A 115,343-nucleotide genomic window follows, 5' to 3' on the forward strand; every position below is an offset into this window, starting at 1 on the left:
GAAACAAATAAAATGATTGTTCAATTAAAAAGAGACTTAAATGAATCTAGAAAGAATTATGTCGATTTAATGAACAAAGTACAACGAGTAAACGTACAACAAGAACAAGAATTAAAAAGACGTAACAAAAGTGTAAAACAAGCCGAAGCTGAACGTGAAGCTGAATTAGAACAAATAAGAAAGATACAAGAATTACACGCAAATAGTGATAAAACAAATGAATCTCTTTTCTTTAAAATGGAAAGATTAGAAAAAGAAAAAGAATATGAGATCACAAAACGTATAGAAAAAGCAACATTTTACAGTGCTTCAGCTAGAGAATACGATGATAGACTTGCACTTCAAAAATTGATACGTTATCAAAATAAAATAAGACAAGATAAAAAAATAATAGAAGTAGTTGAAGAACCAATGTTACTGGAAGATATTAGAATGGAAATTAAGAAGAGTAATTTTAATAAAGACAGAGTTCCAGCTATGGAAACCATTACAAATTTAAAAGATGAAGAAAATGGGTTTTATTTAGTATTGAAGATTACACAAGATACGGAGGAAAGAGATCGTTTTACAAGAGCATTGTCAGACGAAGGTGACCTAAAAACAAGCTTTTTCTATGACATCAATACTTTTTCATATTACATATATTCTCAAAAATTTAAAACATTTGAAGAAACTTTATACACAATAAAAAAGAAAGAAAGTTTACCTTTGTACGCCCAAACTACAATTGTCGAATTAAAATTGGAATAGATTTTGACAATTAAAATATAATAAAAAGTAAATAGACAAGTTATTTAATAAGATTAATAATTAAAATTATGAGAATTTTCAAGCTTTTATTTGTTTTGTTCATTTTTTCTTCATGTGTTGCAAAAACAAAACAAGACTCATTTTTAAAGCACAATGTTGAAAAAGGAGAAACAATTTTTAGTATTGCAAAAAAATACCAAATAACACCATTTGATATTTATAGACTAAATCCAGATGCTAAAAACGGTATTCAAGAAAACACGGTATTATTAATCCCGAAAAGAACAGTTAAAGAAACAAAAGCAGAAGCAGAAACAAAAAATATTGTTCATGAAGTAAAATCAAAAGAAACACTATATAGTATTGCAAAAGAATATGAAGTTACTGTAGCTCAAATTCAAGAATGGAATTCAGAACTTTTAAAGGATGGATTAAAAAAAGGACAAGAAATAATTGTTGGAAAAGAAAAGTCAGCCGTAAGTGAGAATTATGTAGAAGTGCAAAACACGAAAAATACAGTAGAAACTTTTTCTCATAAAGTACTGCCAAAAGAAACATTATACGGAATTGCAACAAAATATAATATTTCAATTGATGAAATTATAGCACAAAATCCAGATAGTAAAGATGGATTAAAAGAAGGAACAATTTTAACACTTAAAAAAGCTTCTTCAAAAACAATAACACAGGTTAACGACGCAAAATTATATACTGTAAAACCAAAGCAAACTTTATATAGTTTATCAAAAGAACTAAAACTATCACAAAAAGAACTTATAAAGCTTAATCCAGAACTCGAAGAAGGATTAAAAGAAGGCATGGTTTTAAAATTACCAAATGATTCAAAACAAGACTCTCTTTTTATAGAAAAACCATTAGTTAACTTATTAAGTACAATTAAGAAAGATAAAAAAAGAAATTTAGTACTATTATTACCATTCAATTTAAGTAAAATAGATGAAAATACAGCGTCTATTCGTCAACAAATTAAAGATACACCTCTTCTAAATTTAACTTTAGATTTTTATGCAGGAGCAATGATGGCGATAGATTCTGCAAAAGTATTAGGATTGCCAGTAAATGTGAAAATTCTAAATGTTGAAAGTACTAGAACATCATCTAATATTGCACAATTAATAAAAGATAATGATTTTTCAAATGTAGATGCAGTAATTGGACCTTTCCAAAATTCTCATGCAGAGACAACAGCAGAACTTTTATTAAAATATAATACACCAGTAATTTCTCCTCTATCTAAAGAAGTTGGTATGAAATTACCAAACCTTTATAATGCAGTTCCATCAGAAGAATATATGATAAGTAAGCTTTTTGCATACTTTAAAGAAAAGGAAGGAAATGTAGTTTCAGTAATAAGTGCTAAGAAAAAATCTACAAAAGATTTTCTAATCAAAAACTATCCTGAAGTTAAACATACTGCTTTTAATGAAAGTGGAGCAGTTGATTTAAATAACTTAAAAGCATTACTTGTAAAAGGGAAAAAGAATTTTGTAATTATAGAATCACAAACTACAAATCAAATATTGAATACAACTAATTTTTTAATGAAAATTAAAGGAGATTATGATGTTCAACTAGTTGTTTTTAAACTGAATGATTCTTTTGAATATATAGATATTCCAATTGCAAACTTAACAGAATTAAATATGTTATTCCCTTCAACTAAAAATGAAGAAGAGTTAGAAGCAGATAAAATATTTGATAAAAAATATAGAAACGAAAATGGTATTTCACCAAGCGTTCCAGCTTCAAAAGGATTTGATATTACATTTGATACAATATTGCGAATTTGCCAAGAAGAAGGATTTGCAAAATCTGTAGAGAATTATAAAACCGAATATTTTGAAAATTCATTTGATTATATAAATGACAATGGAAATATAATAAACAATGGAGTCTATTTAATGTATTATGATACTGATTTAACAATTAAACAAGTAAAATAGATGGCAACCTCAAAAATAACATATCTAGGAGAATTAAGAACTTCGTCTATACATGTAAGTTCTAATTCAGAAATTATTTCAGATGCTCCATTAGATAATAATGGTAAAGGAGAAGCCTTTTCACCAACTGATACCGTTGCAAACGCATTAGGAAGTTGTATGTTTACCGTAATGGGAATAAAAGCTCGCGATTTGAATGTTGATTTATCAGGTTCAACTGCTGAAGTAACAAAAATAATGGGAACAGAACCTAGAAGAATTACAGAAATTCATATAACTTTTAATATGAATATCAACCCAGAAGATAAAACAAAGACTATTTTAGAACGTACAGCAAATACTTGTCCTGTTCATTATAGCTTACATCCAGACATTAAAAAAGAAATTATTTTCAACTGGAAATAATGAGTCATAAATAAGGAATATTTAAAAGAGATTAGAATTATTTTTTAATCTCTTTTCTTTATATAAAATTTTAAATTGAAATGACTAACCAAGAACAACTCGTAAAATTAGCACATGCTAAAATGCCTTTTGGAAAATATAAAGATTACTATCTTATTGATTTACCAGAATATTATATTGTTTGGTATAGTAACAAAGGATTTCCAAAAGGTCAACTAGGCGAACAATTAAAACTAATTCATGAACTAAAATTAAACGGATTAGAAGAATTAATTAGAAATATTCGAAGAAATTTCTCCAAAAAATAAAGAGTTATTAATCCTAAGTGTTAATAAGTTTGTTGTTATAAATAAAAATCAAATTATTGTTTTTTTATTTTTGGATAAAATAAAATTTTAACAAACTAAAATTATGGAAAAAACAGAGCACAATTACAATGCGTTTGATTGGTTCAAAAAAGTTGTTTTAAAAAATTATTCAAACTTTGAAGGTAGAGCAAGGAGAAAGGAATATTGGTATTTTGTACTAATAAATTTTATTATAAGTTTTGTCTTAGGCTTCATTAGTGGTTTAGCGGGACTAACTTTTAATAATGGAAATTCAGGAATATTAGATTTAATATATTCTCTATTATTAATAGTACCTTCTATAGCAGTTGGAGTAAGAAGAATGCATGATGTTGGTAAAAGTGGTTGGTATTTATTAATTCCAATTTATAATATTATATTAGCTGCTACTGAGGGTGAACAAAAAAGAAATGAATATGGAGAGAATCCAAAAAGTTCAAATCATGAAATCAATGAAATAGGAACCTCACAAGAATAAAAAAAAATAAGCTCCATTAAGGAGCTTTATTTTTATATATAGATGGTTTTGAAAACTATACGTTAACAACTTTTGTTTTTGCAATATTATCACCTAATCTTGGTTTGTCTATTAAAACTAAGATAGCATCAACTAAAGGTATGAATAAAGTAACATTTCTCATAATACTAGCCATGTAATCACCGTCTAAAGATGAACCGTCTTCTTTTACAGCTTTGTATTTCATTACTTTTTTACCAATACTTTGCCCACCAAATAGTGCATCTCTTAGAAGAAGGTAAGCGATTAAAAAGATATAGCTTAAAGAAACAAGCCAATACATCTCTGTTGCCCCAGCTATAAATGCTAAAATTGCTGGAATAATATATGATACTATACCATCAATAAAATAACCCAAAAATCTGTTTAACTTTGATACTTCCATTTTTTTATAGTTTTAATTGTTAGTTCGCCAAATATAGAAAAAAAAGTTAATTTTTAATACTTTAATTTTAGAAATAAAGCCCAATTTTCATATTTATAAATTATCAAAATCCCAAATTAAGTTGTACTTTTGCCACGTTTTTTAATAAAGAAGATAGTAACTATCATATCATCTAAATGATTTACAATTATATTAGATGAGCAGAACACAACTACAAACCACAACACAATGAATCAAACAAAGTATATTTTTGTTACAGGAGGTGTAACTTCTTCCCTAGGAAAAGGAATTATAGCAGCTTCTTTAGCTAAATTGCTACAAGCAAGAGGATATAGGGCAACAATTCAAAAATTTGATCCCTATATAAATGTAGATCCAGGGACATTGAACCCTTATGAACATGGGGAATGTTATGTAACAGATGATGGAGCAGAAACAGATTTAGATTTAGGGCATTATGAGCGTTTTCTAAATGTACCAACTTCTCAAGCTAATAATGTAACTACTGGAAGAGTATATTTATCGGTCATTGAAAAAGAAAGAAGGGGAGAGTTTTTAGGAAAAACAGTTCAAGTTGTACCTCATATTACAAATGAGATTAAGCAACGTATGCAACTATTAGGACAAAGTGGCGATTATGATATTGTAATTACTGAAATTGGAGGAACAGTAGGAGATATAGAATCTCTACCTTATATAGAATCTGTACGTCAATTATTATGGGAATTAGGAGAAGAAAATGGAATTGTAATTCATTTAACATTAGTTCCTTTTTTAGCAGCAGCAGGAGAATTAAAAACAAAACCAACACAACATTCTGTTAAAACATTAATGGAAAGTGGTATAAAAGCGGATATTCTTGTATGTAGAACAGAACACGAACTGTCTGATGATTTACGTCAAAAATTAGCATTATTTTGTAATGTTAAAAAAGAAGCAGTTATTCAATCTATAGATGCATCAACAATTTATGATGTTCCAAATTTAATGCTTGAAGAAGGATTAGATAAAGTTACCCTTAAAAAATTAGGATTGCCTGAAAAGAATACTCCGGATTTAAAAAATTGGAATGAATTTTTACAAAAACATAAAAACCCTAAACATGTAGTAAATATTGGTTTAGTAGGGAAATATGTAGAATTACAAGATTCTTATAAATCAATACTAGAAGCATTTATACATGCAGGTGCTGCCAATGAAACAAAAGTTAATGTCATTTCAATACATTCAGAGTATTTAGATGTCAAAACGGCAGAAAAACAATTAAAAGGATTAGATGGCATATTAGTTGCTCCTGGATTTGGAAATAGAGGGATTGAAGGAAAAATAGAAACAGTTAAATATGCACGTGAAAATAATATTCCATTTTTAGGAATTTGTTTAGGAATGCAAATGGCAGTTATAGAGTTTGCCAGAAATGTATTAGGATATGCAGATGCAAACTCAATTGAAATGAATGATAGTACAACTCATCCAGTTATTAATTTAATGGAAGAGCAAAAAAATATTGAAAATAAAGGAGGAACCATGCGATTAGGAGCATGGAAATGTAATTTGAAAGAAAATACGTTGGCACATACTATTTATGGAAAAACAGAAATATTAGAACGTCATCGTCATCGTTACGAATATAACGGAAAGTATTTAAACGAATTAGAAAATGCTGGTTTAAAAGCTTCAGGATTAAATCCAGACACGGGCTTAGTTGAAGTAGTAGAAATACAAAATCACCCATTTTTTATAGGAGTTCAATACCATCCAGAATATAAAAGTACTGTTGCAAACCCACACCCACTTTTTGTGAGTTTAGTTGCTGCTGCGGTTCAACATAAAAATAAAAAATAACTGTTTACTATTACTGTAAACTGAATACTATTTTAAATGGAAGAAAAAAAGTTTGATTTTAAATCAATTATCGGATTTGTATTAATCTCTGGAGTTTTAATGTGGATGATGTATTCAAATACACCAACTGCTGAAGAATTAAAGGAAAAAGAAAAATTAGAACAAGCAAAGAAAGAGCAAAAACAAGAAGTTGAAACAATTGCAGACAAAGCCATTGAAACAATTTCTTCTGGAACGGATTCATTATCGCAAGCAAAAGCAAAAGAAACACTAGGATCATTTGCTTATTCAGCTACTTTGCCTTCAGCAAAAAACGATTTTACAGAAATTAAAAACGATGTTCTTTCCTTAAAAATAGCAAATAAAGGTGGATATATTGTAGAAGCTACAGTACTAGGATTTGATCAATTTGAACAAGATTCAAAAAAACCAATTAAACTTATACAAGAAAATAATGCTAATTTTGACTTAGCAATTAGCACAGCAGATAATCGTGTGTTACATACAAAAGATTTATTCTTTGAGCCTAAACTCTCAAAAGAAGGAGAAAATCAAGTAGTAACAATGCGTTTAAAAGCAGGTCCAAATCAATTTTTAGAATATAGATATGTTTTAAAACCAGGAGAATACATGTTAGATTTTGCAATTCGCTCGCAAGGTTTAGAAAATGTAATCAATCCATCAAAAGCTATTGATTTAGAATGGCAATTAAAATCATATCGTAATGAAAAAAGTATTTCTTACGAAAACAGATATACAGAATTAGTTTTTGAATATGAAAACGGAAAAGATGATTATTTAAATGCAGCAAAAGATTCAGAAGATGAAGCAATTGACGTTTCTTATATAGCTTTTAAACAACATTTATTCACGTCAATTCTTTTAACAGATACGCCTTTCAAAACAGCAAAATTCAAATCAGATAATTTAGTAGAAGACACAGAAAAAGATACTATTTTTACAAAGAATTTTGTAGCTCAATTACCATTAGAAGTTAAAAATGGAGCTGTAAACTATAATATGAATTGGTATTATGGACCATCTAAATACGATATTTTAAATAAATATGATAAAAATTTAGATGAAATAATGCCATTAGGTTGGGGAATTTTCGGATGGATAAACCGTTATATTTTTATTCCAGTATTTGGATTTATTAGCGGATTTTTACCATTTGGTATTGCAATCATTGTTTTTACTATTTTAGTACGTATAGCAATGTCACCTGTTACATATAAATCTTATGTTTCTCAAGCTAAAATGAAGGTTTTACGACCAGAAATTGCAGAATTGAATGAAAAATTCAAAGACAATGCAATGAAGAAACAACAAGAAACAATGAAATTATATTCAAAAGCAGGAGTAAACCCTATGGCAGGATGTTTACCAGCATTAATGCAAATGCCTGTTTTCTATGCATTGTTTCAGTTCTTCCCATCTATGTTTGATTTAAGACAACAAGGATTCCTTTGGGCAGATGATTTATCTTCGTATGATGCTATTTTAACTTGGAAACAACATATTCCAGTTATTACATTCATTACAGGAAATCATATAAGTTTGTTTGCATTATTAGCAGCTATAGCAATTTTCTTTTATATGAAAATGACAACAGGAGATCAGCAAATGAGCGCACCTACACAAGAAGGAATGCCTGATATGGGGAAAATAATGAAAGTAATGCTCTATATTTCACCATTAATGATGTTGTTCTTCTTTAATAGCTACGCATCTGGTTTATCATTATATTATTTTGTGTCAAATTTAATTACTATTGGAATTATGTTAGTAATTAAAAATTACATTGTAAAAGAAGATAAAATTTTAGCTAAAATTCAAGAAAATAAATCAAAACCCAAAAAGGAAAGTAAGTTCCAAAGAAAAATGAGGGAAATGATGGAACAAGCTGAAGCGCAAAAAAACGCAAATAAAAAATAATTTTGAAAGCCCTGCATATTGCAGGGTTTTTTATTACAAACAAAACATGAAAACACTTATAATAGGTTATGGAAATATGGGACAAACTTACGCGAATAGTTTTGTAAGTTCAGGCTTTGTATCTTCAAAAGATATTTTTATTCTAAGCAGAAGCGAAGTTGATAAGAAACAACGACTTTCAATTGATAAAGCAAATTTTCATCTTATTCCTTCATTCATTACTTTTGATGTTGATATTATTATTTTAGCTGTTAAACCTCAAGATTTTAATGATTTAGTAATAAATATTAAACCTTTTATAAAAGAAGAACACGTTATTCTATCTGTTATGGCAGGAATTACAATAGAGACAATTCAAAATAAATTGAACTGTAAGAAAGTAGTGCGATCAATGCCTAATATTCCAACTCAAATTGGCTTAGGAATGACTGTTTTTTCAGCCTCATCAAACGTTGATAGAAAGGAACTTTTCATTATTCAAAATTTAATAAATACTACAGGTAAATCAATTTATATTGAAAAAGAAGAAATGTTAAATGCAGCTACAGCAGTTTCAGGAAGTGGACCAGCTTATGTTTTTTATTTTATGAATGCTATGATTCAAGCAGCAATTGAATTAGGTTTTACACAATCGGAAGCAGAGTTCTTAGTAAATCAAACATTTATAGGAGCTGTTCAATTGCAAAATCGAAGTAAAATTGAATTAAAAGAATGGATTGTTAAAGTTTCATCTAAAGGAGGAACTACCGAAGCGGCTTTAGAAATTTTTAATCAAAATAAAATTCAAAATAATATTCAAAAAGGAATTAAATCAGCAAATAAAAGAGCGGAAGAACTTGGGAAAAATCAAGCATAAAAAAATCTCGATTTAGATTCTAAATCGAGATTTTTTCATTTTTCATACATTATAAATTTGGCTGTAATACTTTGTCAATTGTATGAATAATTCCATTTGAGCATTGTATATTAACAGGAGCTATAATATTAGCTTGTGTTGTAGCCTGATCTGTTATTTTAGGAATAGAAGGCTCGCTTAAATCAATTGTAATATCTTGTGATGGATCAGTAATCATAGATATTACTTGTTCGTCAGTTAAAGATGTAGATAATATATTTCCAAGTGAAGTAACATGATATTGTAAAATTGTAGAAACTTGAGATGGAGTTGCTCCAACCGCAAAGCCACTTCCAGTTGTAGCAGTTGTAAAGGCATCATTTGTAGGAGCAAATATTGTTAAAGGTATTGTGTTTTCTGTTAAAGCATTTGAAACAGCACTTTGATCTCCAAATCCATTTCCATTGCTATCTGTGCTTGTTACAGCAGTTGCTAAAGTAGAAAATGTTGGATTTGCCTTTATATGATCAATTATAGTTGCTAAATTTATTATTTTATCAACTTCATGAATAACACCATTTGAAGCTAAAATATCAGTTCTTATAATCATTGAAATTCCATTTATCTTTGTGTTTTCTCCGTTCTCTCCAGTATCAAGATATAAACTTAAATTATTTGTAGAAGAAGCAAAACCTTTGGCTAATGAATTTATATAACCTGTTGTAAATGTTGTTGAAAGCATTTTTTCATTAGCAACATGATTTAATATTATTTCTTTTAATGTGTTAACAGGTATATCATTTATGGAAGAAAAACCGTTATCTAGTAAAAAAGTATCAAAAGCATCATTTGTAGGAGCAAAAAAAGTAAAAGGCCCATTTTGGTCTAATGTTTGTGTTAAACCAGTTTTGTCTAAAGCTTCAATTAACGTGCTGAATTGAGGGTTTTTAGATGTGATCGCTGAAATACTATTTCTAACAGGTGTAACAATGTCATCATCAGAGCAAGAAAACATCATTATAAATGTTATAGCGATTAAAGTTAATTTGATTAATTTTGCAAAGTTTTTCATAGTAATTCAATTGTTTAAGCAAATCTAAAAATATTAAATAAAAAAAAGCTATTTAATGTATAAAAGAGTGTGTCAAATATAGTTTATACTTTCACATTCTAAACCAATAAAAATATAGATAAATGTTAATAAAAAAAATAATTTCCAGTTTTATCCTTCTTATATGTTGTTTTACAACTTTTTCTCAAGAAGAAATAAACAAATTTGATGATAAAGGTAACCGCCATGGCTTGTGGAAAGGAAATCATGAAAAATCTAAAAGACCACGATATGAAGGTAGCTTTAATCATGGAAAAGAAATAGGAGTTTTTAATTATTTTGATGATACTAAAGAAGGAACAATCATTGCTACACGCGATTTCTCTAAAGGAGATGGTTCATGTTATGTTATTTTTTACAATCAGAAGAAAGATAAAGTTAGCGAAGGGAAATTAGTAAATAAAGTGCCAGAAGGAGAATGGAAATACTATCATTTTGAAAGTAAACAGTTGATGACAATTGAAAACTATAAATCAGGAAAATTAAACGGTAAAAAGAAAATTTTTTATAAAGATGGAAGTTTAGCAGAAGAATCAAATTATTTAGATGGAAAATTAGAAGGAATTTATAAAAAGTATGCAGAAAATGAGACCATTTTAGAAGAAACAAATTATAAAAAAGGACAATTGAATGGTGTTGCAATTTATTATGATGGAGAAGGGAAGATAAGTTTGAAAGGACAATACAAGAATGATAAAAAATGGGGATATTGGGAAACATATGAAAACGGAAAATTAAGCAAGAAAGAAAAAATATCAAAGGATACCAGAAAGACTTTTAAATTAAAAAGTGGCGATGATGGAAAATTATATCCTTCAGATTTGAAAGTGAAAAATGAAAGTGAAAAAAAATAATTTAAAAAGATGAAAAGAGTAGTAGTAGGACTTTCAGGAGGAGTAGATTCTAGTGTAGCAGCATATTTATTACAAGAACAAGGATATGAAGTAATAGGACTTTTTATGAAAAATTGGCACGATGATTCAGTGACCATTTCAAATGAATGTCCATGGTTAGAAGATAGTAATGATGCACTTTTAGTTGCTGAAAAGCTAGGAATACCTTTTCAAACAGTAGATTTATCAGAAGAATACAAAGAAAAAATTGTTGATTACATGTTCAAAGAGTATGAACAAGGAAGAACACCAAATCCAGATGTATTATGCAATAGAGAAATTAAATTTGATGTATTCATGAAAATTGCAATGTCATTAGGAGCTGATTATGTAGCAACAGGACATTACTGTAGAAAAGGAATTATAGAAAATAATGGAGAAGAAGTATATCAATTATTAGCAGGAAAAGACGACAATAAAGACCAATCTTATTTCTTATGTCAGTTGTCACAAGAACAACTATCAAAAGCATTATTTCCTATTGGTGAATTAACAAAACCTGAAGTAAGAGAAATTGCAGCTAAATTAGACTTGATTACAGCAGAAAAGAAAGATTCACAAGGACTTTGCTTTATTGGGAAAGTACGTTTACCAGAATTTTTACAGCAAAAATTACAACCAAAAGAAGGAATAATCATAGAAGTATCATCAGATGCCGATATTTTTAATGAAACGACTATGAAATTTTCAAATGAAGAAGAAGCATTTGCATTCGAATCGAGAAATAGAGATTACACGAATGAAAGAGGAAAAGTAGTAGGAAAACACCAAGGTGCTCACTATTTTACAAAAGGACAAAGAAAAGGATTAAATGTAGGAGGAACAAAAGAAGCACTATTTGTTATTGAAACAGATGTTGAAAAAAACATTATTTATACAGGTCAAGGAAGCAGTCATCCAGGATTATATAAAAAAGCATTATTCATCAAAAACGAAGAAGTACATTGGATACGAGAAGACCTTTCTTTACAACCTAATGAAACAATGGAAGTAATGGCTCGTATTCGTTATCGACAACCTTTACAAAAAGCGACATTACATCAATTTGAAAATGGAATGTATGTTGTGTTTAATGAACCTCAATCAGCAATTACTGAAGGACAATTTGTAGCTTGGCACAAAGATGACGAAGTTTTAGGTAGTGGTGTAATTTCTTAAATTTTTATATGAACGTATTATTTATTATTGTAGGACTAGTATTATTAGTCGTGGGAGGAAATTGGTTATTAAAATCATCAGTAGGACTTTCCTTACGACTTAATATATCTAAAATTATCGTTGGTTTAACCGTTGTTTCATTTGCAACTTCTGCACCAGAAATGATCGTGAGTGTTCAAGCAGCATTAGATGGTTTCCCAGATATTGCATTAGGAAATGTTATCGGATCAAACATTGGAAATATAGGTTTAGTATTAGGAGTTGTTTTATTGATTAATACCATTCAAGTTGATAATAGTTTTTATGTTACCGATTGGCCTACAAAAATGCTTGCTTCAACACTATTATTCATTTTTTTAATAATTGATGGAGGTTTAACACGTATTGATGGTTTAATATTTATTTTTGTTTTAGCTATATTTCTAATAATATTGATAAAGAAGAACAAAAGAGTACAGGTAGAGCTAGAAGTTTCAGAAGAAGAAAACATGCCATATCTGAAAATTATTGGATTTCTTGCTTTAGGAGGTGTAGCATTATGGGGTGGTTCTGAACTTTTAGTAAAAGGAGCTGTTAATTTGGCGGAAAATGTAGGAGTAAGTAAACGAGTAATTGCTGTAACAGTAGTTTCAATAGGAACAAGTATTCCAGAATTAGCATCATCAATAATTGCTGCAATTAAAAAAGAAAATGATATTTCAATTGGAAATATCATAGGATCAAATATTTTTAATATACTAAGCGTGTTAGGTGTTACGGCAATAATTAAACCTATTGAAAAAGTAGATGTAAGAATTGTTGAACAAGATATTTATTGGATGTTAGGTTTCGCATTTATTTTATTGCCACTAGTAATATTTCCTAAGCGTGGAAGTTTAAGCTTTAAAGAAGGTATTTTATTATTAATAGCTTATGGTACCTTTTTATATTTTACAGTTATTTAGCAATCTAATGCTCAGATTTTCATATATTTGATTGTGAATAATATATGTAAACATGAATATAAAATTACAATTACTATTTGTTTTTTTTACAGGAATAATAATAGCACAAGAAGATGCATGGGTTTATTTTACAGATAAGCCTGATGCATCTTATTATATGAATAATCCACTTGAAATGCTTTCTCAAAGAGCATTAGATAGAAGAACAAACCAAAATATTCAATTAGACGATTTAGATATCCCTATTTCAATAACATATATAAATGAAATTGAAAATACTTCAGGAATCTCGGTTTTAGCCAAGTCAAAATGGTTAAATGCATTACATATTAGAGGAATACAAACAGATATTCAAGCGCTAACAAATTATAACTTTGTAGATCATATTCAGTTTGCAAATCATACATTAAATCCATCAAATAGATCGTCAAATGCTCAAAGAGCGAATAATACTTATGATAAATTTGAAGTCTTAGCAGATTTTAATTACGGGAACTCAAATAATCAAATTCAAATGTTAAACGGACATTTACTACACGAACAAGATTATACAGGTCAAGGAAAAATAATTGCTATTCTTGATGCTGGATTTCCAGGAGTTAATACTGCACAACCATTTCAAAGACTTTTTGATAATAATTTAATTTTAGGAGGATACAATTTTCCTGATAGAGATACAAATATTTATACTAGACACTATCATGGGACAAATGTACTTTCTACAATGGGAGGATTTTCTGATGGAGAACTTGTAGGAACAGCTCCTGATGCTCAATATTATTTGTTTATTACAGAAGATTCAACATCAGAAAATCCTGTTGAAGAATCGTATTGGGTAGAAGCGCTAGAAATGGCTGATAGTTTAGGAGTTGACATAGTAAACTCATCATTAGGCTATACTAATTATGACAACATAAATTATAGTTATGATTACTCAAAACGCAATGGTGAAATAGGATTTGCATCTCGTGGTGCTTCTTTAGCTATGTCAAAAGGAATTGTTTGTGTAGTGAGCGCAGGTAATGACGGAAATAAACAAGAAAAGCATATTAGTATTCCTGCTGATGCAGAGAATATATTAGCAGTAGGAGCAGTGACTAATACAGAAAGTTACGCTTCCTTTAGTTCAATTGGAACTTCATTTGATGGAAGAGTAAAACCCGATGTATGTGCTAAAGGGCAAGGAGTAACAATAAGTAATCCGTCGGGAAATATACTTTCTAATGGAAATGGAACTTCTTTTGCTAGCCCTATTTTGGCAGGAATGATTGCTTCATTTTGGTCTGCTGTTCCAAATTTAACAGCATCTCAAGTTATAAAATATGTAAAAGAGTCAGCCGATCAATTCTCAACACCAGATCAATACAAAGGATACGGAGTTCCAGACTTTCAGTTAGCAATTACAAATGTACTATCATCTCAAAACGTAACTCTTTCTGTTATTTCAATTTATCCAAATCCATTTACTAATGTATTGAAGATTAAACAAAATAAAAATGTAATAGGAAAGTTTGTTTTGTATAATAATTTGGGAATGAAAGTTTTAGATGTTAATGTTATTAATGACGAACAAGATATTCAATTAGAAACATTATCATCAGGAATTTATCTCTATGATTTTTCTTCTAATAATATTAACTTGCAAGGAAAATTAATCAAACAATAATGAATAAAATCACACAACTTTTCAATATAAAATATCCAATAATACAAGGAGGAATGATATGGAACAGTGGCTATAAATTAGCAAGTGCTGTTAGTAATGCAGGAGGATTAGGGTTAATTGGAGCAGGATCAATGTATCCTGATGTTTTAAGAGAACATATTCAAAAATGTAAAAAAGCAACCAATAAACCTTTTGGCATAAATGTTCCAATGTTATATCCAAACATTGAAGAAATTATGCAAATTATAATAGAAGAAGGAGTTAAAATAGTATTTACTTCGGCTGGAAATCCTAAAACATGGACTTCATTTTTAAAAGAAAATAATATTACAGTTGTACATGTTGTAAGTAGCTCAAAGTTTGCACTAAAAGCGCAAGAAGCAGGAGTTGATGCAGTTGTTGCTGAAGGATTTGAAGCAGGAGGACACAATGGAAGAGAAGAAACGACTACATTAACATTAATTCCTATGGTGAGAGAAAAAATTTCTATACCATTAATTGCTGCGGGAGGAATAGCAACAGGAAGAGGAATGTTGGCCGCTATGACATTAGGAGCAGATGGAGTTCAAATGGGAAGTAGATTTGCAGCTTCAATAGAATCTAGTTCACATGACAATTTTAAAAATACAATCATAGAAACAAACGAAGGAGATACTGTATTAACATTGAAAGAATTAGCTCCAGTACGTTTAATAAAGAATAAATTTTTCAATGAAGTTCAAGAATTATATGCTAAATGTCCAACTCCAGAAGAATTGAAAACATTATTAGGAAGAGCAAGAGCAAAAAGAGGGATGTTTGAAGGGGATTTAGAAGATGGAGAATTAGAAATCGGACAAATAGCTGGATTAATTCATGATATTTTACCTGTTGAAACTATTGTTGATAATGTAATGAGTGAATTTCGTCTTGCAAAAAAAGAAATAAGTAATTTTGATTTTTAAATTATCCAGATGAAATTATTAAAATATATAGTCTTCGTAGTATTATTTTCTGTAAATTTTTTAAATGCACAGCAATTTAATTTTAAAACCACATCTTTATCTGTTCTTCAAAAAAATAGAAATGGTGATTGGGGAAAATGGACAACACCAAAACCAACAAATATTATCGTAAAGTTAGATTATGAAAAGAATAAAATTGTAATCTATTCAAGCGAAATCCAACACTATAGAATCGTAGAATATCTTCCAAAAGAAACTTCAAAAACAGATGAAATCAATTCTTATTTATGTAAAAATATAGAAAGTATTCCTGTGAAAATTTCATTTATTGTACGAAAAGATTTGAAAAATAAAACACAATTATACGTTTATAATGAAGACTTTATCTTTTGTTATGATATAGTTGAAATGATAGAGTAACGTTTACTTTATATAACTTTACACAAAATTTAATTCCCAAAATATTTATACTTTTTAATTATGAAAAAGTTTTTAGTATTTCTTGCATTCACTTATTTATCATGTATCAATGCACAAGAGAAACCCAAACTTGTTGTTGGTATTGTAGTTGACCAAATGAAAATGGAATATTTATATCGATTTTCAAATGATTTTTCAGAAAATGGATTCAAACGTTTAATGAACAAAGGATTTACTTTTCATAATATGCACTATAATTATATGCCTACATACACTGGTCCAGGTCATGCAGCTGTTTACACAGGAACAACACCAAGTGTAAATGGAATTGTAGGAAATACATGGTTTAATAAAGCCATTGGAAAAGATATGTATTGTACTGATGATGCAGATGTAATTACTATTGGAAATGGAACAGAAAGTGAAGGGAAAATGTCTCCAAAAAATTTATTAAGTACAACCATCACTGACGAGCTAAAATTGTCAACTAATTTCAAAGGAAAAGTAATTGGAATAAGTTTAAAAGATAGAGGAGCAATTCTTCCGGCCGGACATTTTGCAGATTGGGCATTTTGGTACAGTAAAACCGGTTCTTTTATTTCAAGTACTTTTTATGGTACTACTTTGCCAGATTGGGTTTCTAAATTTAATGAAGAGAAAAACTACGAAAAATATTTAAACACAAAATGGGAATTATTTAAACCTAAAGAAATCTATAATGAAAGTTTAAATGATAATAATCCTTACGAAGGGAAAATGTTTAAAAAAACACCATTTTTTCCATACAACATGAAGGAAATGTATGAAAATAATGATGCAGGTGTTTTACGATCAACACCTTTTGGAAATAATCTATTAGCTGATTTTGCAATGAAAGCTATTGAAAAAGAGAATTTAGGAAAAGATGAAATAACCGATTTTCTAACAGTTAGTTTTTCTTCAACAGATTATATCGGACATCTTTTAGGACCAAGATCTATTGAATTACAAGATGCTTATTTACGCTTAGATCAAACCATTGCTGATTTTTTAGCATATTTAGACAAAACAGTAGGAAAGAATAATTATTTAGTATTTTTAACAGCAGATCACGCAGGAGCAGAAAACGTAACGTATTTAAAAGACAATAAATACGATGTGTCTACTATTAATTCTAGAAAATTTAAAAATGATTTAGAAGCGTTTTCTAAAGAAAAATATGGAGAAAATATTGTTTTAGATTATTCAAATTCAAATATATTTTTCAATAAAGAACTTATAAAGATTAATGATCTTGATTTAGATGAAGTTAAAAAAACATTTAAAGAATTCATATACAAACAAAAATTCATTAGAAGAGTATACACAGACGATGAAATTCTAAATTCTTCAGGAAGTGATATGTATTTAAAGTTTATCGCAAATGGATATGATCCTATACAAAATGGAGAATTAGTAATCTTAGAAAAGCCAGCATTTTTAGAATATGGTGCAACAGGAACAACTCACGGTTCTCCTTATACTTATGACACACACGTACCACTGTTGTTTTATGGATGGAATATTACGCCAGGAAAATCGTATGATAAAAAAGAAATCACTCAAATTGCACCTACATTAGCTTTAAAATTAAAGATTACTCTTCCAAACGGAACAGAGGCTAAAGTTTTGGAAGAAATATTAGATTAAATGGAATTTGTAACCTATAGAAAATATCCAAATCAAGAATCAGCAATTTATGTAGTAAATCTTCTTAAAAAGAATGATATAGCTAATGAGTTTATTGAAAATAAATCCACATTAGACGCTAATTTTAGTAGTAGTTTATTAGATGAATTTGAAGTGAAAATTGCACAAGAAGATTTTGTTAAAGCAGATGAAATAATAGTAAAAGATTCTGAAGAATATTTAAAAACATTACCGCAAGATTATTATTTGTATTCATTCTCAAATGAAGAACTAAAAGAAATTATTGAAAAAAGAGATGAATGGAATGATTTAGATTATACATTAGCCATCAATCTTTTAAAATCTAGAGGAGTTGAAATAACAGAACAAGAAATATTAGAAGTAAAAAATAAAAGAATTGAGGAATTAAGAAAACCAGAAAAGCGTTCAACTATATGGATTAACGTAGGATATTGTTCTGCAATTCTTGGTGGGTTTTTAGGTTTTGTAATTGGATATTTACTTTTGACACAGAAAAAAACACTTCCTAATGGAGAGCGCATTTTTGCACACACATTAGAAGATAGAAAACACGGAAAAAAAATATTATATTTTGGTATGTTTTTTTTCATGTTTTATATTTTTTATTATTTTGTAGTGTAGATGAAGCTAAAAGTAATTAGAATTTTTGCAATTGGTTTTTTGGTGGTTACTTCTATTAGTATTTTAACAACTTTTATAATATGGATTGTTAGTTTTTCATACGCTTCAAAGTACAATTCTGTTGATTCTATAGAGAAGGATGAAAAATTTTTATATGAAGAAAAAGTTAAGATTTATTCTTTAAAATTGGATAGTTTATTAGAAGTGAATCCTTTACAGGCTGAATTATTTGCAGATAAACTTCATGGTAAATTTAAAAAAGAGTTTGCTTTTTTAAACTATAAAGCACTCTCTTTATATAAACAAAAGAAATATCAAGAAGCTTTAGTAGTTTTGAAAGAGAGTAGGGAAAGTTCTTATTTTAGGTACTTAGAAGATCAAGATTTAAATGCGAATAATATAGCTGCTTGTTTTGAAGTATTAAAAGAATATGATTCTGCGATTGTTTATTATAAAAAAGTGAAAAGAAATGACGTTTTATTTGAATTAGGGAGATGTTATAGTATAATAAAAGAAAAAGATAGCGCTTTATTTTATTATGGGAAGAAACTCGAACAAATTGAAAAGTTCGATAATAAAATCAACTACATTAATGAGATGGATTTTCTTAAATATAAAATAGATTCTATAAAAAAAGCTTCTCATTAAAGAAGCTTTTTTCATTTATACTAGAATGTTTTCATTGAAAACATCGATTTCAACTTGATTACGAAGAATATCTTCAAATGTTTCTCTTTGTCTTATTAGATGTCCTTTTCCGTTTAACCAAAGTACTTCTGCTGGTTTCACTCTAGAATTATAATTAGATGCCATAGAAAAACAATACGCACCTGCATTATGAAAAGATAAAATATCACCTTCATGAATTTCAGAAATTCTTCTATTATTTGCAAAAGTATCTGTTTCACAAATATAACCCACAACAGAGTAGTAACGCTCTTTTCCTTTTGGATTAGAAATATTTTCAATATGATGTTGAGAACCGTAAAGCATTGGTCTAATCAAATGATTAAAACCACTATCAATTCCTGCAAAAACAGTAGAAGTTGTTTGTTTTACTACATTTACTTTCGCTAAAAAATAACCAGCTTCACTGACTAAAAATTTTCCAGGTTCAAAAGCTAATGTTAATGGTCTTCCATATTCTTTTTCAAATGCTAAAAAGCGTTTTGTCAATTTTTTACCAAATTCCTCTACATTCGTTTCAATATCACCTTTTTTGTAAGGTACTTTAAAACCACTACCAAAGTCGATAAATTCTAATTCCTTGAAATTTTTTGCTGTTTCAAATAGAATTTCAGCAGCATATAAAAAGACATCAACATCAAGAATATCAGAACCAGTATGCATGTGAATTCCATTGATATTCATTTTTGTATTTTCAATTATCCTTAGAAGATGAGGCAATTGATGTATAGAAATACCAAATTTACTATCAATATGTCCTACAGATATGTTAGCGTTTCCACCAGCCATTACATGCGGATTTATTCTTACGCAAACAGGTGTTTTTGGGTGTTTTGTTCCAAATTGTTCTAATATAGATAAATTATCAATATTAATTTGAACACCTAGTTCAGCAACTCTTTCAATTTCTTCTAAAGAAACACCATTTGGAGTATACATAATTTCACTAGGATCAAAACCAGCATGTAAACCTAACATTACTTCTTCAAACGAAACGGTATCTAAACCTGAACCAAGGTTTTTTAATACCTTTAATACAGATAAATTTGATAATGCTTTTACAGCATAGTGTATTTTAAACTGCTCAACTTTTGAAAAAGCTTGCGTTAATCTGTTATATTGAGATTCTATTTTCTCAGCATTATAAACATATAATGGAGAGCTATGTTCTTCTACTAATTGTAATAAATCTTGATTTTTCATTCTAATATTTTTTGCAAATTAAAGGTATTTTTACTTTTTACTTCAAAAATAAAACATAATTAAACAAAAAATAACAAATTGTTTTAAATATAACATTTTATTAATGTGTTGTTCAACCAAAATTAGAATATTAGATTGTTATGCTTTTAAATAATACTTAAAAATGTTAGCCAATTAAAAATTAGTTTCCTATTTTTGTGGCACTTTTTAAAAAGAAAAAAACCTATTATATTATGAATTTACACGAATATCAAGGTAAAGAAATATTAGCAAGTTACGGTGTTAGAATACAACGTGGTCATGTTGCAAATAATGCAGAAGAAGCTGTAGCTGCTGCAAAACAATTAACTGCTGAAACAGGAACAGGTTGGCATGTAATTAAAGCACAAATTCACGCTGGTGGTCGTGGAAAAGGTGGTGGTGTTAAATTAGCAAAAAATTTAGATCAAGTTGCAGAAATTGCAGGTCAAATTATTGGTATGGATTTAATTACACCTCAAACTCCTCCTACAGGTAAAAGAGTTCATAAAGTTTTAGTAGCTGAAGATGTTTATTATCCAGGTGAAAGTGAAACGTCTGAATTTTATATGTCTGTTTTGTTAAATAGAGGTAAAGGTAGAAATATGATTATGTATTCTACTGAAGGAGGAATGGATATTGAAGAAGTTGCTGAACATACTCCACATTTAATCTTTACAGAAGAAATTGATCCAGCAGTAGGACTGCAAGGATTTCAAGCAAGAAGAATTGCATTTAACCTTGGTTTATCAGGGAATGCTTTTAAAGAAATGGTGAAATTTGTAGATTCATTATACAAAGCTTATATCGGTTCTGATGCTTCAATGTTTGAAATTAATCCAGTTTTAAAAACATCTGATGATAAAATTATTGCTGTTGATGCAAAAGTGGATTTAGATGACAATGCATTATTCCGTCATAAAGATTTAGCTGATTTACGTGATGTTCGTGAAGAAAATCCAATTGAAGTTGAAGCTAAAGAAGTAGGATTAAACTATGTTGATCTTGATGGAACAGTAGGATGTATGGTTAATGGTGCTGGATTAGCAATGGCAACTATGGATTTAATTAAATATGCAGGTTTTGAACCAGCTAACTTCCTAGATGTAGGAGGAACAGCCGATGCAAAACGTGTTGAAACAGCTTTCCGTATTATCTTAAAAGATCCTAACGTAAAAGCTATTTTAATTAACATCTTTGGTGGAATTGTTCGTTGCGATAGAGTTGCGCAAGGTGTAGTTGATGCATATAAAAACATGGGTGATGCAATTAAAGTGCCAATTATTGTAAGATTACAAGGTACTAATGCTGAAATTGCTAAAGAATTAATTGATAATTCTGGAATGCCAATTTTATCTGCTGTTCAATTTCAAGAAGCAGCTGATCAAGTAAAAGCAGCTTTGTCTTAATAATAAAAAAGAATACATATATAAAATCCCAAGTATAGTACATACTTGGGATTTTTGTATTTTAAATAAGAATGAGATAGTATAATTAATTGTTAATCTATGAACTTATAGAGTAATAAGTATTATTTGTTTGAGTCTGTAACGTAAATAATTTAGTGTCTATATTTTGATTGTATTTATTTAAGAACTCTTTAATTTTATCCTTGAAGTAAGAAGGTACTATATTATCAGCAATTTTATTGAATTCTTTAATACACATATTCTTCCCTATAATATATTGCACATGATTGTCATTATCTAATTTAAAATTTAGGATGATAACATTTTTCTTATTATACCCTTTGATTGCAATTTCATTTTGAACAGTACTATCATATTTAATATTAAAATTATTATAATTATCTGTTACTTTATCTAAATCGAAAGTAATATATAATCCTTCTATAATTTCTCTATCAATTTTAAACCCTATAGTTTTTCCATTATTTTTTATACTCATTTTTAAAGTTCTCATACTTTTCGTATTATATGTTTTATTTAATTTTATAGGTTTAGTTATAAAATTATTGTTTATGACTTAACCTGTACTTCCAAAGTTAAGTTATCATATAACACGAGTCAATACGTATAAATACGTATTTTTAGTGTTTTTTTATACGTATAAATACGTACTTTTTCAAAAACAGGGTCTTTTTTGTGTTTGTAGCGATGTGAAAATTAATAAATAATATGGTGAGAATTAAAAAGATTAACCGTATTATTTATAATTGAGTTAGCTAATAAAATAATATTTTAAAAGCTAAAATAATTGAAAGGACACTAAAAATAGATATAATAATTCCTATTACTGTAAATTTAGGTGAAATTTTTCCAAGGATGTCATTGTTATTTTTCATTATTCTCCTAGTTCTAATTGATTTTTAATTAAGCTATAATATTTCCCTCTTAATTGTATTAATTCATCATGCGTTCCTCGTTCAATTAAGTCTCCATTGTCCAATACAATTATTTGATCAGCATTTTTTACAGTTGATAATCTATGAGCAACAATTATCATGGTTTTATTTTGAAAATAAGAATCTATATTATTAACAATTATTTTTTCATTTTCAGCATCTAATGCATTAGTTGCTTCATCAAAGAATAAATAGTCCGGATTTTTATAGATAGCTCTAGCAATAAACATTCTCTGTTTTTGACCTTGACTTATTCCAACTCCTTCTGGACCAATTATTGTGTTCTCTTTTAATGGAAGTCCATCTACAAATGATTTTATATTTGCTAATTCTAATGCTTTATTGAATTTATTTAGATCGGGTTCTTCGTTTAAAGTAATATTATATTTTATTGTGTCTGAAAAAATAACACTATCTTGAAGAATTACACCGCATTTATTTCGCCATAATTGATTATTTATTTCGTTGATATCGTGTTCGCCAACTTTAATATTACCGTTTTTTTGTTTGTGAAATTTTAATAATAATTTTAGAAGAGATGTTTTTCCGCTTCCACTAACTCCTACAATGGCAGTAGTTTTGTTTTTTGGAATGGTTAAATTAATATTTTTTAAGATAAGTGTTTTGTTGTCATATGAGAAATCAACGTTTTCTAATTGTAAATCTAGAATATTGTTTAATTCATTTATTTCAGATAAATTTTCTTCATCCTTTTTATTGTGAATTTCGTTTAGCCTTTCAAAACTTACTTTTACAAGCTGAAACTGTAAAACAAAATTAATAAATTGACCTATTGGACCATTTAAGCCTCCTAGAATAAACATTATAGACAACATTGTTCCTATTGTTAAACTTCCGTTCATAACGGCTATTGAAGCAAAGAATACAACTAAAATTGTTTGAAAAAAGGTAATAAACCTATAACTCTCATATTTTTGTGTAATTTTTAATTTTTCAATATTGTTAAGATATAAATTCTTTTGAATTTTTTGCCACTGTTCTGTTTTTTGTTTTTCTAGATTATTTAATTTAATTTCCTGTATTGAGGAGATTAATTCATATATTTTATTTTGATCATTAGATTGAAGAGCAAAATTTTTATGATCATTAATTCTTATTTTTTCTAAAAAACTAAAAATCCATATTAACTCTATAATTGTACCGATAACAACGACTAAAAAGATGTTTAAATTAAAGTAAAATAATATTGATGAATATATTAGTATACTAAAGAAAGAGAATATGGTTTGAATTAAATCCTTTGATAAAAAACCTTCAATTCGTTTATGATCTTGTATTCTTTGTATTAAATCACCTATATTTTTTGAATTAAAGAATCGAATGGGTAATTTCATTAATTTAATAAGAAAATCAGAAATGATAGATAAACTAATTCTACTACTTATATGGATAAAGAGCCATGATCTATAAAATTCTAATGATATTTTGCTTATAAAAACAATTACTTGTGCTAATAGAACTAAATATATAAAGTTTAGGTCTTTAAATAACACACCTTTATCTATAATTTTTTGTGTAAAAAAAGGGAAAATAAGTTCTATACAAGAAGATAGTAATAGAGTTAATGAAATTAATACTAATTGTATCTTATGGTTTCTTAAATACTTAGTTACATAATTTAAATTTACTTTTTTCGAGTCTTTAGAATATGTTGTTTTATTGAAAAAAAAATCAGAAGGTTCTAGTAATAATACAATACCTTCTTCTTCATTTTGTGTCCAACCTTTTAAAAATTCTTCTTTTTTATATATTGTTTTCCCAAAAGCTGGGTCAGCAACATAGATTTTATTTTTTTCAATTTTATAAACAACTATAAAATGATTTTGATTCCAAAAAAAAATTGCAGGAAGAGGAATATTCTCTATCACTTTGTCTAAATCTAGTTTTACAATTAAAGTCTTAAAATCAAATTTATTCGCTGTTTTTTCTAAGTCAGCTAGTGATATACCTTGTTTTAAGAGATTTGAATTTATGATAGTTTCATTATCTATTTCAAATGTGTTATTGTAATATTTACCGATCATTTTTAGACAAGCAAAACCGCAGTCTTGACTATCTAATTGTTTAATAAATGGAAATTTTTCTGTCATTTTATTGTTAGGAAGGAAACTTTATAGAAAATCTGTTATATTACTATTTGTATTTTTTAATCAAATGCTTTTTTAATATGTTAAGACGTTTAGTAATATTAAAAATGTTTATGTATGTGATTTACTCATTATATTTTTTACGTAGTATAAAATTTTATTCTATATAAGAATTTTAAAATTATACTGCCTATCTATTTAATGCTGAAACTTTCTAAAATTTCAGTATACTTTGGTTTTTCTATTGTTGGTAGGGTCTCTTTAATGATTTCTAAAGCGTTTTCATAGGTTATTTTTTCTATTCCTGATTCTTTTCTAAGAGTATAAGGTATTTCATCAATAACAATATTTTGTATATGTGTAATTAATTTTAATAAATCATTGCAATATACCGAAGGATTGTTAAACCCATTTTTTGAGCTATATCTATGAGGAATGTAACCACCTCCACATGTCTCACTAATAGGACAAGCAATACATTTACTAGGTAAATTAAAATGACTAGAATAATATTCTTTGGCTAATTTTGTTTCCATAGCTTGAGAAACTGTATAATTAGATACATTTGCACTTGACTTAGTAAAATTATTTCCACAAATTTTAAGTGCATCAACAGCTTCATAATCTCCATTAGTTTCAATAACTAAGACTTCGTTATTTGAATTTCCCATATCATCTCCATTAATATCTGCTCCCATTATAGAGTATATATATTGTTGAAATCTTCTAATATATAATTTATCTTTATCATTAAACCAGATATTAAACAACTCTATAAGCCAGTCTCCATATGGTGTTTCTGAATTTAGGAAATCACCAGTATTTGGCATTATTGGTAAAGAATCATAGTTTGCTTCAGGGATTAAAAAATCTGTAGAAAAAACATTTAATGATTTAAATGATTTATAAATATTTGTAGGACTCGAATTTATATTTATCACAGATAAAAGTCCAGCATCTAATGTATGTTCTTCTTTTTGAGTAAGAGTAAGCGCTTTAATGACTTTGTCATAGGTACCATTTCCTTTGTGATCTTTTCTGTTTTTATCGTTGTCTTCTTTTAATCCATCTAAGCTAATCCCTAAGCTAATTTTAAGTCGTTTTAATAATTGACACCAATCATCGGTTAATAATAGTCCATTTGTTTGTAGTGTGAAGAAAACTTCAACTTGAGTTTCTTTAAAAATTGTATTTGCGGTATTCACAAAATTTTCAACAAATTTTTTCCCAGCTAATAGAGGCTCTCCTCCATGTAAAACAAAAGTAAATCGATTAAGGTTATTATCTAAACAATGTTCTTTTGCTCTTGTAATCATTTTTTCAAGTGTCTCAATGGACATTACCTTTGGTTGTCCTTTATAAGATTCATCTCCCATATTGTACATGTAGCAGTAACTACAATTAATATTACATCTACTAGCAATTTTTACAACAAATGTTTTACATATTGGATTTATATTTTTATTCATGATTTGATGCTTTTAAATGAAGTTAGGTATTTATCGTACTGTTTATTTGATAAGCTATTGATAATGAGATGTTCTTTTTCAAAGGAAGAAATTTCTATGTTATTTTCATCTAATAAATCTTTAGGTAAATTAGAATATGTTATATTTTGAATAAATAGAATTAGTTTTAAAAAATCGCTACATAGAAAAGAAGCGTTGTCAAAACCATTTGTTTTACTATATCTAGAAACTAAGTTACCTCCTCCGCAGATTTCTTTAACATTACATTGGTTACATTTTGAATTTAGTTTGTTATGGGAGTGATAATATAGGTTTATGAGTTCAGAATTAATAGAATCAGATATTTCATTTTTTAAAATATTTAAATCTGTTTTTGTGAAATTTTGACCACAAGCTTTTAAATAATCAACGGCTTCAATATCACCATTTGTCTCAATGACCAATAATCCATTTTTATAATTACCAAATAAATCATTAGGATATTCACCGCCAAAAAAGCATTCGATAAATCCATTAAACATTCTTATATTTGGTCTATCTATATTACTATCTAAATACCAGATGTTAAAAAGTTTTATTAGCCAATCTGCATATGGTGTGTGATTTATATCATTTACCTTATATGATTTGGGTAAATTATCATAACTATTGTATGGAAATAATAAATCAAAGTTTTTTATTTTAATTTCTTTTAAAAAATCATAAAATTCTAAAGGATTGTTTTCTAAATTTATTACAGAAAGAATTCCTAATGTATTTTTATGAAATTTAAAGTCAAATGCATTTTTTATTCCTAATAATACATCATCAAAGGAACTTTTATTATTTTTATATAAACGATTCTCATCATTTATTTCTCTTATGCCGTCAATACTTATTCCTATTTGAATTTCTAGATCATTAAATAATGAAGCAATTTCTTTTGTTATTAGGGTGCCATTTGTTTGAATTGTAAAAAAGATAGTTACTTTATTAGAAAAAATAGATTTGCATTTATTTACGAAGTATTTAAAAAAATCTGGTTTTTGTAATAATGGTTCCCCACCATGAAATGCAAATAAGAATTCTTTAACATTATTGCTAATACAGTGATTAAATGTTTTAATAATTATTGAATCGACAATTTCATTTGACATAAATCTTGGTTGTAACTCAAATGATTTATCTTCCATGTTATACATATAACAGTACTTACAGTTTAAATTACATCTACTTGCTATTTTTAATACTAAAGAGTTACATTTCATATATATTATATTAAAGGTAAAGGAAGAAAAATGAGGAGGAAAATACTTTCCTCCTCATTAGTTTTTAATTTGAAGGGTTAGGAGTTAATTCCGCTTTACCTTTTTCCCATGTAACATCACCATGAGCTTTTAACCAGTTAGTACCTCCAACGATGTTGTTTGTAATGTTTTGTGCAACATCTTTAATTGCTGGATTTTTAATCTCTAAGATCGATCCTTTTAAAACTTGCTCTGCTTGTTGCAAGTTTAGTCTGAAATTTTTTTTCATGTTTATTTAAATTAAATTTTTAGGTCATAAGTTTATAGTCATTAACCATTTGTGGACTTTTACTATATTATTAGTTTATTCTTCTTTTTTCTTCTTCATTGCTGCTTTTTCGTTTATCAATTTTTAAATTTTGACCAAAATTATAAGTTAATGCGAACCTTATTCTTCTGACATCTGAATAATCAAAGTTTATTTGTCTAATTCCATTTACATTTTGAGTAAAGGTTTGCTTATTAGTTTTTAAAATGTCGATTATATTTATAGCGAGCTGCATTTTTTTGTTTAAAAAAGTACTTTTAAAACCGATGTTTAGTTGGTAATAACTGGATAAGTTATAACTTCTCGCTAAAGAAGGAAATTGATACATAAAATCTATGGATGCTTTAATTTTTTTGTTTTTATCTAGAACAAATAAATTGTTAGAATTAAAGCTACTAGATAATTTATCTATAGAAGGGACTATGTTTGGTATTTTTGATTTTGTTTTTGAGTAAAAAATTGTAATATCTGAATTATTTTCCCAAAAATCTTTTATACTAAAAGAATATCCTTCAAAAAAACCATAATTAATTTGATTGTAAAAATTATTAGGAATAACTCTTTGTACGGATGAATTTTGGGAAACATAAGTTACTTGATCATAGCCGTTTTCAATATTTGTTGCATATAACATTGTGTATGAATTTTTATATGTATATGCAAGTTCAATGTTAGTAATGTAATAAGGTTGTAAATAGGGGTTTCCTTCTGAATAATTGAATGAAGTAGAATAGAATCTAAATGGATTTAAAAGATTGTATGACGGCCTGTTAATTCTCTTATTGTAGTTTAATGAAAGTGTTTTGTCTTCATTAACTATATAGTTAATAGATAATGTTGGAAATAATTTAAAATAATTATTATTATTTATTTGATTTAACGTTTTAGAAACTCCTTTTGTTTGAGCATTTTCACCTCTTAGACCAAATTGCATTTCTATATTTTTTGTTAAATTTTTTGTTCCAGAAAAATAGATTGCTTGTATATCCTCATTATATATAAACTCATTTGTTTGTAATGGATCTATAGACGGAGAGCCTGAAGTAGTATTATAGAAGTATACATTACTATTATTTTTTATAAGACTAAATTTTGTTCCAAAATTTAAATATATCCATTTTAAAGGTAAATCAAAATCAATTCTTGATGTTATAATGTCTATATTAAGGCTACTATAATTATTTGCTGAAAAATAACTATTAGGTTTATTTTCTCCATTTGAAAAAAACGAGTTGCTATAAAAAGAATTATCTGTATTAGAATTATAATTCAAATAGTCTAAATCAATGTTGATTTTGGTACCAATTGTATCAAGTTTTATTATGGAATATAGGTTAACAGAGTTATTCCGTCTTATCATTTCAATTCTAGAATTATTTTTTATTAATGAATCTAAAACATTGTAATTATTATATATATAAGAATTGTTTTCAGATTTCGTGAGTGGTAGATTATACGATGTATAATATATAGCTCCAATTTTTATTTTTGAATTTAATTTATAGTCAACTGCTATTCTTCCATTAAAATTGTTAAAATAATTTCTTTTTAAATTATTTTCAGACCATAAATAATTAGGGTATTGTAGAGTATATTCTTGATATGGTTGAATACTACCATTAGAATGCCCAATGTTAGAGCTAAATGTCAATTTATCTTTTTGATAGTTTAAATTTAAACTGCCGGACCCTATAGATTTTTTTGATTGTGAGAGTGAACTATTAATAGAACCATTATAACTATCAGTTTTGATACCTTTTGTTACTATATTTATTAAGCCACTATTACCTTGAGCATCATATTTTGCAGAAGGATTTGTTATTACTTCAATTTTTTTAAAATCATCGGATCTTAAATTTTTTAAAAAAACAGTTAAATCCTCTCCTGACAGGTTTACTAATTTATCATCAATCATAATATTCATATTACTTCTCCCAATCATTGATATTTGACCATTGTTTACTCTTAGACCAGGTGTTATCTTTAAAGCTTCTAAACCATCTCCTCCACTTGCAGAGACGCTGTTTTCTATGTTGAAGACAAGTCGATCCACTTTTCTTTCAATTAATTTTTTTTTAAAAGTGACTACAACTTCTTGTAAAGATTTTGTTGTATTAATTTTAATTATTCCTATATTACTATTACTGCTCATTTGAAACTCTTTGTTATATAAAATATCTCCTATTTGTCTTATTTGTAAAATGAAACTCTCTCTTTCACTTTCTATAGTAAACATTCCATTTTCATCGGATAATTCACTTTTTAAAGGAATGCTATCTTTTGAAACTAATATTATTTCTGCAAAAGGAACGGGAATATTTTCATTACTATGGATTTGTCCAGTAATTTTTATTTGTCCATTGATGTTGAAAGCAATTAATAAAAAGATTATTAAAGTTAAAGTTTTGATTTTCATGTTTTAACACTCTCTTGTTTAGGCTTAATATAAAATTTACGAGTTATATATAAAGTTTTTATTGTTTATTTGTTTAACCCAAATGTATTATATTAGAATGTTAAAAAGATACATATTTATTATATATTTTGTTAAAGTTTTGCATTTGTTACGAAAAAAACCCGTTATGGTATACCATAACGGGTTTTTTAAAAGTTTAATGTATTCTTTATATGTCTCTAAGCTTTCTTAGCTTTTCTTTCCATAATTTTAATTCATCTTTATGTCGTTCAATACTTTTTTGTACCTCTTTAATAAAAGGATTTTCTCCTTTTGAACTACTACTTATAAATTGAATATTATTTTCTAATTGGAAGATTTCATTTTGTACTTCGTCTATTTTCTTTCTAATAAAAAATTGTTCTTTTTCAATTGATCTATCATCTTCATTAGAAACCCACTGGTCTAACTTAGCGTTAAACTTCATCATTTCAGTATCTTTTTTAGAAAGACTAAGTTTTTCAAATAAGGCATCTAAAATTTTATTAAACTTTCCTTCAATATGTCTTCTATTAAATGGAACTTTTCCTATAGATTTCCATGTTTCAATATGACCTTTTATTGCATCTAAATCGATTTTATGATCACCAGTTAGTTCAAATGTTTTTAAGTTTTCTAAATATTCTTTTTTATTATCAAATGCAGTAACTTCTTCTTCATTTTCTGCATTTCTCATTTTGTGCATGCGATCAAAATAGTGATTACAAGCATCTTTAAAATCTTTCCAAATTTTATCTGAATATTTACGAGGCACATGTCCTATTTTTTTCCAGTCATCTTGGATTTTTTTCATCACAGGAGTTGTACCTCCAAAATCTTCACTATCTTTTAAAGATTGGGCTTTTTCAACAAGGGCTAGTTTTTTGTTTAGATTTTCTTGTTGTTCGTGTTTTATATCTTTATAAAATGCATTTTTATTTGCATTAAATGCTCTTACTTCGGTTTTGAATTCACTCCATGTTTGTTCGGTAACTTCAACAGGAATTTTCCCAGCCTTAAAAAAGTTTTCACGAAGTGCTTCCATTTTCTTTATTTGCGCTTGCCAACCACTATGTGAATGTATCTTTTCGTTTCCTAAAAGATTAATTTGTTTTATAATCTCTTTTTTTCGTGCTAAATTTTCAACTTCACGTTCTTTTGCTTGTCCAAAATAGATTTCACGTTTGTCATGAATTTGTTTTGTTATTTCACTAAATTCATTCCAAATAATTTCGCGATGTTCTCTATCTACAGGTCCAATTTCTTCTTTCCAAACACGATGTAATAATTGTAACTCACGAAACGCTTTCATTATATCGGTTTCACTCAATAATTCTTTTGCTCGCTCTATTATTCCTTGTTTTTGTTCTAAATTGTTTTTAAGGTCTTGATCTCGTGCTTCTTTATCTAAATGCATTAAATCATAAAAACGCTCAATGTGGAAATGGAAGTTGTTCCAAACAATGTTGTATTTATCTCTTGGAATTGCTCCTGCAGCTTTCCATTGTTCCCGAATTTCATTTAATTTTTTAAACATATCACTTATAGAAAGTGATTCGTCGTTACCATCAACAAGTAATTTTAAATCTTCAATTATCTCGTTTCGAATGGTTAAATTGTTTTTTAAGTTTTTTTGAAGCTGATTATAATGATTATTTCTATTTGTTTTATAATCATCATATACACTATCAAATTTATTTTTTAAAGGGAAATGATATTCAAAAGCTGAATTCTCATCAGTATTTGAACTATTAAATTCATCTCTTTTTTCATCAATAAGGTCGTGATATTGATTCATGAAAGATTTTCTAATTTCTTCTACATGATCTTTAATTGCCATTACCTTATGATTGTGAACTAACTTATCTAATTCAGCAGTAAGTTCTTCCATAGAAAGAGAATCATAGTCCAGCATGGGTATGATATGTTTATCCTGAATCGAGTCGTCTTCATTCTCTTCTGCATTGGAATTGTCAATCTCATCTAATGCTGATTGATTGATTTTAATTACATTTTCCTGTGACTCTTGTTTTTCTTGTCCGTCTGCTTGAGGCAGGTTATCATTCTTTTCTTCTAACATTTTTAAATGCTTAAGGTTACTAATTGTGTTCGAAGATAATAAAGGCTATGCAAAATTCAAAAGAAAAATCAATAAATATATAGGTTCTATCTTTTAAATAATAGACTTAATCCAATAAAACCAAAACTTGTAAAGTAAATTAACCAACTTAATTTTGCAATTATCGGGTTATATGGATAGTTATTGATTATGAATATAAAATTCACGATAGACTCTATTATTAAATAAAAGGTTATTATAATTAATCCTTTTTTAAACTTATATGATTTTGAAATTTTTTCAAAATCAAAACATAAAAAGAAAAGACCTAGAATACCTATTGGCAGTGTAAATAAGGATTGGAACATATTTAGATCATCCCATTCATTAGAAAAGTTTATTACACCTAAAGAAGAATAAAATATTCCGGAGATTAATAAACAAATTTTTCCAGTTATGTTTGTCTCGGAATTATCTGTGTTTTTAATTAATGAAATATTAAAAAATACAATTAATAAGCCAGTGAAAAAGTATGCAATATATTTTATAAAATCTTTCCCAGGTATATTTTCAATATTATACATGATAATGGGGGTTTCGTCTATTAAAAACGGAGGTATAAAAAAAATATATATAATACTGAAAGATAAAATAAAAGAGATGGAGATTATTATTCCAAAGAAACCAGTAATTCTTTCTTGCTTTTTATATTTTTTATAGTTAATTATGGTAGAATCATCCATTCCAAATTTCCCATGCTTTTTCGGCTTGAAAAATAAGCATTTCATAGCCATTTTTAATGATTGCTCCATTTTCTTTAGCTTTCTTTAAAAACATTGTTTCTTCAGGATTATAGACTAAATCGTATGCAATATGATTAGTAGTAAATAGAGAATAATCTAAATTTGGAGCTTCTTCAATATTTGGATGAGTTCCTAGAGGAGTAGTGTTGATGATGATTTGATAGTCATCAAATATTTCTTTATTTATTTCTTCATAGGATAATTCAAACTCAGAAGGATTTCTAGAAACAAAATCAAATTCAATTTTTAATTTTCTAAGAGCAAAAGCAATTGCTTTACTTACTCCTCCAGTCCCTAGAATTAATGCTTTTTTATGTTGTTCTGTTAATAATGGTTTTAATGTTTTTTTAAATCCATAATAATCCGTGTTGTAGCCTTTTAGTTTTTTCTTTTTTGAAATAATAATAGTGTTTACGGCACCTATTTTTTTAGCGTTTTTAGATAGCTTATCTAAATATGGAATTATTTCTTCTTTGTATGGAATGGTTACATTTAATCCTTTTAACCCCTTTGTTTCTAGATAAACTTCAGGAAATTCTTTAATAGATTTAATATCAAAATTTAAATATTCACAATTATCATAATGAAGGAGTTTAAATTTATCGTTGAAATATTTTTTAGAAAAAGAATAGCTAATGTTTTTACCAATTAGTCCAAATTTTACTTGTTTTTTATTTTTCTTCTTCTTTGACATAATGTTTTAATTTTTGCCTAAGCGATTTGCAATTTTTTCTAATCCGAAAATTAAAACAAATCCAAAAACTGACATAATTATAGCCGTTAAAATTTGTGGATTTCCTTCAAAATGTTGCGGTAAAATACTTTTCTCTAAAAACGGAACAATTTCCCCATGACTATTTACTCGAGTTTCCAGTACTTTTTTCCATGGCCAAATTTTATTTAAAGAACCAATCATAAATCCTATTAGAACGGTAAGTGTTGTGTTTTTATGATGATTAAACATCCAAGTAAGTATCTTAGAAAATAGTTTTAATCCTAAAATTGCTCCTAATCCGAAAGTCATTAATTTTATCATTGCCTGACCAATAATATCAAAATTCATAGTTGCTAGTCCTTCTCTAAATTGATTTATGGTTCCAATTACAACTTCATATGAGCCCATTAAAAGTAAAATAAAAGCACCTGAAACACCTGGTAAAATCATAGCAATTATAGCTAGAAATCCAGATAAAAATAAGTAAGGAAAACTATCAGGTGATTCTACTGGTTTTGCAATTGTTATATAATATGAAATAAGAATACCAATGATAAGAGCTATATATGTTTTTAAACTCCATTTTGTTATTTCTTTCCATATAAATGCAATACTAGCTATTACAAGACCAAAAAAGAAAGACCAAACTAATATAGGTTGAGTATCTAAAAGATGTGTAATTACTTTAGAAAAGGTTAAAATACTAATTCCTATTCCAAGGATTAAAGCAAATAAGAAATTACCATTTATTGAAGCCCAAGTAGCTTTTAAACCATTTTTTTTGACATTTTTTAGTACAGAAAAATTAATTTTATTAATACTATCAATTAGTTCTTGGTAAATTCCAGATATAAAAGCAATTGTGCCTCCAGAAACTCCTGGAACTACATCAGCAGCTCCCATTGCAATTCCTTTTAATGTTATAAGTAGATAATCGGGGAAAAATTTTCTCATGCTTGTAAAATAAATGTCATTCAGAAAATAATTATTTTATTAGATTCTGAATGACAAATTTATATAAACTATTTGTTTAATTTCTATATTTTTCAATGATGTTTTGAACTGTCTTTTTTTTCCACATTAATGGGAAAATTTCTTGAATAATAGTGTGATTTTTAAAGTTTAATCGTAAACCATTATTTAGATGAAAATTTCCTTTTTTGGGATTTGCTGTAAGATGATATAATCCGGCTAAACGATATTCTATTTCATATTCTTCTGGAAAAACTTCAGTTGCTTGTAATAAAATTTCAATTGCAGTTTCATATTCACCTAATTCTTGTAACATATTGGTCCATAGAACAAAAGTGTCAAGATGAATGTCTCCAGCTTCAAATGCTTTTCTATAGCCTAATTCTGCTTCTTCGTAAAATTGCATTCCTTGATAAATAGCGGCATATCTCTTCCAATACAAACTATTGTCACCATCAATTCCTATAGCTTTGTTTACATAATAAATAGCTTTTTGGAAGTTTTTTTGACGGATATAAAAATCGGTTATTGCAATCCAAGCTTTATCTAATAATGGATCTTCATGTACCGTTCTTAGGTAAAACTTAAGAGCTAAATCTTTATTTCCTAATTTTTCATGACATTTTCCAATTCTTAATAAAGCAAATGATGTTGGATCATCTAATTCCATTGTAATGTTATAACATTCAATAGCTTCTTTGTATTGTTTTAATTTTTCTAATCCTTTTGCTTTTTCTAAATAAGCACCTAAAAAGTTTTCATCAATTAAAGTAGCGTAATCAAAAGCCCAAACTGATTTTTCATAATTTTTAAGGGAATAGAATTGTCTTCCTAATTGATGCCAAGCAACTTCACTATATGGTTTTTTATTAATAAATTGTTCTAAATATTGAATAGCTTCTTCGTTTTGATCTAAGAAATCGAAACAATATACAATATTATATAGCGCAGAATAATCTTCATTGTCTTCTTCTAAACATTTAATGAAATATTGTTTTGCTTCCTCTAAATTATCCATGAATAGATATTCCATGCCTATCATTGAATATACATCTGCTAAATCATCAGTAAAATCTAATGCAATTTTTAATGAATCTATAGCTTTTTCATGTTGATCTCGTTTGGAATAAATATTAGCTTGTTGAATGTATATTTCTTCATTGTTTGGTTCAATGGCATATAATTCTGTAAGTAATTTTTGTGCGATGTCTAATCTATCTTCATAGACTAACATTTCAACTTGAACGAGCCTTAATCCTGTTGATTTAGGATGTTGTTCTAGACCAAGTTTTAGCGCTTTTTTAGCTAAATTCATTCGACCTGTATCCATATAATGAAGTATAATGTCTTCAAATTCTTCTGAATCAAAGAAAAAAACTTTATTTGTTTTTAACATAGATTCAAATTTTGATAAGGATAAGTTGTTTTCTTCTTCATCGTGACTCAATCTCATAGCAATAATTTTATGGGTTTTGTCCTTTATTAAAATTAAGAATTTTAAAGGGACAATTTTTTTTGTGCTTGAATTGTTTTAAACAATTTAATTAACACTTTTATATAATAGCTTTATGATTATAAACATCACTTAATTTAAGATGATTTAGATTATAAAGTTATAGTATTTAGAACTTCAAGAATGATGCCACATCCTTTTTTTATTTCTTCTTTTGATATTGTTAGAGGAGGAGTTATGCGTATTGCTTTACCTTCAAACAGTAGCCAGAAAAGGATGACGCCCTTTTTATGACATTCTAGGATAACTTGATTTGTTATTTCAGGACTTTCTGTCATGACTGCTAACATTAATCCTTTTCCTCTTATTTCTTTTATTAATGGGTGGATTAATAATTCTCTAAAAAGTTGTTCTTTTTCTAGAGTTTCTTGCATTAAATTCGTTTCTGTTATTTCTTGAAGTGTCGCTAATGCTGCTGCTGCTATAACTGGATGACCTCCAAAAGTGGTAATGTGTCCTAATTTTGGATCGTGACTTAATAAATCCATCATTTCAGAAGAAGCAGTAAATGCACCAACTGGCATTCCGCTAGCCATTCCTTTTCCCATTACAACAACATCAGGAATCATATTATAATTTTGAAAACCAAATAGTTTACCTGTTCGACCAAATCCTGGTTGGATTTCGTCTAAAATCATAATTGCACCAACTTCATTACATTTTTGACGTACTTTAAGTAAGAAGTCATTTTCAGGTTGTATAAAACCAGCTCCGCCTTGAATGGTTTCTAAAATGATACCAGCAGTTTTAGTGGTTATTTTATCTAAATCGGATTCGTTATTAAAGGTAATAAAATCTACATCAGGTATTAATGGACGAAAAATTTGTTTGCGTTCTTCAAAACCCATTACACTCATACTTCCCATTGTATTCCCATGATATGCATGATGACAAGAAATAAGTTGACTTCGACCTGTAACTCTTCGTGCTAATTTTAAAGCGCCTTCAATAGCTTCTGTTCCTGAATTTACTAAATAAGTTTTATTTAATGGTTCAGGTAGGAGAGAGGCTAATAATTTACAAAACTGAGTTGCTGGTTGTTGAGCATATTCACCATAGACCATTACGTGTGAATATAGGTCTAATTGAGTTTTTATTGCATCATTTACACGTTTTGGTTGATGACCTAAAGTGTTTGCAGAAACGCCTGCTACAAAATCTAAATATTCATTTCCTTCAGTATCATATATATAGCTTCCTTTTGCATGAGATATTTCCATAGCTAATGGATGTGGGGAAGTTTGAGCTTGGTATTTGAAAAAATCTTCAATCATTTTTAATTGTTGAATTTTTAGTATTTTTAAATTATAAAATAAAACTATGTTGAATAATGAAATTACTCTTTTTTCTTAGGCTTAGGATTCTTTTTATCATATTCTAAGGTTTCTTTTAAGACTTCCATTGGAATGTCTTCTTCAAGCGCTTTCTTTTTACTTTCAATAAGTATTTTTTCATGTAGAATATTTTCATCTTCAGGGAAAATATCTTCTTTTGAGTGTATTCTTTCATCTCCTCTCCAAACAAATCCTCTTAATTTCCTAGCATTTTCAGGGAATTCGGATTCGGGATAAGTATTAGCTTCGACTTGATTAAAAGCTGTTTGAGAGATTATTTGATCATCTTCAAATTCAAAATTCAATTTACTACATACTTTTTTATCGATACCTACTAATTCGTTATTATCATTGTACATATAATAAATAACTTCAGCATTTTTGATAACATCTACTTGGCTTAGTTTATTATCTTTAAATTTTCCGTATAAATTTTGTCCTTTAATTTGGTTGTATCCATTTTCACTTAATGTGTCTTTTTGAACTATAAAGGCGTTGTTTAATACCTTTAAAGAATCTAATTTTTCTGTTTTATTGTTTCCTATTAGGTGCATTACATCACCAGTCATTTGATTGTCATTATTCCATAGAACAGGTTTGCCTATTAATTGTGTAATCCCTGTTTTGTTGTTAGAATGTATAGAGTCACATTTTCCGCTCATGTCTGTTTTATAAAAACGTACATTATTAAAAGCTCTTATTACTCTATCTTCTGGTGGACCGGTTACTAATATCTTTTTTCCATGCATGTATAGAGAATCGTTTTCTACTTTCGTAATAACAACTGCTCTTTTGGTTAAAATAATGGAATCTTTTCTGGTTTGAGTATTACGATACATTTCAGCATAATGACCTTTTGCAACCATATTGTTTATAGTATCTGTAATCTTTACATTGTTTATGCCTTTTGAAAAGTTCCTTTTTTGATCATAATATAAATCGTCTCCTTCTATAATTTTATTATTATAAGTTATTTTACTATTTTTTTGAAGTTTTCCAACATCATTTTTAGTGTCATAAAATCCATTTTCTGTATAAATAACATTGTCATTACTGGTTATGGTTGATGGTCCGAAAACGTATGCATGACCAGAGTTTTCATAATAGTCTAAATGATTTGTTTTAATTGTGCTTTTAGGGTTTGTAACTGTAACAGCAGATGTAAATTGATACTTTTTTGAGTTTAAGAAATATCTTCCAGATTTGCTTTTTAAGGTGTTTTCTTTATTAACAATGGTTCCATAGCTATTGTAATAAGCTATTTGTTTTTTCTTGTCAAAGAAAATAGTGTCAGTTGTTAAAGTTGATTCAGGAGAATGAAGGTTTACATCTCCAGTTGCAAAAGCAAATTCATCTTTTCCGTCATATTCTGCATATCGACTGTTCATTGTTATGGTATCACCTTGATTGATTTGTACATTTCCAAAGGCTTTTACGTAGTTTTCCTCTGTGAAGTAATAGGCTTTGTTACAGTTGATTTTTGTACCATTATGCAATACTCTTACATTTCCTGTGAAAACAGTTGCTCCAGGTATTTCATATTGGTTCATGTCAATAAAATCAGAATGTTCAATTATGATTTTTTTTGTTTGTTCCTTTTCTGTTAGATCTGTCTTTTTTCCTTTTTCTTGCGCGTTTGTAAGTGTTCCAAACAGTAAAAAGCAAATAATATAGTACGCTATTTTTTTCAACTGAATTTATTTTGTGTCAAAAATAAGTAAAAAGTAGAATAAGACTTCTCTATTAAGATTTTTTTATAATAAAAAACGCTTTCTCTTTTGAAAGCGTTTTAATTTAATTTATTTGGTAATCGTTTGTTTCCTGTCTGGGCCAACCGATATAACTTTAATTGGTACTTCAACTTCTTTTTCAATGAATTCTATATAATTTTTCAATTCTATTGGCAATTCATCATAGTTTGTCATTCCTGTTAAATCAGCTTTCCATCCTTTCATTTCTGTAAAAATAGGAGTGATGTTTTCTGGTTCAATGTTATATGGAAGATGATTTATTTCTTTTCCTTTATATTTATAAGCTGTACAAACTTTTAAGGTTTCAAATCCAGAAAGTACATCGCCTTTCATCATGTATAATTGAGTAACACCATTAACTTGAACAGCATATTTTAATGCTACTAAATCTAACCAACCACAACGACGGGCACGACCAGTAACAGAACCAAATTCGTTTCCTACTTTTGCCATTGTATCTCCATCATTGTCAAATAACTCTGTAGGGAATGGTCCGCTACCTACTCTTGTAGTGTAAGCTTTAAAAATTCCATAAACATCTTTTACTTTGTTTGGGGCAATTCCTAGCCCTGTACAAGCACCAGCAGCAGTTGTATTTGAAGATGTAACAAATGGATAAGTTCCAAAATCAACATCTAATAATGAGCCTTGAGCACCTTCTGCAAGAATTGATTTTCCGCTTTTTAATGCGTTATTTAGATATTCTTCGCTATCTATAAAAGTTAGTTTCTTTAAATCTTCAATAGACTTAAAGAATTCTTCTTCCATTTCTTTTAAATCATATTGTAAATCTACATTATAAAAAGAAATCATAGCTTCATGTTTGTCGGCTAGAGTTCTATATCTAAGTTTAAAATCTTCTAGTTCAATATCACCAACTCTTAATCCATTTCTACCAGTTTTGTCCATATAAGTTGGACCAATACCTTTTAGTGTAGAACCAATTTTAGCTTTTCCTTTTGAAGCTTCAGAAGCAGCATCAAGTAAACGGTGCGTTGGTAAAATTAAATGAGCTTTTCTAGAAATAAGCAATTTAGATGTAACATCCATTTTGAATTTTTCTAGTCCTTCTAACTCTTTTTGAAAAACAACTGGGTCAATTACGACTCCATTACCAATAATATTGATTGCATTTTTATGAAATATTCCTGAAGGAATTGTTCTAAGGACATGCTTAATTCCGTCAAATTCTAAAGTATGTCCAGCATTTGGACCTCCTTGAAAACGAGCAATAATATCATAATTTGAAGTTAATACATCGACGATTTTTCCTTTACCTTCGTCTCCCCATTGAAGCCCTAGTAGTAAATCTACAGTCATTTTTAGTAGTTAATTTATATTAATATTGTATGTGTGTTGTTATTTTTCTTTTTTGGTTCCATAAAAATACAATGAATGAGTATGTATTTCAATATCAAACATTTCTTCCATGGTTTTTTTGATTTGTTGAATTCGTGGATCACAAAATTCTATAACTTCCCCAGAATCTGTTAAAATAATGTGGTCGTGTTGTTTATCAAAATAGGATTTTTCGTAGTGTGCTTGGTTTTGTCCAAACTGATGACGACGAACTAATCCACATTCTAATAATAATTCTATTGTATTGTATAGAGTAGCTCTACTAACACGATAGTTTTTGTTTTTCATTTTAATATATAGCGATTCAATATCAAAATGTTCCTTAGAATTGTAAATTTCTTGTAGTATAGCATAGCGCTCTGGAGTTTTGCGATGTGCTTTTTCCTCAAGGTATTTAGTGAATACGTTTTTTACAATTTCTTGATTTTTATTGTCTTCCATTTGGATTAACTGAATAATTGCAAAGATAAGTAAACTTAGAACTTTGATGTTAGAAGTTTTGCTTTTTTTTCAACAATTAGTATTTATAATGTTTTATTTATGAGTAATTAGATTTTTTATTTCTTCAGAGTTTAGTTTTGATAAATACGTGACACTTTATCAATTCCATCAACTTTTTTAATATTATCAATAAGTCTTTTTAAAATAGTATTGTTAGGAACAATAACAGTTATTTTTCCATTAAAAATTCCAGCTTCTCCACTTAAAGTAATATTTTGGATGTTTACATGCATTTGATTTGAAATTACTTTGGTAAGTTCATTGGTTAAACCTAATGTATCCATTCCAGTTATGTTTAACATAGCTTTAAATTCTTCTTGGCTAGAATCTATCCATTTAGCAGGAATGATTCTATAGGCATAGTTAGATTGAAGGCTTATAGCATTTGGACAGTCTTTTCTATGTACTTTAATACCTTCATTAATTGTGATGAAACCAAAAACATCGTCACCTGGTATAGGATTACAGCAAGTAGATAGTTTATAGTCTAATTTATCTTGTTCAACTCCAAAAACCAGCATATCATATTTTTTACTGATTTCGTTTTTTTGTATTTGTTCAGGTTTTACAGATGGAGTTCTGTTAAAAGGCTTTTTAAGGAAATTAACTAAAGTATTACTTTTTTGGGCAGCAAAATCTTTTAATTGTTGATTTTCAATTGCTCCAATTCCTACGCGATAAAATAAATCTAGGCTAGTTTGTAATTTAAAATAATTGACTAGTTCATTTGTAGAAGCTTCATTTAATGTGATTTTTAAATGGCGTAGTTTACGATTTAAAATTTCTTTTCCGTCTTCTGCTATTTTTTTAGTGTTTTCGTTTAAAGAGTTCTTGATTTTATTTTTTGCTCTTGACGTTGTTACATAATCTAGCCATTGTACACTTGGTTTTTGATTTACAGAGGTAATAATTTCAACTTGATCTCCACTATTTAAAACATGATTTAAAGGGACTAATTTTCCATTAACTCTTGTCCCTCTTGTTTTTACTCCAATATCTGTATGAATACTAAATGCAAAATCAAGCGTTGTTGCTCCTTTTGGAAGAGATTTTATATCTCCTTTAGGAGTAAAAATATAGATTTCTTTAGAATACAAGTTTAGTTTAAAATCTTCAACAAAATCAACAGCATTTGCGGCTTGGCTTTCTAGTGCTTCTTTTAATTGATTTAACCAAACTTCCAATCCGTGTTCTTCAGAATTTCCGTTTTTATATTTATAATGTGCTGCATATCCTTTTTCAGCAATTTCATCCATACGCTCACTACGTACTTGTATTTCTACCCATCTTCCTTTTGGTCCCATAACAGTAATATGTAATGCTTCATAACCTGTAGATTTTGGAGATGATATCCAATCGCGAAGACGACTAGGACTAGGACGATAATGATCTGTAACTACAGAATATATTTTCCAAGCTAGAAATTTTTCATCATGTGGATTTGATTTGTAAATGATTCTTAAAGCAAATTTATCATAGACTTCATCAAAAGTAACGCCTTGATTTTTCATTTTCCTGCGAATAGAATAAATAGATTTTGGTCTACCTTTTATACTATATTCTATTCCTTCTTCATTTAATGATTCGGATAAAACACTAGAAATTGTTTTAATATATTCGTCTTGCTCTTGTTTAGTTTCTTTTATTTTGCTTATAATTTCTTTGAAAATTTCGGGTTCGGTATATTTCAGACCTAAATCCTCTAATTGCGTTTTAATATTATATAAACCTAAACGATGTGCTAAAGGTGCATAAATATATAATGTTTCTGAAGCAATTTTAGCTTGTTTATATTCTGCCATGCTGTCCATAGTTTGCATGTTGTGCAATCTATCGGCAATTTTTATAAGAATTACTCTTACATCATCATTTAATGTAAGTAGCATTTTACGAAAATTTTCAGCCTGAACAGATACATCTTGATCGGTTTTTACTTTTGCAATTTTGGTTAACCCTTCTACGATTTTTGCAATTTTAGGATTAAACATTTTTGCAATATCATCAACTGTAATGTCTGTGTCTTCAACAACATCATGCATTAAAGCAGCCGCAATAGAAGTTGCTCCAAGGCCTATTTCTGAGGCTACAATTTTTGCAACAGCAATAGGGTGGAAGATATAAGCTTCACCCGATTTCCTTCTTTGTTCTTTATGAGCGTCAACAGCTACATCAAAGGCTTTACGAATGAGTTTTTTGTCTTCATCTGTTAACGTTTGGTAACTAATGCGAAGGAGTTCTTTGTATTCTTGGGCAATGGCTTTGTTTTCGGCTTCTAAATCAATTTCTGTCATATGGCAACTTTAATATTCATAAAGTTATAACAAAGTTATGGATTGTGCAAGAGATAGGTTTAACTTCAATTATAATAATTAGATTAAGAGAAGAAAAGTAATATTTAAGAGTAGGTTTAAAAACCTCTTTGTCTCTTTGCTTCAAATAATAATATGGCTGCTGCAACGGAAACATTCATAGAATCAATTTCTCCTTGCATTGGAATTATAATATTTTGATTGCTGTTTTTTCTCCAAATTTCAGTTAATCCTGTAGCTTCTGTTCCTACAATCATTGCAGTAGGAGTTGTATAATTTTGAGAATGATATTGTGTTGAATCTTGTAATGTTGCACAATAAATAGCAATATTATTTTCTTTAAGGAAAACAATTGTTTCTTCAGAAGTTGCTGTTGCAATTTGTCTTGTAAATAAACATCCTACACTTGATCGTACTATATTTGGATTATACATATCACTTTTAGGGTTAGTAATAATTACAGCGTCAATATTTGCTGCATCTGCTGTACGAAGTAATGCTCCAATATTCCCGGGTTTTTCTGGTGCTTCAGCAACAAGAATTAAAGGGTTTTGTGATAATTTTAAATTAGATAATTGTAATGGTTTTGTTTTGGCTATAGCTAAGATTCCTTCGGTACTGTCTCTGTATGCTAACTTTTGATATACTTCTTTTGATATTTCAATTTTTTCGGTTTTGCTTGAAAAAATAAAGTTATGTAGTTCTTTTTCAGAGATTAATTCGGGATAGAATAGAACAGTCTCAATTTCATAATTTCCTTTTATAGCTAATTCAATTTCGCGTTTTCCTTCAATTAAAAATGTACCTGTTTGTTTTCTAACTTTTGCTTTTTCTTGAAGTTGAACAAGTGATTTTATGTAAGGATTTTGTATAGAAGTTATTTGTTTCATGAAATTGATTTATTTTGCAAATCTACAAAAGTTATTCATGAATCTATATTACAAGAAAAGGCTTTATAATTAAAAAATCTCATAAAACTAAATTATTTAGTTTTATGAGATTTTTGTTTTAAATAAATATAATTTTATTTTTCTGCGTTATATTTCTCTTTGTATCTATCGTATAATTCAGTTTGATGACTTTCTAAACTAATTTGTCTACCATCTATAAAAGCGTTTGTTACTTTATTTGTTCTCATGTCTAATGCATCTCCTTCTGATATAAATAGAGTAGCACTTTTACCTGTTTCAAGTGTGCCGTAATTAGCATCAATTCCTAAGATTTTAGCAGTATTTGATGTTATTAGCTTTAATGCATCTTCTTTATCTATTCCCCAAGCTGCACAAGTACCTGCATAAAAAGGTAGGTTTCGTATTTGCATACGTTCCATATCTCCAGCATTTTGTAATCCTACAATAATTCCAGCATCATAAAGGATTTTTGCATTTTTATAAGGTAAGTTTACATCTTCATCTTCTAATAATGGTAAATCGTGTATTCTTCTTAATAATACAGAAACATTGTTTTCTTTTAATAATGCTACATTTTTGTAAGCATAATAACCACCTACAAGTGTCATCTTTTTGATGTTGTTTTTCTTTTTAAAGAGTATAGCATCAATTATTTCTTTTTCGCCATCTACATGTACAAAAAGTTGTTTTTCACCAGTATCAAGTCCTTTCATTGCTTCATAAGGAATATCTCTAACATTAGGATTTGATGCAACATAAGCATTTGCATCATTTAAAAAATCTTGAATTTCTGTGATTTGTTGATCATATTTTTTATTGGGTTCAATTCCTCCTGGTTCTGCCCACCATCCTGATCTTGAGTAACTTCTTGGCCAGCTTAAATGTATGCCATCGTTTTCTTTTACAATTGCATCTTCCCAGTTCCATGCATCTAATTGAACAACAGAAGATGTACCTGATATTCTACCTCCTCTTGGCGCAATTTGTGCAACTAAAACACCATTAGGTCTTGCAGCTTCTACTAATCCAGATTCTGAGTTATATGCAATTATACTTCTAATGTGCGGATTCATTTGTCCCATTTCATTTTCATCATTAGAGGCTTTAACAGCGTCAATTTCTACTAATCCAAGTGTTGCATTTGCAGCAATAAATCCTGGATAAATGTGTTTCCCAGATGCATCAATATAGATGTCGTGCTTTTCAGGTCTAACATTTGTAGCGTCAGTTATTGTTGTAATTTTTCCGTTTGAGATAGAAATTAAACTATTTTCAATAACTTTTCCATTTCCAATGTGAGCTTTTCCACCAGTAATTAGAATACTTTTAGTTTGTTTGGGAGCTGGTGTTTGTTGGGCAAAGGCAACACAACTAATTAATAATGATAATATATATTTTTTCATTTTGTCTAAATTTAGAAGATTATTGATATTTAGAATGTGCTACTTTACAATTTTCGCCTACAGTATCACAATGATAATGACCAATTTCTTTTTTCTTTGGAGCTTGTGTTTTTAATCCTTTATTTTTAGCTTCGAGTAACTTATTTGTAAGTTCGCTACGTTGTTTTTGAATTGTAGCTAAAGTTTCTTTTTCTTTTTCTAAATCATAAAAAATAATTCCATCTACAATTGTTTTTTCTGCTTTAGCATAAATTGATAAAGGATTGTCTGTCCAAAGTACGATATCTGCATCTTTACCTACTTTTATACTTCCAATTTTATCATCAACTTGTAATAATTTAGCAGGATTTAGTGTTACAAAATTCCAAGCAACTTCTTCTGAAATATTTCCATATTTTACTGCTTTTGCAGCTTCTTGATTTAGTCTTCTTGACATTTCAGCATCATCAGAATTGATTGAAACAACAACTCCTTGTCCATTCATTAATGCTGCATTGTATGGAATTGCATCTTTTACTTCGTATTTATAACCCCACCAATCTGCAAATGTTGAGCCTCCTACACCGTGTTCAGCCATTTTATCAGCTAATTTGTATCCTTCTAAGATGTGCGTGAAAGTTTGAATTTTAAAATTAAAACGATCTGCTAGTTTCATTAGCATATTAATTTCTGATTGTACATAAGAATGACAAGTAATGAAGCGTTTTTTATTTAAGATTTCTCCTAAAACTTCCATTTCAATGTCAAATCGAGGCATTACCTTGTTTTTCGATTTATTTGATTTGTAATCACTCCATTCTTTTTGGTATTCTAATGCTCTTGTAAAATAGTCTTCATAAACTTGTTCAACACCCATTCTAGTTTGTGGAAAACGACCACTTCCCCAGTTTGATTGCTTTACGTTTTCTCCTAATGCAAATTTGATGTATTTAGGAGCGTCTTCTACAATCATTTCTTCTGGTGAATAACCCCATTTTAATTTAATTAGAGCTGCACGACCACCAATAGGATTAGCAGAACCATGAAGTAAATTTGAGGATGTAACTCCTCCAGATAAGTTTCTGTAAATATTAATATCATCAGAGTTTACTACATCTTCGATAGTTACTTCTGCTGAAGAATTTTGTCCTCCTTCATTAACTCCTCTTGATATTGCAATATGCGAATGTTCGTCGATGATTCCAGCGGTTAAATGTTTTCCTGTTGCATCTACAATTTTTGCATTTGATGCGGAAATGTTTTTTCCAATTTTGGAGATTTTCCCATTTTCTATTAAAACATCTGTTTCTGTTAGATTTCCTTCTTTTTCACCTGTCCAAACAGTTGCATTTTTGAATAAAATTTGTTCTTGTTTTGGTTTTTCAGTATTTCCATAAGCAATATTTGGGAATGTAACAGGAATCATTTCAGGTATTTTCTGTTCGTCTTTTTTGTTATCTTTTTTATCCTCTTTTGTTTCTGTTATTTCTTTTTTAACAGCTTTCCAAGTAGTTTCGTTCCCATTTTCTAAGACAGCTTTCCCTTCTAATGTTGTATTGTTTTTAGTCCCAGTTAATCTGAAATAGGCATTTTTAGTAGTATCTTTAGATTTAATAACTAAGTTTATCCATGGTTCTTTATAAGTTATTTTAGTTCCATAATCGATACTGTCTTTAGAAGTTTTAGCTTCTAATTTATCTAGTTCACCCGAAATTTTTAAATTAAAAGTATTGTTGTTAAATGTCACGTTATATTCTCCTCGAATATCTTGAACGTTCATTTTGTCAATAATATTTCTTGTTCCTTGAACCCAATTTTCATGAATGGTATTTTTCTCATCAAATAGATCACCTGAAACTATGATAAAATTAGCCCAAGAGCCTTTATTTAATGATCCAATTTGTGTAGATTGATTTAATAATTTTGCAGGAGTTTCAGTCAGTGCAGCTAATGCTTTTTCTTTTGGTAGACCATATTGTACTGCTTTTCTTAAATTGGTCAAAAAATCTTTTGCATTTTTATTATCATAAGATGTTAATACAAAATTAATGTTGTTTTCAGCCAAAATTTTTAAATTGAAAGGAGCTTGATTCCAAAATCTCATATCACTTAAACTAACTTGTTGTGCTAAATATGGATCAGATACATCGTAAGCATCAGGAAAATCTAAAGGAATAATGTATGTTGCTCCTGTATTTTTAATTTCGGTTATTTTTTCAAATTCATTTCCACTTCCTTTGATTAAATAATTTATTCCAAATTCTTTAGCTATTTTACTTGCTCGTAAGCTGTTTAATTTGTCTCCAGCATTGAAAATTTGGATTAAATTTTTATTTGCATTAAAGCTTTCTAATGATAAATCTTTTGTTTTTGAATTTCCTTGTCCATACCATTTTGCATCATGATATACTTGGCGTATTAATGCCATTCCACCCATTAATGACGATGGATAGCTTTGTTTAGTGAATTTACTTCTATTAAAAGTGAAATGTTGGGAAACTTTCGTGTTTAAAATTCTTTTCGCATTATTATCATCATCATTTAATGTCCAAAGTAAACCTGTTCCTGCAATGATTCCGTCATTGTGATGACTTACTATAGTTCCAAAACCAATTTCACGAAGTGATTCGGCAGATTTGGCATCATATTTTAAATTTTCGTAAGCATTATATTCTGGTTTTATATGATCATTCCAGTAATAACCTTCTCTTTCAGTATCATATTGAGGTGTGAAGTTTCCATTTGGTCTAGGTTGCGGTTTATCAATTCCAAATTCACTATAAATATCAATGAAAGAAGGATAAATTGTTTTTCCAGTAGCATCAATTATAGTTGCATTTTTTGGTAATGTGATGTTTGTTCCTATATCAGTAATTTTCCCATCCTTAAATACTAAAGTAGCATTTTCTAATTTTTGATTGGATGAAACGTATATGGTTGCATTCTTTATTGCAACGTAGTTTTTAAAAGATTGTTTTACACCATCATTTTTTGGGAAGTAATCTTGGGCATTACTCAATAATGATAAGCAAAAAACAACTAAAAGAGTATAAAATCTCATAGATATTATGGTTTAGGTTGTTAGAAGCTTTAAATATAATGAGAATTACTATTTCGGATTTAAAAACGATTTTAATTTTAGTTTTTTTTAACGTTTTGGTTTTTATTTAAGAAAAAACAAGGAATTTGTTAAATTTTATGAATAGATATAAATGAAAAGAAGTTGAGATTATTAATAATCTCAACTTCTTTCTTAAATTATGATCGTTTTATTTTTTCCAATTTTGTAATCGATCAAGGTATAAATAAGATTCAACAAATTTTCTATGCTCTTTATTTGTCATTTTTTCTAATAGTTCTAAAGATGAAATGTAACTGGCTAAATTTCCATTTGAAGAAAGAAATTTTCCATCTTCAATATAGCTTACTAATGAATCGTTCTGCACAATTAAATTAGGATAATTTTTTTGAAGTTCTTTTCCTCCTCCAATCCAAGTTACAATTTTTTTACCATTAGCAATTCCTGATTCTCCTATTAATTGAGCTCCTGCACAATTACTAACTGTGAAATTGGTGTTTTCATTTTGTGTTTTTATAAATGCTATTGTGTTTTTGTTTTTTACTTGACTGCTTACGTCATAGGCACTAGGAACGAATATAACATTTAGTTTTGGAGCATTTTCAAAAGTATAATCGGGTTGGATTTTTAATCCTTCTTCACTAATAATTATGTTTTTATTTTCTGCAATAGTAATTACATTAAAAAGTTTTTTTCCATCAATAGTTGGCTTTGTAAAAACATCTAATGGAGCTGTGACTTCTGTTGTAAGCACGCCATTATACATTAATAATCCTATTGTAGGTAAATTTTCATCGATAGTTTTTAATATTTCTATTTCAGTGTCTTGTTTTTTGATTTCAACAGTTGTGCTGTTTTCTTCTTTTTTTGTATTACAACTTAATAAGAGTGTTAATATTGTAAAAAGAACAATATTTTTAATTTTCATAATTGTTAGGTTTTAATTTTCAATTGGTTTATTTGTACTTATTGCAATTCTATTCCAAGTATTAATGGTAATAACTGCAATTATAATTTGAGATAAATAGTTTTCATCAAATATTTTTATTGCTTTTTTATATGTTTCATCAGATAGTCCTTGTTGATGAATTAATGTAATTTCTTCTGTAATTTGTAAGAGTGTTTTTTCTTCTTCTGTAAACAAATCTGTTTCTTTCCATGCGTTTAATAAAAAAAGTCTTTGTTGTGTTTCTCCATATTTTAAAGCATCTTTTGTATGCATATCTATGCAAAATGCACAACTGTTAATTTGGGAAGCTCTTATTTTAATAAGTTCTTTATGTGTGTTACTTAGATTACTTTTTTGGAGATAATTTTCTAATGCGAATATAGCTTTATATGCTTCCGGTTCTATAACATCAATTTGAATTCTTTTTTCCATTTTGTATTGTATTTTAAATTTGATGTAAAGATATTCGCTAATAATAAGAAAAAAGTTAAGCTAGTTTAAGAACGTTTTTTTCGTCTAATTTCGCTAACATATTCTGGTGTTAATCCTAGAAATGATGCTATTAAATATTGAGGTACTTGTTGTATAAATTCTGGAAACTCTTCACTAAATCGAAAAAATATTTCTTCTTTTGAATAATCGAAATGTTTTTTAACTCTCATAATTGAAGCACCATAAGCAATTTGATAAATATTTCTGAAGTAGCCTTCTAAACTAGGAAATTTTATTAATAGTTCATTTTGGTTTTCATAATCTATTGAAAGAATATGAGTGTTTTGAACTGCTTGGATGTAAAAATCGGTTTTTTGTCTATTATATAATGCTAAATAATCGGATAACCACCAATTTTTTATCGCAAATTGTACTGTTTTTTCAATTCCTTTATCATTAATATAATACATGTGTAAACATCCTTCAAGTACAAAATAATTATAATTGCATAGTTCTCCTGCTTTCATTATAATTTCTTTTTTGCTTAATTCTTTTTGATCAAAATAAGAAAGTACTTTTGAGAAATGTTCTTCTTCGAAAGCGATAAATTGGTTTATGTGTTTGTATAATTGTTTCGTCATTTTCAATATTTTATAAAATATTTAAATGGTTTATATTGTTTTATGTGTCAGTTTTAACAAAGATAAATTAAATTTTAAACCTTAGGTTAATATACTTTGCTAACCTAAGGTTTTAATGTTATTTTGAATTTATAATTTAATAATATCAGACCAAGTTGCACCACTAATATCTGTTAAGGTTAAGTGGTATTCTCCTTTTGGTAATGTTAATAATTTTTCTTCTTTTATAAATAATTTTGCTTTTGCTCCTAGTGGAATTATCATGCTGTGTTTTCCATTTTTAACTTTTGTAACATATTGATTGTGAATGTTCTCTTTTGGGAATTTAGAAAGTGCTTTTCCATCTAATTCTATAATGGAGTTTCCTTTAGAATCTGAAAGATTTATACCAATTAAAAACGAACCATAAACATCGGCACCTTCAACTCTAAATACTTGAAAAGAGAGTGTATTGTTTGTTATTTCAGTATGTTTTATTTCGATTTTTGGTTTAACAGATTTGTTATGCAATGTTCCCCAAACTCCTCCATGAAAATATTGATTGGTAAATAATGTGATGAATAAGATGGAAATTGAGCCTATAAGTACTATACGGTGTAATATGTTTAATTTTATTTTTAAGACACCTGAACCTAGCCAATTAAAGTATTTAAAGTTTGTTATTTTAAATTCTTTCTTAAGTAAAAGATAGTCTAAAGAATATTTCCCACTACCTGATAAGAATAATGTAAATCCTGATGCTATTCCTAAAACGCCTATTTGCCATTCATCTAAACAAGTTGTTCCCAACCATCCTGATCCTAATAATATACCCATGGCTAAGCTAAAAACACCTATACTCATTAATCGAGTAAAAAGGCCTAGCATTATGAATAAACCAACGATTGCTTCAATAATAGTAAAGGTTGCCATTGCCCACCATAAAGAATCGGGATTGCTTACAAGGTGTTCAATTATAGGTTTTATTAGTAGTGCATTAGGTAGAAAGTGATTAAATTTTTCGCCAATGTATCCTGAAGTTTCTGGATCTAACTTATTTTCTAATATTAATCTTCGCCAGAATGCAGAAAAATAAGTCCAGCCAATAACTAATCGTAATGATAATGTGAAAAGTCCAGCCATATTATATGACTGCAATAATTTTTGATTTTGCATTTTAATGTAATTTTATATAAAAAGATTTTTAAATTTTAAACGGTAATATTTGTTGTTAAAATCATGTATTTTAATCTTTTATATAAAATGTAAAATGGAATAGAAATTTTCGAATTTCTATTTGAGTTTAAGAAAAAAGTATTTGTAAGAAAGTTAAAAGAATAGGAGTGAAAATAATTATATGATTTTAATATAAAATCTTTTTTGATTTCTTTTTTACTTATTTCAATACCAGATTTTTGAACTGCATTTTCCCAAGATGTACAATTACTTGTTTGGGGAATTGTTGCTTTATTTTTGTTTAAAGGTTTAGTGTTTTCTACACCTAATGTTGTTTCTATATGATTTCGAACAGAACAAGGCGCTATTAACAATAAGATTGCCAATAAAGGAATCATTATAGATGTAATAGAATTTAGTTTCACCAATTTGTTCATGTATCTGAAATATGTTTTAACAGTCTAATACTGTTTTTTTTGGAGTTCAAACAAATATAAATCAAATTTTAAATATAGTTAGTTAATTTAAAAATTGTTTTTGGAGATTAAAAGTTAAACTTTTACTTTTTCTGATAAAAGGAATTTAATTAACAATATGATATAAAAAAATCCTCAACTATTTCAAATTGAGGATTTATTTAATTTTTATTTAAGGATTAACTTTTTTGTTCTTTGTTGAAGTAAACTAAGTAGTAATACATTTGTTTTTCTTCATCCCAACCTTTTTCTACAAATTTTTCTGCGCTTTCTGGATTTATAAAATCAAGTTTAATTTGTATGTTGGTATCAAGTTGAATAGTATTTTTCATTTTCTTTCTTGCATCTGTTACAGCAGCATTTGCAATTGGAAAACTTGAAACGTCTTCAATACTATATTTTGCTCCTTTGTCTACTTTATAATTTTTAAATTCAGGAATAAATTCAGGATTTTGCATTACTTCATTTAAAAAAGCTGTTTCTTCAAATTCATCATTTTTAGCGAAATGATTTACAGCTCTATTCATAAATAATACTTCTTGTTGTTTATCTTCAGCAGGTAAAACAACATCTTTAGCAAAATCTTGACAAAATTTTAAATATTTCTTTGTCATAAAATTTTCATCTTGAAATACATCTACTGATAAGAAATGTTCTAACCAATAACGAGCGTCATAACGGTTACTATCAACAGTTAAAATTTTGTAACCTTCTTCTTTTTTATGATTAAAGATGATACACCCTTTGTCTAACTTATTTAAATTAATTCCTTGTTGTAATATCATTTCAAGATTACTTCCTTTTTCTTCAAATTGAAGGAAATCACTTTTTATTTCACTTTTGAAAACACCTATTGCATCTACTACATTATTATCTATTGAAACATTTGTAAAATAAGTTACATATACTTCTCCATTTTTAATATGTGGATGATTTGATTGTTCAAAAAGGTGGTGCGTAATTTTTTTAGAAACAGCATGTATTTCACTAGGGTTCTCAAAAACGCTCGTAGCTAAATTATACATTTCGTTATATTCTAAATCTACTTCGTGTGCAAATTGATAGTAATTTTCTTCTTTTTCACGAAAAGGTTTAAAAAAGTATTCTTTCAATAATGGCATTATTTCATCATTTAAACCATATGGGTTTTCAGATAAAAAAATAGCTTCGTTTCTGCTTTTATTTCCAACTCTGTGAATAGAAAGGTTTTCTATATGTGTATTAAATAAGTTTATCATTATTTTAGAATATAGAACATAAAATAAGAGCATAAGTACGCTTATTTTGTTTCTAATTATTTTTTAAAAGTTATTATCTGTATTTTTAGAAATTAATTCCAGTTTTCTTCAAATCCGAAATCTTCAAAGCTATCATCTCCTTCAAACATATCTAAATCGTCTTCGTCATAATCATCATTAAAATCCGATCCAAAATCATCAGCTTCAAATGATTTGTCAGGAGCATTTGCAGGAATCTGTCCATGAGAAAATAATAATGCAGGATAGGTTTCTCCTTCTTGTTTTTCTTCGATAGCAGCTAATTCAACTAAGAATGTCCACATATTGAAGAAATCATATACATATATAATTTTAGTTTGATATTGATCTAAGTTATCTTCTAAGATAAAATCATTCATTATTCTCATTTCTCCAGGAACATCTCCAGTATCAAATAATGGAATTTCGTCTTCTTGTGTCCAGTTTTCATCACAAGTATAAAAAGCAGCCATTTCGGTGCCATCAAAACCAAAAGCATTTACAATAGCATTATGTAAATCTTCTAGTGTAGCTTCTTTTTCAATTGCAATATCTCTAAAAATATCTTCTTCTGCATCGAGAATAGCTCGGAACTTATAAATCATAATCTTGAAATTTTAGGAAATGCAAAAGTAAGGATTATTTGCGATATAACTTTTTTGAAATAGTTTTTATTCATTAGAATTTATTTAAAAGATTGAAGCTTCGGTAATTGTAGTCAATCGTTCTAATGTTTCTAATCCGTAATAAGAATTTCCTTTTTTGTTTAATTTTGGACTCCAAACTGCTACAGTATAATAGTTTGGAAAAATAGCAACAACGCCACCACCAACGCCACTTTTTCCAGGCAAACCTACTTTAAATGTAAATTCTCCTGCTTGATCGTAAAAACCGCACATTTGCATTAATGCATTTATTCGTTTGCATTGACTAGTGGTTAAAAATTGAAATTTACTTTTTGGAACTATTCCATTATTTGCAAATACTTGAAATAATTTAGCTAAATCTTCACAGCTCATTTCTATTGAACATTGATAAAAATAAAAATCCAAAACATCATCTGGGTGATTTTTTATGTTGTTGAATGATTTTATAAAGTTTACTAAAGCTGCATTTCTGTATCCATTTTCTCTTTCAGATTGGGCTACTTTTTCATTATAATTGATAGTATTGTTTTCCGCTAATTCTCTAATAAAAGTTAAAAAATATTCTTTCGGATTTTCGAAATGTTCCAGCATTAAATCGGCAATAACTAAAGCTCCAGCATTAATAAAAGGGTTTCTTGGAATTCCGTTTTCATATTCTAATTGGACTAAAGAATTAAAAGAATTTCCTGATGGTTCAAAACCAACTCTTTTCCATAGTTCGTTTCCTATTTTAGAAAAGATTAATGCTGTTGAAAGTACTTTTGATATACTTTGTATCGAAAAATGTTCGTTTGCATCTCCAGTTTTGTATATATTTTGTTCATTATCTATTAGAGCAATTCCAAATTTATTAGCGTTAACTTTTGCTAATTCAGGAATATAATCAGCAATATTTCCTTTATCTTTTAATTGCTTCACTTCATCAAAAATGGTGTTGATGATTTTTTGGTATTCCATTCTTCTATATTTTAAGTAAAAGTAATAAAATGTATTTTTCTATTTAATGGAGAAGTACTATTTCTTTTATGAATGTAAAATGCAAAAATGATTTTTACTTTTTTACAATTTTTAGTTTTTGATTATGACTCGTAATAATATAGTATATTCCCGTATTTAAGTTTGATATATTGATAGAATAATCCTTACTATTTGATGTATTTTCGTAAACAACTTGTTCTAAAGAATTAATTATTTTGAATGAAAAGTTTTCTCTGTCAGATATGTGTAATACATCAACAAAGGGATTTGGGTATAACTTTATTTTATTTGCATGGAAGATTTCATTAGAAAGCGTTCCTATCGTAATTTGTTTAGTAATTGTTTCTTCACATCCATTTTTTATAGCTTTTAACTGAATCGTTTTTATTCCATTTGATATAAATGTATGTGTTGGATTTTCTTCCGTTGAAGTAGTTCCGTCTCCAAAATCCCATTCTATACTGTCAAAATTTGTAGATTGATTTGTGAAATCTACCGTAAAATTGTTCGTTATTGCATTAAAATCAGCATAGAGATTATAAATGTTAATTACCCAATCTGTTTTGTTAGGTAAAACAACTTGGTCAGCAATATCTTGGAAATAAGTTGCATTGGTTTGGGTAATTCCTCCCAAATAATTTGACATACTTACTTCTTCTTGATATATAGTTGCAAACATAGAACAAGCTACTAAATATGAACCATTAAGATTTGGATGAATATCATTATAATTATTATGTAATAATAAATCTTGTTGATTGGTTAAATGCATTCTAGCAGATTCACCAGCAGGAACGAAAGGAATTTCAAGAGCATTAGCCATTTTTGTTATAGAATCCTTAATTTTAGTTTGTATGCTTTGATAATCATTATAATCAGGTATATTGTTTGTTGCTTTTATGCCATAAGGAATTTCATAAAGAAAAATTTTAGCACATGGGCTATATTTTTTTATAGAATCAATTAATTTTTCACCTCTTTCAATAGTTGTATTAACTGGCCAAGAAGCACCAGCAGATTCACCTGTTCCTGGTTGTAAGACTACAACATCCCAAATGTTGTTTTTAAATAAATTATACACATTATTATCTACATAATGATTCACAAATCCTGTCCCACCTGGAGCATAATATTGTGCTTCAACATTTTTCCCTTTATGGTTCGCAATTTCTTGAAAAAGATTTGGCATATTATTATAGTATGTCATACTGTTTCCTACAAAAAGTACTTTTTCTTGTGAAAAAGAAATTTGAAAAGAAAGAAGAATTATAAATATAGAGAAGTAGTTTTTTAATTTCATAATAGCTTGTTAATAAGTGTTTTGATTTTCAAATGTAATTTTTTTTAAAAGAATGGAAAACATTTCAGTTAAAGAATTCAACAATTGAGTAATTATAAATTTTATAACCTCTGTTTCTGCATCAATTTTGTCTAATCAAAAATGTAAGAAAATGAAAATATTGTTTAGTTTATTAGTATCAATTTTTAGCTTTATTTGTTTTTCACAAACCACTATTTCTGGAAAGATTATAGATGAGTTTGGTACCTCTTTTTCAGGAGCAAATGTCTATATTAAAGGATCTTATGATGGAGCGATTTCCGATGATAATGGGAATTTTAAATTTGTAACAAATGCATCTGGAGAACAAATATTACATATAAGTTTTGTGTCTTATGAAACATTAACTCAAGTAATTGTTATTGAAAATTATAAAGAAAAGACATTTACATTAAGAGAAAATATAAATACGCTCGATGCAGTAGTAGTTTCAGCAGGAACTTTTAAAGCAGGAGATAATAGTAAAGTAACCGCTTTAAAACCTCTTGATATTGTTACTACAGCAGGTTCTGTGGGTAATATAATTGGAGCTTTAGAAACTTTACCAGGAACGCAAACAGTAGGAGAGAGTGGTCGTTTATTTGTGCGTGGAGGAGAATCTGATGAAACGCAAACTTTTGTTGATGGAATTCGTGTGGCTCAACCCTATGGAGCAACAGCAAATAATTTACCAACAAGAAGTCGATTTTCTCCTTTTTTGTTTGAAGGAATGACTTTTTCAACAGGAGGTTATAGTGCAGAATTTGGAAATGCTTTATCTAGTGTTTTATTGTTAAATACTATTGATGAACCAAAACAAAATCAAACCGATATTTCGATTATGTCTTTAGGTGTTGGTTTAGGAAAAACACAAAAATGGAAGAAAAGCTCATTAACATTTAATACAAGTTATATTAATTTGGCTCCATATCAATTAATTGTTCCTCAAAAGATAGATTGGAATAAACCTGTGCAAGTACTTTCAGGTGAAAGTATCTATAGGCAAAAAATTAAAGATGGATTATTGAAAGTTTATGCCGCTTTTGATTATACAACATTCGATTTAAATCAAGATAACGTTGATTTTTTTACTAAAACCCGATTAGAATTGAAAAACAATAATTTTTATTTTAATACAAGTTATAAAGGATATTTGAATGATGATTTACAATTGCAAACAGGTTTAGGTTTAGGATATGGTCAAAATAAAATTACGATAGTGAATGATGATTTAGAAAATAATGAAAGAGCATTACATTATAAATTAAAACTTCGTCAAACCATTACAAGCAGGATAAAATTGAATGTAGGAAGTGAGTTTTTTTATACTGATTTTGATGAGAATTTTACAAGATTTCAATCAGATAGATTTGATTACGGTTTTAAAAACAACATACTTGCTATTTTTACTGAAGCAGAGGTTTTTTTCTCAAAAAAAATGGCGATGAATGTAGGAATTCGCACATCCAATGCATCAGTTGTACAGCAATATACATTTGAACCAAGACTTTCATTTGCATATAAAATAACAGATAATAGTCAGTTTTCACTTGCTTATGGGAACTTTAATCAAACTGCAAATCAAGATTATTTAAAGTTTAAATCTGATTTAGATTACGAAAAAACAGCTCATTACATATTTAATTATATGTACAACAAAGAAGGGAAAATGTTTAGAGCAGAAGCTTATTTTAAAGATTATAAAGATTTAGTAAAGTATGATGGAATGCAACCAAGCTATTTCAGCAACTATGACAATACAGGAAAAGGGTATGCTAAAGGTATAGACTTATTTTGGAGAGATAGTAAGACAATTAAAAATTTAGATTATTGGATTTCATATTCATTTATAGATTCAAAAAGAGATTATAAAAATTATTTACAAGAAGCTACTCCTAGTTTTATTGCAAATCACAATTTTTCTATTGTAACAAAATATTTTTCTCAAAAATTAAAGTCACAAATAAGTGCTACATATACTTTCAATTCGGGAAGACCTTATAATGATCCAAATAGGGTAGAATTTATGAGTGAGAAAACAAAATCATATAATAATTTAAGTTTAAGTTGGGCATATTTACTTTCACAACAAAAAATACTATTCTTCTCAATAGGTAATATTCTAAACGCTAATAATGTTTTTGGTTATCAATATGCAAATACTCCAGATTTGAATGGTCAATTTCAGAGACAAGCTATAACTCAACCTGCTAATCAATTCTTTTTTGTAGGATTGTTTTGGACAATTAGTGATAATAAGAAGACAAATAATTTGGATAATTTATAAAATAGTGATTAGTCCTTATCGATTAGTAAAAAGCTATTAAAAGGAAGCTTAAAGTAAACAATTTAGATGTTAAATGAATTTCTAAATTCGTTTATTACTAATCACTAAAAAAAGCAATTCATCATCAAAAAACAACAGTTCGGTAATAATCAATTTTAAAATTAGCAGTTCTAACCGAAATTTGTTTCATCAAAATATATAAAATAATATTAACAAATTCAAAATGAAAATCATGACAAAAATTATCACTTTTATTGCACTATTTATAGCTTCAATAGTTTTAGGACAAACAAATTATGAAAAAGGAATGCAAGATGCATTATCACTTTGGAAAAACAAAAAACCATCAGAAGCAACAGCTATATTAGAAAGAATAGCTTCAGTTGAAGAAGGAAATTGGTTACCAAACTATTATATTGCTTTAATTAATACCACACAATCATTTCGTTATATGGATGACAAATCAAAAGTTAAAATACTTTTAGAAACAGCTCAAAAAGCACAAGACAAGATTAATATAATAGCACCAGATAATCCAGAAGTTTTAGTAATGCAGGCTATGATTCATACAGCTTGGATTGTTTATGATCCAATGGCAAACGGACAAAAGTTATCAGGTGATATTATGTATATTTATAATAAAGCATATAAATTGGCACCAGAAAATCCTAGAGTAGTTTTTAGTAAAGCTGATTTTGAAATGGGAATGGCTTCTTATTTTGGTCAAGATACAAAACCGATGTGTGCTGAAATAGAGAAATCATTAGAACTTTTTGCTAACTTTATCCCTAAAACACCTTTTCATCCAACTTGGGGCTTAGACAGAGCAAATGAAACATCAGAAAAATGCAAAAAATAATTGAATGAATTATATAAAAGAAATAGCAAAATCAATAATACTAGGATTTTTAATATTTATCATATTACAAGGTGTTAATTTAATTGTTAATCAACAATTACCAAGTTTTGATACATTAAAATGGAATTTTATATATACAATTTTATATTCAGTTGTATTGTATATGTCAAATGCTCTTGTTTTTGTTCAACTAGATAAGCATTTTGAAAAAAACAGATTTCATTTAAAAAGATTAATCATTGGGTTTTTATCATCACTCTTTATTTCAGGATTTGTTATTTTTTTATTAAGAATCCTTGAAGATGTTGGATTCGAAAATAAAACGATTAATCAATTTTTAAAAACAGAGAAAGCTTCAAATTATTTAGTTGCAATGATTATTACAATAATAGTAACACTAGCAATTCATTTAATTTATTTTTATAAAGCCTATCAAGAAAGTAAACTTAAAGAGCAGAAAATAATAGCAGGGAATGCTTCTGCGAAGTTTGAAAGTTTAAAAAATCAGTTAGATCCTCATTTTTTATTTAATAGTTTAAATGTTTTAAGTTCATTAATAGAAGAAAATCCAGAAAACGCTCAAAAATTCACAACCTCATTATCTAAAATATATAGATACGTATTAGAACAAAGAGATAAAGAATTGGTTTCTGTTGATGAAGAATTAAAGTTTGCCAAAACTTATATGAATTTATTAAAAATGCGATTTGAAAATAGTATCACATTTGATTTACCAGAAGGCCTAGGTAATGAAGAAGCAAAAGTAGTACCATTATCACTTCAATTATTATTAGAAAATTGCATCAAACACAATGTAGTAAGTGAATCAAGACCACTACACATAAAAATTGCAATAGAAGAAAACCAATTAACAGTAAGTAATAATTTTCAAACGAAAGAAGTATTACAAAGCAGAAAAGGAGTTGGTTTACAAAATATAGTAAACCGTTATGCGATATTAACAAAAAGAAATGTATTAGTGGAAGAAAACGAAAATCATTTTAAAGTTTTCTTACCCATATTAACAAAACAAATTTCAATTATGGAATCAAAAAATATATATAATGAAAACATGGCTTATGTTAGAGCCAAAGAAAGAGTGGAAAAGTTAAAAGGATTTTATGGTAATTTAATTTCGTATTGCAGTGTTATTCCAATATTAATTATTATTAACCTAAATACATCAAAATTTCAATGGTTTTGGTTTCCAATGCTAGGTTGGGGAATGGGATTAATATTTCATGGAATTGAAACATTTGGATATGGTAAATCTTGGGAAGAAAGAAAAATTCAAGAAATATTAGAAAAAGAAAGTAAAGAACAATCAAAATGGAGGTAATAATGGAGCAGAATATTGAAAATCAGATTTTAGAACAAATAGCAAGAAAAAGAGTAAAAAAAATAAAGCAGTTTTATAGTCATTTGTTCATTTTTACAATAGGAGTAATAATTTACATTCTAAAAAAATATTTTGGATTATCAATTAATTTTTGGCCAATACGATTTATTAACGATTTTTTTATGTGGTGTTGGACTTTTGTAATAGTAGTACAAGGTGCTCAATTATTTCTTAGTGAAAGAATACTTGGAAAAAATTGGGAAGAACAAAAAATTAAAAGAATTCTTGAGGAAGAAAAGATAGAAAAACAAAATTGGAGATAGTTATGAAAACGAATGATGAATTTGAACGTTATCAAAAAGCTCAAAAGAAAGTAAAAGAACTAAAAGGTTTCTACAGACATTTATTAGTTTTTGTAATAGTAATGATCGGATTAATTTATATTAATCTAAAATACACACCTGAGGTTTTATGGTTTATTTGGCCTATGATTGGTTCAATAGTTCCGTTGGTTTTTCATGGAGCGAAAATTTCTAATTCTTTTCCTTTTTTTAATAAAGATTGGGAAGAGAAAAAAATTAAGCAATTTATGGAAGAAGAAAAAACGCATAACAATAAATTTGAATAACATGAGTATAGAAAACAGAATAAATAAAAGAACAGAAACAGAAGAAAGTAATAATTTTGTTTCTATAGATTCAGAAGAAATAAAATATCAAAATGCTTTGAAGAAAGTTAAAAGAATAAAAAGTTTTTATTCTCATGCTTTAGTCTATATAGTAATTAATATTATGATAATAATTATTAACATTCAAAGCTTAAATGAAGGAGAAAGTTATTTCCAATTTAAAAATTTTATGACTGCTATTTTTTGGGGAATTGGTTTATTAACACATGGCTTATCGGTTTTTTTACCTGAAATGATTTTAGGAAATAACTGGGAAGAACGTAAAATTAGAGAATTGATGGATAAAAATAATAAATGGGAATAAAAAGATTGAATGATTTAGTAATATTTAAAACAAATACAAGTTTATTTTTAATGTAAGAATAACACATTAATCATAAAATAAACAAAACGTATTTCGTTTATCTTTTGCATACTAAAGAAGAATTATATCAAAAGATTTATGTTTATAGAAGAACAAAACAAAGTATTAAGAAAGTGAAAACACTTTTAAAAATAGAATATTTGAATAGTCGATTTATACAAAAAATAGAATAATGAATATCATAATCATAGAAGACGAAAAACCAGCAGCAAGATTATTACAACGAAAAGTAGAAAAATTGGGATTGCAAATCAAGCAAATGTTACATTCTGTTGAAGAATCATTAAATTGGTTTCAAAATAATGAACATCCTGATTTAATTTTTCTCGATATTCAATTATCAGACGGATTGTCTTTTGAAATTTTTGAACAAATAGATATAAAAAGCGCTGTCATTTTCACTACAGCTTATGATGAATATGCATTAAGAGCCTTCAAACTTAATAGTATTGATTATTTATTAAAACCAATTGATGAAGATGATTTAGAAGTTGCAGTTGCTAAGTTTAAAACCAGAGCATCAATAAATACTTCAGTAAGTCTAGATTTTGAAGCCATAAAAAGAATGTTAGTAAACCCTGTTGAAAGACAATATAAAACTCGTTTCTCAGTTAAAATTGGTCACCAAATAAAAGTAATTTCCATTCAAGAAGTAGAATGTTTTTTTAGCGAAAACAAAGGTACATATATTCATACTTTTGATAATCGCGATTATTTGCTAGATATTACAATGGAACAACTAGAAAATGAGTTAAATCCAAAAGATTTTTTTAGAATAAATAGAAAATACATTCTACCATTAAAAGGAATTAAAGAAATCCAAATACATACAAATTCTCGTTTAAAAATACTTTTATCATCTTATAAAACAGATGAAGTAATAGTTGCAAGAGAAAAAGTAAACGATTTTAAAAATTGGATTGGGTAAAACTATTTACCCAATCCATAAAAAAATTATTTTTTGTCTTTAACAACAATTACAGTTCCTTTAATTCTCAAAGGCACAACACCATTAGGTTTATTAACAGCATTACTTTCAACAGTAATTGTTTTACTAATTGGCCCAGGGTTCATATTATATTTAACAGTAATTTTATCCGATTTTCCAGGTAAAATTGCTTCAGAAGGTTTCGTTGGTATTGTACAACCACAAGTAGAAGTAACATTTTTAATAACTAATGGAGCATTTCCTGTATTTGTGAATTCAAAAACACGTATACCATCATCAACACCTTTCACAACTTCACCATAATTTATTGTTTCTTCTTTAAACTCAATTTTAGGGCCATCTTGAGCAAAAGAATTAACGTTAAATAAAACTACAACTAGTAAGATAAGTAAATTTTTCATCATATTTTAGATTAAGTGTTTATGTAAAAATATATGTTTTAATAAGAAAGAACAAATAAATTAACTTTTTTTATTTTAGCATATATCGTTACTTTTGCAAAATAGTAAAATCAAAAATAGTACCAAACTTTTATGAAAGCGAAAAGATTGGTTATACTTGCTATCCATTTTCCTGCTGTTCGTTTTAGTTTCTGAAACAAGTTCAGAAAGCTACCACTTCCATCAGGGCTATATAGTAAACCATATGTGTTTTTGTAAATAAATAAGAACAAAATAATGGGTAAAATATATATATTTACCTATTAAAATATATAATAACTAAAATTAGATGATACCAGCACAGTTTAACCCAAAAGACGTAGAAAAAAAATGGTACGATTACTGGATGAAAAATAAATATTTTCATTCCACTCCAGACAACCGTACACCTTATACAATAGTAATTCCACCACCTAATGTAACAGGCGTCTTGCACATGGGACACATGCTGAATAATACTATTCAAGATGTTTTAATTCGTCGTGCTCGTTTAAAAGGATTCAATGCTTGTTGGGTACCTGGAACCGACCACGCTTCTATTGCTACAGAAGCCAAAGTAGTAGCAAAATTAAAATCGGAAGGAATTAATAAATCCGATTTAACACGTGAAGAGTTTTTAAAGCACGCTTACGACTGGACCGATAAATACGGTGGTACTATCTTGGAACAATTGAAACAATTAGGTTGTTCTTGCGATTGGGACAGAACCAAGTTTACGATGGATGAAGATATGTCGGCATCTGTTATTAAGTCGTTTGTTGATTTGTACAATAAAGGTATGATTTACCGCGGTTTCCGTATGGTTAACTGGGACCCAGAAGCAAAAACTACTTTGTCGGATGAAGAAGTAATTCACGAAGAACGTCAAGGTAAATTGTATTTTATCAATTATAAAATCGAAGGTAGTAACGATACCTTAACTATTGCAACAACACGTCCAGAAACTATTTTTGGAGATACTGCGGTTTGTATCAACCCAAATGATGAGCGTTTTACGCATTTGAAAGGCAAAAAAGCTATTGTACCTATCTGTAACCGCGTTATTCCAATTATTGAAGATGAGTATGTAGATGTTGAATTTGGAACAGGTTGTTTAAAAGTAACACCAGCACATGATGTTAATGATAAAGAATTAGGTGACAAGCACAATTTAGAGATTATCGATATCTTCAACGAAGATGCTACATTAAACACTTTCGGATTGCAATTTGCAGGAAAAGATCGTTTTGTTGCACGTGAGGAAGTTGCGAAAGAGTTAGAAGCTAATGGAGCTTTGGTGAAAACTGAAGTCCATATGAATAAAGTAGGAACTTCTGAACGCACAAAAGCAGTTATTGAGCCACGTTTGTCAGATCAATGGTTCCTTAAAATGGAAGAGTTAGTAAAACCAGCTATAAAAGCAGTTTTAGAGACAGAAGAAGTAAAATTATATCCAAGTAAATTCAACAATACGTACCGTCACTGGATGGAAAATATTCGCGATTGGAACATTTCGCGACAATTATGGTGGGGACAACAAATTCCTGCGTATTACTATGGTGAAGGTAAGGAAGATTTCGTAGTTGCAGAAAACCCAACAGCTGCTTTAGCTTTGGCACAAACTAAAACCGGAAATCATAACTTAACAGCTGCAGATTTAACACAAGATGCAGATGCATTGGATACTTGGTTCTCGTCATGGTTATGGCCTATGGCAGTTTTTGGAGGCGTTTTAGATCCAGAAAATGAAGATTTTAAATATTATTATCCAACAAACGATTTGGTAACAGGTCCGGATATTTTATTTTTCTGGGTTGCACGTATGATTATTGCAGGTTATGAGTATACGGGTAAAAAACCTTTTAATAATGTATATTTAACGGGATTGGTTCGTGATAAACAACGACGTAAGATGTCAAAATCGTTAGGAAATTCTCCAGATCCACTAGATTTAATTGAGAAGTTTGGTGCCGATGGTGTTCGTGTAGGTTTACTATTGAGTGCCTCTGCAGGAAATGATATCATGTTTGACGAAGAGTTGTGTAACAATGGTAAAGCTTTTGCCAATAAAATTTGGAATGCTTTCCGTTTGATTAAAGGATGGGAAGTAGTAGCAGATATAGCACAGCCAGAAGCTTCAAAAATAGCGATTGATTGGTATGAAGCGAAGTTGCAACAAACTTTAGCTGAAATTGAGGATAATTTTGAAAAATACCGTTTATCAGACGCTTTAATGGCAATTTACAAATTGGTATGGGACGATTTCTGTTCGTGGTTATTAGAGATTATTAAGCCAGGTTACCAACAGCCAATTGACCGTGCTACATTTGACAAAGCAATCGAATTGTTGGAAGCAAACTTGAAATTGTTACATCCGTTTATGCCATTCTTAACGGAAGAAATTTGGCAATATATTGCAGATAGAACTCCAGAGCAAGCTTTAATTGTTTCGGAATGGCCAACAATGAAGGATACTAATGCTGATTTAATTCCAGCGTTTGATTTTGCATCAGAAGTAATTTCAGGTATTCGTACCATTCGTAAAGAAAAGAACATTTCGTTTAAAGATACTATCGACTTGAAAGTAATCAACAATGAAAAAGTAGCTACTACTTTTGATGCGGTTATTTTGAAATTGGGTAATGTAGAAAGTTTAGAATATGTAACGGAAGCTGTTGACGGGTCGTTGACGTTCCGTGTGAAATCAAATGAGTATTTTATTCCAATTTCAGGTAATATTGATGTAGAAGCAGAAGTTGCGAAGCTTGAGGAAGAATTAAAATATATTCAAGGTTTCTTGCGTTCGGTACAAGGAAAGTTGAGCAATGAGAAATTTGTGAATGGTGCACCAGAACAAGTAATTGCTAACGAACGTAAAAAAGAGGCTGATGCTTTAGCAAAGATTGCTACTATTGAACAAAGTTTGTTGAGTTTAAAATAACATTTTTTATATAGTTAAATAAGCCAGATTTGTTAAATAACAAGTCTGGCTTGTTTTTTGTCTATGTTTTTAACCTTTCGTCGATATTTATTTGATAAAAACTATAAATAGTCTAAATTATATATATATTAGCATTTACTTAACAAATTCTTAATATATTATGAAAAAAATTACGCTATCGTTTTTTTTGTTCTTTATTTATTTGATTGGCTTTAGTCAGATATCAATTGGAAATGGAACAAATGAATCGCAATCTTTTCCTTTTGATCCTTTTTTTGGATATTCTTATACGCAAAGTATATATTTATCATCAGAAATTAATGCTTCAGGAGATATAACAGGATTGCAGTGGTACTATAGTGGTACTTCACTATTAACAAATAACCAAGAATTAACTATTTATTTAGGACATACAACAAAAACAGTATTTGATGGAACTCAATCTACTAGTTGGGAACCTGTGTCAAATTTAACAGCTGTTTATACAGGTGGTATTCCTGTAACTGGTCCAGGATGGGTAAGCATTACATTTGATACACCGTTTACATATAATGGAACAGATAATTTAATAATTGCTGTTGATGAAAATATGTCAGGTTATAATAGTTCTTCGGATGATTTTTATAATACTTCTGTAATTGGAAACAGAAGTATAAATTATAGAAGTGACTCTGTAAATCCAGATCCATCGACACCTCCTACAGCTTCATTAGTTGCTTCTTATGTGGCAAATGTAGTTTTAGAAGGAATTACAGAATCATGTCCACTTCCTACAGATGTTACAGTGATTAATATTACAGAATCAACTGCTGATTTAAGTTGGACAGAAAATGGAACATCATTTGATTGGGAATATGTTATACAGCCTGTTGGAACAGGTGCTCCAACAGGTTCAGGGTTAAGTGTAGATCTTAATCCTTGGCTTGTGGCTGATGGTAATGGAATAACTGGTTTAATGCCTTTTACAGAATATGAAATATATTTTAGATCTTTTTGTAGTTTTTCAGATCAAAGTGCTTGGGTTGGACCTGTAAATTTTAAAACTAAATGTGATGTGTTTGCAGTACCTAGTTTAGAAAACTTTTCAACTTATGTTCCTGATTGTTGGGAAGAAGCAGATAATGGTGATTTAACAGCAGGGCCTGATACTTATGGAACTAGTGGATGGGTTGCTGATGGTTTTGGTAATAATGGTTCAACAGGTTCTGCTAGATATGAAATTTGGCAAGCAACAGCAAATGATTGGTTAATTTCTCCAGCTTATTTAATTTCTGCTACAGGTTATGAGTTGAAATTTGATGCTGCGGTAACACAATGGAATACATCTAATGCGCCTACTGGTCCTTGGGAATCAGATGACTATGTTGAGGTTTTAATCTCTACTACAGGAACTAATAATTGGACAGTTTTATATACTTACAATGATACAAATGTACCTGCTCCTACAGGAACAACTAATATAATTGATTTGAGTGCTTATGTAGGTCAGAATGTTAAATTTGCGTTTAGAGTAGTTGAAGGGACTGCTAATGGATCAACGGATCTTAATTTTTACGTTGATAATTTTGAAATTCGTTTAACTCCTATAAACCCACCAGATTGTGTTACAAATTTAGTTGCTACTCCAGATGCTTCATGTGGTAATGAAGCAACAACAATTACTTGGGATGCTGTAAGTGGTGCTGATGGGTATAAAATTACAATAGGAACAACATCTGGAGGAAATGATGTTTTGGATAATGTAGATTTAGGTGTAAACGTTACTTATGATTATATAGGTTTGGTTAATACAAACTATTTTGTTACTGTTACTCCTTATAATCAGAACGGTGATGCTATTGCTTGTTCAGAGATTACTTTTGCTACTAATGTTAATGGTTGTTATTGTCCATCATTGCCAACAAGTAATGATGGTAATGGTATTTCAAATGTTCAATTGGGAGCAACAGATTTTCCAACAGGAGATGTTTTTTATTTTGATCATACAGGAACTACAGTAGATTTAGCAATAGGAATAAATTCAAACGTTCAAATTACTTTTGTTACAGGATATACTTATGATACAAATATTTGGATTGATTTTAACGATAATTATGTTTTTGAAGCATCGGAATTAGTTAAAACAGGAATTGCATCTACTAATGCTAATCCAACTACATTAGATGCTTCATTTATTATGCCAGCATCTGCTAATTTAGGATTACATAGAATGAGAATTGCGACTGCTGATTCTGGTCAATCTACTCCTAATCCTTGTTATTCGGGAACTTATGGTGTTACTTTAGATTTTAATGTAAATGTTGTTACACCACCGTGTTCTCCACTTACATTTGCATCTACAACTTTAGCAAATTGTTCAGGAACAGATTATTTTATAGCTATAGATGTTACAAATTTAGGAGATGGAACACCTTCTATATCAGACGGAACTACAAGTTGGCCTGTTACTGCAACTGGAGTAATTAATGTTGGTCCATTTGCTTTAGGAACTCCTATATCGTTAACAGCTTTACATGGTTCTAGTGCTATTTGTGATGTGCCAGTAGGAACATATAATTATGCGGTATGTCCTCCAGCAAATGATGATTGTGTAAATGCACAAGTATTAATTCCTGGTGGAGTATTTGCAGATAATGCTATTGTAGGAACAAATGTTGGCGCAAGTGATTCTAATGAAACAGCTCCTGGGTGTGCGCTTTATGATGGTGGTGATGTTTGGTATCAAGTAACTGTTCCTGCTTCTGGAAGTTTAACTTTTGAAAATAATACACAAGTAGGAGGAATTACTGATTCTGCTGGTGCAGTTTATAGTGGTTCATGTGGTTCTTTAGTTCTAATTGACTGCGATGATTCTGGAAGTGATGGAGCTAATGATCATCCATTAATTACTGTTTCAGGTAGAACTCCTGGAGAAGTACTTTACTATAGAGTTTGGGAATATAATAATGATTCATTTGGAGAATTTCAAGTTTCAGTTTATGATGCTAGTTTAAGTTCATCTGCTTTTGATTTAACAGGTTTTAGAGCATATCCAAATCCAGTGAAAAATATTCTTAATTTAGAATACAAATCGAATATAACTTCTATAAGTGTATATAATTTATTAGGACAAGAAGTTTTATCAAGAACTATTAATGCTACATCAACAAATGTTGATATGTCTCAATTAAATAGTGGGGCTTATATTGTGAATGTTTCTATAGATGGAGCATTACAAACAATAAAAGTTATAAAAGAATAATATTTGGAATTGATTTAATTTTATTTTAAGAGCTCCAATTTATTGGAGCTCTTTTTGTTTTGTTAAAATCACAATAAATTTTAGCATAATATTATTAAATCTTCATACAAGGAAAATTTTTAAATTTCTGTATCTTTGAAACCACAAATCAGTACTACTATGCTTACTACAGAAACAACAACAACATTAGAATTATATTTTAAGAAATTTAGAGATAATATAATTGGTATAAATCAAACTTTTGATTCTCCTTTTGGTGAAAAAAAAATTATTTATACAGACTGGACAGCTAGTGGCCGTTTATATCGTCCGATAGAAGAAAAGTTAATAAATAAATTTGGACCATTTGTAGCAAATACGCATACAGAAACTACTGTTTCAGGTACAGCTATGACAATGGCATATCATAAAGCAAGACATATCATTAAAAAACATGTAAATGCTAATGAAAATGATATTTTGATTACAGATGGAACTGGAATGACAGGTGTTGTAAATAAATTGCAAAGAATTTTAGGGCTTAGAGTCGCAGAAAATTTAAAGCAGTTTACTAATATTCCTAAAGAATTAAAACCAATTGTTTTTATATCTCATATGGAACATCATTCTAATCAAACATCATGGTTAGAAACAATTGCGGATGTGGTTGTGGTTCCAGCAAATGAAGAAGGGTTGTTTTGTTTGGAAAATTTTAAAGTTCTTCTTGAAGAATATAAAGATAGGAGTTTTAAAATAGCGTCAATAACATCTTGCTCTAATGTAACAGGAATAGAAACACCTTATTACGAAGTAGCAAAAATTATGCATCAAAATAATGGGGTTTGTTTTGTTGATTTTGCTTGTTCAGGCCCTTATGTCAATATTAATATGCATTCAGATGATGAAGAAGCATATTTAGATGCAATCTTTTTCTCACCACATAAATTTTTAGGTGGACCTGGAACATGTGGAGTACTTGTTTTTAATAAAAATTTATATAAAAATAATATCCCTGATTGTCCTGGTGGAGGAACTGTGAGATGGACAAATCCATGGGGAGAGCATCATTATATAGATAATATTGAAGATAGAGAAGACGGAGGTACTCCAGGTTTCTTGCAGGTTATAAGAACAGCTCTTTCAATTCAATTGAAAGAAGAAATGGGGATAAAAAATATCTTAGATAGAGAACATGAGATTACAGAGTATATTTTTGATTCATTAGGAGATATTGAGAATATTAATATTTTAGCCCCTCAACATCAAAATAGATTAGGTGTAATCTCCTTTTATATTAATGATTTGCATTATAATTTAGGAGTAAAAATATTAAACGATAAATTTGGAATTCAAACAAGAGGTGGATGTAGTTGTGCAGGAACTTACGGTCATTACTTATTACATGTAGATCAAGAAACATCAAATAATATTGTTTGTAAAATTTCAGCAGGAGATTTAGAAATGAAGCCAGGTTGGATAAGAATGTCTATTCATCCAACAACAACAAATGATGAAATAAAGTTTGTATGTGATGCTATTAAAGAATTAGCAAAAAATCATGTAGAATGGAAAAAAGATTATTTATATAATACTAAATCAAACGAATTTATACATAAAAATGCAACAAAATTTGAAGAAAAAATAGTTGAAAATTGGTTTAATTAATATTAAACCTTTTTTTATTTCTTTAAAGTAAAGTTTTGAAATAAATACACGAAAGTATATAAAAGTATAAAAGTCAGGGTGGAGCCCCTGACTTCTATGATGAATGTGTAACCACATTTCTGTGTCATTCGGGTACAAATGTAAGTCATTTTTTTTAAATGATATTCTATTTTTTTATTTTTTTGTAAAAAATGAAATTAATTTATAATAAACCTAATGTGTATTTTTTATAAAATGCTCTTTATTAGTTGTTTTCTTCTGTATTAAGAGAAAATCTTCATTATGAACTTCTAAAAATAAATTATGTTAGAAACTATTTAATTCTTATTTTTGCACGTTTTCAAAATGAAAAATATTATGGTAAAAGATTTATTTGAGAGAATACAAAATAATAAAGGTCCTTTAGGGAAGTGGGCATCACAAGCAGAAGGATATTATGTTTTTCCTAAATTAGAAGGAGAATTAGGTCCAAGAATGAAATTTCATGGAAAAGAAATTTTAAATTGGAGTCTTAATGATTATTTAGGTTTAGCTAATCATCCAGAAGTTAGAAAAGTTGATGCGGAAGCAGCTACTCAATATGGTGCAGCATATCCTATGGGAGCTCGTATGATGAGTGGTCACACAGATATACATGAGCAATTAGAACAAGAACTAGCTGCTTTTGTAAAAAAAGAGTCTGCATATTTATTGAATTTTGGTTATCAAGGAATAATGTCATGTATTGATGCTTTAGTAACTAAAAATGATATTATTGTTTATGATGTAGATGCTCATGCATGTATTATAGATGGTGTACGCTTACATATGGGAAAACGTTTTACATATAAGCATAATGATCTTGAAAGTATGGAGAAAAACCTTCAGAGGGCTACTAAAATGGCTGAAGAAACTGGAGGAGGAATTCTATTCATTACTGAAGGTGTTTTTGGTATGAGGGGACAACAAGGTAAATTAAAAGAAATCGTAGCATTAAAAGAAAAATATAATTTTAGATTATTAGTAGATGATGCTCATGGTTTTGGTACACTTGGAAAAACTGGAGCAGGAGCAGGAGAAGAGCAAGGATGTCAAGACGGTATTGATGTTTATTTTTCTACTTTCGCAAAATCAATGGCAAGTATTGGTGCTTTCTTAGCAGCAGATAAAGACATTATTGATTATTTAAAATATAATTTGCGTTCTCAAATGTTTGCTAAATCATTACCAATGATTCAAACAGTTGGTGCACTAAAACGTTTACAATTATTAAGAGATAATCCTAGTTTAAAAGATAAACTTTGGGAAAATGTAAACGCATTGCAAAATGGATTGAAAGAGAAAGGATTTAATATTGGAGACACAAATACTTGTGTAACGCCTGTATATCTTGAAGGGTCAATTCCAGAAGCTATGGTAATGGTAAATGATTTGAGAGAGAATTATGGTATTTTCTTATCAATTGTTGTTTATCCAGTAATACCTAAAGGAATAATCTTATTAAGAATGATTCCTACAGCATCTCACACTTTAAATGATGTAAATGAAACATTAACTGCTTTTGAAGCAATTAGAGAAAAACTAGTTAATGGAACATACAAGAAAATTGCTGAAGCGACAACAGTAGATGTATCTTAAGTAAGATTCTAATATATTAAAAAAATCCATTCAATTAATTGAATGGATTTTTTTATTGTAGTAAAGAAAAATAACTAACTTTTTAAAAGTTTGCTATAAGTTCTTCTACGTTTAGTAATTTTAGTATTGAAATGTTTCCAAAGGTTTTGAATGGCTGTGTTTTCCTCTAATTCAGGAGTTCTAACGCAAGTTTCTATACCTTTTGCTGAACAAACTTTGTAATATTCTTCAAAGATAATAGAAGTAACCCCTTTACTTTGATATTCAGGAGTAACACCAATTAAATAAAAAACAGCTTCTTTAGAATTTTTTCTAGCTTTTAGTAAATGATAAAATCCAAAAGGAAATAATTTCCCGTTTGCTTTTTTCAAAGCTTCACTAAATCCAGGCATAACAATAGCGAAAGCAACCATTTTATGATCTTTATCAACAATAAATTTTATAAATTCAGGATTAATAAAACTAATGTATTTTTTCTTAAAATATTCTTTTTGGACATCATTTATAGCTACAAAAGATTGAAGTTTTGAGTATGTTTCATTAAATAATTCGAACATTTCATCAACATAAGGCATTATGTCTTTCGTTTTAGTAAAATTTAATGATTTTAAGCCATAACGTTGTTGAATTAAAGTACTTATTTTATTAAAAGGAGTCGGATCGATATTACTAAATGAAAAACTACTTTCTATATACTCTTTCTCTTTTGTTAGACCTAATTTTTCAAAATGATCTTTATAATAAGGCATACTATACCATGTTACCATATTTCCCATTTCTTCAAAGCCTTCAATTAGAACTCCAACTTTATCAAGATTTGAGAAACCAATAGGTCCTTCAACCATCTCTAAGTTATGTTTGTTTCCTAATTCATAAACTTTATCTAGTAAAGCTTTTGTAACTTCTATATCGTCAATTACATCAAACCATCCAAAACGAACTTTACTTTTCTTTAGAATATTTACTTCGTCCCAATTAATAATCGCAGCAATTTTGCCAACTATTTTATTGTTCTTATAGGCTAAGTAAAAATATGCTTCAGCACTTTGAAATGCAGGATTTTTAGTCTTGTCAAACGTTTCTAATTCTTCAGAAATTATAGGAGGAATCCAATAAGGATTATTTTTATATAAATCAAAAGAGAATAAAATGTACTCTTTTAAATCTTTTTTCGTAACAGCTTCTTTTATTGTTATCATAGTTTATTTAACTTCAACTTCGTCTTTGCGTTTTCTTTTTTCTTTTTCAGCTTTTTTCTTCATTTTCTTATCCATTTTGCTGCCATTATCCTTTTCAATTTTTACTTCATTGTAATTTTTGTCAAAACGCCATGAAAAACCTACTCCTGCATTGAAAAGACTAGGAGTATTTTTAATATTTGTACCAATAGATGCATCTATTTGCATTGATTTATTGAATAAATACGCAGCTCCAACTCTAAAAATACCATCAGAATAATAATCACCATTGTAACCTTGATTTTCAACAAATCCAGACCATTTATCATTAAATCCTCTCGTTAGCGTTATTACATAATTTATGGAAGCTAAATCAGAACCTATTTTGTCATACATTATGTTTGTAACAAAAACCCATTGTCTTCCAAAATGATTTTGTGCAATAATCATTGCTTTCGGGCTTACAGTTGGTTCTTCAATGTAAGATGGCGCAAAATTAAATGGATTATCAGATAAGTTAAAGTTTACACCAGCATAAGCTGCAACAGCAGGAATAAATTGTCTCCATTTGAATTTATTATTTGCTTTCCAACTGTATAAGTTTACTTTTTCTTCATAATTTTTAAAAGGATCATAAATTAAATATTTAGCTCCTATAATTGTTTTTTTTAGTGCAGAACGATTTTTGTCTTCAAATGAAGAGGCATAACTATCGTTTTGATATTGTAATTCAGCTATAAATTCTAATTCTTCAAAGAATAATCCCCATCTAAGATCTAATTCTCCAATAAAACCATTTGCAGTATACTTTAATTTAGCATGATCTTCATTCTGAAAATTTAAACCAATCTCTGTTTGAATCACAGATTTACCAACAGAAAAAGCCATCATAGATTTCCCTGGACGATTTGAATTGATTTCGTCCGTATATTGTGCAAACAAAACTTGTGAGCCAAAGAGAAATAAAAAGAAGAATAGTTTAGTGTATTTCATTATGCAAAAAATTTATTTCCAAAAATAGTATTTTTATAATAATTTTAAGAAACAATAATAGGGTTTTATCTACTATTATGTATACTTTTGAACTATTAAATGAATTTAAAATGGAAATAGCATCATTTACAGGGTTTCTTAAGACCTTAGTTTATATTATTTTGTTTTGGTATTTATTCAAATTTCTGATTAAAATATTTGCACCAATATTAATGCAAAAAGCAGTAAATAAAGTGCAACAAAAAATGGAAGAACAAATGAATGGGCAATTTGGACAACAAAATGCGTATACAAATAGAAATACTCAACAAAATAATGAGAAAAAAATGCCTACAGAGAAAAAGAAAGTAGGAGAATATGTCGATTTTGAAGAAATTGACTAAAAATACTTTATCAAGTTGTTAAAAAGGATATTATTGCAATATCCTTTTTTTATTTACCTTAGCGTTTTATTTCAGATATATCTTACCAATGAAAAAAATTCAGTCTTTATTACCTCATTTTATTGCTATTGTTGGATTTGTACTTGTAGCTATTATTTATTTTTATCCAGTTCTTGAAGGAAAGAAAATCTATCAATCTGATATTGCGCAATATACAGGAATGGCAAAAGAGCAGAATGATTTTAGAAAAGAGAATAATGCTGAACCTTATTGGACAAATAGCGCTTTTGGAGGTATGCCAACCTATCAATTAGGGGCAAATTATCCGCATAATTATGTTAAAAAATTAGATACTGTTTTACGATTTTTACCTAGACCCGCAGATTATTTATTTTTATATTTTATAGGGTTTTATATTCTATTAATGGTATTAAAAATAGATCCATTAAAAGCTTTTTTTGGAGCATTAGCATTTGGTTTTTCAACTTATCTTATAATTATTTTAGGTGTTGGTCATAATGCAAAAGCACATGCAATTGCTTATATGCCAATGGTTTTAGCAGGTGTTTTATTGGTTTTTCAAAGAAAATATATCATTGGAGGAATTTTAACGATGATTGCTGCTGCATTGGAGATTCAGGCAAATCATTTTCAAATGACTTATTACTTGTTAATTTTATTATTGGTTGTAGCCGGATTTTATATCTACCAATTTATAAAAGAGAAAGCATTCACTGAATTAGGTAAAGTTATAGGCGTTTTTGCTGTAGCCGGACTTTTAGCAATAGGAGCAAATGCAACTAATTTATTGGCAACATCAGAATATGCCGATTATAGTATTAGAGGAAAGAGTGAATTAACTTTTAATCCTGATGGATCACAAAACACTACAAATTCTTCCATGAAATATGAATATATTACAGAATATAGTTATGGAATAGGAGAAAGTTTTAATTTAATTGCTCCAAAGCTTTTTGGAGGAGGAAATAATGAAACTCTTGATGAAAAATCTTCATTATATAATTTTTTAATTAATTACGGTGCTTCTCACAATGAAGCTCTTCAAACAGTGAGTTATTATGGGAAAACATATTGGGGAGATCAACCTATAGTTGCTGCTCCAGCATATATAGGAGCAATTGTTTTTTTCTTAGCTGTTTTAGGGTTATTTAATGATAAAAGAAAAATAAAATATGCCTTTCTAATAGGTGCAATCATTTCATTACTGCTATCATGGGGGAAAAATTTCGACTTTTTAACTCGCTTTTTTATAGATTATGTTCCTTTATACGATAAGTTTCGTGCTGTTTCTTCAATACAAGTCGTATTAGAATTGTGTATTCCTATTCTTGCTTTAATGGGACTACAATCGTTCTTTAATGAAGATAAAGAAAAACAATTAAAGAGTTTGATGAAAGCTTCAGCAGTGAGTTTAGGATTGATTCTCTTTTTACTACTTTTTAAAGGAATCTTCTTTAATTTTTCTGGTTCTGTTGATCAAAGATTAATTGAAATGTTTGCAGAAGCACAAGACAGATCATTTGCGATAGATTTTATTAAGGCATTAAAAGAGGATAGAAAAAGTATGTACGTGAACGATTTAATGCGTTCAGGAGGATTTATATTGATAGTAGGAGCTATTTTATGGCTGTTTATTAAAAATAAATTAGGAAAAACAACCGCAATAGTTATGGTTGGTGTTTTAATGGTTTCTGATTTATTCCTGATAGATAAAAACTATGTAAGTGCAAAAGATTTTATTAGCGCAAGACAGGTTGATACTCCTTTTGAAGCAAGCGAAGTAGACAATCAAATATTGAAAGATACTTCAGTTTATAGAGTATATGAAATACAAGGAAGATTACAAGCAAGAACGTCATACTTCCATAAATCTGTAGGAGGTTACAGCGCAGTAAGACCAAGACGATTTGATCAATTATTCGAATATAATATAGAAAACAACATTAATGAATTAGGAAGTTCCATTGATTTTGAAACATTGAGTTTTACCAAAAACAATGCTACTTTAGATGCATTAAATGTTAAATATGTAATTGTTCCAACTGGGAAAGGTGATATTGCAATAACTAATCCTTTTGCAAACGGAAATGCTTGGTTTGTAGAAAAGATTAAAATGGTTAATTCTGCTGACGAAGAAATGAAAGCCTTGGACAATTTAGACACAAAGAAAACAGCTATAATTAATACAAACGAATTAAAAGTAAAAGGTAATCTTCCAAATGAGTTTAGAAAAGATTCTTTAGCCTCTATAAAGTTGAATGTCTACAAACCTAATTATTTAAAATATACAGCTAATAATACAAATGATGGTTTTGCAGTATTTTCTGAAACTTATTACAAAAATGGATGGAAAGCTACTATTGATGGGAAAAATGCATCAATTTTTAAAGTAGACTATGTTTTAAGAGGATTACAGATACCAGCAGGAAAGCACACAATTGAATTTACATTTGACCCACAAGTAGTAAAAACAGGAAGTTCAATTGCTTTAATGAGTTCAATAGGTATGATTCTTTTAATTTTAGGAGGTGTTTATTTTGAAGTGAAAAGAAACAAGATAGAAGTAAAAAAATAGAGATATTTATAAACAAAATTGCTAAAATTGAATCCTAAAAAAGTACTCATTGTTTCCTATTATTGGCCACCAGCAGGAGGACCAGGAGTACAACGATGGCTGAAATTTGTGAAATATTTGCCTGAATTTGGAATCGAACCACATGTTTATATTCCAGAAAACCCAACATATCCATTATTAGATGAAAAATTATTGAATGAGGTTTCAAGTGATGCAATTATTGTAAAAAATAAAATTTTTGAACCTTACGGATTAGCTTCTATTTTCTCGAAAAAAAAAGCTAAAAAAATTAGTTCTGGTATAATTCCAAATCAGAAAAAACAATCATTTGTAGAAAAAGCAATGCTATGGATTAGGGGAAATCTTTTTATTCCTGATGCACGTGTTTTTTGGGTAAAACCATCTGTCAAATTTTTAAAAAAGTATCTTTTAGAGAATCAAATAGATATTGTTATAACAACTGGTCCACCACACAGTTTACATCTTATTGGATTACATCTTAAAAAAGAAATTGATATTAATTGGATTGCCGATTTTCGAGATCCTTGGACAACAATAGGATACCACAAACAATTAAAATTGAGTAATTGGGCAAAAGAAAAACATAAAACCTTAGAGAGGGAAGTTTTAAATACTTGTGATGGAATTATAGTTACATCTGAAAATACGAAAAAGGAATTTGAAAAAATTACAACTAAACCAATTGACGTTATTACAAATGGATATGATATTGAAAAAGTAGTAAAAAAACCATTAGATAAAAAATTTACTTTAGCACATATTGGTTCGTTTTTATCAGAAAGAAACCCTCAAATTCTTTGGCAAGTTTTATCAGAATTAATAAGTGAAAATATAGACTTTGCTAATGCATTTCAACTAAAATTGATAGGGGCGGTAAGCAATGAAGTCTTAGAAAGTATAGCTAATTATAATTTAAATTCATTTGTAAATTATTTAGGTTATGTTTCACATGAAATAGCACTACAAGAACAAAGATGTTCACAAATATTACTCTTAATCGAAATAAATTCTGAGGAAACCAAATGTATTATTCCAGGTAAATTATTTGAATATATGGTTTCAGAGCGTCCTATAATAGCTATTGGACCAAATGATACTGACTTTGAAAAAATTATAAAAGAAACAAATTCAGGATTGTTTTTTAATTATTCAGACAAAGATATTTTAAAGACAGAAATATTAAGATTGTTTAAATTATATTTAGAATGTAATTTAAAAACTTACCCTGTTGGTTTACAGAAGTATAGTAGACTAAAGTTGACAGAAACTTTAGCAAAAAAACTCAAGGTTTCTTCTCTAGATTTTTAAATAATTTTAATTTTGTTATAATTATATTATTAATTCGTTTTTTTGTGTTATTACCTGTTTTTTGACTAGTCTATTTGTGTTTTATTTGTTTTTTAACAACAAATATATTTTTTCAATAATCTAAGATTGTTTTTTTATTTTATGTTTGCTAATCAACAAATTAACAAATTAAAACATGAAAAACTTTATTAAATTTTGGATTACAGTCTTGTTTGTAGGCCAGTCTTATGGTCAGGAAATTGAAAAAAATGATGAATTTTTTGGAATAATAGAAAACACAAATTTATCTATTGAAGAAATTGAGAAAATTGGGAATGCTCGATTTAAAAAGGATGAAACAGGTAAAACAACTGTAGATACTGGTCGTGGAAGTGGGTATAAACAATTTCAACGATTTTTATATGAGCGTTATTTCCATTTAAATGAAGGTGGATATTTAGTTTCACCTGTTGTAGAACAAGAAAACTATTCAAGAGCAGTTACTGATCCAGAAAACCTTTTAAAAGCAGCAGCAGGAACATGGACAAATGATGGACCTTATAGTTGGAATAGAACATCTGGTTGGAATCCAGGAAATGGAAGATTAACCACAATGGCTATTCATCCTTCTTATCCAAATACTATCTATGTAGGTTCTCCTGGAGGAGGAGTTTGGAAAACAACAAATGGAGGAAGTTCTTGGCAGCCATTAACAGATTACAACTCTTCATGGATGAATATTTATTCTTTAGCAATTGATCCAGCAAATGCAAATATTATTTATGCAGGAACATCGAGTGGCGTTATTTTTAAATCTACAAATGGAGGATCTAGTTGGTCTAATTTAGGAACTGGTCCTAGCGGTAATATTAAAAAAATAGTAGTTCATCCATCAAACTCAAGCATTGTATTTGCATGTGCAGCAAATGGATTATGGCGTTCTACAAACAGTGGATTAACTTGGACAGTGACAACAGGAACTCAAAATTTACGAACAGAAGATGTAGAGTTTAAGCCTGGAAATCCAAATACAATGTATGCTTCAGGAGACTATATTTGGTTGTCTACAGACAATGGTCAAACATGGCAAAGACTCGATTCTACACATGGAATTTCAGATTTTAGAAGTAGAATCCTTTTAGCAGTTACACCAAATAATCCAAATGTTGTTTATGCTGTTCAGGCAAGTTCAAATAGAAACACTTTTGGTAAACTATATAGATCTACAAATAGCGGAGCTAGTTATTCAACAATGGTTACAGGAAATACAACTGGAAAAAACTATTTTGGATACAATACAAATGGTATTGATACTAGAGGTCAAGCTTATTATGATATGGCAATTTGTGTTTCTCCATCTAATTATAATGAAGTTCATATAGGTGGGATTATTACATGGAAATCAACTAATGGAGGAACTTCGTTTACAGCTACTACAGAGTGGAGTTTACCAAATTCAACAGGATATAATCATGCAGATATACATGGTTTAGAATTTATGGGAAATACTTTATACTCATTATCTGATGGAGGTATTTATAAAAGTACAAATAATGCTAGCGATTGGATTAATATTTCAAACGGACTTTCTATTAGACAATTTTATAGAATGGGAAGTTCTGCTACCGATTCAAATATTTATACTGGTGGAGCACAAGATAATGGTTCAGTAGCCAAAAATGCATCAGGTTATAGAGATTGGTTAGGTGCAGATGGAATGGAAGGAATGGTAGCTCCTAATAATCCAAATTATATATATGGAACCTCTCAAAACGGGCAATTGTATTCTTCAAGTAATGGAGGTTCAACAAGGAGTACTTTATTTAATATGGGAACATATGGAGGTGCTTGGGTAACTCCTTTTGTAATGCATCCAACAAGTAATTCTATAATTTATTCAGGAGCAAATGGTATTTATAAATCGACAAATGGAGGAAGTAGTTTTAGTAAAATTTCAGGAACTAGCGTTGTAGGAACAGTATCTGATTTAGCATTGTCTCCATCTAATCCTTCGGTTATTTATGGATGTGTAGGAACTAAAATTTATTACTCTAATAATGATGGTACAAATTGGTATACTTATACTAGCCCTAAAGGAAGTGTAACAGATATTGCTGTAGATCCAAATTTATCGAATGTTATTTATTATACTACAAATAATGCTACTACAACAGGAGGAAGAGTTTTTAAATTAGATGTAAATACTGCTACAACTACAGATATTTCAGGGACATTGCCTAAAATTGCATTCAGATCGATAGCTATTGAATCTACAACGGGAAAAATATATGCAGCAGGTAATATAGGAGTGTATGCTTCTGCAAATAATGGAACTTCTTGGACAAATATTACATATAATTTACCATCAGTTGCTATTAATGAAATTGATATTCAGAAAAGTACTGGAAAATTGAGAGTAGCTACCTATGGAAGAGGTATTTGGACATATTCTTTATCTGCAAAAGTAGCATCAAAATTATCAAGTGAAGATGATATTAAAATCATAGACAATATAGATACTGAAAGGAACATTTTTCCTAATCCAGCTACAAATAACTTAAATATTAATATTGCTAAATATGATAATATAGCAACTATTATTATTTCAGATATTCACGGTAGAGTGGTAAATAGAATTGATAATTTAACTAAGTTGACTAATGATATCTTAGAAGTTGATATTACTACATATGAAAAAGGAGTGTATATTATACAATTCTATGATTCAAATGGAGTATTAGATTCGGCTAAATTCTTGAAAGAATAAAAAAAGGATATTAGATAAAAAATATAAATAGCTTGATTTTTTTCAAGCTATTTTTTTGTGCTTCATTTTATAAGTAAAAAAATTAAAAACGTTTTCTTTTGTTTTAAAGTATTATTTTTGAAGTCTTGTACTTAGATATAAATCCTAAAAATTTTATGGGAATAGTAATTAATCAATCTATAAAAAACACTATAATAACTTACATTGGTTTTGCTATTGGAGCATTGAATACCTTGTTTATGTATGTGCAATTCCTTGGTGATACATATTATGGTTTAGTGGGATACATTCTTTCAGCAGCTAATATAATGATGCCTTTAATGGCTTTTGGAGTACATAATACATTAGTTAAATTTTATAACGAATTTGAAACTGAAAAACAAAAATCGCAGTTTCTTACCTTCATTTTGTTTTTACCTTTTATTTTAATTATTCCATTTTCATTAATTGGGTATTTTGGATATCATCAAATAGCTTCACTTTTATCTAAAAAGAATTTTATAGTTTATGATTATGTATGGCAAATTCCAGTAATCGCTTTATGTATGGGCTATTTTGAAATTTTTTATGCTTGGGTAAAAGTACATTTGCAATCTGTTTTTGGGAATTTTATTAAAGAAGTTTTCCTTCGAATATTAATTACAATATCACTTTTGGCTGTTTATTATAATTTTATAACACCTATTCAATTTGTATTTGCTTTAATGGGAATTTATCTAACAATGACAATTATAATGAAGTTATATGCTTTAAGAGTTAAAATGCCTTCATTTCAATTGGTTATTCCAAAAAATGTAAAAGCAATTATTTGGTATTGTATCTTTATTATTTTATCTGGAAGTGTAGCAAATTTACTATTAGAAATTGATAAGTTTATGTTGAATTTCTATATTAAAATTGAAAATATAGCATATTATTCGGTAGCCATTTTTATCGCAACAGTCATTGCAGTTCCAAGTAGAGCAATGCACCAAATTACTTATCCAATTACAGCAAAATTAATGAGTGAAAATAAACACGATGATTTAAATAATTTATATAAAAAAACATCTATAACCTTGCAAATTATAGGTGGTCTTATATTTATAGGCATCATTCTTAATATTCATGAATTATATAAAATAATGCCTGCTGATTATTCTGAAGGTATTTTTGTGGTTTTTGTAATAGGATTATCTAAATATTTCGATTTAATTTTAGGGAATAATAATGCCATTATTTTTAATTCTAAATATTTTAGTGCGGTTTTAATTTTAGGGTTATTATTGATAGGTGTTACAATTTCACTAAATATAGTTTTTATTCCAAAATTCGGAATAAAAGGAGCTGCTTTTGCTACATTAATTTCAATAACATTATATAGTTTATCAAAATTACTTTTTGTTGTTTTTAAAATGAAGTTGTATCCATTTACAATAGCTACTCTTAAATCGTTTGCTCTTTTAATAGTCACTTTTGTATTGTTTTATTTTTGGGATTTCGGATTTAATCCTGTTTTAAATATCGTATTAAAATCAATTTTAATAACCGCTTTTTATTTAGGATTATCATACTATTTGAAATTATCTTCAGATATAAATTATATTATAAATAGTGTTTTTAAGAAAATTAGAAATTAAAAATCCTGCTTCGCATTTCTGCTTCACAGGATTTTAACAAACTAAACCAACTAAACTATTTTATGAAATTTTTATTCTAAATTAACTAAACTCTATTTTTTTAATTCCTTTATATCTTCTTTAGACATTTTTGTTTTTGTACCATCTTGACGATAGTAGTAGTAATCATTTTCGTTATCATTTGATCCATTTCCATATTCATAATGATTAGTTGCTTGATAATGATTGTTACTTTGGTAGCTGTTTGAACGATTTGAAGCGTTTACAAAACCTACTATATTTATAATACAACCATGTCTGTCATACATTATTCTTAAACCACCTATTTGTGAAAGAGCAAAACTATTATATCTCATATATACAGATCCAATTCTTTTTACTCTACCTGTACTATCATAATTTATAAATACATTTCCAACTCTTCTAACTCGTCCCATATAATCATGTTCAATTTTTGTACCATTATTTCTTGGACTGTTATAGTAAGTATTTCCCCTTGTACGAACGCCAGGTGCTCCATACGTTCTGTTTACATTTCTTCTTGAATAAATTCCAGATGAAGTTGTTTCAACAGTATTAAAATCAAGTTCTCCATTTGGAAAAACATAAAATTCAATTCCTCTTTCCATAAAAACAATTGGTTCTGCAAATCGGTAATCTACAGGAGGATAAACTCTATTAACATCATCAAAAACCTTTTTTTCTGATGCTTTTGCAGAACTAAATCCTAAACTTAAAACTGCAATAACTAATAGTTGAGTAATTTTTTTCATAACACATCAATTTAAGGTTAAACTTTCAACATTCAGTAGAATTAATTTTCTAATGATGTTGCTCGATTAGTTATAAACAATTTGTGTGCCAAAAAAATAAAATTAATTTTATTTCTATTTATGTTTTTGATTATCAGGTGTTTATTTGTAATAAAAAAATCCAGCATATAGCTGGATTTCTTTTAAATTATATATTGAAAAATTATCTGTTTTGCATTTCCTCAATCATTCTCATAAGTTTTTCGTTTGATTCTGCATATTTACCAGTTGCTATAAGGTATATTAAATAGATAACAAAAACAGCACTAATTGCTAAACTAACTATGTTAACAATTTTCCAAGTGTTTAAAGAGCCAAGACTATATTGTTCAGGATTTGCATAATATAATTTTTCTGATTGATTAGCTAAATATAATCCAATGGCAGATAATACTAACCCAAGTATTCCATTTGTACAGCAACAGCCAATGAATGATAAAATTCCTAAGATCATTACAGCTTGTTCATTTGGTAATTTTTGTTTTTCCATAATTATAGTTTTTATTAATTGTTTATTTTTATCAGGTAAGAAGTAATCATTATAATTCCATTTATAATAGCAAACCATTTTATATAAGAAGTATATTTTCTTGATTTATCAATAAAATGTAATGAAATGAATAAAAAGAATGGAATAAGTGTATAAATAGCTGGATACATTTTAAAAGCAGCAATAAATTCTCCTTTTAATATCAAAATAAATGCTCTTTGAGTACCACAACCTAAACATTCAACACCAAAAAGTGTTTTACTAAAGCAAGGAATCATATATTCTTCCATAATTTGTAAAAAATTTATACAAGTTTACAAAAAATAATAATGTAAAAAAACTAGCTTTTATTTTTTAGTTTATATTTGAAGAAATAAAATAAAATGACAAAATTTTTATATGTAGTATTATTTTTTGCTTTTGGAATATTTGCATTGTATGAACAATCGCAACCAGAACCAAATAAATTTTTAATGATTGGATCATTAGTTATCTTTATGGTTGGACTCTACAAGATAATGAATAAAATTCCAAGTAAAAACGATAGTGAAGATGATGAATAATTTTGAAATAGGGGATAAGGTTTCAGTTATTGATGATGCAATTGATGGTGTAGTTCTGAAAATAAATAATAATGAAATTACAATAACGACAAATGATGACTTTGTTTTAACTTATAAAAAAGAAGAATTAGTTAAAATCAATAAAGAATCATTGACGAATCTATTTTCTTCAAAAAATGTTTCCCAAGTATTATCAGAAAAAGCAGAACCTATAAAACGCTCTTTTACTAAAGAGAAAAAATCAAAGAAAGAAGATTTTGTTTTAGAAGTGGATTTACACATAGAAAAATTAGTTCCTTCTAAAAAAGGATTGTCTAACCATGAAATTTTGAATATTCAAATGGATACAGCAAAAGGACAACTAGAATTTGCAATAAGAAATAGAATGCAAAAATTAGTTTTCATACATGGAGTAGGAGAAGGAGTTTTAAAATCTGAACTAGAATTTTTGCTAGGACGATACGAACAAGTGAGTTTTCAAGAAGCTAGTTTTCAGAAATATGGTTTTGGTGCAACAGAAATATATATCAAACAAAATATAAGATAATAAAACAAAACAAATTGTTGTCTTGTTTTATTATATGTCTATTCTATAATCTCCAAAAATGTAGCTTGAAAAGCTAAATGAATTATCACTACTTGAAAAATTTACATTCGTAAATGTAATATTGTGAATATGTGCAATAACTTCATTTGTATTTGGATCTCTAACTTCATTTGTTTCTACAGAGATTGTTCCACCAGTAGCTACCCATTCTTTAGCTACAGTAGGAGACGAAACAGGAATAGTAGAACAAACAGTTGATCTTGATACTGTTCCAGTATATTTTCTATAAATTACTTGACTATTTGAATTAATTGAAACAGTTCTAGGTCCAGCATCTCCAGTTTCTTCGGGTATAAAAAGTGTATTATAGCTTGTGTTTAATAAATTAATTAATAATAATTCATCATTTTTTGTTTTAAACAATAAATTTTCTTCTAATAAATCATTTGCATCGCAATCTAAAATAGTTTGACCTTCAAAATTAAAAGATTCTAAAGTTATATCTCCATCATCACAAGATGTTAAAAGTACCAAAATAGATAGTATAGAAAATAGTTTTCTCATTATTTAATAATTTTAGCAAATTTAAACGAATAATTTTATATTTGACAAAATCTTTACAATTTCATAAAATAGAATATCTTTAATTTTTTATAATCTAACAACGCAACCTATGGATACTAATCTTACAAAAACCAATTATCCTGCTTTATATACACTTATTACGGTTTTCTTTTTTTGGGGATTTATAGCGGCAGGAAATAGTATTTTTATTCCATTTTGTAAAGATTATTTTTCGTTAGATCAATTTCAATCTCAATTAGTAGATTTTGCATTTTATACAGCTTATTATATTGGAGCTTTGTTGTTATTTGCTTTTGGAAATGTAAATGGAAAAGATATAGTAGGGAAATGGGGTTATAAAAAAAGTATTGTTTATGGTTTGTTATTTTCAGCATTAGGAGCAGGAGCTATGATTATTGCTGTAGAAGCAAGTGTTTATGTAGGAATGTTGGTAGGATTATTTATAGTAGCTCTTGGTTTTTCACTACAACAAACAGCAGCAAATCCGTTTGCAATTTTATTAGGAAACCCAAAAACAGGTGCTAGTAGAGTAAATCTTGGTGGCGGAATTAACTCATTTGGAACTACTATTGGACCAATAGTTGTTGCTTTAGCATTGTTTGGAACTACAGCTTCAGTCTCAGATGAGCAAATTAAAGCTTTAGAGTTAAATAAAGTAGTGTTATTATATATAGCAGTCGGGCTTTTATTTGTTGCAGCAGCAGCATTGTTTTATTTTTCTAAAAAAGTACCAAGTGGAATTGTTAGTGAACCAATAGAAAAAGCGAATAAAGCATTAAAAACTTTAATTGTTATGACTATTTTATTGGGAGCTATGTTTACACCAATATTTCAAAGTTATAAAAGTGATGAAGCGATAGCTATTGTTAAATTGGAAAAACAATTAAACGAATTAAAGAAAAACTTAAAAGAAGCTAAAACGAGTGAAGTTAATGACATTGTTTTAATAGAAAATGAAATAAAAACGATTAAAGAGCCATTAGAACAAGAAAGAATGTTATGGCTTTCGGGTGCTTTATTAGTTATTTTGGGAGGCATATTATTTTCTTATACATCTGCAAGAAAAAAAGCAGAAGGTTGGGGTGCTATGCAATATCCTCAATTAGTATTGGGAATGTTAGCAATCTTTACCTATGTTGGAGTAGAAGTAGCTATTGGAAGTAATTTAGGAGAACTATTAAAATTAGAGGAGTTTGGAAGCATGCAATCGTCAGATATTGCTCCTTATATTTCTATGTATTGGGGAAGTTTAATGATTGGTCGTTGGGCTGGAGCAATAAGTGTTTTTAATTTAACAGGAACTAAAAAAACGATCGCATTGATAATTGTTCCTTTAATTGCATTTGCAATAATTTTAGGTGTTAATATTATTTCAGGAAAAGATATGAAACCATTGTATTATTATGTTTTATGTGTTTTTGCTCAGATTATGGCTTTCTTTTTAAGTAAAGACAAACCAGCTCGTACTTTAATTATCTTTGGACTATTTGGTGTTATAGCTATGTTAGTTGGACTTTTTTCAACAGGAATTGTTGCAATTTATGCTTTTCTAGCAGGTGGATTAGCATGTAGTATTATGTGGCCATCGATCTTTAGTTTATCAATTATTGGATTAGGAAAATATACATCGCAAGGATCTGCTTTTTTAATTATGATGATTTTAGGAGGAGGAATTATACCTCCTATCCAAGGAAAATTATCTGATATTATAGGAATTCATCAATCTTATATTGTAGCTGTTATTTGCTTTGCATATTTAACATTATTTGCTGTTTTAGTAAAAGGGATTTTGAAAAAACAAAACATTGATGTTGATGTAATAGAAACTGAAGCTAGTCATTAAGAAAAAATAGAGTACTTTTTATTCAACGCAATGTAAATTTTCTATAAAATATTTATTTGGATGAAAAGTACTTTTTAATAGTTCAGATTGAATTTCTTTTTCAATTACATAATCTTTTGATCCTCCTAAATATTGAATTCTCATTAAACTAATAGGAGAGCGTTTCAATTCTTCATAATTTGTTTTAGTAAAAACAAAATAACCTGTTATAATTCTAATATTACTTTTATCTTCTTCATTATATGCAAGAGCAGAGCAAACATCTTCATTTGCACTTAAAAGACTTATAATTTTACCGTTTTCTAATTGTACAATTATTCTTGAAGATTTATTTAAACAGTTTGTAGTAATAAAATCCTGACTTTTTTGAATTTGCTGAATTATTAATGTAGGAACTCCATTATTATTCATTAAACTAAACTGTAAAAACTCTCTAGAGCTACCAAAGACTTTCTCATAAATTAATTCTTTAGGTAATATTTTAACAGATGTAGAGTCTGTTTTTTCCTCATATTCGTATGTACATGTTTTTGTCTGAGCAAAATGCATAAAAGGAATTAGTATAAACAAGTAAATTAAATTTTTCATCATTTTTATATTTTAGAGCAAAGTAAGATTATTTTATCGTTATTAATGTTTGTTGTAAAAAAAGCAAAAACTGTTCCACCATCTTTAATTTTATATTTTTTCTTTATTTCTTCAGGTTTTAATGGGAAATTTCGTGTTGATACATTCATTTTCGAATTCACAATTTCATCTTTAATTTCTTTCTTTTGAAAAGGAATTATTTTATTAACCTTAAAAGACCTTCCTGGAAAAGAAATTTTGTTATTTGAAGTGTATAAATGAGAATGTTGATGTAATTTATTAACACTAAAAATTTCAGATATAGCATTAAAATTTCCAGATTTTAAAAGAGCAGCATTTGGTTCGTATAGATAAAGTTCAGGTAATGAAAAAGTAGCTAAATAAGTTTTGTTGAAAATTGTTTTGATACTCGAAACAGTGTCTTTTTCAATATTTGTAGCAATTAAGGTTATCTCTCCTATGTAGTCTTTCTCAATTTCCCAAAGTAATTCTTTTACCTCATTTTCAATTGCAACAATATGAATATTTTTAACAAATTGTAATTCAGATAAACCAGCTTGAATATCTAATATTGGAGCTGTTTTAATTAAAATAAAAGAAGTATATTTAAAATAAAAATCTAATAATTTAGGAACATTTGGCTCACAATCTTCCAAAAGAAAAACTTTTCCTTTTTTATCATTCCGTCTAGAAGGATCAATATATATGCAATTAAAAGTTGTATTTAAATTTTCTAATATTGTTGAGCTATTACCAGAAAAGCATTCAATATTTTTTTTATTTAATTGTGTATAATTATGTTTTACAATAGTTGAAAGTTCATCGTTTATCTCACAATGAAAAACTTCTTCAAAAGAATTTGAAAAGTAATAATCATCTATTCCAAAACCGCCAGATAAATCAATCAATTTTTTTCCTTTAATGATTGATGCTTTGTATTTTGCAGCTTTTTCAGATGAAGTTTGTTCAATTGATATTTTTGAAGGATATATAATATTTTTTGTAGCAAACCAAGTGGGTAATTTTTCTTTTGCTTTTTGTTTTGCTGCAATCTGATTTATTATTTCAGGATATTCAATAGAAGTAAAAAAATTTTTTTGTAAGGCAAGTTTATTTACATTATTATCGATATTCTGAGTAATGAAATCCTGAACTTCATTATTTAATAATAATTCTATGTTATTCATTAAATATTTTTAGTTAAAGCTTTTATAATTCTATTATCAGGTAGAAATTCTTTCCCAATTACTTTTAAAGCAGTATAACTTGGAACAGCAATAATCATTCCTGTTACACCAAATAAAATCCCTGAACATAAAATGACTAAGAAAATTTCTAATGGATGCGATTTTGTACTTTTTGAAAAGATGATAGGTTGACTGATATTATTATCAATTAATTGAACAATAAACATTCCTATTAACACATAAAGAGTTGTTGGTAAAGTTTCATTTATAAAATCCTGACCAATTCCACTTATCATTATTAATATTGAAGCTACTATTATACCAAGTAAAGGACCTAAATATGGAATAATATTTAAAATAGCACAAAGTAATGCAATAATAAAGGCATTCTCAATACCAAATATCAAGAAAACAATTAAATACAGAACTAATATTATAAATAATTGTATAAGTAAACCAATAAAATATCTAGAAAGAAGATGTTGAATTTTATCTATTGATATTAAAATTTTATTTTTTTGATTCCTTGGTAAAACGAATTTAAATATTTTAAATGCTTGGTCTTTTTCTTTTAAAAGGAAAAAAGAGATGAAAAGAACAGAAGCTAAACCCATTCCAAAATTCCCTACAAGATTTATAATACTATTAAAAATATCTGGAATAAAATTAAAATTGATTTTTGAAGTAATATCAGAAGTAGATATTAATTGTTTAAAATTAATATTATGAGATTCTAAATAAGTGTCAATATTACTAATTATTTCATTATAACTGTTTTCTAATGTATTTATATCTAAAAGAGATAAATTATCACCTTGAGAAATTAAAAGAGGAACAAATAATAATATAAAGCTAATAATAAAAAGGATGAAAAGAATAAGTGTCGTGATTACAGCTAATGTGCTTTTAAATTTTAATTTCAACTTTAAAAACTCTACTAAAGGGTTTGCTATTAAAGAAAAAACAACTGATACAACACAATATACTATTAATGTGGATAGTTTGTAGCATAAAAAGAGAGTAAATGAAACTCCTGCTAAAATAAATATAGTCCTTAATAATCCGTTTGATAATTCTTTTGAAGTCATAAATCAAAAGTATAAAAAAACTCGCTATTTCAAAGCGAGTTTTTATTTATTAAAATATTTTTTCTAATTTATCTAAATGAGGCTCTTGGTCCTGAAGTTGAAAAAGTAGCTAAAATTCTGCTTTTTTGTCCGTTAGAAAACATATACATTCCTCTATCATCAGTATAATCCATATAATTCATATACATTTCTAAAGGCGTTCCAGAGCATGTACTTCTATGTCCTACAGCAGGAACACCATAATTTGCAGTATTATGTACTGGAGTGTCGCTCACTAAGTCATTTCCACAAGTTGTATCACCCCAAATATGACGTAAATTCATCCAATGTCCCACTTCGTGAGTTCCTGTTCTACCTAAGTTAAATGGGTAAGTTGCAGTTCCTGTAGTTCCAGTATATCTAGAATCAGCTACAACACCATCAGTTGCTGATGAGCCACCAGGAAATTGTGCATATCCTAAAATTCCACCACCTATTGTGCATATCCAATAGTTTAATTTTGTAGTAGGAGAAGTAGGAGCAATACCACCTGTACTTGTTTTTTTCATGGCATCATTTGTTCCCCAAGATGTTTTAGTAGTAGATTTTCTAATAACTCTATCTAAAACAAAACGAATTCCTACATTAGCTCTTACGCTGCTATATGGATTATTTGCAGTATTATAATCTGAATTTTGAGCATTAAAATCTTTGTTTAATACATCAATTTGAGATTGTAATTGCGCTTGCGAAATATTTTCTGCTGAAGTTCTATAAAGAACATTAAATACAACAGGAATTTCTAATACACCATTTACTATTCTACCTTGAGTAATAGCATTATCAATTTTTGATTCAATTTCTGCCATTCTGCTTGCTAAAGTAGGGTCTTCTTTTAATTGTCTGTCAAGAACGTCATGAGAAGCACAACCTCTATGAGCAGTTGTATTTGCTTCTGGTGTGTCTGTAATTGTGTTTTCTTCATTGTTACATGAAATCATAAGCAATAAAGCTGCTGCTGATAATAAGAATTTTTTCATAATGTTAATTTGTTTGGTTGTTGAATTGTTATTAACATTGCAATTATATGATGAAAAAATTATGTTTTTAACTAAAATATAGAATTAAATGTGTTTTTTTATAATTATTTTTTCTATATAATTGTTTTTTTAGTTATTTGATAAAATTAACATGAAAATTCTTCTTGATTCTTACAAAAAAAGAAAAATCTAGTTATAGAAAAGACCTGTTTTGGTAATATTGATATTTTTTATGTATATATAGTTAAAATCAAAATTTTATTTTTAAAGGGAAATATGTTTAAAATAATTTCTTTTTTAAATCTAAAAAAGTCGTCTAAAAAACTGTTTTAGACGACTTTTAATATTAAGTTGTTTAAACTTTCTTATCTAAATGAAGCTCTTGGTCCTGTAGGAGAAAAAACAGCTAACATTCTGTTTTTTTGTCCATTAGAAAACATATACATTCCTCTGTCATCAGTATAATCCATATAATTCATATACATTTCTAAAGGCGTTCCAGAACATGTACTTCTATGTCCTACAGCAGGAACACCATAATTTGCAGTATTATGTACTGGAGTGTCGCTCACTAAGTCATTTCCACAAGTTGTATCACCCCAAATATGACGTAAATTCATCCAATGTCCTACTTCGTGAGTTCCTGTTCTACCTAAGTTAAAAGGATAAGTTGCAGTTCCTGTAGTTCCAGTGTATCTAGAATCAGCTACAACACCATCAGTTGCTGATGAGCCACCAGGAAATTGTGCATATCCTAAAATTCCACCACCTATTGTACATATCCAATAGTTTAATTTTGTAGTAGGAGAAGTAGGAGCAATACCACCTGTACTTGTTTTTTTCATAGCATTATTTGTTCCCCAAGATGTTTTAGTAGTAGATTTTCTAATGACTCTATCTAAAACAAAGCGGATTCCTACATTAGCTCTTACACTACTATATGGGTTGTTAGGAGTGTTATAATCTGAATTTTGAGCATTAAAATCTTTGTTTAATACATCAATTTGAGATTGTAATTGCGCTTGCGAAATATTTTCTGCTGAAGTTCTATAAAGAACATTAAATACAACAGGAATTTCTAATACACCATTTACTATTCTACCTTGAGTAATAGCATCATTAATTTTTGATTCAATTTCTGCCATTCTGCCTGCTAAAGAAGGATCTTCTTCTAGTTGTTTTTCAAGAACATCATGAGAAGCACAACCTCTATGAGTAATTGTATTTGCTTCTGGTGTGTCTGTAATTGCGTTCTCTTCATTGTTACATGAAATCATAAGCAATAAAGCTGCTGCTGATAATAAAACTTTTTTCATAATAACTTGTTTAAATGTTTGTAAATTGTTTGATATTTAGTTGATAACTATACAATATTACTGTTTTTGTGCTTTAAAATCAAAAAAACTGTTAATTTGTTGAAAAAAGTATATTTTTTATGTAATTATTTGAATTTAAAATGATTAAAATGTTTGTTTTATTGTTTTTAATTTATTTTTATAAAGTGAATTTTCAATAAAACTTGTGACAATGAAATATAGTTTAAAAATTTAAAAGCCATCTAAAAAATGTTTTAGATGGCCTTTGGTTTAATTTGTTATTTTAAATATTTATCTGAATGAAGCCCTTGGTCCTGAAGGAGAAAAAACAGCTAGCATTCTGTCTTTTTGGTCATTAGAAAACATATACATTCCTCTGTCATCAGTATAATCCATATAATTCATATACATTTCTAAAGGCGTTCCAGAACATGTACTTCTATGTCCTACAGCTGGAACACCGTAATTTGCAGTATTATGAGTTGGAGTGTCATTTACTAAATCATTTCCGCAAGTTGTATCACCCCAAATATGACGTAAATTCATCCAGTGACCTACTTCGTGCGTTGCAGTTCTACCTAAGTTAAAAGGATAAGTTGCAGTTCCAGTAGTTCCAGTATATTTTGAATCTAATACAACACCATCAGTTGCTGATGAACCTCCTGGGAATTGTGCATACCCTAATATACCACCTCCAATTGTACAAACCCAAATATTCAATTTTGTAGTAGGAGATGTAGGGTCTATTCCACCTCTTTTTGATTTTTTCATTACGTCTCTAGTTCCCCAAGATGATTTGTTTGTAGATTTTCTATTTACAGCATCAAGTACAAAACGAATCCCTACATTGGCTCTTACATCACTATACGGATTATTTGCAGTGTTGAAATCTGAGTTTTGAGCATTAAAATCTTTATTTAAAACGTCAATTTGAGATTGTAATTGAGCATCTGAAATGTTTTCTGAAGAAGTTCTGTATAAAACATTGAATACAACTGGAATTTCAAGTACTCCATTCACTATTCTTCCTTGTGTTATAGCGTTTTTTGTTTTAAGTTCAATTTCAGCCATTCTACCTGATAAAGTAGGATCTTCTTTTAATTGTCTGTCAAGAACGTCATGTGAAGCGCATCCTCTATGAGCAATCGCATTTGCTTCTGGAGAATCTGTAACTGTGTTTTCTTCATTGTTACATGAAACCATGAGTAATAAAATTGTAGTTGATAATAAAAAATTTTTCATAATGGTTAATTGTTTTTGATTATTGATACAATTTTATAACAAAAAAACGTATTATGTTTATTTTTTATGTAAAAATATTAAATAAAAGTTAATTTTTTAATATTTAACATGTAATTTCTGTTTTTTATTAAGATTGTCGGGTAAATTAAGAACTTGTGTGCTTAATTTAAAGAGGATGGAATGATAAATATCTTAAAAAAAACCGTTTCAAAACGGTCTCTTTTTTTAAGATTAATTTTTGAAAACATAATTTAGAATATTTGCTCCCATTTTTAATGCTTTTTCTCTTACTGAAATAGGATCATTGTGAACTTCTTCATCTTCCCAACCGTCTCCTAAATCTGATTCAAAAGTATAAAGCAATACTAATCTGTTTTCTATAAAGAGACCAAAAGCTTGAGGTTTCTTATTATTGTGTTCATGAATTTTAGGAAGACCATTAGGGAAATTATATGGTGCTTTAAAAATTTCATGACTATTTGGTAATTCAACTAGATTGTTGTTTGGAAATAATTTTTGAATTTCTTTTCTAATAAATTCATCCATTCCATAGTTGTCATCAATATGTAGAAAACCACCAGAAGTTAAATAGTTTTTTAGATTTTCTAAGTCATTTGGACTAAAAACAACATTGCCATGTCCAGTCATGTGAATAAAAGGATATGAAAAAATATCACTACTTCCTGCTTCAACAGTTGCAATTTTATTGTTAATATTTGTATTGATGTTTTGATTACAAAATGTAGCTAAATTAGGTAATGAAGTAGGGTTTGAATACCAGTCTCCACCACCAGAATATTTTAAAACAGCAATTTCCTGTGAGAATCCTATGTTTAAAAAAAATAGAATACTAATAAAAAATATTTTATTCATTGTTTTATTCGTTTATTAAGGCTACTGTATGGCAAGCAACTAATGCAGCGGTTTCTGTTCTTAATCTAGTTTTTCCTAATGTTACAGGTGTAAAATTTTTATGAAGTGCAAGTTGAATTTCTTTTAAAGAAAAATCGCCTTCAGGACCAATTAAAATTACTATTTTTTCATTTGTTTTAATAATATTTTTAAAAGACTTCCTGTCTTGTTCTTCACAATGAGCAATATATTTTATACCTTCAAAATCTTTTTCTAAAAAATCACTAAAGCGGATAGGTTCATTTACTTTTGGAAGATAATATTGTAAAGATTGTTTCATAGCAGACTGTATGATTTTTTCGGCTCTGTCAATCTTGTATACTTTTCTTTCAGAATGTTCACAAATAATAGGAGTGATTTCATGAATTCCAATTTCAGTTGCTTTTTCTAAAAACCATTCAAATCGATCATTTATTTTGGTTGGAGCAACTGCAATATGTAATTGATAATTTGTAGGATTAAAAAATTGAGTTTCAATTATTTTTACTTCACATTTTTTATCAGAAGCAATCGTTATTTCTGAAATGAATAAATAACCTAATCCGTTTGAAATGTGAATAATATCACTTTCTTTTTTTCTTAATACTTTGACAATATGTTTACTCTCTTCTTTGTCGAAAATAAAGTGTTTGTCTTCTTTTTTTATATATGGGTTGTAAAATAATTGCATATTAAAATTCTATTCGAGCTTTAGAAACTGTAGTGTTTTTGCTGAAATTATTTTCAAGGAAATTATAATAACCTACAATTCCTATCATGGCAGCATTATCAGTTGTATATTCAAATTTTGGAATATAGGTTTTCCAACCGTATTTTTTTTCAGTTTCTTTTAGTGTTTTTCTTATCCCAGAATTAGCAGAAACACCACCTCCAATTGTTACTTGATTTATTCCTGTTTCTTTTACTGCAATTTTTAGTTTATCCATTAAAATTTCAATTATAGTGTCTTGTATTGAAGCACAAATATCATTTCTATTTTCCTCTATAAAGTTAGGATTAATTGCAGTATTTTTTTGTATAAAATATAAAATTTGTGTTTTTAATCCGCTAAAACTAAAATTTAAACCTTCTACTTTTGGTTTAGTAAATTTAAAAGCTTTTGGGTTTCCTTCTTGTGCATATTTGTCTATTAATGGTCCACCAGGATAGGGAAGACCTAATATTTTTGCAGACTTATCAAAAGCTTCACCAACAGCATCATCAGTAGTTTCTCCAATAATTTTTAAATCAAAAAAACTGTTTACTTGTACAATTTGAGTATGTCCTCCACTTATTGTAAGTGCTATAAAAGGAAAAGTGGGTTTATCAAATCCTTCTTCATCAATAAAATGGGCTAAAATATGTGCTTTCATATGGTTTACTGCAATCAAAGGAATGTTTAAAGCCATGCTCATTGATTTTGCGAAAGAGCCTCCTACTAGTAATGAACCCATTAATCCAGGTCCTTGAGTAAAAGAAATACAATTTAGTTCTTCTTTTGAGATTCCTGCTTTTTTTATTGCAACATCTACAACAGGGACAATGTTTTGTTGATGAGCTCTTGAAGCTAACTCAGGAACAACACCTCCATATTCTTTGTGTATAGCTTGTTGAGCTACAATATTTGAGAGAACTTTATCATTACATAATACTGCTGCGGAAGTATCATCGCATGAGCTTTCAATAGCAAGAGTGTATATTTTTTTTTTCATTATTAAAAAAGGCATGAAATTTGAGTTAACGCTATTGTAATTGTCTTACAAAAATGCTTATTTTTGTTGTTAATCCATCAAGTAGCAGTCAACCACGCAAATTTAAACCTTTTTAGAGTATCAAAAAATTAAAAAAAATATTCTTTCGAACATTATTGTTTTTATTGCTTCTTCTTCTAGTGTCGGGCATACTCTTGTCATTACCTCCTGTTCAAACATTTATAGGTAGATATGTAACTGAAAAACTGAATGAAGATTTTGGAACTAATATTAGTATCGATAGAATTGCAATTACGCCTTTTGGTACAGTAAAATTAAGAGAAGTTCTAGTAAGAGACCATCATAAAGATACTTTGTTCTTTATTAAAAGAGTTAATACATCTATTTTAAGTATAAAAAGTTTATATAATGATGGACATCCATATTTGGGAGATGTTATTTTAGATGGTTTTAATTGTAAAATTACTCAGTATAAAGGAGAAGATTATACCAATATAGATAAGTTTATTGAAGCTTTTGATGATGGTTCTCCTTCATCTGGAAAGTTTAGAATGAAAACTAGTTTAATGGTTGTTTATAATAGTAGATTTAGATATACAAATCAAAATTTAGAAACACCAAAAATTTTAGATTTTCAAAATCTTAATGGACAAATTGAAAAGTTTTTCATTAAAGGTCCAGATGTAACAACTTATATTAAGACACTTTCGTTTAAAGATTATAGAGGATTATCTGTAGAAAACCTTACATCAAATTTTACTTATACTAAAAAAAACATATTATTAGATAATTTAGATTTAACTACGGCAGAATCTGTAATGAAAGGGAAGGTTGAATTAAAATATAAAAGAAAAGATTTTTCAGATTTTAATAATAAAGTGATTTTTGATGTTCAGATGGATAAAGCACATATTTCATCTAATGACTTAAATTATTTTTATAACGAATTTGGAAAAGATAATGTTTTCAATATTGATACGCATCTTTTAGGAACTTTAAATAATTTTACAACACATAAATTAAAGTTAAGTGATAAAAATCATTCTGAAATAAATGGAACTATTAATTTTAAAAATTTGTTTAATAAAAACGAATCTTTTTATATAAATGGAGAGTTTACCAAAATAACATCAGATTATGAAGATTTAAAAGTGATTTTGCCTAATATATTAGGTAAAAGTTTACCTACTTCACTTTCAAAATTAGGAAAAGTTTCACTAAATGGAAATGTAGAATTGACAGATAGCTATATAAATTCAGATGTCTTTATTACGTCTGTTCTAGGAAATATTCAAAGTAATCTTTCAATTCAAGATATGGGAAATATCGATAATGCAACCTATCAAGGAAATGTTATTTTCGATAATTTTAATTTAGGTAAATTTTTAAATGAGAGTGAAATAGGAGAAGTTACGCTTAATTTAGATGTAGATGGAAAAGGATTTAATAAGCAATATTTAAATACTAAAGTAAAAGGTAAAATTGATAAATTTTATTATAATAAATATAATTATCAAAACATTACAGTTGATGGTAAGATGAAAATGCCATACTTTGAGGGTTACTTTAATAGTAATGATCCAAATTTAAAAATGGATTTTGATGGACTTGTTGATTTAGGTTCAAAAGTTAAAAATTATAATTTCAAAGCGCATATTGATTATGTAGATTTACACGCACTACACTTTTCTAAAATTGACACAATTTCTATCTTTAAAGGAAATATATTCTTTTTAGCAAAAGGAAACACATTAGACGATTTAGATGGATCACTAAGAGTTACAAATGTTTCATATCAGAATAATTTAGATAGCTACTTTTTTGATGATTTTGAATTGAATTCAAGTTTTGACTCCGAAAGAATTAGAACGATAACAATTAATTCACCAGATATTATTACAGGTAAAGTAGTAGGAAAATATAAAATTAATCAAGTAAGAAAAATAATAGAAAATGCAGTAGGAAGTTTATATGCGAATTATTCTCCAAACAAATTACAAAAAGGACAGTTTTTAGATTTTAATTTTACAATTTATAATAAAATAGTAGAAATATTCATTCCACAAATTTCTATTTCCGAAAACACGAAAATTAAAGGTAAAATTAATGCCGATTTAGGAAAATTTGATTTTGATTTTAGTTCGCCAAATGTAATAGCGTTCGAAAATAATTTTACAAATATTAAAGTTGATATAGATAATAAAAATCCGTTATATAACACTTATATAGAAATGGATAGTATTCGATCTAAATATTATAAGATATCAAATTTTAATTTGATTAACTTAACAATGAATGATACACTGTTTGTTAGAACAGAGTTTAAAGGAGGAAACAATAATAATGATGATTTCTCTTTGAACTTATATCATACAATAGATGAAAATAAAGAATCTGTAATCGGATTTAAAAAATCTGAAGTTAAGTTTAAGGACTATTTATGGTTTATAAATGAAAAAGAGAATAATGACAATAAAATAGTTTTCGATAAAAGCTTTAAGAATTTTAAATTTCAAAAATTTAGATTATCTCATGAAAATCAGAATATGGATTTCCATGGAGAAATGAGAGATTCAACATATAAAAATTTTAATTTAACATTTAACGATGTCGATTTAAATAAAATAACACCTTCATTAGATAGTATTAGTATTGATGGAAGACTAAATGGATTTGCTAAGTATGAACAAGATAATAATTTTCATAAACCATTGTCAGATATAAGAATTGATAGTCTTAAAATTAATAAATATCCTGTTGGCGATTTATATGTTCTTGTTGAAGGAAATGAAAATTTAAATAGATTTGGAGTAGATTCTTATATTGTTCAAAGAGGAGATGAAAGATTCTACTTAAACGGAAATATAGAATATAACGATAAAAAATCAGTGTTAAATATGGATGCAGGTTTTAATGCTTTTGATTTAGCACCATTTGGTTCATTGATAGGAAATGTACTCACAGATGTAAGAGGAGATGCAACAGGTAATGCCACAATTAGAGGATTGATTACAAAACCAGAGATTGATGGAAGATTATATTTAAATAATGCAGGACTAAATGCACCTTATCTAAATGTTGATTATAATTTTGAAAAAAATGCTATTGTAGATGTAACAGAACGTGAATTTCTATTTAGAAGCATTGCTATTACAGATACAAAATTTAATACGCAAGGAATTTTAAATGGTTATGTTAAGCATAATGCTTTTTCAGATTGGGAATTAAACCTTGAATTAAAATCAGATAATATTTTAGGATTAAATACAAAAGATTCTGAAGATGCATATTATTATGGAACTGCTTTTATGAAAGGAAAAGCAAACATAAGCGGACCAGTAGAATCATTATTAGTAAAAGTTGTTGGAGAATCAGAGAAAGGAACATCTATAAAAATACCAGTGAGTAATTCAGAAGATGTAGGACAAAAAGCGTATATGACTTTTATAAGAGAAGAAGATTTAAATAAAACATCAATTGATAAATTAAGAAAAAACAAATACAATGGTATTGAATTAGATTTAGATTTTGATATTGATACAGATGCAGAAATCGAAGTAATTCTAGATAGAGAATCAGGGCATGCTATGAAAGGCAGAGGATATGGATCTATGAAAATGGAAATAAATACTCTAGGTAAGTTTTTAATGTATGGAGATTTCCAAGTTCAAGAAGGAGAATATAATTTTAAAAAAGCAGGACTATTTGATAAAAAATTCTATGTTAAAAAAGGAAGTACTATAAGATGGGAAGGAGATCCATTAGGAGCAATTTTAAATCTTGAAGCGATCTATGAAACTCAAGCAAATCCATCTGTGTTAATTGAAAGCTCATCTTTTAATACTAATAGAAAATTACCTACAGAAGTATCTATTATAATTAATGGAAGTTTAAGTAATCCTGAACCAGATTTTAATATTAATTTTCCAACAGTAAGTAGTGTTCTTAAAAGTGAAATAGATTATCGATTGCAGAATAAAGATGTACGTCAAAATCAAGCATTTGCTTTATTAGCATTTGGATCTTTTACAACTCCTGAAAATGCTGGAAATGTAGCTTATGGATCATTATTTGAAACAGCAAGTTCATTATTTAATGATATCTTCTCGGATCAAGATGCAAAATTACAAGTAGGTGTAGATTATAGCCAAGGAGACAGAATTAATCAAATATCAGATAGAGTAGGACTTACATTGAGTACACAAATTAATGATAAAATTTCTATAAATGGAAAAGTAGGAGTTCCAGTAGGTGGTGTAACAGAATCAGTACTAGTTGGAGACGTAGAAATTCAAATGCAATTAAATGAAGATGGTTCATTGAGAGCAAGAGTATTTAATAGAGAAAATGATATTAATTATATAGGAGAAGGAATTGGTTACACACAAGGAATTGGTTTAAACTATTCCGTAGATTTCGATACATTTAAAGAATTGATTAGAGAGATTTTTAAAAAAAATAAAAAGAAAAAAACAGAAAATAATTCTTCAAACGATTTTCCAGATTCTGATATAGATCCAGAATTTTTAGAATCAATTAATAACAGAAGAAATAAAATTCAAAAAGCTCCAGAAGATCAAAAAGTTCCAGAAATAGATTAATTTACTGTTTTTTATATTAAAAACTAAAAAGTTATTAACGAAAACGATTGAATTTTAGTATTAAATTCAATAACTGTTAAAAATAGTTACAAATTCCATTTTCCTTTTCTAAATTTACAATAAATAAATAATAAATGACATCAAACATTAAAAAGATAGGTGTCCTCACATCTGGAGGAGATTCACCAGGAATGAATGCAGCAATACGCTCAGTTGTAAGAACCTGTGCTTTTCACAATATAGAATGTTTAGGTATATATAGAGGCTATCAAGGTATGATTGAAGGCGATTTTAAAGAATTAGGACCTAGATCTGTTAATAATATAATTAATAAAGGAGGAACCATTTTAAAATCAGCTAGATCAAAAGAATTCATGACAGTTGAAGGAAGAAAAAAAGCCCATGAGAGCCTTGTTAAAGCAGGAGTAAATGCATTAGTAGTAATTGGTGGAGATGGATCATTTACAGGAGCAGAAGTATTTAATAGTGAATATAATTTTCCTGTAATGGGAATTCCAGGAACCATTGATAATGATATTTTTGGTACAAGTCATACATTAGGATATGATACAGCATTAAACACAGTAGTAGAAGTAATAGATAAAATTAGAGATACTGCCAGTTCACATAACCGTTTATTTTTTGTTGAGGTAATGGGAAGAGATGCAGGACATATTGCTTTAAATACAGGAATTGGAGCTGGAGCAGAAGAAATTCTTATTCCTGAAGAAGATTTAGGACTAGAAAGACTATTAGAATCATTAAAAAGAAGTAAAGAATCAGGTAAATCTTCAAGTATTGTTGTCGTAGCCGAAGGAGACAAAATAGGAAAGAATGTATTCGAATTAAAAGATTATGTAGAAGAAAATTTACCAGAATATGATGTTAGAGTATCTGTTTTAGGTCACATGCAAAGAGGAGGATCACCATCATGTTTTGATAGAGTATTAGCTTCAAGATTAGGCGTAAAAGCAGTCGAATCTATATTAGATGGAAAATCTAATTTCATGGTTGGATTATTAAACGATAAAGTAGCCCTAACACCATTAGAGCAAGCTATAAAAGGCCATACGGCAATAGATACAGAATTATTAAGAGTGTCAGATATAATGACAACATAAAAAATCACATAAAAAGTACAAAATAAATATATAAATATGTCAAAAATAAAATTAGGAATAAACGGATTCGGAAGAATTGGAAGAATAGTATTTAGAGAATCAATAAATAGAGATAATATAAAAGTAGTAGCTATTAACGATTTATTAAATGTAGATCATTTAGCTTATTTATTAAAATATGATTCAGTTCATGGTCGTTTTAATGGTAAAGTAGAAGTTAAAGACGGACAATTATATGTTAATGATAAATATATTCGAGTAACAGCCGAAAAAGATCCAGCACAATTAAAATGGGATGACGCAAATATAGATGTAGACGTAGTTGCAGAATGTACAGGAATTTTCACAACACTTGAAAAAGCACAATTACATATAGATGGTGGAGCAAAAAAAGTAGTCATTTCGGCACCATCTGCCGATGCTCCTATGTTTGTAATGGGAGTTAATCATGATAAAGTAAAAGCGTCAGATAAAATAGTCTCAAATGCATCATGTACAACGAATTGTTTAGCTCCTTTAGCAAAAGTAATTAATGATAATTTTGGAATTGTAGAAGCATTAATGACAACGGTTCACGCAACAACAGCAACACAATTAACAGTAGATGGACCTTCTAAAAAAGATTTTCGTGGAGGAAGAGCAGCTTTATTAAACATTATTCCAGCTTCAACAGGAGCAGCAAAAGCAGTAGGAAAAGTAATTCCAGAATTAAACGGAAAATTAACAGGAATGTCAATGCGTGTGCCAACAGCAGATGTCTCATGTGTAGATTTAACAGTTAAAGTTGCAAAAGAAACAACTTATGATGAAATAATGGCTGTTTTCAAAAAAGCATCAGAAAATGAATTAAAAGGAATCATAGGATATACAGAAGATTTAGTAGTTTCACAAGACTTTGTTTCAGATTCACGTACATCAATTATTGATGCAAACGCAGGAATCGGATTAAATTCTACATTCTTTAAAATAGTATCATGGTATGATAATGAATATGGATATTCATCAAAATTATTAGATTTAGCAGCACATGTAATGGCTGTAAAATAAAATGAATACAACAAAAATCTTACTTAATCCTTATATTTAAGTAAGATTTTTTATTTAAAGCAATTTCCTGCTTTCGCCAGTCGCTTTTTATTTTTAACTTTCAGCCAAAATAAAAGAGCTCCAACAATGGCTTTATCAGGGCTAATTACATAATAAAACTAAAAAAATGAAACTACTTGTAGATAGTGGCTCCACAAAAGCCGATTGGATAGCTATTGACGATAATGGAAAAGTTATTTTTACCACGCAATCTTTAGGGCTAAATCCAGAAGTATTAACTAAAGAAGAAGTTATCGCTAGATTAGAGAATAAATTTGATATTTCTCATAATAAATTAAAAGCAACTCATTTATACTTTTATGGAGCAGGCTGTGGAACAGATAGAATGAAAAACTTTTTAGCAACAGTTTTTGAGGACTATTTTTCAAATGCAATAGTTTCTGTACATGAAGATACTTATGCAGCCGTTTATGCTACTACACCTAAAAACGAAAAAGCAATTGTTTGTATATTAGGAACAGGATCAAATTGTAGTTATTTTGACGGACAAGTACTGCATCAAAAAGTACAATCATTAGGTTACATTGCAATGGATGATTGTAGTGGAAATCGTTTTGGAAGACACTTAATAAGAGGTTATTATTTTAATAACATGCCATTAGAAATGGCAAAAGAATTTGAAAAAGAGTTTAATGTAGATCCAGACTTTATCAAAGCTAACTTATATAAAGAACCAAATCCAAACGCTTATTTGGCAACATTTGCAAAATTTTTAATAAAACATAAAGACACAGATTTTTGTAAAAAATTTATAAAAGAAGAATTACAAGAATTTATAGAAAATTATATCATGCAATTTGAAAATTGCAAAGAAATTCCAGTTCATTTTGTAGGCTCAATCGCTTTTTATTTAAAAGATGAACTTACTGAAATGCTGAAAAAATATGGAATTAGTATAGGTAATGTATTAAGAAGACCTATTGACGGTTTAATAGCATATCATATTTTAAATAAATAAATTTTACCACGTATAAACGTGGTTTTTTTACCTTTGAATTATGGGAAAACAATTTGAAATAGCAGTTATTGCTCACGATGGGAAAAAAGCCGACATGGTACAATTTCTAAACAAGAATAAAAATATCTTATTAGCTGAAAATATAAAACTAATAGCAACAGGAACTACAGGCGGCAGAGTAGAAAGCGTAGGAATTAAAGTAAAAAAAATGCTTTCAGGTCCATTAGGAGGAGATGCTCAAATTGCGGCTAGAGTAGCAGAAGGTAAAACTAAAATGGTTCTATTTTTTAAAGACCCAAACTCAAGTCATGCACATGAACCCGATATTTCTATGTTAATTCGTATTTGCGATGTCCACAATATTCCATTAGCAACAAATGAAGCGACAGCTCAACTTTTGTTATTAGGATTAGATGAAATAAAAAATAGATAATAAATTTAAAATAAAATCTACTCAGCATTCTTTATTTTTTGCATTTTATTCAATCTATAGCTATGTAATAATACCACAATAGTAGAACCAATTAATAATAGGAAGTGTACCTAAAAGTATGTCATAAATAATATATGCAGTACTGGCTAATAAAAAATCTTAATCTTTTTTCTCCATCTAAGTGGAAACATAGATAATAGATTTATTATTAATCCAGACTTAATTAAGTCAGTAAAAAATAATGTCATATTATTGCTTACTATAAAAAGGCTGTATCTAATGTTATTTCAAATAAGCAAATAGGCACATTATGATAATGAGTTGGTAATTTTTCAGAACTTCCAATTTCAGTTATATCTATAAACTTAAAACCATTTTTCACATACATTGTTATTAATCCAGGATTTATTCCAGCAGTATCTAAACGTAATTTGCTTTTTTTATTTTGAACTCCAAATTCTTTAGCCCAATTAATAACCTTAGAAATAACGTTTTGTCCTCTAAATTTTGGATTTGTAGCTATTCTATGAAGATAAACGCTAGGAGTAAGATTTTTTTCTCCCCATATTTCTGGATCAGAAAAAGTAGTTACCCAAACACAAGCAATTTCATTATCAATAACTAATTTCCATTGTCTGTTTTCTATAATTTCCATTTCAATAATTTCTTTTGCTAAAATTTGCCATGGTAAACCTTTTTTGTTTTTTTGATAAGCTATTGCTTCATCATATAATCTTCTGATATCTTCAATGTCATTTACAGTACTATTTTGTATTTTCATTATATTTCTAAATTATTTATAACGCAAAATTATAGGTTTAATATTGATTATTTTGCGCAAAATATGTACTATATCACAATAAAAAATGTAATTTTAAAAGCTAAATGATTAAATTATGCGTTTACTGGATGAGTATGATAAAAAAATATTAAGTTTTCTTCAAAAAAACAATAAAATCACAACAGAAGAGCTTAGCCATAAAATCAATTTGAGCCAAAGTGCTATTCAAAGAAGAATAACAAAAATGCGTAATGAAAATGTTATTCAAGCTGATATTTCTATAATTTCTCCTGAAGCAATAGGTATTGGAATAACATGTATCATTGATGTTATATTATATGAAGGAAATTCAAAAGCAATAGATGAGTTTAAAATTGCGATGAAAAGTTGCAAAGAAGTTTCACAATGTTATTATGTAACAGGAACGTATGATTTTGTATTAATCACTCACACAAAAGATATGCGACATTTTGAAGAGTTTCAAAAAATACACCTTATGGATAACAAAAATCTAAAGCATTTTTACACTCATGTGGTAATGGATAATGTGAAAATGGATTATGGTGTAATAGTATAAAATTAAAAAAAATGGAATTATAATATTAATGTACTTCAATAGAATCTTTTAAAATTTGAATTTCTTCTTTAGGATTTTTAATTCTAATGTTAATTTTTTTATACTCCCATTTTGTTCCATTTTTATCAGCAATAATGTCTATTTTCCCTTTTCTTTTACTGCCTTCTATTCTTAGCGATAGTGCTACCGAACTATTGTTGTTGGAATAAATAGCATCTCCTTCAATAAAGGCTAGTTTATCAATTGGTTTAATATCTCCAATTATTTCTAAAACTCTTTCATTTGATCTAGCTTTTTCAATTGTTTTTTCATAAAGAGAATTATCAGAATACGCTTGAGCAATATCAGTTGCATTTCCATTAATACTCAATGCTAAGAAGAGTCCAGTTAAAATAGAGAAAAGTAGTGTTGGTAAAAACCATTTCCAATTTCTTTTCCACCAGTTTTGTTCAATAATTAATTGATTATTCATTACTACTTTTTTTAATTATTACTATAAAAAAATCCTATCAATTTTTATGATAGGATTCAATTTTATATTCTTATTCCATGATTATTTAATTGCTAACATTGAAATTTCAACATTAACATTTTTTGGTAAGCATGCTACTTGTACTGTTTCTCTTGCTGGCGCTGTTTTCTCATCAAAATAACGACCATAAATACCATTTATTTTAGCAAAATCATTCATATCACTAATAAAAATAGTCGATTTTACTACATTTTCAAATGTCATTTCAGCAGCTTCTAAAACAGCTTTCATATTTTCCATTACTTGTTTAGTTTCAGTTTCAATATTATCTAAAACTAATTCACCATTTGCGGGATTAATAGCAATTTGCCCTGAAGTATATAGTGTGTTTCCTACTAAAACAGCTTGATTGTATGGGCCAATAGGAGCTGGAGCTTTGTCTGTAAAAATTATTTTTTTCATAAGAATACTTTTTATAAATAAATATTGTTCATTTTAAGTATGGAAAATTACCTAAAAACTCTATCTGGTAATTGACGTTTTTCCCATTTAATGTCACTAAGAACAGAAGAACTTATTCCGATAAAGAAACCCCAATAACTATTTGTTCCATAAGGAACCCAGTTAAAACTCATTCTCCAACTTTCCAAATCTCTTTCAAAACGTAGTTGTGTAAAAGTGACTCCTTTTTGTTTAAAATCATATCCAGAAGAGAATCCAACTTTCCATCTAGGAGCCATTTCAATATTTCCAGACATCATTAAAGAATGTGATCCAATCTCATTTTCTCTATTTCGATTATTATATGTAACAGAATACGCTAAGTTTAAATCCCAAGGCAGTTTGGTATTATACCATTCATCGCTTGTGTCTTCATCTTCATCTTCGCCATCTTTGTTAAAAAGACTTTCTCTATTATCATTTAGATTTGAACCAATACCAAATAGATCGTCTTGTCTACCACCATTTTGAGCGGTCTGATTAGAAGCGTTAGTATTACCTTTATTATTAAAATCAGTACTTGAAAAAGCATAATTAACCGTCATGTTTGCACTGGTCATTCTGAATAAACTTCCACCATTATCAATATTAAAACGCTCAATTCTTGTTCCTGAGTTATCAATTGCATACGGATCTAGAGTAGTAGCAAAATTGACATTCATTTTTTGTTTGAATAATAATGTACCACCACTTACTCTTAATGGAGCTAAAGCTAAAGAATCGGCTGCTAAATTATATGTTGTTGCAATGTTTAAACTATTTAAAAGCATTACTTTTTTAGGCTTTCCGGTGGTGCTTTCATCATCTCTAACTTTTGCTTCAAAGGAATTGCTAAGAGAGAAACCAACACTACTTGCATAAACTTTCCCTGGAGCTCCAAAAAGTCCACCTTCAAAACGAGTATAATCACTCATTGTATTTCCAGTTGCATCTATAGCATAAGTGTCATAGTATTTTTCAAAACTTGGAGCATAACTATAAGATATATTTGGTCTCATGACATGTCTTATGGCTTGAATTTTTTTATCTTCCCCAAAGTCAAATGTTCCATAAATAGTAGTTCCTAAATTAGCACTGAAATTATAAGTTCTAAATGCATCAAACCCTTTAACATCTTCAGTAATTATTTTGTTTTCAGAAGAACTAAAAGACTTTTCTACAGTATTCAAAGTCCATACTTCATTGTAATTTGCACTAGTTGTAACACTAAAATGGTTGAGCAATTTAAAGTTTGTACTAATTGGAATAGAGTGTTGAAAACCTGTTTTAGCATCTCTAAACATTTGAGGTTTAAAGAAAAGAGAATCTGCGGTTGTAATTCTATTTTCTCCTCTTAAATTGTATTGGAAATTAATATTCTTAAAAAAACCTTTCTTAATCCCGTCTTTTGGAGCAAAAGGAAAAATACGATCAACACTAGCTTGTAGAGTTGGTAAAGTCATATTAATTAATTCTGTATTTGTGTTTTGATTATGTGTTGCAGATAATGAAAAGTTAATTTGTGGTATCGTTTGGAATGTTTTTGAATAAGATATAGACGAACTTAAGTTGTTATTTAAACTAGAACCAACATTAGCTAAATTAACAGATTGTCTAAAATATTGACTACTTCCAAGGTTTACAGATGCTGAAAAACGAGAATTTGCAGCAGCTTTTGCATCTTGGCTATGCGACCACTGAATGTTGTATTGAGATGATCTCGAATAATCAGGTAATCCTTTCTCGCTCTGAATATTATTCTCAAGTCTAAAATTAACGCGTCCATTATATTTATAACGTTTAGCATAGCTACTTTCAAAACGCAAACCATAACTACCATTTGTGTAATAATCACCTAAAATTGCTAAGTCATAATAATCACTAAGTGCAAAATAATAACCACCATTTTGTAGAAAATAACCTTGTTGATTAGATTGACCAGGAGTTGGAACAATAAAACCAGAAGTACTTTCTTCTGTCATTGGAAAATAAGAAAAAGGCAAGAATAAAGGAGTTGGAACATCTGCTATATACAAATTAGTAAATCCAGCTACTACTTTTTTCTTTGGAACAAATTTTACCTTTCTAACTAAAAAATAATATTCAGGATCAAGAACATTTTTAGAAGTAGTTATTCTTGCATTCTTTAAAAAGTAAACAGAATCATTCTCTCTTTTAGACTTTTCAGCTAAAATATTCATTTCTCCTTGCTTTGTTTTAGAATTCCAAACTAAAGCTTTTTTTGTTTTAAAATTAAATCGAATAGAATCAGGTTCAATAATGTTTTCCCCTTGTTTAAAAACAGGATACTGAGTGTAATTTCCTAAACTATCTTTTATTCTACCAGCATAAACCTCATTCTTTTCATAATTTAGAATAATTATCCCAGCTTTTAATTCAATATCAGTATAGTATAACTCGGCCTCATTATAAAGTGTAAGTTCTTTTGTTTTTTGATTAGCCTTTTCATAATCTTTTGCTTTTCGCTTAACAATTCCTTCAAGTAAAGGTTTCTTTTTAATACTGTCATTTTTTATAGTAATCTCTTCAGGATTATTATTGGTCGTTTTTTTAACGGAATCATTAACAATGATTGCTCCACTTTCATTTAACTGAACAGTTTTTTTCCCAGATTCAAAAGTTTTTTTTGTCTTTATTTCTTGAGAATAGATAGTCGTTTTTCCAGTTATTAGAAAAAGGACTAAAAAAACGATATAAAATAACTTTGTATGCAACACTAATAATAGTATTTTTGTATAAATTTGGCTCACTTTTTGAAGTGTCAAACTTACATATATTTTTTTGCAAAAATAAGTTTTTAATAAAATTATAACGATGCTAAACAAAACAAGTTGTTTTCTAAAAATAAAAAATAAATTTAAAGTACTAGTAATTATTGTATTAGTACTTCAAAGTATGATGGTTTTTTCTCAATCAAAATCAAAATTTAAAGTAGTTTTAGATGCTGGTCATGGAGGAAAAGATTATGGAAATGTACATCATGGATTTGTTGAAAAAAAGATTGCTTTAGCAGTGACATTAAAAGTTGGTGAATATTTAAGTAAAGATTCAGATTTCGACTTTGTATATTCAAGGAAAACAGATGTTTTTGTTGAATTAAAAGATAGAGCAATTAACGCCAATAAAGAAGATGCAGATTTATTTGTATCAATTCATTGTAACGCAGCAAAAAACTATTCAGCATTTGGAACAGAAACTTTCGTTATGGGATTAAGTAGAAGTACAACAAACTTAGAAGTAGCAAAAAATGAAAATTCTGTAATTCTTTTAGAAGATGATTACAAAGAAAATTATAAAGGATTTGACCCAAATAGACCAGAATCTTTAATTGGACTTAAAATTTTACAAGAAGAATATTTAAATCAAAGTATTGAATTAGCAGCTTTTGTTGAAGATAATTTTAAAAATGGATTAAGTAAGAAAAGTAGAGGAGTAAAGCAAGCACCTTTATGGGTTTTAGACGCATCTTATATGCCTGGTGTCTTAATTGAAATAGGTTTTTTGTCAAATAAAGTAGAAGGGACTTATTTAAACACAGAAACAGGTCAGAATGAAATTGCAAAAGCCATTGCAGATGCAATTCTATCTTATAAAAAAGATTACTTTAAAGTTTCATCAACAGGTAATGTTCCTAAAACCGTACAAACAGAGGTTAAAAAAGTGGAAGGAAATACATCAGCTGCTAGTGAAATAAAAGAAATAAAAACTAAAATTGAATTTAAAGTTCAAATATCAGCAAGTAATTCAAATATAAAAACAGTCCCTTCAAACTTTAAAGGATTGAAAGATATTAGTGTGGAACATGTAGGAAAACTATATAAATATTTTTACGGAAACGAATCATCTTATGATGAAGCTAAAAAAAGAGTAGAAGAAGCAAAAGCAAAAGGCTATAAATCTGCTTTTGTTGTTGCTTATAAAGATGGAGTAAAAATTAACCTATCTGATGCGATTAAATAAAATAAAGTTTTATTTTTGTTAAAAATAATTTATTTTGAAACTGACACGAGAAATTAAAACCGCAATTTTAGTTATTTCCTCAATTTTACTTTTTATATGGGGATATCAATTTTTAAAAGGTAAAAACTTATTTGATGCAAGTAAAAAGATATATGTTATTTACGACTCTGTAGAAGGATTAGAACCTTCTTCATCTGTGAAAATAAAAGGAGTTACAGTAGGAAGAGTAAATAAATATGATTTTTTAGAAAATAGAAAAGTATTGGTAGAATTATCAATTACTTCAGATTATCCTATATCAAAATCAAGTATTGCAGAATTAACAGGTTCATCGCCATTAGGAGGAAAAGAAATTATTATTATTCCAAATGATGATGATTCAAATTTGATAGCGTCTGGTGAATATCTTAAAGCAACATCGAAGTTAGGATTAACAGATGCTTTTGCAAAACAGATAGTACCTTTAAAAGATAAAGTTAATCTATTATTAGAAAATGCAAATGTGTTATTTTCAAACTTTAATGAGATACTAGATAAAAAAGCAAAAGCTGATTTAAAAAACAGTTTATCAGAGCTAAATAAAACATTAACAGAGTTTAGTGGTGTTTCTAAAAACTTGAATAGTTTATTAGCTAATAATAAGGCTAAATTAGATGCTTCATTTACAAATTTAGACAAAACAACAGCAAATTTTGCAGTAATGTCTGATTCCTTAGCAAAAGCAAACTTAGGTGAAACAGTTAAAAGTTTAGAAAAGACATTAGCTAATGTAGATAAAATAATGACCGATATTGAAGCAGGAAAGGGAACAATGGGGAAACTAATGAAAGATGAAGCCATGTACACAAACTTTACTAATGCTTCTAAAGAATTAGAATTGTTGTTGCAAGATCTAAGACTACACCCTACTCGCTATGTAAATGTCTCGGTTTTTGGAAAGAAAAACAAACCTTATGTTGCACCAGAGATTAATGATAAAAACGAACAGATAAAAGACTAATTTACTATGAATATTTTACCAAACATTTTATTTGCCATTCTTTTAATAGCAGGAATAGGATATTTTGCTCGAAATGTAAAAAAATTAATTCGAAATATTAAATTAGGTCAAAACGTAAATAGAAAAGATAATCCTTCAGCTCGTTGGAAAAACATGGCGATGATTGCTCTTGGGCAATCCAAAATGGTAAAAAGACCTGTTGCCGGAATATTGCATATTATTGTTTATTTAGGATTTATAATTATAAACTTAGAAGTACTTGAAATTATCATTGATGGTCTTTTTGGAACACATAGAGTTTTTAGATTTTTAGGAGGATTTTATGATATACTTATAGGTTCATTCGAAATCTTAGCATTTTTAGTATTAATAGCTATTATTATTTTCTGGGTAAGAAGAAACGTTATAAAACTAAAACGATTTTGGAAACCAGAAATGAAAGGATATCCAAAAAATGATGCTAATTACATTTTGTATTTTGAATTAGTGTTGATGTCTTTATTCTTATTAATGAATGCTGCTGATTTACATTTGCAATTTGTTGAAGGCGGATTTGGTCATTACCATCAAGCAGGTTCATTTCCAATTTCACAATTTATAGCTCCAATTTTTAATGGTATTGATAATAATGTTGTGGCTCTAATTGAAAGAGCAGCATGGTGGCTACATATTTCAGGAATCTTAGTGTTCTTAAATTATTTATATTTTTCTAAGCATTTGCATATTCTATTAGCTTTTCCAAATACTTATTTTGCAGATTTAAATGCAAAAGGAAAAATTGATAACTTAGAAAGTGTTACTAACGAAGTAAAATTAATGATGGACCCATCGGTTGATCCGTTTGCAGCTCCTGCAAATCCAGATGCTGTGCCTGCAAAATTTGGAGCTTCTGATGTGCAAGACTTAAATTGGGTTCAGTTGTTAAATGCTTATACCTGTACAGAGTGCGGACGTTGTACTTCTTCTTGTCCTGCAAATCAAACAGGGAAAAAGCTTTCTCCTAGAAAAATCATGATGGATACACGTGATAGACTAGAACAAGTAGGAAAAAATATTGATGCAAATAAAGGAACTTTTGTTGAAGACGGAAAGTCTTTATTAAATGATTTTATTACGCCAGAAGAGCTTTGGGCATGTACTTCTTGTAACGCTTGTGTTGAAGAATGTCCTGTAAATATTAGTCCTTTATCTATTATTATGGATATGAGACGTTATTTAGTAATGGAACAAAGTGCAGCTCCAATGGAGTTGAATAATATGATGACAAACATTGAAAACAATGGAGCGCCTTGGCAATATAATCAAATGGATAGGTTAAACTGGAAAAACGAAGATTAAAAAATGAAGAAAGAAGAAATAGAAGGGAAATTACAAACCTTAACAATTAATGGAGAACATTTAAGTCCAATTTTACCCGAAGGAATTAAAAATTACCTTATAGATATTGACGGAACAATTTGTGATGATATTCCTAATGAAGAGCCAGAACGAATGGCTACTGCGGAAGTATATCCAGATGCTTTGGCTACTTTGAATAAATGGTATGACGAAGGACATATAATTTTCTTTTTCACTTCAAGGACAGAAGCACATAGAGAAGTTACTGAAACTTGGTTGAAAAAGTATGGATTTAAATATCATGGAATGTTGATGGGGAAACCACGTGGAGGAAATTACCATTGGATAGATAATCACTTAGTAAAAGCAACTCGTTATAGAGGTAAATTTACAGATTTAGTAGATAAAGAAGTTACCATTCAAGTTTTTGATGACGAACATCACGAATAAATAATTAAAAATAAAAAATTTGAAGTTTGTATTATTTTATCTTAAAATATAAACTTTAAACTTTAAACATAAAATGTATGTCTGAAAATATTATAGTGCCTACAATGGCTGAAATGATGGCAGAAGGCAAACAACCTGAAGTTCTATTCTGGGTTGGTT

The 115,343-nt window shown here is 28.3% G+C and carries 99 protein-coding genes (2 of these 99 cut by a window edge); 48 read left to right on the forward strand and 51 right to left on the reverse strand.

Features of this window, described 5'->3' with window-relative positions:
• The 5 genes from LXD69_RS12135 to LXD69_RS12155 form a co-directional block, all read left to right on the forward strand.
• A protein-coding gene (locus LXD69_RS12135) for a LysM peptidoglycan-binding domain-containing protein (protein WP_246915618.1) crosses the window boundary here: on the forward strand, positions 1-750 show its end. Its footprint begins 957 nt before the window's first position; only the last 750 of its 1,707 coding nucleotides appear in the window; its start codon lies beyond the left edge, outside the window; it ends in the stop codon at positions 748-750.
• Positions 751-818: 68 nt separating this feature from the next.
• Entirely contained in the window at positions 819-2,714 is a 1,896-nt protein-coding gene (locus tag LXD69_RS12140; RefSeq protein ID WP_045966716.1) for a PBP1 and LysM peptidoglycan-binding domain-containing protein, read from the forward strand.
• Entirely contained in the window at positions 2,715-3,119 is a 405-nt protein-coding gene (locus LXD69_RS12145) for an OsmC family protein (protein WP_045966718.1), read from the forward strand. It abuts the gene before it with no gap.
• Positions 3,120-3,199: 80 nt separating this feature from the next.
• The gene (locus LXD69_RS12150) at positions 3,200-3,427 is read left to right on the forward strand and encodes a DUF3820 family protein (protein ID WP_246915619.1); all 228 of its coding nucleotides are present in this window, start codon (positions 3,200-3,202) and stop codon (positions 3,425-3,427) included.
• Between the two features lie 103 nt (positions 3,428-3,530).
• The gene (locus LXD69_RS12155; RefSeq protein WP_246915620.1) at positions 3,531-3,944 is read left to right on the forward strand and encodes a DUF805 domain-containing protein; all 414 of its coding nucleotides are present in this window, start codon (positions 3,531-3,533) and stop codon (positions 3,942-3,944) included.
• 55 nt (positions 3,945-3,999) lie between these two features.
• Here LXD69_RS12155 and LXD69_RS12160 read toward each other — a convergent pair whose 3' ends face one another.
• Entirely contained in the window at positions 4,000-4,368 is a 369-nt protein-coding gene (locus LXD69_RS12160) for an RDD family protein (RefSeq protein WP_246915621.1), read from the reverse strand.
• Between the two features lie 228 nt (positions 4,369-4,596).
• On the opposite strand from LXD69_RS12160, the gene LXD69_RS12165 reads away from it, so the two are divergent.
• The 3 genes from LXD69_RS12165 to proC are packed head-to-tail and all read left to right on the forward strand — an operon-like array spanning position 4,597 to position 9,007.
• Positions 4,597-6,213, forward strand: a complete 1,617-nt coding sequence (locus tag LXD69_RS12165) for a CTP synthase (protein WP_045966723.1) — start codon at positions 4,597-4,599, stop codon at positions 6,211-6,213.
• 36 nt (positions 6,214-6,249) lie between these two features.
• Positions 6,250-8,151, forward strand: a complete 1,902-nt coding sequence (gene yidC, locus LXD69_RS12170; protein ID WP_045966725.1) for a membrane protein insertase YidC — start codon at positions 6,250-6,252, stop codon at positions 8,149-8,151.
• 46 nt (positions 8,152-8,197) lie between these two features.
• Positions 8,198-9,007 (forward strand): pyrroline-5-carboxylate reductase, encoded by an 810-nt coding sequence (proC, locus tag LXD69_RS12175; RefSeq protein WP_045966726.1) that lies wholly within the window; start codon positions 8,198-8,200, stop codon positions 9,005-9,007.
• Between the two features lie 49 nt (positions 9,008-9,056).
• On the opposite strand, the gene LXD69_RS12180 is transcribed toward proC, so the two are convergent.
• Positions 9,057-10,058, reverse strand: coding sequence for a fasciclin domain-containing protein (locus LXD69_RS12180; protein WP_246915622.1), 1,002 nt, complete (start codon positions 10,056-10,058; stop codon positions 9,057-9,059).
• Positions 10,059-10,180: 122 nt separating this feature from the next.
• Between LXD69_RS12180 and LXD69_RS12185 the strand changes: the two genes are divergently transcribed.
• Genes LXD69_RS12185 through LXD69_RS12225 form a run of 9 tightly spaced genes read left to right on the forward strand, consistent with a single transcriptional unit; the run spans position 10,181 to position 19,080 of the window.
• The gene (locus LXD69_RS12185; protein WP_246915623.1) at positions 10,181-10,951 is read left to right on the forward strand and encodes a toxin-antitoxin system YwqK family antitoxin; all 771 of its coding nucleotides are present in this window, start codon (positions 10,181-10,183) and stop codon (positions 10,949-10,951) included.
• A 9-nt stretch (positions 10,952-10,960) separates the two neighbouring features.
• The gene (mnmA, locus tag LXD69_RS12190) at positions 10,961-12,148 is read left to right on the forward strand and encodes a tRNA 2-thiouridine(34) synthase MnmA (RefSeq protein WP_045966729.1); all 1,188 of its coding nucleotides are present in this window, start codon (positions 10,961-10,963) and stop codon (positions 12,146-12,148) included.
• An 8-nt stretch (positions 12,149-12,156) separates the two neighbouring features.
• Positions 12,157-13,092 carry a calcium/sodium antiporter gene (locus tag LXD69_RS12195; RefSeq protein ID WP_246915624.1) on the forward strand — a complete coding sequence of 312 codons (936 nt, stop codon included), beginning with the start codon at positions 12,157-12,159 and terminating at the stop codon, positions 13,090-13,092.
• 52 nt (positions 13,093-13,144) lie between these two features.
• On the forward strand, positions 13,145-14,758 hold the full coding sequence (locus LXD69_RS12200) for a S8 family serine peptidase (RefSeq protein ID WP_246915625.1): 1,614 nt from the start codon (positions 13,145-13,147) through the stop codon (positions 14,756-14,758).
• Positions 14,758-15,702 (forward strand): NAD(P)H-dependent flavin oxidoreductase, encoded by a 945-nt coding sequence (locus LXD69_RS12205; RefSeq protein ID WP_045966733.1) that lies wholly within the window; start codon positions 14,758-14,760, stop codon positions 15,700-15,702. The genes LXD69_RS12200 and LXD69_RS12205 overlap by 1 nt, the downstream gene beginning before the upstream one ends.
• 9 nt (positions 15,703-15,711) lie before the next feature.
• Entirely contained in the window at positions 15,712-16,122 is a 411-nt protein-coding gene (locus LXD69_RS12210; protein WP_045966735.1) for a hypothetical protein, read from the forward strand.
• Positions 16,123-16,182: 60 nt separating this feature from the next.
• Positions 16,183-17,790 (forward strand): alkaline phosphatase PafA, encoded by a 1,608-nt coding sequence (gene pafA, locus LXD69_RS12215; protein WP_246915626.1) that lies wholly within the window; start codon positions 16,183-16,185, stop codon positions 17,788-17,790.
• Positions 17,791-18,432: a hypothetical protein gene (locus tag LXD69_RS12220; protein WP_045966739.1), complete on the forward strand. Its 642-nt coding sequence runs from the start codon at positions 17,791-17,793 to the stop codon at positions 18,430-18,432.
• Entirely contained in the window at positions 18,433-19,080 is a 648-nt protein-coding gene (locus tag LXD69_RS12225; protein WP_246915627.1) for a tetratricopeptide repeat protein, read from the forward strand.
• A gap of 15 nt (positions 19,081-19,095) precedes the next feature.
• Here the strand turns inward: LXD69_RS12225 and lysA are convergent, their stop codons facing one another.
• Entirely contained in the window at positions 19,096-20,322 is a 1,227-nt protein-coding gene (gene lysA, locus LXD69_RS12230) for a diaminopimelate decarboxylase (RefSeq protein WP_045966742.1), read from the reverse strand.
• Between the two features lie 233 nt (positions 20,323-20,555).
• Between lysA and sucC the strand changes: the two genes are divergently transcribed.
• The gene (gene sucC, locus LXD69_RS12235; protein WP_045966744.1) at positions 20,556-21,749 is read left to right on the forward strand and encodes an ADP-forming succinate--CoA ligase subunit beta; all 1,194 of its coding nucleotides are present in this window, start codon (positions 20,556-20,558) and stop codon (positions 21,747-21,749) included.
• Between the two features lie 97 nt (positions 21,750-21,846).
• On the opposite strand, the gene LXD69_RS12240 is transcribed toward sucC, so the two are convergent.
• The 28 genes from LXD69_RS12240 to LXD69_RS12375 form a co-directional block, all read right to left on the reverse strand.
• The gene (locus LXD69_RS12240) at positions 21,847-22,248 is read right to left on the reverse strand and encodes a hypothetical protein (protein WP_246915628.1); all 402 of its coding nucleotides are present in this window, start codon (positions 22,246-22,248) and stop codon (positions 21,847-21,849) included.
• A 396-nt stretch (positions 22,249-22,644) separates the two neighbouring features.
• The gene (locus LXD69_RS12245) at positions 22,645-24,816 is read right to left on the reverse strand and encodes a peptidase domain-containing ABC transporter (RefSeq protein WP_246915629.1); all 2,172 of its coding nucleotides are present in this window, start codon (positions 24,814-24,816) and stop codon (positions 22,645-22,647) included.
• Between the two features lie 191 nt (positions 24,817-25,007).
• On the reverse strand, positions 25,008-26,282 hold the full coding sequence (locus LXD69_RS12250; RefSeq protein WP_246915630.1) for a radical SAM protein: 1,275 nt from the start codon (positions 26,280-26,282) through the stop codon (positions 25,008-25,010).
• On the reverse strand, positions 26,279-27,529 hold the full coding sequence (locus LXD69_RS12255) for a radical SAM protein (protein ID WP_262916259.1): 1,251 nt from the start codon (positions 27,527-27,529) through the stop codon (positions 26,279-26,281). Before LXD69_RS12255 ends, LXD69_RS12250 begins: the two co-directional genes overlap by 4 nt.
• A 64-nt stretch (positions 27,530-27,593) precedes the next feature.
• Entirely contained in the window at positions 27,594-27,797 is a 204-nt protein-coding gene (locus LXD69_RS12260) for a hypothetical protein (RefSeq protein ID WP_246915632.1), read from the reverse strand.
• A gap of 70 nt (positions 27,798-27,867) precedes the next feature.
• On the reverse strand, positions 27,868-30,252 hold the full coding sequence (locus tag LXD69_RS12265) for an outer membrane beta-barrel family protein (RefSeq protein WP_246915633.1): 2,385 nt from the start codon (positions 30,250-30,252) through the stop codon (positions 27,868-27,870).
• 208 nt (positions 30,253-30,460) lie between these two features.
• Complete coding sequence (locus LXD69_RS12270) at positions 30,461-32,350, reverse strand: DUF349 domain-containing protein (protein ID WP_246915634.1); 1,890 nt, start codon at positions 32,348-32,350, stop codon at positions 30,461-30,463.
• A gap of 86 nt (positions 32,351-32,436) precedes the next feature.
• Positions 32,437-32,913, reverse strand: coding sequence for a hypothetical protein (locus LXD69_RS12275; RefSeq protein WP_246915635.1), 477 nt, complete (start codon positions 32,911-32,913; stop codon positions 32,437-32,439).
• Positions 32,914-33,064: 151 nt separating this feature from the next.
• Positions 33,065-33,826: a shikimate dehydrogenase family protein gene (locus LXD69_RS12280; protein WP_045966758.1), complete on the reverse strand. Its 762-nt coding sequence runs from the start codon at positions 33,824-33,826 to the stop codon at positions 33,065-33,067.
• Positions 33,827-33,832: 6 nt separating this feature from the next.
• Positions 33,833-34,801 (reverse strand): DUF368 domain-containing protein, encoded by a 969-nt coding sequence (locus LXD69_RS12285; RefSeq protein ID WP_246915636.1) that lies wholly within the window; start codon positions 34,799-34,801, stop codon positions 33,833-33,835.
• A gap of 76 nt (positions 34,802-34,877) precedes the next feature.
• A complete protein-coding gene (locus LXD69_RS12290) occupies positions 34,878-36,272 on the reverse strand; it encodes a tetratricopeptide repeat protein (RefSeq protein WP_246915637.1) in 1,395 nt (464 codons plus the stop codon).
• 152 nt (positions 36,273-36,424) lie between these two features.
• Complete coding sequence (locus LXD69_RS12295; RefSeq protein ID WP_246915638.1) at positions 36,425-37,606, reverse strand: aspartate aminotransferase family protein; 1,182 nt, start codon at positions 37,604-37,606, stop codon at positions 36,425-36,427.
• Positions 37,607-37,668: 62 nt separating this feature from the next.
• On the reverse strand, positions 37,669-39,357 hold the full coding sequence (locus tag LXD69_RS12300) for an OstA-like protein (RefSeq protein ID WP_045966764.1): 1,689 nt from the start codon (positions 39,355-39,357) through the stop codon (positions 37,669-37,671).
• Positions 39,358-39,465: 108 nt separating this feature from the next.
• Complete coding sequence (locus tag LXD69_RS12305; protein ID WP_045966766.1) at positions 39,466-40,737, reverse strand: adenylosuccinate synthase; 1,272 nt, start codon at positions 40,735-40,737, stop codon at positions 39,466-39,468.
• A gap of 39 nt (positions 40,738-40,776) precedes the next feature.
• On the reverse strand, positions 40,777-41,217 hold the full coding sequence (locus LXD69_RS12310; protein ID WP_045966768.1) for a Fur family transcriptional regulator: 441 nt from the start codon (positions 41,215-41,217) through the stop codon (positions 40,777-40,779).
• Positions 41,218-41,348: 131 nt separating this feature from the next.
• Positions 41,349-43,568 carry a RelA/SpoT family protein gene (locus LXD69_RS12315; protein WP_045966770.1) on the reverse strand — a complete coding sequence of 740 codons (2,220 nt, stop codon included), beginning with the start codon at positions 43,566-43,568 and terminating at the stop codon, positions 41,349-41,351.
• A 116-nt stretch (positions 43,569-43,684) separates the two neighbouring features.
• Positions 43,685-44,476 carry a TrmH family RNA methyltransferase gene (locus LXD69_RS12320; protein ID WP_246915639.1) on the reverse strand — a complete coding sequence of 264 codons (792 nt, stop codon included), beginning with the start codon at positions 44,474-44,476 and terminating at the stop codon, positions 43,685-43,687.
• A gap of 134 nt (positions 44,477-44,610) precedes the next feature.
• Positions 44,611-45,900, reverse strand: a complete 1,290-nt coding sequence (locus LXD69_RS12325) for an amidohydrolase family protein (protein ID WP_045966773.1) — start codon at positions 45,898-45,900, stop codon at positions 44,611-44,613.
• 19 nt (positions 45,901-45,919) lie between these two features.
• Positions 45,920-48,940 carry an amidohydrolase family protein gene (locus LXD69_RS12330; protein WP_246915640.1) on the reverse strand — a complete coding sequence of 1,007 codons (3,021 nt, stop codon included), beginning with the start codon at positions 48,938-48,940 and terminating at the stop codon, positions 45,920-45,922.
• A gap of 208 nt (positions 48,941-49,148) precedes the next feature.
• Positions 49,149-49,886 carry a DJ-1/PfpI family protein gene (locus tag LXD69_RS12335; protein ID WP_045966775.1) on the reverse strand — a complete coding sequence of 246 codons (738 nt, stop codon included), beginning with the start codon at positions 49,884-49,886 and terminating at the stop codon, positions 49,149-49,151.
• A 12-nt stretch (positions 49,887-49,898) separates the two neighbouring features.
• Positions 49,899-50,339 (reverse strand): carboxymuconolactone decarboxylase family protein, encoded by a 441-nt coding sequence (locus tag LXD69_RS12340; RefSeq protein WP_045966776.1) that lies wholly within the window; start codon positions 50,337-50,339, stop codon positions 49,899-49,901.
• A 65-nt stretch (positions 50,340-50,404) separates the two neighbouring features.
• Complete coding sequence (locus LXD69_RS12345; RefSeq protein ID WP_045966778.1) at positions 50,405-50,980, reverse strand: Crp/Fnr family transcriptional regulator; 576 nt, start codon at positions 50,978-50,980, stop codon at positions 50,405-50,407.
• A 129-nt stretch (positions 50,981-51,109) separates the two neighbouring features.
• On the reverse strand, positions 51,110-52,135 hold the full coding sequence (locus tag LXD69_RS12350; RefSeq protein WP_246915641.1) for a TQO small subunit DoxD: 1,026 nt from the start codon (positions 52,133-52,135) through the stop codon (positions 51,110-51,112).
• A gap of 35 nt (positions 52,136-52,170) precedes the next feature.
• The gene (locus tag LXD69_RS12355) at positions 52,171-52,572 is read right to left on the reverse strand and encodes a hypothetical protein (protein WP_246915642.1); all 402 of its coding nucleotides are present in this window, start codon (positions 52,570-52,572) and stop codon (positions 52,171-52,173) included.
• 218 nt (positions 52,573-52,790) lie between these two features.
• Positions 52,791-53,849, reverse strand: coding sequence for a nucleoid-associated protein (locus LXD69_RS12360; RefSeq protein WP_045966784.1), 1,059 nt, complete (start codon positions 53,847-53,849; stop codon positions 52,791-52,793).
• A gap of 92 nt (positions 53,850-53,941) precedes the next feature.
• Positions 53,942-54,472 (reverse strand): IS1096 element passenger TnpR family protein, encoded by a 531-nt coding sequence (locus LXD69_RS12365; RefSeq protein ID WP_045966786.1) that lies wholly within the window; start codon positions 54,470-54,472, stop codon positions 53,942-53,944.
• An 84-nt stretch (positions 54,473-54,556) separates the two neighbouring features.
• On the reverse strand, positions 54,557-55,471 hold the full coding sequence (locus LXD69_RS12370) for a glutaminase (RefSeq protein ID WP_246915643.1): 915 nt from the start codon (positions 55,469-55,471) through the stop codon (positions 54,557-54,559).
• Between the two features lie 94 nt (positions 55,472-55,565).
• On the reverse strand, positions 55,566-56,792 hold the full coding sequence (locus LXD69_RS12375) for a PKD domain-containing protein (RefSeq protein ID WP_246915644.1): 1,227 nt from the start codon (positions 56,790-56,792) through the stop codon (positions 55,566-55,568).
• Positions 56,793-56,943: 151 nt separating this feature from the next.
• On the opposite strand from LXD69_RS12375, the gene LXD69_RS12380 reads away from it, so the two are divergent.
• The 7 genes from LXD69_RS12380 to LXD69_RS12410 all read left to right on the forward strand — a co-directional run bounded on the left by LXD69_RS12380 (position 56,944) and on the right by LXD69_RS12410 (position 63,275).
• The gene (locus tag LXD69_RS12380; protein ID WP_246915645.1) at positions 56,944-59,097 is read left to right on the forward strand and encodes a TonB-dependent receptor; all 2,154 of its coding nucleotides are present in this window, start codon (positions 56,944-56,946) and stop codon (positions 59,095-59,097) included.
• 232 nt (positions 59,098-59,329) lie between these two features.
• On the forward strand, positions 59,330-59,956 hold the full coding sequence (locus tag LXD69_RS12385) for a hypothetical protein (protein WP_045966790.1): 627 nt from the start codon (positions 59,330-59,332) through the stop codon (positions 59,954-59,956).
• Positions 59,957-59,960: 4 nt separating this feature from the next.
• Positions 59,961-61,295, forward strand: coding sequence for a 2TM domain-containing protein (locus LXD69_RS12390; protein ID WP_246915646.1), 1,335 nt, complete (start codon positions 59,961-59,963; stop codon positions 61,293-61,295).
• The gene (locus tag LXD69_RS12395) at positions 61,286-61,618 is read left to right on the forward strand and encodes a 2TM domain-containing protein (RefSeq protein ID WP_246915647.1); all 333 of its coding nucleotides are present in this window, start codon (positions 61,286-61,288) and stop codon (positions 61,616-61,618) included. Before LXD69_RS12390 ends, LXD69_RS12395 begins: the two co-directional genes overlap by 10 nt.
• A gap of 2 nt (positions 61,619-61,620) precedes the next feature.
• Positions 61,621-61,923, forward strand: coding sequence for a 2TM domain-containing protein (locus LXD69_RS12400; RefSeq protein WP_246915648.1), 303 nt, complete (start codon positions 61,621-61,623; stop codon positions 61,921-61,923).
• Between the two features lies 1 nt (position 61,924).
• Positions 61,925-62,287 (forward strand): 2TM domain-containing protein, encoded by a 363-nt coding sequence (locus LXD69_RS12405; protein WP_246915649.1) that lies wholly within the window; start codon positions 61,925-61,927, stop codon positions 62,285-62,287.
• A 232-nt stretch (positions 62,288-62,519) separates the two neighbouring features.
• Positions 62,520-63,275, forward strand: coding sequence for a LytR/AlgR family response regulator transcription factor (locus LXD69_RS12410; protein WP_246915650.1), 756 nt, complete (start codon positions 62,520-62,522; stop codon positions 63,273-63,275).
• A gap of 26 nt (positions 63,276-63,301) precedes the next feature.
• Here LXD69_RS12410 and LXD69_RS12415 read toward each other — a convergent pair whose 3' ends face one another.
• Positions 63,302-63,697, reverse strand: a complete 396-nt coding sequence (locus LXD69_RS12415; protein ID WP_045966797.1) for a DUF1573 domain-containing protein — start codon at positions 63,695-63,697, stop codon at positions 63,302-63,304.
• Between the two features lie 328 nt (positions 63,698-64,025).
• On the opposite strand from LXD69_RS12415, the gene LXD69_RS12420 reads away from it, so the two are divergent.
• The 4 genes from LXD69_RS12420 (at position 64,026) to LXD69_RS12435 (ending at position 73,158) form a co-directional block, all read left to right on the forward strand.
• Positions 64,026-66,656 (forward strand): valine--tRNA ligase, encoded by a 2,631-nt coding sequence (locus LXD69_RS12420; RefSeq protein WP_246915651.1) that lies wholly within the window; start codon positions 64,026-64,028, stop codon positions 66,654-66,656.
• Positions 66,657-66,816: 160 nt separating this feature from the next.
• Entirely contained in the window at positions 66,817-69,897 is a 3,081-nt protein-coding gene (locus tag LXD69_RS12425) for a GEVED domain-containing protein (RefSeq protein WP_246915652.1), read from the forward strand.
• A 159-nt stretch (positions 69,898-70,056) separates the two neighbouring features.
• On the forward strand, positions 70,057-71,541 hold the full coding sequence (locus tag LXD69_RS12430) for an aminotransferase class V-fold PLP-dependent enzyme (protein ID WP_045966802.1): 1,485 nt from the start codon (positions 70,057-70,059) through the stop codon (positions 71,539-71,541).
• A gap of 357 nt (positions 71,542-71,898) precedes the next feature.
• Positions 71,899-73,158 carry an aminotransferase class I/II-fold pyridoxal phosphate-dependent enzyme gene (locus LXD69_RS12435; RefSeq protein WP_045967448.1) on the forward strand — a complete coding sequence of 420 codons (1,260 nt, stop codon included), beginning with the start codon at positions 71,899-71,901 and terminating at the stop codon, positions 73,156-73,158.
• A gap of 74 nt (positions 73,159-73,232) precedes the next feature.
• Here the strand turns inward: LXD69_RS12435 and LXD69_RS12440 are convergent, their stop codons facing one another.
• Together LXD69_RS12440 and LXD69_RS12445 are read right to left on the reverse strand one after the other, a co-directional pair.
• The gene (locus LXD69_RS12440) at positions 73,233-74,357 is read right to left on the reverse strand and encodes an N-acetyltransferase (RefSeq protein WP_045966804.1); all 1,125 of its coding nucleotides are present in this window, start codon (positions 74,355-74,357) and stop codon (positions 73,233-73,235) included.
• Between the two features lie 3 nt (positions 74,358-74,360).
• Positions 74,361-75,329, reverse strand: a complete 969-nt coding sequence (locus LXD69_RS12445; protein ID WP_045966805.1) for a transporter — start codon at positions 75,327-75,329, stop codon at positions 74,361-74,363.
• Positions 75,330-75,439: 110 nt separating this feature from the next.
• Here LXD69_RS12445 and LXD69_RS12450 point away from each other — a divergent pair, with 110 nt between their 5' ends.
• From LXD69_RS12450 to LXD69_RS12470, 5 genes are all read left to right on the forward strand, one after another.
• Positions 75,440-75,712, forward strand: coding sequence for a DUF4834 family protein (locus LXD69_RS12450; RefSeq protein WP_045967449.1), 273 nt, complete (start codon positions 75,440-75,442; stop codon positions 75,710-75,712).
• A gap of 88 nt (positions 75,713-75,800) precedes the next feature.
• A complete protein-coding gene (locus tag LXD69_RS12455; RefSeq protein ID WP_246915653.1) occupies positions 75,801-78,308 on the forward strand; it encodes a YfhO family protein in 2,508 nt (835 codons plus the stop codon).
• 27 nt (positions 78,309-78,335) lie between these two features.
• Complete coding sequence (locus LXD69_RS12460) at positions 78,336-79,637, forward strand: glycosyltransferase family 4 protein (protein ID WP_246915654.1); 1,302 nt, start codon at positions 78,336-78,338, stop codon at positions 79,635-79,637.
• 175 nt (positions 79,638-79,812) lie between these two features.
• The gene (locus LXD69_RS12465; protein WP_246915655.1) at positions 79,813-82,383 is read left to right on the forward strand and encodes a T9SS type A sorting domain-containing protein; all 2,571 of its coding nucleotides are present in this window, start codon (positions 79,813-79,815) and stop codon (positions 82,381-82,383) included.
• A 155-nt stretch (positions 82,384-82,538) separates the two neighbouring features.
• Complete coding sequence (locus LXD69_RS12470) at positions 82,539-84,002, forward strand: lipopolysaccharide biosynthesis protein (RefSeq protein WP_246915656.1); 1,464 nt, start codon at positions 82,539-82,541, stop codon at positions 84,000-84,002.
• Between the two features lie 92 nt (positions 84,003-84,094).
• On the opposite strand, the gene LXD69_RS12475 is transcribed toward LXD69_RS12470, so the two are convergent.
• The 3 genes from LXD69_RS12475 to LXD69_RS12485 all read right to left on the reverse strand — a co-directional run bounded on the left by LXD69_RS12475 (position 84,095) and on the right by LXD69_RS12485 (position 85,594).
• The gene (locus LXD69_RS12475) at positions 84,095-84,775 is read right to left on the reverse strand and encodes a hypothetical protein (protein ID WP_246915657.1); all 681 of its coding nucleotides are present in this window, start codon (positions 84,773-84,775) and stop codon (positions 84,095-84,097) included.
• 202 nt (positions 84,776-84,977) lie between these two features.
• Positions 84,978-85,304 carry a CCC motif membrane protein gene (locus LXD69_RS12480; protein WP_045967450.1) on the reverse strand — a complete coding sequence of 109 codons (327 nt, stop codon included), beginning with the start codon at positions 85,302-85,304 and terminating at the stop codon, positions 84,978-84,980.
• A 14-nt stretch (positions 85,305-85,318) separates the two neighbouring features.
• Positions 85,319-85,594 (reverse strand): DUF2752 domain-containing protein, encoded by a 276-nt coding sequence (locus LXD69_RS12485; RefSeq protein WP_045966817.1) that lies wholly within the window; start codon positions 85,592-85,594, stop codon positions 85,319-85,321.
• 93 nt (positions 85,595-85,687) lie between these two features.
• Between LXD69_RS12485 and LXD69_RS12490 the strand changes: the two genes are divergently transcribed.
• Together LXD69_RS12490 and LXD69_RS12495 are read left to right on the forward strand one after the other, a co-directional pair.
• Positions 85,688-85,867, forward strand: a complete 180-nt coding sequence (locus LXD69_RS12490) for a hypothetical protein (protein WP_246915658.1) — start codon at positions 85,688-85,690, stop codon at positions 85,865-85,867.
• Entirely contained in the window at positions 85,857-86,414 is a 558-nt protein-coding gene (locus LXD69_RS12495) for a Smr/MutS family protein (RefSeq protein WP_045966821.1), read from the forward strand. The genes LXD69_RS12490 and LXD69_RS12495 overlap by 11 nt, the downstream gene beginning before the upstream one ends.
• 30 nt (positions 86,415-86,444) lie before the next feature.
• Here the strand turns inward: LXD69_RS12495 and LXD69_RS12500 are convergent, their stop codons facing one another.
• The gene (locus LXD69_RS12500) at positions 86,445-86,978 is read right to left on the reverse strand and encodes a hypothetical protein (protein ID WP_246915659.1); all 534 of its coding nucleotides are present in this window, start codon (positions 86,976-86,978) and stop codon (positions 86,445-86,447) included.
• Between the two features lie 109 nt (positions 86,979-87,087).
• Between LXD69_RS12500 and LXD69_RS12505 the strand changes: the two genes are divergently transcribed.
• Positions 87,088-88,842 carry an MFS transporter gene (locus LXD69_RS12505; protein ID WP_246915660.1) on the forward strand — a complete coding sequence of 585 codons (1,755 nt, stop codon included), beginning with the start codon at positions 87,088-87,090 and terminating at the stop codon, positions 88,840-88,842.
• An 18-nt stretch (positions 88,843-88,860) separates the two neighbouring features.
• On the opposite strand, the gene LXD69_RS12510 is transcribed toward LXD69_RS12505, so the two are convergent.
• From LXD69_RS12510 to tsaD, 9 genes are all read right to left on the reverse strand, one after another.
• On the reverse strand, positions 88,861-89,433 hold the full coding sequence (locus tag LXD69_RS12510) for a hypothetical protein (RefSeq protein WP_235270876.1): 573 nt from the start codon (positions 89,431-89,433) through the stop codon (positions 88,861-88,863).
• Between the two features lie 2 nt (positions 89,434-89,435).
• Entirely contained in the window at positions 89,436-90,617 is a 1,182-nt protein-coding gene (locus tag LXD69_RS12515; protein ID WP_246915661.1) for a THUMP-like domain-containing protein, read from the reverse strand.
• The gene (locus LXD69_RS12520; RefSeq protein WP_246915662.1) at positions 90,617-91,705 is read right to left on the reverse strand and encodes an AI-2E family transporter; all 1,089 of its coding nucleotides are present in this window, start codon (positions 91,703-91,705) and stop codon (positions 90,617-90,619) included. The genes LXD69_RS12515 and LXD69_RS12520 overlap by 1 nt, the downstream gene beginning before the upstream one ends.
• Before the next feature lie 68 nt (positions 91,706-91,773).
• The gene (locus tag LXD69_RS12525; protein WP_246915663.1) at positions 91,774-92,724 is read right to left on the reverse strand and encodes a zinc metalloprotease; all 951 of its coding nucleotides are present in this window, start codon (positions 92,722-92,724) and stop codon (positions 91,774-91,776) included.
• Positions 92,725-93,089: 365 nt separating this feature from the next.
• On the reverse strand, positions 93,090-94,040 hold the full coding sequence (locus tag LXD69_RS12530; RefSeq protein ID WP_246915664.1) for a zinc metalloprotease: 951 nt from the start codon (positions 94,038-94,040) through the stop codon (positions 93,090-93,092).
• Positions 94,041-94,331: 291 nt separating this feature from the next.
• On the reverse strand, positions 94,332-95,282 hold the full coding sequence (locus tag LXD69_RS12535) for a zinc metalloprotease (RefSeq protein ID WP_045971705.1): 951 nt from the start codon (positions 95,280-95,282) through the stop codon (positions 94,332-94,334).
• A gap of 231 nt (positions 95,283-95,513) precedes the next feature.
• Positions 95,514-96,155 (reverse strand): DUF4159 domain-containing protein, encoded by a 642-nt coding sequence (locus LXD69_RS12540; protein WP_246915665.1) that lies wholly within the window; start codon positions 96,153-96,155, stop codon positions 95,514-95,516.
• A gap of 4 nt (positions 96,156-96,159) precedes the next feature.
• Positions 96,160-96,864: a 16S rRNA (uracil(1498)-N(3))-methyltransferase gene (locus LXD69_RS12545; RefSeq protein ID WP_246915666.1), complete on the reverse strand. Its 705-nt coding sequence runs from the start codon at positions 96,862-96,864 to the stop codon at positions 96,160-96,162.
• Between the two features lies 1 nt (position 96,865).
• A complete protein-coding gene (tsaD, locus tag LXD69_RS12550) occupies positions 96,866-97,885 on the reverse strand; it encodes a tRNA (adenosine(37)-N6)-threonylcarbamoyltransferase complex transferase subunit TsaD (protein ID WP_394799729.1) in 1,020 nt (339 codons plus the stop codon).
• 179 nt (positions 97,886-98,064) lie between these two features.
• Between tsaD and LXD69_RS12555 the strand changes: the two genes are divergently transcribed.
• The 5 genes from LXD69_RS12555 (at position 98,065) to LXD69_RS12575 (ending at position 106,105) form a co-directional block, all read left to right on the forward strand.
• Positions 98,065-102,486, forward strand: coding sequence for a translocation/assembly module TamB domain-containing protein (locus LXD69_RS12555; protein WP_246915667.1), 4,422 nt, complete (start codon positions 98,065-98,067; stop codon positions 102,484-102,486).
• Between the two features lie 134 nt (positions 102,487-102,620).
• Positions 102,621-103,607 (forward strand): 6-phosphofructokinase, encoded by a 987-nt coding sequence (pfkA, locus tag LXD69_RS12560; protein WP_246915668.1) that lies wholly within the window; start codon positions 102,621-102,623, stop codon positions 103,605-103,607.
• Between the two features lie 36 nt (positions 103,608-103,643).
• On the forward strand, positions 103,644-104,654 hold the full coding sequence (gene gap, locus LXD69_RS12565) for a type I glyceraldehyde-3-phosphate dehydrogenase (RefSeq protein WP_246915669.1): 1,011 nt from the start codon (positions 103,644-103,646) through the stop codon (positions 104,652-104,654).
• Between the two features lie 166 nt (positions 104,655-104,820).
• A complete protein-coding gene (locus LXD69_RS12570; protein WP_045971694.1) occupies positions 104,821-105,672 on the forward strand; it encodes an N-acetylglucosamine kinase in 852 nt (283 codons plus the stop codon).
• Between the two features lie 40 nt (positions 105,673-105,712).
• Positions 105,713-106,105, forward strand: a complete 393-nt coding sequence (locus tag LXD69_RS12575) for a methylglyoxal synthase (RefSeq protein ID WP_045971691.1) — start codon at positions 105,713-105,715, stop codon at positions 106,103-106,105.
• A gap of 259 nt (positions 106,106-106,364) precedes the next feature.
• Here the strand turns inward: LXD69_RS12575 and LXD69_RS12580 are convergent, their stop codons facing one another.
• Entirely contained in the window at positions 106,365-106,886 is a 522-nt protein-coding gene (locus LXD69_RS12580) for a GNAT family N-acetyltransferase (RefSeq protein WP_246915670.1), read from the reverse strand.
• 115 nt (positions 106,887-107,001) lie between these two features.
• Here LXD69_RS12580 and LXD69_RS12585 point away from each other — a divergent pair, with 115 nt between their 5' ends.
• Complete coding sequence (locus tag LXD69_RS12585; RefSeq protein WP_045971687.1) at positions 107,002-107,463, forward strand: Lrp/AsnC family transcriptional regulator; 462 nt, start codon at positions 107,002-107,004, stop codon at positions 107,461-107,463.
• Between the two features lie 25 nt (positions 107,464-107,488).
• Here LXD69_RS12585 and LXD69_RS12590 read toward each other — a convergent pair whose 3' ends face one another.
• The 3 genes from LXD69_RS12590 to LXD69_RS12600 form a co-directional block, all read right to left on the reverse strand.
• Positions 107,489-107,935 carry a cytochrome c oxidase assembly factor Coa1 family protein gene (locus LXD69_RS12590; protein ID WP_246915671.1) on the reverse strand — a complete coding sequence of 149 codons (447 nt, stop codon included), beginning with the start codon at positions 107,933-107,935 and terminating at the stop codon, positions 107,489-107,491.
• Between the two features lie 81 nt (positions 107,936-108,016).
• Complete coding sequence (locus LXD69_RS12595) at positions 108,017-108,397, reverse strand: RidA family protein (RefSeq protein ID WP_045971684.1); 381 nt, start codon at positions 108,395-108,397, stop codon at positions 108,017-108,019.
• 47 nt (positions 108,398-108,444) lie between these two features.
• Entirely contained in the window at positions 108,445-111,186 is a 2,742-nt protein-coding gene (locus LXD69_RS12600; protein ID WP_246915672.1) for a putative LPS assembly protein LptD, read from the reverse strand.
• 64 nt (positions 111,187-111,250) lie between these two features.
• On the opposite strand from LXD69_RS12600, the gene LXD69_RS12605 reads away from it, so the two are divergent.
• The 5 genes from LXD69_RS12605 to LXD69_RS12625 all read left to right on the forward strand — a co-directional run.
• Positions 111,251-112,396 carry an N-acetylmuramoyl-L-alanine amidase gene (locus tag LXD69_RS12605; protein WP_246915673.1) on the forward strand — a complete coding sequence of 382 codons (1,146 nt, stop codon included), beginning with the start codon at positions 111,251-111,253 and terminating at the stop codon, positions 112,394-112,396.
• A 34-nt stretch (positions 112,397-112,430) separates the two neighbouring features.
• Complete coding sequence (locus tag LXD69_RS12610) at positions 112,431-113,396, forward strand: MlaD family protein (RefSeq protein ID WP_246915674.1); 966 nt, start codon at positions 112,431-112,433, stop codon at positions 113,394-113,396.
• Between the two features lie 6 nt (positions 113,397-113,402).
• Positions 113,403-114,734, forward strand: coding sequence for a (Fe-S)-binding protein (locus LXD69_RS12615; RefSeq protein ID WP_045971680.1), 1,332 nt, complete (start codon positions 113,403-113,405; stop codon positions 114,732-114,734).
• Between the two features lie 3 nt (positions 114,735-114,737).
• On the forward strand, positions 114,738-115,184 hold the full coding sequence (locus LXD69_RS12620; RefSeq protein ID WP_045971678.1) for an LNS2 domain-containing protein: 447 nt from the start codon (positions 114,738-114,740) through the stop codon (positions 115,182-115,184).
• Between the two features lie 77 nt (positions 115,185-115,261).
• Positions 115,262-115,343, forward strand: the 5' portion of a protein-coding gene (locus LXD69_RS12625; protein ID WP_246915675.1) for a (Fe-S)-binding protein. It continues 710 nt past the right edge of the window; the window shows 82 of its 792 coding nt (coding positions 1-82); the start codon lies at positions 115,262-115,264; the stop codon falls past the right edge of the window.

Source organism: Flavobacterium sediminilitoris (assembly GCF_023008245.1).
GTDB lineage: Bacteria > Bacteroidota > Bacteroidia > Flavobacteriales > Flavobacteriaceae > Flavobacterium > Flavobacterium sediminilitoris.

Excerpts from the sequence above, each read along its gene's own strand:
- LXD69_RS12140 (WP_045966716.1), top strand. The coding sequence starts at position 819 with ATGAGAATTTTCAAGCTTTTATTTGTTTTGTTCATTTTTTCTTCATGT.
- LXD69_RS12145 (WP_045966718.1), top strand. The coding sequence starts at position 2,715 with ATGGCAACCTCAAAAATAACATATCTAGGAGAATTAAGAACTTCGTCT.
- LXD69_RS12150 (WP_246915619.1), top strand. The coding sequence starts at position 3,200 with ATGACTAACCAAGAACAACTCGTAAAATTAGCACATGCTAAAATGCCT.
- LXD69_RS12155 (WP_246915620.1), top strand. The coding sequence starts at position 3,531 with ATGGAAAAAACAGAGCACAATTACAATGCGTTTGATTGGTTCAAAAAA.
- LXD69_RS12160 (WP_246915621.1), bottom strand. The coding sequence starts at position 4,368 with ATGGAAGTATCAAAGTTAAACAGATTTTTGGGTTATTTTATTGATGGT.
- LXD69_RS12165 (WP_045966723.1), top strand. The coding sequence starts at position 4,597 with ATGAATCAAACAAAGTATATTTTTGTTACAGGAGGTGTAACTTCTTCC.
- yidC (WP_045966725.1), top strand. The coding sequence starts at position 6,250 with ATGGAAGAAAAAAAGTTTGATTTTAAATCAATTATCGGATTTGTATTA.
- proC (WP_045966726.1), top strand. The coding sequence starts at position 8,198 with ATGAAAACACTTATAATAGGTTATGGAAATATGGGACAAACTTACGCG.
- LXD69_RS12180 (WP_246915622.1), bottom strand. The coding sequence starts at position 10,058 with ATGAAAAACTTTGCAAAATTAATCAAATTAACTTTAATCGCTATAACA.
- LXD69_RS12185 (WP_246915623.1), top strand. The coding sequence starts at position 10,181 with ATGTTAATAAAAAAAATAATTTCCAGTTTTATCCTTCTTATATGTTGT.
- mnmA (WP_045966729.1), top strand. The coding sequence starts at position 10,961 with ATGAAAAGAGTAGTAGTAGGACTTTCAGGAGGAGTAGATTCTAGTGTA.
- LXD69_RS12195 (WP_246915624.1), top strand. The coding sequence starts at position 12,157 with ATGAACGTATTATTTATTATTGTAGGACTAGTATTATTAGTCGTGGGA.
- LXD69_RS12200 (WP_246915625.1), top strand. The coding sequence starts at position 13,145 with ATGAATATAAAATTACAATTACTATTTGTTTTTTTTACAGGAATAATA.
- LXD69_RS12205 (WP_045966733.1), top strand. The coding sequence starts at position 14,758 with ATGAATAAAATCACACAACTTTTCAATATAAAATATCCAATAATACAA.
- LXD69_RS12210 (WP_045966735.1), top strand. The coding sequence starts at position 15,712 with ATGAAATTATTAAAATATATAGTCTTCGTAGTATTATTTTCTGTAAAT.
- pafA (WP_246915626.1), top strand. The coding sequence starts at position 16,183 with ATGAAAAAGTTTTTAGTATTTCTTGCATTCACTTATTTATCATGTATC.
- LXD69_RS12220 (WP_045966739.1), top strand. The coding sequence starts at position 17,791 with ATGGAATTTGTAACCTATAGAAAATATCCAAATCAAGAATCAGCAATT.
- LXD69_RS12225 (WP_246915627.1), top strand. The coding sequence starts at position 18,433 with ATGAAGCTAAAAGTAATTAGAATTTTTGCAATTGGTTTTTTGGTGGTT.
- lysA (WP_045966742.1), bottom strand. The coding sequence starts at position 20,322 with ATGAAAAATCAAGATTTATTACAATTAGTAGAAGAACATAGCTCTCCA.
- sucC (WP_045966744.1), top strand. The coding sequence starts at position 20,556 with ATGAATTTACACGAATATCAAGGTAAAGAAATATTAGCAAGTTACGGT.
- LXD69_RS12240 (WP_246915628.1), bottom strand. The coding sequence starts at position 22,248 with ATGAGTATAAAAAATAATGGAAAAACTATAGGGTTTAAAATTGATAGA.
- LXD69_RS12245 (WP_246915629.1), bottom strand. The coding sequence starts at position 24,816 with ATGACAGAAAAATTTCCATTTATTAAACAATTAGATAGTCAAGACTGC.
- LXD69_RS12250 (WP_246915630.1), bottom strand. The coding sequence starts at position 26,282 with ATGAATAAAAATATAAATCCAATATGTAAAACATTTGTTGTAAAAATT.
- LXD69_RS12255 (WP_262916259.1), bottom strand. The coding sequence starts at position 27,529 with ATGAAATGTAACTCTTTAGTATTAAAAATAGCAAGTAGATGTAATTTA.
- LXD69_RS12260 (WP_246915632.1), bottom strand. The coding sequence starts at position 27,797 with ATGAAAAAAAATTTCAGACTAAACTTGCAACAAGCAGAGCAAGTTTTA.
- LXD69_RS12265 (WP_246915633.1), bottom strand. The coding sequence starts at position 30,252 with ATGAAAATCAAAACTTTAACTTTAATAATCTTTTTATTAATTGCTTTC.
- LXD69_RS12270 (WP_246915634.1), bottom strand. The coding sequence starts at position 32,350 with ATGTTAGAAGAAAAGAATGATAACCTGCCTCAAGCAGACGGACAAGAA.
- LXD69_RS12275 (WP_246915635.1), bottom strand. The coding sequence starts at position 32,913 with ATGTATAATATTGAAAATATACCTGGGAAAGATTTTATAAAATATATT.
- LXD69_RS12280 (WP_045966758.1), bottom strand. The coding sequence starts at position 33,826 with ATGTCAAAGAAGAAGAAAAATAAAAAACAAGTAAAATTTGGACTAATT.
- LXD69_RS12285 (WP_246915636.1), bottom strand. The coding sequence starts at position 34,801 with ATGAGAAAATTTTTCCCCGATTATCTACTTATAACATTAAAAGGAATT.
- LXD69_RS12290 (WP_246915637.1), bottom strand. The coding sequence starts at position 36,272 with ATGAGATTGAGTCACGATGAAGAAGAAAACAACTTATCCTTATCAAAA.
- LXD69_RS12295 (WP_246915638.1), bottom strand. The coding sequence starts at position 37,606 with ATGATTGAAGATTTTTTCAAATACCAAGCTCAAACTTCCCCACATCCA.
- LXD69_RS12305 (WP_045966766.1), bottom strand. The coding sequence starts at position 40,737 with ATGACTGTAGATTTACTACTAGGGCTTCAATGGGGAGACGAAGGTAAA.
- LXD69_RS12310 (WP_045966768.1), bottom strand. The coding sequence starts at position 41,217 with ATGGAAGACAATAAAAATCAAGAAATTGTAAAAAACGTATTCACTAAA.
- LXD69_RS12315 (WP_045966770.1), bottom strand. The coding sequence starts at position 43,568 with ATGACAGAAATTGATTTAGAAGCCGAAAACAAAGCCATTGCCCAAGAA.
- LXD69_RS12320 (WP_246915639.1), bottom strand. The coding sequence starts at position 44,476 with ATGAAACAAATAACTTCTATACAAAATCCTTACATAAAATCACTTGTT.
- LXD69_RS12325 (WP_045966773.1), bottom strand. The coding sequence starts at position 45,900 with ATGAAAAAATATATATTATCATTATTAATTAGTTGTGTTGCCTTTGCC.
- LXD69_RS12330 (WP_246915640.1), bottom strand. The coding sequence starts at position 48,940 with ATGAGATTTTATACTCTTTTAGTTGTTTTTTGCTTATCATTATTGAGT.
- LXD69_RS12335 (WP_045966775.1), bottom strand. The coding sequence starts at position 49,886 with ATGAAAATTAAAAATATTGTTCTTTTTACAATATTAACACTCTTATTA.
- LXD69_RS12340 (WP_045966776.1), bottom strand. The coding sequence starts at position 50,339 with ATGGAAAAAAGAATTCAAATTGATGTTATAGAACCGGAAGCATATAAA.
- LXD69_RS12345 (WP_045966778.1), bottom strand. The coding sequence starts at position 50,980 with ATGACGAAACAATTATACAAACACATAAACCAATTTATCGCTTTCGAA.
- LXD69_RS12350 (WP_246915641.1), bottom strand. The coding sequence starts at position 52,135 with ATGCAAAATCAAAAATTATTGCAGTCATATAATATGGCTGGACTTTTC.
- LXD69_RS12355 (WP_246915642.1), bottom strand. The coding sequence starts at position 52,572 with ATGAACAAATTGGTGAAACTAAATTCTATTACATCTATAATGATTCCT.
- LXD69_RS12360 (WP_045966784.1), bottom strand. The coding sequence starts at position 53,849 with ATGATAAACTTATTTAATACACATATAGAAAACCTTTCTATTCACAGA.
- LXD69_RS12365 (WP_045966786.1), bottom strand. The coding sequence starts at position 54,472 with ATGATTTATAAGTTCCGAGCTATTCTCGATGCAGAAGAAGATATTTTT.
- LXD69_RS12370 (WP_246915643.1), bottom strand. The coding sequence starts at position 55,471 with ATGGAATACCAAAAAATCATCAACACCATTTTTGATGAAGTGAAGCAA.
- LXD69_RS12375 (WP_246915644.1), bottom strand. The coding sequence starts at position 56,792 with ATGAAATTAAAAAACTACTTCTCTATATTTATAATTCTTCTTTCTTTT.
- LXD69_RS12380 (WP_246915645.1), top strand. The coding sequence starts at position 56,944 with ATGAAAATATTGTTTAGTTTATTAGTATCAATTTTTAGCTTTATTTGT.
- LXD69_RS12385 (WP_045966790.1), top strand. The coding sequence starts at position 59,330 with ATGACAAAAATTATCACTTTTATTGCACTATTTATAGCTTCAATAGTT.
- LXD69_RS12390 (WP_246915646.1), top strand. The coding sequence starts at position 59,961 with ATGAATTATATAAAAGAAATAGCAAAATCAATAATACTAGGATTTTTA.
- LXD69_RS12395 (WP_246915647.1), top strand. The coding sequence starts at position 61,286 with ATGGAGGTAATAATGGAGCAGAATATTGAAAATCAGATTTTAGAACAA.
- LXD69_RS12400 (WP_246915648.1), top strand. The coding sequence starts at position 61,621 with ATGAAAACGAATGATGAATTTGAACGTTATCAAAAAGCTCAAAAGAAA.
- LXD69_RS12405 (WP_246915649.1), top strand. The coding sequence starts at position 61,925 with ATGAGTATAGAAAACAGAATAAATAAAAGAACAGAAACAGAAGAAAGT.
- LXD69_RS12410 (WP_246915650.1), top strand. The coding sequence starts at position 62,520 with ATGAATATCATAATCATAGAAGACGAAAAACCAGCAGCAAGATTATTA.
- LXD69_RS12415 (WP_045966797.1), bottom strand. The coding sequence starts at position 63,697 with ATGAAAAATTTACTTATCTTACTAGTTGTAGTTTTATTTAACGTTAAT.
- LXD69_RS12420 (WP_246915651.1), top strand. The coding sequence starts at position 64,026 with ATGATACCAGCACAGTTTAACCCAAAAGACGTAGAAAAAAAATGGTAC.
- LXD69_RS12425 (WP_246915652.1), top strand. The coding sequence starts at position 66,817 with ATGAAAAAAATTACGCTATCGTTTTTTTTGTTCTTTATTTATTTGATT.
- LXD69_RS12430 (WP_045966802.1), top strand. The coding sequence starts at position 70,057 with ATGCTTACTACAGAAACAACAACAACATTAGAATTATATTTTAAGAAA.
- LXD69_RS12435 (WP_045967448.1), top strand. The coding sequence starts at position 71,899 with ATGGTAAAAGATTTATTTGAGAGAATACAAAATAATAAAGGTCCTTTA.
- LXD69_RS12440 (WP_045966804.1), bottom strand. The coding sequence starts at position 74,357 with ATGATAACAATAAAAGAAGCTGTTACGAAAAAAGATTTAAAAGAGTAC.
- LXD69_RS12445 (WP_045966805.1), bottom strand. The coding sequence starts at position 75,329 with ATGAAATACACTAAACTATTCTTCTTTTTATTTCTCTTTGGCTCACAA.
- LXD69_RS12450 (WP_045967449.1), top strand. The coding sequence starts at position 75,440 with ATGGAAATAGCATCATTTACAGGGTTTCTTAAGACCTTAGTTTATATT.
- LXD69_RS12455 (WP_246915653.1), top strand. The coding sequence starts at position 75,801 with ATGAAAAAAATTCAGTCTTTATTACCTCATTTTATTGCTATTGTTGGA.
- LXD69_RS12465 (WP_246915655.1), top strand. The coding sequence starts at position 79,813 with ATGAAAAACTTTATTAAATTTTGGATTACAGTCTTGTTTGTAGGCCAG.
- LXD69_RS12470 (WP_246915656.1), top strand. The coding sequence starts at position 82,539 with ATGGGAATAGTAATTAATCAATCTATAAAAAACACTATAATAACTTAC.
- LXD69_RS12475 (WP_246915657.1), bottom strand. The coding sequence starts at position 84,775 with ATGAAAAAAATTACTCAACTATTAGTTATTGCAGTTTTAAGTTTAGGA.
- LXD69_RS12480 (WP_045967450.1), bottom strand. The coding sequence starts at position 85,304 with ATGGAAAAACAAAAATTACCAAATGAACAAGCTGTAATGATCTTAGGA.
- LXD69_RS12485 (WP_045966817.1), bottom strand. The coding sequence starts at position 85,594 with ATGGAAGAATATATGATTCCTTGCTTTAGTAAAACACTTTTTGGTGTT.
- LXD69_RS12490 (WP_246915658.1), top strand. The coding sequence starts at position 85,688 with ATGACAAAATTTTTATATGTAGTATTATTTTTTGCTTTTGGAATATTT.
- LXD69_RS12495 (WP_045966821.1), top strand. The coding sequence starts at position 85,857 with ATGATGAATAATTTTGAAATAGGGGATAAGGTTTCAGTTATTGATGAT.
- LXD69_RS12500 (WP_246915659.1), bottom strand. The coding sequence starts at position 86,978 with ATGAGAAAACTATTTTCTATACTATCTATTTTGGTACTTTTAACATCT.
- LXD69_RS12505 (WP_246915660.1), top strand. The coding sequence starts at position 87,088 with ATGGATACTAATCTTACAAAAACCAATTATCCTGCTTTATATACACTT.
- LXD69_RS12510 (WP_235270876.1), bottom strand. The coding sequence starts at position 89,433 with ATGATGAAAAATTTAATTTACTTGTTTATACTAATTCCTTTTATGCAT.
- LXD69_RS12515 (WP_246915661.1), bottom strand. The coding sequence starts at position 90,617 with ATGAATAACATAGAATTATTATTAAATAATGAAGTTCAGGATTTCATT.
- LXD69_RS12520 (WP_246915662.1), bottom strand. The coding sequence starts at position 91,705 with ATGACTTCAAAAGAATTATCAAACGGATTATTAAGGACTATATTTATT.
- LXD69_RS12525 (WP_246915663.1), bottom strand. The coding sequence starts at position 92,724 with ATGAAAAAATTCTTATTATCAGCAGCAGCTTTATTGCTTATGATTTCA.
- LXD69_RS12530 (WP_246915664.1), bottom strand. The coding sequence starts at position 94,040 with ATGAAAAAAGTTTTATTATCAGCAGCAGCTTTATTGCTTATGATTTCA.
- LXD69_RS12535 (WP_045971705.1), bottom strand. The coding sequence starts at position 95,282 with ATGAAAAATTTTTTATTATCAACTACAATTTTATTACTCATGGTTTCA.
- LXD69_RS12540 (WP_246915665.1), bottom strand. The coding sequence starts at position 96,155 with ATGAATAAAATATTTTTTATTAGTATTCTATTTTTTTTAAACATAGGA.
- LXD69_RS12545 (WP_246915666.1), bottom strand. The coding sequence starts at position 96,864 with ATGCAATTATTTTACAACCCATATATAAAAAAAGAAGACAAACACTTT.
- tsaD (WP_394799729.1), bottom strand. The coding sequence starts at position 97,885 with ATGAAAAAAAAAATATACACTCTTGCTATTGAAAGCTCATGCGATGAT.
- pfkA (WP_246915668.1), top strand. The coding sequence starts at position 102,621 with ATGACATCAAACATTAAAAAGATAGGTGTCCTCACATCTGGAGGAGAT.
- gap (WP_246915669.1), top strand. The coding sequence starts at position 103,644 with ATGTCAAAAATAAAATTAGGAATAAACGGATTCGGAAGAATTGGAAGA.
- LXD69_RS12570 (WP_045971694.1), top strand. The coding sequence starts at position 104,821 with ATGAAACTACTTGTAGATAGTGGCTCCACAAAAGCCGATTGGATAGCT.
- LXD69_RS12575 (WP_045971691.1), top strand. The coding sequence starts at position 105,713 with ATGGGAAAACAATTTGAAATAGCAGTTATTGCTCACGATGGGAAAAAA.
- LXD69_RS12580 (WP_246915670.1), bottom strand. The coding sequence starts at position 106,886 with ATGAAAATACAAAATAGTACTGTAAATGACATTGAAGATATCAGAAGA.
- LXD69_RS12585 (WP_045971687.1), top strand. The coding sequence starts at position 107,002 with ATGCGTTTACTGGATGAGTATGATAAAAAAATATTAAGTTTTCTTCAA.
- LXD69_RS12590 (WP_246915671.1), bottom strand. The coding sequence starts at position 107,935 with ATGAATAATCAATTAATTATTGAACAAAACTGGTGGAAAAGAAATTGG.
- LXD69_RS12595 (WP_045971684.1), bottom strand. The coding sequence starts at position 108,397 with ATGAAAAAAATAATTTTTACAGACAAAGCTCCAGCTCCTATTGGCCCA.
- LXD69_RS12605 (WP_246915673.1), top strand. The coding sequence starts at position 111,251 with ATGCTAAACAAAACAAGTTGTTTTCTAAAAATAAAAAATAAATTTAAA.
- LXD69_RS12615 (WP_045971680.1), top strand. The coding sequence starts at position 113,403 with ATGAATATTTTACCAAACATTTTATTTGCCATTCTTTTAATAGCAGGA.
- LXD69_RS12620 (WP_045971678.1), top strand. The coding sequence starts at position 114,738 with ATGAAGAAAGAAGAAATAGAAGGGAAATTACAAACCTTAACAATTAAT.